Source organism: Modestobacter marinus (assembly GCF_011758655.1).
Taxonomy (GTDB): domain Bacteria; phylum Actinomycetota; class Actinomycetes; order Mycobacteriales; family Geodermatophilaceae; genus Modestobacter; species Modestobacter marinus.
On sequence record NZ_JAAMPA010000003.1, the window covers coordinates 55,067 to 168,526 of the forward strand.

Consider the following 113,460-nt stretch of genomic DNA (forward strand, 5'->3'; position numbering starts at 1 on the left):
ACACCGGCCCGTCGGACGCCGTCGTGGAGCTGGCCCGCGGTGCCGACGTGCTGCTGGCGGAGGCCGCCTACCCCGACGTCCCCGACCTGCCCCCGGGGCTGCACCTGACCGGCCGGGAGGCCGGGGAGCTCGCGGCCGCGGCCGGGGTCGGCCGGCTGATCGTCACGCACGTGCCCGCGTGGGTCGACGCCGAGGCGCAGCTGGCCGGGGCGCGGTCGGTGTTCCCGGCCGCCGAGCTGGCCCGGCACGCCGCCGTCCACGACATCTGACGCCCGCCGCCCACCTGCCTCCCGGGTGACCCCCAGCAGTGATCAGGTGACTCGGTGTCAGGGGGTCGTTGCATCACCCCAGTTGAGGGGTGCTGTCGATGGCCGTGACGAGGGCAAATCAGCGGGTGTTCTGGGAGGGGATCGCTGAGGGGCTGCCGACGGAGGCAGCCGCTCGGCGATCCCGGGTCGGTGGGCAGCGCGGTCGACGGTGGTTCCGGGAAGCTGGTGGGGTGCCACCGCTGGAGATCACCGAGCCTTCGGGCCGGTTCCTGTCGCTGAGCGAGCGGGAGGAGATCGCGGTCGGGCTGGCTGCTGGCCAGTCCGCCCGGCAGATCGCCCGTCAGCTGGGGCGTGCGGCCACGACGGTCAGCCGCGAGCTGGGCCTGTGGGCCCAGGCCCATCCCGACCGGCCCTACCGGGCAGTCCAGGCCCAGGTCGACGCCGAGACCCGCGGTGCCCGCCCCAAGCCGTTCAAGCTGGCCCATGAGCCGCTGCGGGAACGGGTGCAGGCCGATCTGGAGCGCAAGTACTCACCGCGCCAGATCGCCATGCGCCTGGCCATCGAGTTCCCCGACGAACCAGCCATGCGCCCCTCCCACGAGGCCATCTACCAGGCCCTCTACGTCCAGGGCCGAGGCCTGCTGCGCCGGGAACTGGCTGCCTGCCTGCGCACCGGGCGCGCGATCCGCCGCCCCCGCCGCCGCATCGATGGCCGATCCGACCCCAACCGCCGCATCCCCGGCAAGATCATGATCAGTGAACGCCCCGCCGAGGCCGCCGACCGCGCCGTCCCCGGGCACTGGGAAGGCGACCTGATCGCCGGCAAGGCCAACAAGTCCTACATCGGCACCCTGGTGGAGCGCACCACCCGGTTCTGCATCCTGCTGCACCTGCCCGGGACCAAGCCCGACCCACTGGCCCTGCAAGAAGCCATCATCGCCGGCATCGGGCAACTGCCCAAGCACCTGCGACTGTCCCTGACCTGGGACCAAGGCCTGGAAATGCGCCGGCACGCCGACATCACCCTCGCCGCGGACCTGCCCATCTACTTCTGCGACCCGCACTCACCCTGGCAGCGCGGCAGCAACGAGAACACCAACGGACTGCTCCGCCAGTACTTCCCCAAAGGCACCGACCTCACCGCGCACACCCCCACCGACCTGGCGATGGTCGCCGCCGAACTCAACGGACGACCCCGCCAGACCCTCGGCTGGCGCACCCCCGCCGAAGCCCTAAACGACCTACTCTCACCACCTCAACCAACCGGTGATGCAACGACCACCTGAACCCACCTGACCTGATCCAATGCTGGCCTCCCGCACCAGCGTTGGTGCCGGAGGTCAGTCGTGGGTGCGGTCGGACGCCGTCCGGTCCGGTTGCCCTGTGCGGCGCCGCGCGGCACGGTGACCGGGTGGCCAGCAGCGACGAGGAACGGGACGGCGTCCGGCTGAGCAGCCTGGACTCCCCGCTGGGCGACGGGCTCGAGGTGACCAAGCGCGAGCTGGTCGACCACCTGGACGCCTTCGCCGACCGGCTCGTGCCGCTGCTCGCCGGGCGGCCGCTGACGATCACTCGGGTGCGGCCCGGCGCCGCCCCGTTCATCCAGCGCGACGTGCCGAAGGGCGCGCCGGAGTGGGTCCGAACGGTGGCCACCTGGTCCGACCGGGCCCACCGCGAGGTGCACCAGGTGCTGGTCGAGGACAGGCGCACCCTGCTGTGGCTGGCCAACCAGCGGGCCGTGGAGTACCACGTGCCGTTCAGCCGGGTGGGGGAGGAGCAGCCCACCGGGCTGGTACTCGACCTCGACCCGCCCGACGGCGCGCCGTTCGACGTGGTCGTGCGCACCGCCCGGCTGTGCCGCCGCGCGCTCGCCGACGCCGGGCTGGCGGCGGCGGTGAAGACCAGCGGGTCGACGGGGCTGCACGTCGTCGTCCCGGTGCACGGGTCGCCGGCCGAGGACGTCGCCGCCGCCACCCGGGCCCTGGCCGCCCGGGCCGAGCGGCTCGACCCGGACCTGGCGACCACCGCCTACGTGGTGGCCGAGCGGGGGGACCGGGTGTTCGTCGACTCGACCCGCTCCGGCCGTGGCACGATCGCCGCCGCCTACAGCCCCCGGGTGCGGCCCGGGCTGCCGGTGTCCACGCCGGTGGGCTGGGACGCACTGGACGACGTCCGGCCCGGCGACGTCACCGTGCGCACCGCGCGGGACCGGATCGGGGACGGCGACCCGTGGGCGGCGGCGCTGCCCGAGCCGCAGGAGCTGCCGGCCGACCTGGTCGCCGAGGGGCACACCATCCCGGTCGCCCGGGTCGCCGCGATGCACGAGGGAAAGCGCCGCGCCCGCGCCAAGGCGGCCGAGAACGGGACGTGACCGCGCCGGCGGGGCCCGTCCCGCAGGACGGGCCCCGCCCGACCGGGGGCGGTCAGCCGGTCTGCACCTCGCGGCCGTCCTCGCCCCACATGGTGTGGAAGGAGCCCTCGCGGTCGGTGCGCCGGTAGGTGTGCGCACCGAACAGGTCGCGCAGGCCCTGGATCAGCGCGGCGGGCAGCCGCTCGGCCCGCAGGCCGTCGTAGTAGGCCAGGGCGCTGGCGAAGCCGGGCACCGGCACCCCGTGCCGGGCCGCGCCGGCCACGACCTGCCGCCAGCTCTCCTGGCCCTCGCTGACCGCGCCGCGGAAGTAGTCGTTGGTCAGCAGCGTGGTCACGTCGGGCTCGTCGGTGAAGACCTGGCTGATCCGGTCCAGGAAGCGGGCCCGGATGATGCAGCCGCCGCGCCAGATCTTGGCCAGCGCGGCCCGGTCGATGTCCCAGCCGTGGTGGTCGGCGCCCTGGGTGATCTGGTCGAACCCCTGGGCGTAGGCGACCACCTTGGAGGCGTACAGCGCCTGGCGGACCGACTCGATGAAGGCGTCCTTGTCGGCCACCTGCTCGTCCCACTGGCGGTCGGGCCCCGGCAGCACCTTCTGCGCCGCCTGCCGCTGCTCCCGGTGGCCGGACAGCGCCCGGGCGAAGACGGCCTCGGCGATGCCGCTGACCGGCACGCCCAGGTCGAGCGCGGACTGCACGGTCCAGCGACCGGTGCCCTTCTGCTCGGCCTCGTCCAGCACGATGTCGACGAACGGCCCGCCGGACTCGGCGTCGGTGTGCCGCAGCACCTGCGCGGTGATCTCGATCAGGTAGCTCTCGAGGTCGCCCTCGTTCCAGCCGGCGAAGACGTCACCGATCTCCGCGGGGGTCAGCTCGAGCCCCTGGCGCAGCAGGTCGTAGGCCTCGGCGATGAGCTGCATGTCGGCGTACTCGATGCCGTTGTGCACCATCTTCACGAAGTGGCCGGCGCCGCTGGCCCCGACGTGGGTGCAGCACGGTTCGCCGTCGACGACGGCGGCGATCGACTCCAGCAGGGGGCCGACCAGCTCGTAGGCCTCCTTGGAGCCGCCGGGCATGATGCTCGGCCCGTTGAGCGCGCCCTCCTCGCCGCCGCTGATCCCGGTGCCGACGAAGTGCAGGCCCCGGGCGGTGAGCGCCTCGGTGCGCCGGATCGTGTCGGTGAACAGCGCGTTGCCGCCGTCCATCAGCACGTCGCCCTCGTCCAGCAGCGGGGCGATCTCGTCGATGACGGCGTCGGTGGCCGGACCGGCCTGCACCATGATGATGATCTTGCGCGGCCGCTGGAGGGCGCCGACGAACTCCTCCACCGAACCGGTCGGCACGAAGTCGCCCTCGCTGCCGTGCTGCTCGACGAGGGCGTCGGTGCGCCCCCTGCTGCGGTTGTGCAGGACCACCTGGTGGCCGTGCCGGGCGAGGTTGCGGGCGAGGTTGGCGCCCATGACCGCGAGCCCGGTGACGCCGATCTGATCACTCATGCCACGACCCTGCCCGAGCCGGGCCCCGCTGACCAGCGCCGTCCCAGCCCCTGGACAGCCGGCCCCGCCCGGAGGCGCGCCCCGGTGAGCGGAGCGTCAGTCGATGCCGAGGTCGCGCATCAGCTTCGCCACGTGCCCGGTGGCCTTGACGTTGTAGGAGGCCTTCTCGATCCGGCCGTCCGCGCCGACGACGAAGGTCGACCGGATCACCCCGACGACCTCCTTGCCGTACAGCTTCTTCGGGCCGTAGGCGCCGTAGGCGGTCAGGACCTGCTTCTCCGGGTCGGAGACCAGGGTGATCGACAGCTCCTCCTGCTCCCGGAAGCGGCTCAGCTTCTCCGGGGCGTCGGGGGAGACGCCGATGATGTCGAGGCCGGCCTCGGCCAGGTCGCCGGCCGCGGCGGTGAAGTCGACGGCCTGGACGGTGCAGCCCGGGGTCAGCGCCGCCGGGTAGCAGTACACGATGACCCGGCGGCCCCGGTAGGACGACAGCGAGACCGGTGTGCCGTCGGCGTCCGGGAGGGTGAACTCCGGAGCCGGGTCACCGGGGACGAGGCGGACGGGGGCCGTGTCGATGCCGGGTGCGGTCTCGGTCATGAGGGGATCGTGCCGCACCTGACCGACGTGGCCCAACCCGGCTCTCGCTCAGCCGGCCAGGAAGCTGAACCGGACGTGCCGCGAGGGGTTGTCGACGTTGGTGTCGACGAAGCAGATGCGCTGCCAGGTGCCCAGCGCCAGCCGCCCCTCGAGCACCGGCACGCTGGCGTGCGGCGGGACGAACGCCGGCAGCACGTGGTCCCGGCCGTGCCCGGCCGCGCCGTGCCGGTGCCGCCAGCGGTCGTCGCGGGGGAGCAGCTCGTCCAGCTGGGCGAGCAGGTCGTCGTCGCTGCCGGCGCCGGTCTCGATGATCGCGATGCCGGCGGTGGCGTGCGGCACGAAGACCTGGAACAGGCCGTCGCCCTCGCCGCGGACGAACTCCGCGCACTCGTCGGTCAGGTCGACGACGGAGGCCACGCCCCCGGTCCGGACGGATCGCAGCTCGGAGCGCATGGGGGAGAGGGTGACACGGCCGGCCGGTGGTCGCTGGGTGTCGCCTCCCGGCCGCCGAGGGAGCGGTCGGCGACCACCGACGGCGGCACTACCCTCGGACCACGTGACCCGCCCCGACGGCCGCGCGGCCGACCAGCTCCGCCCGGTGACCATCACCCGCAACTGGCTCGACCACGCCGAGGGCTCGGTGCTCGTCGAGTTCGGCCGCACCCGCGTGCTCTGCGCGGCCAGCGTCACCGAGGGCGTGCCGCGCTGGCGCCGCGGCTCGGGCCTGGGCTGGGTCACCGCCGAGTACTCGATGCTCCCGCGGGCCACCCACACCCGCAGCGACCGCGAGTCGGTCAAGGGCAGGATCGGTGGCCGCACCCACGAGATCAGCCGGCTGATCGGCCGGTCCCTGCGGGCCAGCATCGACCTGGCCGCGCTGGGGGAGAACAGCATCGCGCTGGACTGCGACGTCCTGCAGGCCGACGGCGGCACCCGCACCGCGGCGATCACCGGCGCCTACGTGGCCCTCGCCGACGCGGTGGGCTGGCTCGGCGAGCGCGGCAAGCTGGCCAGCGCCACCCCGCTGCCGAACTCGGTGGCCGCGGTCAGCGTCGGCGTCGTCGACGGCGAGCCGCGGCTCGACCTGGCCTACGAGGAGGACGTCGCCGCCGGCACCGACATGAACGTCGTGTGCACCGGCGACGGTGGCTTCGTCGAGGTCCAGGGGACGGCGGAGGGCGCCGTCTTCGACCGGGCGACCCTGGACCAGCTGCTCGACCTCGCCGTCGCCGGCTGCGCGGAGCTGACCCTGGCCCAGCAGGTGGCGTTGTCGGCATGACCCAGCTGCTCCTGGCCACCCGGAACGCCGGCAAGCTCGCCGAGCTGCAGCGGCTGCTGGTCACCGCCGTCCCCGGGGTGGAGGTGCTGGGCCTGCGCGACGTGCCGGAGTACCCGGAGGCGCCCGAGACCGGGGCGACGTTCGAGGAGAACGCGCTGCTCAAGGCACGCGAGGCGGTCCGGTACACCGGGCTGCCGGCGGTCGCCGACGACTCCGGGCTGGCCGTCGACGCGCTCAACGGGATGCCCGGGATCCTGTCCGCCCGCTGGTCCGGCCGGCACGGGGACGACCCGGCCAACACGGCCCTGCTCCTGGGGCAGCTGGCCGACGTCCCCGACGAGCGTCGCGGTGCGGCGTTCGTCTGCGCGGCCGCGCTGGTCACCCCCGACGGCGGTGAGCACGTGCTGGAGCGGCACTGGCGGGGCACGGTCGTCCGGGAGCCGCGGGGCAGCAACGGCTTCGGCTACGACCCGGTGTTCGTGCCGGCGGGGCTGACGGTCACGTCGGCGGAGCTGGCGCCGGCGGAGAAGGACGCGATCAGCCACCGGGGGCAGGCGTTCGCCGCGCTGCTGCCGGTCATCGGCGAGGTGCTCGGCGGCAGGTAGCTCAGCGGCGCTGCGTCCAGTCGACGAACCACAGCGAGGACGCCGCCAGCACCGGGTGGAACGAGAGCACGAGGAACGCCGCGAGCACCCGGTCGGAGCGCCAGTGGTCGCGCAGGCCGCGGCTCCACGCGCGGCTGCGGTCGACGCCCGGCGCCCGCCGGGCGACCGCGGCCTCCTCCTCCGCGGTGAGCGGGCGGGACTGCGCCGCCTGCCAGGCCTCGACCCGGGCCCAGCCGGGCGCGATCCCGCACCCCACGGCCAGCAGCGCCGCGCCGCCGAGCACCGGGAGCAGGGTGCCCGGCTGCAGCACCACCAGGCCGGCCGCGGCCGCGCCGGTGGCGAAGCCGGCCACGGTCACCGCGCCCAGGCAGAAGACCAGCCCGAAGGCCACGACCAGGACCAGCAGACCGGGCAGCAGCACCTCGTGCAGCGACCGGCCGGCGGCGAGCAGGACGGCGGTCTGCAGGGCCAGCACGAGCGCGCAGGTCAGCAGCACCCGGCGCATCGGCACGCGCGGCGGTGCGGCCACGGCGGCGGTCATGCCCGGTCCGCCGGCGAGCCGTCCGGCGCGGGGCGTGGCACGGGGACGGCCTGCGGGTCCGTCAGCCGGGCGCCGTCCCGCGGGGCCGGCACCGGGCGTGCCGTCGCCGGGCCGTCGTCCATGCCCGGCACGTCCTCCACCCGGACGTGACTGGACAGCCCGTGGTCGGTCTTCTCCCAGTAGAACGGGTTGACCACCAGCTGCCACAGCGCCTTGTACGAGGCGACCGAGTGCAGCAGCCAGTAGAGCGGGGAGAGCAGGGCGAAGGGCACCAGGCCGTAGGTGCGCCGCTTGAAGCCGGCCAGCAGCGACAGGTAGATGATCACGCCGTTGCCCAGCAGCAGGTTCGCCAGGCTCACCTGCACCAGCCACGCGGGCAGCGCGGGCGTGAGCGCCCCGGGCCACAGGAGCTCCACCACCAGCATCGCGTAGAGCCACGGGGCGGCCAGGAACATCAGCGGGGTGCCGCCGATGAGCAGCGCGAAGCCGGCCGTCTGCCGCGGGCCGACGCTGCGCAGCAGCCGCCACGGGTGCCGGGTGTGCACCAGGACGGTCTGCATGTAGCCCTTGATCCAGCGGCTGCGCTGCCGGATCCAGTTGCCGACGGCCATGTTGGCCTCCTCGTACGTCGTCGAGTTGACGACGGCGACGCGGTGGCCGCGCGCGGAGGCCCGGATGCCGAGGTCGGCGTCCTCGGTGACGTTGTAGGGGTCCCAGCCACCGAGGTCGCGCAGCATGTCGGTGCGGAAGTGGTTGCTCGTGCCGCCCAGCGGGATGGGCAGCCGCAGCTGGTCCAGCCCGGCGAGGGTGTAGTCGAACCAGGAGGAGTACTCCAAGGTGAACATCCGGGTGAGCAGGTTCTCCCGGGCGTTGAAGTAGTTCAGCGCCGCCTGCACGCAGACCAGGTCGTCCCCGCCCTTGCGGAAGGCGACGAGGGACTTCTTCAGCTGGTCGGCGTCGGGGCGGTCCTCGGCGTCGTAGATGACCACGTACTGGCCACGGGCGAAGGCCAGCCCGACGTTGCAGGCGCGCGGCTTGGTCTTGGGCAGCGAGTGCGGGACGACGACGATGCGCACGATGTCCGGCGGGGCGGCGGCCAGTGCGGCGGTCAGCGTCTCGGGGTCGTCCTCCTCCAGCAGCAGCAGGATCTCCAGCTTCTCCCGGGGCCAGTCCAGGTCGGCCAGGTTGCGCATCAGGAGCCCGACGATCCCGGCCTCCTTGTAGACCGGGACGAGGATCGTGTAGACGGGCAGCTCGGCGTCCTCCAGCGCGGCGACCTCGGCGGCGGTGACCTGCTCGACGGTCTCCGACGCGGTGCCCACGGTGCTGATCAGGGCCTTGGCGCCGACGGCGAGGGCGACGGCGACGTTCACCGTGCCGACGAGCACGAGCATGGTCAGCGACGGGTCGAGCACCAGGCCGGTCACGGTGGCCACGAGCAGGGCGGCCGCGGCGGCGAGCTGGGGCCGGACGAACACGGTGGACGCCGACTCGTCGGGCCGGCGCTCGGCCAGCGCGTCCACCGCGTCGTGCACCAGCTCGTCCCGCCACACGGTGCGCAGCGCCCGCTGCACGTCCCAGTCGGTGGTGACGACCTGCCGCACCCGGGGGACGCCGGTGCGCTGCACGACCACCTCGGCGATGTGCGCCGACGGGCGGCCGGCGGTGGCGACGACGACCTGGGGCAGGCCGTCGCCGTCCTCCTCGACGCGCAGCGGCACCCAGGTCTCGCGGGCCAGCATCGCGGCGGGGAAGCGCCGGGCCAGCTCCTCGTCGACCTCCACCGGGTCGACGAACGCCAGGTCCGCACCCCACACCGCGGCCAGGCCGACGTAGAGCTCGCGCCGGGTCACCCAGCCCTTGGCCAGGACGACGGAGCCCAGCGGCGCACCGACCCGCTCGTGCTGCGCCAGGGCCTCGGCCAGCTGGGCCGCGGTGAGCACGCCCTGCTCGACCAGGACGGTGCCCAGCCGCTCGGGCACGACGCTCCGGTCCGCGGCCGGGCCCGGCGCCGGGTACGTGGTGGCGCCAGCGGGCGCGGGATCCGTCACCCCGGGATGGTCGGCACGCGGGTCCTCGAGCTGTGGCCCGACGGGCGGTGGGCCACCCGGCCGGGTGACCCGTCCCTCCGCGCCGGTGCCCTGCGCACCCGCACCGGCCGCGTGGCTACCGTCGGGCCGGAGCGGGCGCGGTGGGCGACCGGTGGAGTGGGGGAGGGCCCGATGGCGGACCTGGAGGCGCTGCGCCGGTTCGGCCTGGTGCTGGAGATGGCCGAGGCGGCCGGGGACGGCGACTGGCGGGCCTGGACCGCGGTGCTGGGCGGCCTCGACGAGGACACCCGTGCCGACGTCGTCCGGCAGTCGTCGCTGGTGATCGCCATGCTCTGCGAGCGGGAGGCCGAGCGGCGGGGCATCACCCGCGACCAGTTCCTGGCCCAGTTCCGGGCCGAGGCGATGGACTCCCTGGGCTGATCGCAGGCGTGCCCGGCCGTCCTCCTGGGCACGGGGGCGGCATGCGGATCACGGTGGACGACGTCCGGGCGCTGACCTTCGACGACGGGACGCCGGTGACGGCGGCGTCCGCGATCGCACCGCTGGGCGACGGCTGGCTGGTCGCCCCGGACGACGCGACGATCGCCGCCTGGGTGCGGCCGGCCGGGGTGACGCCGGTGCGCGTGCTGCCGCCGGTCGAGGGCCTGGACCACTTCAGCGAGCCGGCGGGCACCAAGCACCTCAAGCCCGACCTGGAGGTGGCCTGCCCGGCCGAGGTGGACGGGGAGCCGGCGGTCCTGCTGCTGGGGTCGGGGTCGACGCCCCGGCGCATGCGCGGGGTGCTCGTGCGCCTGGAGGACGGCGAACCCGTCGTCCGGTCCGGCGAGCTCGGCCCGCTCTACGACCGGGTGGGACGGCTGCTGGAGGTGCCGGCGGACCAGCTGAACCTGGAGGGGGCCAGCCGGCACCAGGACACCGTCCGCTGGTTCCACCGGGGCAACCTCGCCGCCGGTGAGGGGCCGGCCAGCGTCGACGTGCCGCTGGGCGCCCTGGTCGCCGCGGTGCTGGGCCGGGCCGACGCCGGTGCGGTGCCGGTCTCGGCGCCCCGGTCCTACGACCTCGGCCGGGTGGCCGGGGTGGGGCTGGCGGTCACGGACGCGATCGCGCTGCCCGACGGGCGGGTCCTGCTGTCGGCGGCCGCCGAGGACACCCCCAACGCGGTCGACGACGGGCCGGTGGTCGCCGCGGCCCTCGCCCTGGTCGACGGCGAGACGGTGCTCGACATCGCCGCGCTGCCCGAGGTCGGGGGCCGGGTGCACAAGGTGGAGGGGCTGGCGTTGCGCGGGATCGAGGACGCCCGGGTGTGCCTGCTGGGCGTGGTCGACGACGACGACCCGACGGCGCCGTCGGTGCAGCTGGAGCTGCTGGTCGAGTTCAGCTGAGCACCTCGGGCCGGGACGCGGCCCCGTCCGCCTCCGCCCCGCGGCGGTTCTCCAGGAAGTAGGCGCCCAGCGCTCCGGCCAGGGTCGCGAAGACGGCGACGGAGTAGACGGCCAGCGCCACCTCCAGGAACCGGGCGAGACCGTGCTCGGTGTCCAGCGGCTGCCCGATGACGGTGGCCAGCGCGGCGTCGTGCAGGGCGGGCCCGTAGGTGTCGTAGGCGCCGACCACGTACAGCAGCTGGCTGCTGGCCAGGACGACGACGCCGGTCACCGCGGTGAGCCAGCCGATCCGGCCGGTGAGCAGCCGGCCGGCGGACCGCGAGCCGCGGACGGCGGCGGACAGGACCCCGCCGATGCGGGCGGTGCGCAGCAGGGTCAGCGCGCGGGCGAAGCGGAGGAACGGCAGCGCCAGGAAGAGCAGCTGCCACCAGTTGCGCAGCCAGAAGCGGCGCTGGCTGGGCGCCCGGACCGCCCGGAAGACGAACTCGCCGACGAAGACCGCCCAGCAGAGCCAGCCCAGGACGCTCAGCGTCGTCACCAGCCAGGGCTCCCGGGCCAGGGCCTGGCCCAGGACGATCAGCACGAACACCAGGCCGAGCGCGCCCATCGGCCGGTCCAGCCGGGTGGCCAGCCCCTCGGTCTCGACGGAGGGGTCGGCGGGAGGTCGTCGGATCGTGCTCGGGGCGCGCATGTCACGGCCCGTACCCAGTCGTCGCCGGGGCACTGACCCGTGCGGGAGAGGGGAGTCGAACCCCTACGCCCGAAGGCACCAGGACCTAAACCTGGCGTGGCTGCCGTTACACCACTCCCGCGTTGGAGGGAGTCTAGGAGGCGCCCACTCGGCCGCGGTCCAACCGATCTGGCAGGCTGTCGCCCGTGCCGAGGACCCCTGAGCAGATCCAGCAGGAGATCGACGCCGCCCGCGAGTCGCTGGGGGCCACCCTGGACGAACTGGCGTTCCGGACGAACCCGCAGCGCCTGGCCGACCAGGGCAAGGCGAAGGTGCAGGAGTTCCTGCAGAGCCCGCCCGGCATCGCGATCGTCGGCGTGGTCGGTCTCACCGTCACCTTCGTCGTGACCCGGAAGGTCGTCCGCCGCATCCGGCACACCGACCGCCCCCGGGTGGAGCCCGTGGTCACGTACCGTCGCGAGCCCAAGGTCACCTACCGCCGGGTGCGCTGACCGGGGGAGCGCCGCCTGACCCCGGTCGGCGGGGCGCACACTCGACGGCGTGTACCCACCGCCGCGTGACCCCGTCGGACCCGGCCAGGAGTCGGTCTGGAGCTACCCGCGACCGCCGTCGGCCGAGGTGACCGGGCGACGCCTCGAGCTCACCCTCGGCGGGCGGGTGATCGCCCGCACCGACCGTGCGGTCCGGGTCTGCGAGACCAGCCACCCGCCGGTCTTCTACGTGCCGCGCGACGACGTCGAGGCCAGCGTCCTGGAGCGGGGCGCCGGCTCGTCGTGGTGCGAGTTCAAGGGCATGGCCACCTACTGGGACGCCGTCGTCGACGGCGTGCGCCACCCGTCGATCGCCTGGTCCTACGAGCAGCCCACCCCCGGCTACGAGCAGCTGCGCGGCGCGCTCGCCTTCTACCCGAGCCGGCTGGACGGCGCCACGGTCGACGGTGAGCCGGTGCGGGCCCAGGCCGGCGACTTCTACGGCGGCTGGATCACCGACGAGGTCGTGGGCCCGTTCAAGGGGGAGCCGGGGACCCGCGGCTGGTGAGCCCGCCGGCGGGCCGGGCGCCGGTGCGGGCCCGCGCCCGCGCCGGGCCTGACCTCCCCGGCCACCGACCACGTCGCGCTGGCCGCCGGCGTGGGGCAGCAATTCACCACCGCCGCCCACCTGGTGAGCCCGGCAGCGGGGGATCCGTTCACCGGTCGCACCGTCGAGCTGGGTGACCTGTAGAACGCCGCGTACTCCTCCCCGGAGCTGGTGACCGTGGGCACCTGGACCCCGAGCGCCGGCACCGGCGGCTGTCCGGAGGAGGACGACCGGGTCTGCCTGCCGGTCGACTGACCGCACTTGCCAGGGGTACCCCCTGGGGGTATGTTCTTCGGCATGACGGGCTACGCCGGCAACAAGGACCAGGTGCTCGCGCGCCTCAAGCGGGTCGAGGGCCAGGTCCGCGGCATCGCGCGGATGGTCGAGGACGACACGTACTGCATCGACGTCCTCACCCAGGTCTCCGCGGCCACCAAGGCACTCCAGGCGGTCGCGCTCAACCTGCTCGACGACCACCTCGGCCACTGCGTCCGCGACGCGGTGGCCAGCAGTGCCGACGACGACGGTGCCGCCGCCGAGGAGAAGATCGCCGAGGCCTCGGCCGCCATTGCCCGGCTCGTCCGTTCCTGACCCACCACCCCTGACCCGCCGAACGAGGAGAGAACCACCGTGCAGACCCTGGACTTCACCGTCACCGGCATGACCTGCCAGCACTGCGTCGCCTCCGTCACCGAGGAGGTCACCGAGCTCGCCGGCGTGCAGGAGGTCGACGTCGACCTGGCCACCGGCCGGCTGCACGTCGTCGGCGACGTCACCCCCGACCAGGTGCAGGCCGCCGTGGCCGAGGCCGGCGACTACACCGCCCAGCCGGCATGAGCGCCGGGCCCCAGGCGGAGCCGTCTGCAGCCGGGGGCCCGGCCGACGGGCGCCCCGTCGCCCAGGAGGAGGTCCGCCTCGACATCACCGGCATGACCTGCGCCAGCTGCGCGAACCGGATCGAGCGCAAGCTCAACAAGCTCGACGGCGTGCAGGCCAGCGTCAACTACGCCACCGAGGCCGCGACCGTCCGGTTCGACCCAGCCCGGGTCGAGGCCGACCAGCTGGTGGCCACGGTGGCGGCCGCCGGCTACTCCGCGGCGCTGCCGGCCCCACCGGTCGCCGAGGACGCCGCCGCGGTGGCCGACGAGACGGCGGCCCCCACGCCCGAGGCGGCACTGCGCCAGCGGCTGCTGGTCAGCGCCGCGCTCACCCTGCCGGTCCTGGTGCTGTCCATGGTCCCGGCGCTGCAGTTCGACAACTGGCAGTGGCTCGCGCTCACGCTGGCCAGCCCGGTCGCGGTGTGGGGCGCCTGGCCGTTCCACCGCGCCGCCGTGGTCAACGCCCGGCACGGCGCCAGCACCATGGACACCCTGGTCTCGATCGGGATCAGCGCCGCGTACCTGTGGTCGCTGTGGGCGCTGTTCCTCGGCGACGCGGGGATGCCGGGCATGCGGATGGAGTTCACGCTCCTGCCCGAGCGCGGCGCCGGCACGCACGAGATCTACCTGGAGGTCGCCGCGGCGGTCACCGTCTTCCTGCTGGCCGGCCGCTGGGCCGAGGCGCGGGCCAAGCGCCGGTCCGGTGCCGCGCTGACCGCACTGCTGGAGCTCGGGGCCAAGGACGCCGCCGTCCTACGGGACGGGCGCGAGGTCCGGGTGCCGATCGGCCAGCTCGTCGTCGGCGACCGGTTCGTCGTCCGGCCGGGGGAGAAGGTCGCCACCGACGGCCTCGTCGTCAGCGGCAGCTCCGCGGTCGACCTGTCGATGCTGACCGGGGAGAGCGTGCCGGTCGAGGTCTCCGCCGGCGACCGGGTGACCGGTGCGACGGTCAACGTCGGCGGCCGGCTGGTCGTCGAGGCCACCCGGGTCGGCACGGACACGACACTGGCCCAGCTCGGCCGCCTGGTCACCCAGGCGCAGAGCGGCAAGGCCCAGGTGCAGCGGCTGGCCGACCGGGTCTCGGCGGTGTTCGTCCCCGTCGTCCTGGTCATCGCGGTGGCCACCCTGGTCACCTGGCTGCTGGTGACCGGTGACGTGACGGCCGCCTTCACCGCCGCGGTCGCGGTGCTGGTGATCGCCTGCCCCTGCGCCCTGGGGCTGGCCACGCCCACCGCGCTGCTGGTCGGCACCGGGCGCGGCGCCCAGCTCGGCGTGCTGATCAAGGGCCCGGAGGTGCTGGAGAGCACCCGCCGCGTCGACACCGTGCTGCTGGACAAGACCGGCACCGTCACCACCGGGCAGATGAGCCTGGTGCAGGTGGCCGGGCACCCGGAGACGCTGCGGCTGGCGGCGGCCGTGGAGGCCGGGTCCGAGCACCCGATCGCCCGGGCGATCGTCGCCGATGCCGGTGAGCTCCCCGAGGTCGAGGGGTTCGCCAGCGAGCAGGGGATCGGCGTGCAGGGCCGGGTCGAGGGCCGGGACGTCGTCGTCGGGCGCACCTCGGCCATGCCGGGGCCGGTGGCGGCCGACCTGGCCGCGGTGGTCGAGCAGGCCGAGCAGGCCGGGCAGACCGCCGTCCTGGTCGCCGTGGACGGCGCGGTCGCCGGGGTCTGCGTCGTCGCCGACACCGTCAAGCCCACCAGCGCCGCCGCGATCGGCCGGCTGCGGGAGCTGGGGCTGGCGCCGGTGCTGCTGACCGGTGACAACGCCCGAGCCGCCGCGGCGGTCGCCCGCTCGGTGGGGCTGGACCCCGACCGCGGCGAGGTGGTCGCCGGGGTGCTGCCCGCGGGCAAGGTCGACGTCGTCCGGGACCTGCAGGACCGGGGCCGGGTGGTCGCCATGGTCGGGGACGGCGTGAACGACGCGCCGGCGCTGGCCCAGGCCGACCTCGGGCTGGCGATGGGCTCGGGCGCCGACGTCGCGATCGAGGCCAGCGACCTGACCCTGGTGCGGGCCGACCTGGATGCCGCGGTCGACGCCGTCCGGCTGTCCCGGCGGACCCTCGCGGTGATCAAGGGCAACCTTTTCTGGGCGTTCGCCTACAACGTCGCCCTGGTGCCGCTGGCCGCCCTGGGGTTCCTCAACCCGCTGCTGGCCGGGCTGGCGATGGCGGCGTCCTCGGTGCTGGTGGTCACCAACAGCCTGCGGCTGCGGGCCTTCCGCTCGAGCGCGCCGGCGGCCTGAGGCCGCCGGCGCGGGCCGGGGCGCGGTTCACGCCGCGCGGCGGGCCTCGATCAGCGGCAGCACGACGTCGGTCAACACCTCGTCGGCGAACTCGACCGAGACCGGCTCCCCGCCGAAGAGCCAGCGCTGCAGGATCGGCGAGCTCGCCGTCGAGGCCACCGCGGTGCCCAGCGCGGCCGGGTGCACCTCGCCGCGGGCCTCGGCGCGCTCCCACACCTGACGGAACGTCGAGCTCCAGACCTCCATGGGGCCGCTGTGGAAGGCCTCGCGGAGCTCCGGCTCGTGCGGCAGGGCCGACAGCAGCGACAGCGTGGCCGCGCCGAGCGGGCCGTTGACCGCGTCGACCAGCCAGCGCAGCAGGAGCCGCAGGTCCCCTTCCAGCGAGCCGGTGTCGGGTGGCTCGATCGACTTCTGGCTCAGCTCGGCCACCGCGTCGGCGACCAGCTCGGACTTGGTCCGCCAGCGACGGTAGATCGTGGCCTTGCCGACGCCGGCGGACGCAGCGACGGCGTCCATGGTCAGCGCCGCGTAGCCGGACTCGGCCAGGACCTGCAGGATCGCCGACCGGATGGCCCCGTCGCGGGAGGGGTCGCGCGGCCGGCCGCCACGGCTGCGGCGTGCAGCGTCGTCGGGGGTGAGGGGAGGCACACCTGGCACAGTAGCCGTGTTGATCTTCGACGGCGTGTGATCTCCCCTGCGCTGGGGACGGGTGGGACACCCGGTCCGCGCGCCTGCGTGGTCGTGGCGTCACGGTCGGTCATCCTGCAGCGGTGAACGGGCCTGCCGACGTCGTCCGTCCCTCCTGGGAGACCCCTGAGCGTGCCCGCCGGCTGCTGCTGGCGAGCACCCTCGACCACGTGCTGCCCAGCATCTCCCGGGTCGCCGGGGCGATGGGGCTGCGGCTCGGCACCGCCCCCGGCCTGCTGGACGTCGTGGACGACGAGGGCGGCCGGCGGATCGACCGGCTGTTCCAGCGGCTGGCCCGCGAGCTCACCGCCGCCGAGATCGAGGCCGTCCGGGTGACCACCGACCCGCCCAGCGACGGTGTCGCCCTGGCCACCCGGCTGCTGACCGCGCCCACCCTCGCCACCGAGCTCGCCCGGCGGGGGGTGACCGTGGAGATGGCCCTGCTCACCGACGCGGAGCTCTGGCCGGTCTACCAGCCGATCATGTCCCTCACGACCGGCGGCATGGTGGGCCACGAGGCGCTGCTGCGCGGCCGGGTCGACGGACGGGAGGTCGGCGGCGGCGACCTGTTCTTCCTCGCCGAGCGGGCCGGCTGGCTGCGCCGGCTGGACCGGGTGGCCCGCGAGGCCGCCATCCGCGGCGCGGCCGGCTGGCTGGGCAGCGCGGACCTCTACGTCAACTCCGACCCGGCGGCGGTCCACCGGCCCTCGGTGTGCCTGGCCAGCACCGAGCGGGCGGTGCACGACAGCGGCATCGACCCCCGGCAGCTGGTGTTCGAGGTGGTGGCCTCGCACGCGGTGATCGACCATGAGCACCTGCTCTCGGTGCTCGAGCACCACCGGACCCTGGGCTGGCGGGTCGCGCTGGACGACGTCGGCGTCGGCTGGTCGAGCCTGGCGCTGGTGAGCGTGGTGCGCCCCGACGTCGTCAAGCTGAGCAAGACCCTGGTCTCCCGGCTGCACGAACCCGGAGCCCAGGCCATCGCCCGGGCGCTCGCCGAGCTGACCCACCTGCAGGGCGGGGTCGTGGTGGCCGAGGGCATCGAGTCCGAGCGGGTCGCGGACCAGGCGCGCGCCGTGGGGGCGGACCTGGGTCAGGGCTGGCTGTTCGGCCGGCCGGTGCGCCCCGAGCCCGAGGCCGAACCCGAGCTCGCCTTCGCCTGATCGCCCCGCCCGCCGTTGCAGCGTCGATCAGGTGCCCTGATCCAACGCTGGCCTCCCGCACCAACGTCGGTGCGGGAGGCCAGTTTTCGATCAGGTGACCTGATCGATGACTGGGGATGGCGGGGCCGTCAGGGGCAGCCGGTGTTCCAGCCGGTCAGCGCCGGCCACTCGTGCTCGAAGCCGAGCGTGCCGTAGCGGCCGGTGGCCAGCGGGAACAGTGCCCCCCGCTCCGGGTCGAAGCCGAGCCAGCGGGCGGCCAGGACGCGGAGGACGTGGCCGTGCGCCACCAGGGCGACGTCGCCGTCGGCGAGCAGCGGGCGGGCCTTCTCCAGCACCCGGTCGACGCGCTCGGCCACCTGCGCCAGCGTCTCGCCGGGGGAGTCGCCGGGCACCGTGCCGTCGTGCCACAGCGACCACGAGTGGCCGACCCGGTCGCTGATCTCCGGCGTCGTCAGCCCCTCCCAGCCGCCGTAGTCGACCTCGACGAGGTCCGGCTCCAGCTGGGCGTCGATGCCGTCGTCGAACAGCCCGGCGAGCTCGGCGGTGTGCCGGGCCCGGACCAGCGGGCTGACGAAGGCGTGCGTGATCTCCCGCGCCCCGAGCACCGAGCGCAGCCGCCGGCCGTCGTCCTCGCCGTTGGGCAACAGCGGCAGGTCGGTCAGGCCGGTGTGCTGCCCGCTCGCGCTCCACTCGGTCTGTCCGTGCCGGACGACCACCAGCTCACCCACGGTGTTCCTCTCCCGCGGGGACCGGTACCGGCCCCGCCTCGGTCTCTGCCTCGGTCCGGCCACCGGCGGACGCCGTGCCGGCCACCGCCATGACGACCACTGCCCCCAGGATGACCAGCAGTGGCGCGCTCCAACCGCCGCTCGCCTCGTGCACGGCGCCGATGACCAGGGGGCCGCTCGCCGCCACGACGTACCCCCCACCCTGCACCATCGCCGACAGCCGACGGTTCTCGGTCAGGTCCCGCGACCGGCGGACGATCGCGATGAAGACGACGGTGATGCCGCCACCCTGGGCGATGCCGGCCAGCGAGCACCACAGTGCCCACAGCGACGGGGCGGTCAGCAGCCCCAACGGCAGCGTCGCCCAGACCGCGGTGACCGCGAGCAGCACGAGCGACGGGCGCCGCCACCAGGCCACCAGCGCCGGCACGGCGAAGGCGCCGACGACGGCGAACACCTGGAACAGTGCGGAGCTGGCCCCGGCCGCCGCCCGGGTCATCCCGTTCACGTCGGCCAGCAGGGTGGGCAGCCAGGCGGTCGCGCCGTAGTAGCTGAACGCCTGGCCGGCGAAGGCGAGCGTCAGGCCCCAGGCCGCCGGCTGCCGCCAGACGGAGCGGCCGGGCGCGACCGCGGCCGGCGGCGGTGGCGCGGTGCCCGCCGCCTCGGCCGCGGCGGTGCGGGCCACCTGCTGGCGCAGTGCGGCGGTCCAGACGGCGGCGGCGACCACCACCAGGAGTCCCCAGGCGGCCAGTGCGGCCTGCCAGCCGACCAGGTCGGCGAGCGGAGCGGTGAGCGCGGAGGTGAGGGTGGAGCCGACGTTGAGCGCCGCCGTGTAGGCGGCGGTGACCACGTTCGTGGCACCGGGGAAGTCCCGGCCGATGACCACCGGGACGACGACGTTGCCGACGGTGATGGCCAGGCCGATGACGACCGTGCCGGCGATCGCGGCGGTCGGGCTGCCCAGCGAGCGCAGCAGCGTGCCGGCGAGCACCCCGGCCATCGAGACGACGACCGCCCGGTGGACCCCGGTGCGCGCGATGAGCAGCGACGCCAGCGGGGCGGCCAGCCCGAAGCAGAGCACCGGGATGCTGGTCAGGAGCCCGATCGTGCCGGTGGAGACCCGCAGGTCGGCCCGCATGGCGTCGACCACGGGGGCGACCGCCACGAGTGGTCCGCGGAGGTTCAGCGCGACCAGCACCACGCCGGCCAGCAGCAGGAGCGGCACGGTCGCCGTCGTCGCGGCCCGCCCGCTCGGCCGCGCCAGGCCACCTCGTTGCACCGGTCCACCTTCCTCCAGCCGGGGGTGCCGCTCGACGGCGGGGGAGTGCGGGTGGCGCCGGTCACAGTCGGCCGGGCCGGGAAGGGTCGGCGTCCGGATCACCTTGTGCACGACGAGACCCGCAGGCACGAGCGCGGGCACCGGACAGTCGATGCGCAGGAGGACCCATGACCACCGCCACCACCCCGCTGACCTTCGACCTCGGTGGGGACCTCACCGTCCACCGCCTCGGCTACGGCGCGATGCAGCTGACCGGTCCCGGCGTATGGGACCAGCCGGCCGACCGGCCGGGCGCCCTGAAGGTGGTGCGGGCCGCGATCGAGGCGGGCGTCGACTTCATCGACACCGCCGACTCCTACGGCCCGCAGGTCAGCGAGCAGATCATCGCCGAGGCGGCGTTCCCCTACCCGGACGGGCTGGTCATCGGCACCAAGGCCGGCCTGACCCGCACCGGTCCCGGCGTGTGGCCGGTCTGCGGCCGCCCCGAGTACCTCACCCAGCAGGTCGAGCTCTCGCTGCGCAACCTCAAGGTCGACCGGATCGACCTCATCCAGCTGCACCGGATCGACCCGCAGGTTCCGCTCGCCGACCAGCTCGGGGCCTTCGCCGACCTCAAGGAGCAGGGCAAGGTGCGCCACATCGGCGTCTCCGAGGTCTCCGTCGAGGAGCTGAAGGCGGCCCGGGAGATCACCGAGATCGTCAGCGTGCAGAACCTGTACAACCTGACCAATCGGCAGTCCCAGGACGTGCTGGAGTACGCCGAGGCCGAGGGCATCGCCTTCATCCCGTGGTTCCCGATCGCGACCGGTGACCTGGCCAAGCCCGACAGCCCGGTCGCGGCGGTGGCCGAGGAGCTCGACGCCACCCCGTCGCAGGTCGCGCTGGCCTGGCTGCTGCAGAAGTCCCCGGTGATCCTGCCGATCCCGGGCACCAAGTCGGTCGACCACCTGACCGAGAACCTCGGCGCCGCGCAGCTCACGCTGTCCACCGACGAGATGGCCCGGCTCGACGCGCTCGCCTGATCGACACCCCGTCCGTCCCCCGGACGGACCCCTGGACCCCCGGTCGCGCACCCTGCGGCCGGGGGTCCAGCATGTCCGGCATGGACGCCGATGTCTTCCGCCAGGTCCGGGACGCCGTTCGCCAGCTGGTGCGGGAGGTGGTCGTACCCCGCGAGGAGGAGATCGACCTCGACGACCGGATCCCCGACGAGCTGCGGGCTGCCGCGGCGGAGATGGGCCTGTTCGGCTACGCGCTGCCGGAGGAGCACGGCGGCCTCGGCGTCAGCATGAGCGAGGACGTCCAGCTGGCCTTCGAGTTCGGCTACACGACGCCGGCGTTCCGGTCGCTGTTCGGCACCAACAACGGCATCGCCGGGCAGGTGATCGCCAAGTTCGGCAACGAGGAGCAGCAGAAGACGTACCTGCCGCGGCTGGCGGCCGGTGAGCTCATCGGCTCCTTCGCGCTCACCGAGGCCGAGGCCGGCTCCGACCCGGCCGGGCTGCGCACCACCGCCCGCCGGGACGGCGACGGGTGGGTGATCAGCGGCGGGAAGCGCTACATCACCAACGCGCCGATCGCCGACCTGTTCGTCGTCTTCGCCCGCACCGACCCGGCCGAGCGCGGCGGCCGCGGCATCTCCACCTTCGTCGTGGACGCGACGGCTCCCGGGGTCACGGTCGGCCCGAAGGACAAGAAGATGGGCCAGTCCGGCGCCTGGACCGCCGAGGTGTTCTTCGACGACGCCCGGGTCGACGCCGGTGCACTGATCGGCGAGGAGGGGCGCGGCTACGCCAAGGCGCTCACCGTGCTCTCCCGCGGGCGGCTGCACATCGCCGCGCTGTGCGTCGGGATGGCCCAGCGGGTGCTGGACGAGTCGGTCGCCTACGCCGCCACCGCCAAGCAGGGCGGGTCGCCGATCGGCCGGTTCCAGCTGGTGCAGGCGATGCTCGCCGACATGCACACCGAGCTGCTGGCCGCCCGCAGCATGGTGGTCGACGTCGCCGCCCGGTACGACTCCGGTGAGGACACCTCGGTCGGCCCGTCGGCGGCGAAGCTCTTCTGCAGCGAGATGGTCGGCCGGGCCACCGACCGGGCCGTCCAGGTGCACGGCGGGCTGGGCTACCTGCGCACCACCCCGGTCGAGCGGTTCTACCGGGACGCCCGGCTGTACCGGCTGTACGAGGGCACCAGCGAGGTGCAGAAGGTGATCATCGGCGGCGCGCTGCTCCGCGCCGCCGGCATGCCGCGTAGCTGAGGAAGGCCCCCTCGCCCCCACCGCTCGCGGCGGGTCCCTGCGAGGCTGGCGGAGCGAGAGGCCCTCCTCAGGCGGGGGTGTGCTCCGGTCCGGTGCCGCCGTGCAGCAGCGGGCCGGTGTGGCCCTGCCCGCTGCTCAACGCGGCCACGAACTCGCGCAGCAGGTCGCCGCCGCGGTGCCGGGCGGTCCACTCCAGCTCGGTGCGGGCCTTCAGGGTGTCCAGGGGCGGCACCCCCAGCCCCAGGTCCAGCCAGCCCGGCTCGATCTGCAGCAGGTGCGCGAGGAACGCCGCCTGCATGCCGGTGCGCAGCACGACAGCCGGGACGGGCACCCGCCGCACGCCGAGTGCGCGCGCCAGCCCGTCGGCGTCGAAGTTGGGCGGGGCCGTGAGGTTGAACGGCCCGGGCGCGCGGCGGTCGACGATCCGGGCGATCGCGTCGGCCACGTCGTCGGCGTGCACGAAGCCGAGGTGCAGGGAGCTGGGCAGCGGCAGCGGCAGCAGCTTGGCCACCGCGCCGGGCAGGGCCCGGGCAGCCGGGAAGAAGACCGGGCCGAGGAAGTACCGGCCGATCTCGCTGGCGGCGTCGGGCTGCAGCACCAGCGTCGGGCGGGTCACCGAGACGGTGACGTCGGGATGGGCGGCGTCGAAGTCCCGGACCAGCTGCTCGCAGGCCGACTTCTGCCGGCTGTACTGCGAGCTGGGAACGCCGGTGGTGGGCCAGTCCTCGCGCACCGGGTCGGTCTGCGGGCCGGCGGCGTAGGTGCCGATCGAGGACATGTGCACCACGTGCCGGACGCCGGCGGCACCGGCGGCGGCGAGCACCCGGCGGGTGCCCTCGATGTTCACCGCGTGCAGCACGTCCGGCTCCCGGTCGGGGATCAGCGCCCAGGCCAGGTGGACGACGGCGTCGACGCCGTCGAGGAACTCGGCCAGCACCGGCTCGCTGTCCGGGGAGCCCAGGTCGGCGCGGAACCAGCGCACCCCGGCGTAGGGCTCCTCCTCCGGGGGCCGGCGGCGGGCCAGCCCGCGCACCTCGGCGACGCCGGTGTCGGCCAGGGCGCGCAGCACCGCCGTCCCCACGTTGCCGCTCGCGCCGGTGATCGCCACGGTCATGCCCCGGAGGAGTCCGGTGTCCAGTTCAGCCATGTCCCCGGCGCTACCCGCGTGGTCCGGCCGTCACCCGTCGCCGGTCGGGCGGGCCGGCCCCGGGGGGCGCGGGCGGTCCTCCGGGTGGAGCCGCACCGCGATCAGGGCGACGTCGTCGGCGACGCTCGCGGGGACCAGCCGGGCCAGCAGGGTGTCGCACAGCTCGTCCACCGGCCGCCGGCCGAGGTCGGCGACCGCTGCCTGCAGCGCGGCCAGGCCCTGGTCCAGGTCCGCGCCGCGCCGCTCGACGAGGCCGTCGGTGTAGAGCAGCAGGGTGGCGTCGTCCGGCAGCGCGGCTTCGTGGCCGGCCCGGACGGCGTCGGCGGAGACGCCGAGCATCAGGCCGGGCCGGGTGTGCAGCACCGTGCTCGTGCCGTCGGGGGCCAGCAGCAGCGGCGGGAGGTGCCCGGCGCTGGCCCACCGCAGCAGGCGCGTCGCGCCGCCCGGCAGGTCGGGCCGCCGCTCGATCCGGGCCAGCACCGCGGTGGCGAGGGTGCTGACGTCGAGGCCGCGTGCGGTCTGCTCGACCCGGCGCAGGACGGCGGGGAGGTCGCCGCCGCCGTCGTAGGCCAGGGCACGCATCAACCCGCGCCACTGGCCCATCGCCGCGGCCGCGCGGCTGTCGTGGCCGACGACGTCACCGATCACCACGACCGTGGAGCCGTCGGGCTGCCGGAAGGCGTCGTACCAGTCGCCGCCGACCTGGGCGCCGTGCGCGGCCGGCTGGTAGCGGACGGCGACGTGCAGGTGGTCGGGCTCCGGTGGCGGGGTGAGCAGCGCCTGCTGCAGCCGGTCCGACAGCGCCCGCTCCTGCGCCGCCTGCTCCTCGAGCCGGCGCAGCTCGGCGGCCTGCTCGGCGGCGGCCCGCCGGTCGGTGAGGTCGCGGAAGGAGACGACGACACCGGTGACGGCGCCGTCCTCGATCGTGGGGACGGCGACCAGCTCGACCGGCACCGGGGTGCCGTTCCTGCGCCAGAACACCTCGTCGTCGGCGGTCACCGGGACGCCGGTGCGCAGCGCGCGCCAGATCGGGCACTCCTCGCGCGGGTACGGGGAGCCGTCGTGGCGGCGGCCGTGGATGAGGGCGTGCTGCTCACCGCCCAGCTGCTCCGCGCGGCTGTGGCCGGTGATCCGGACGGCGGCCGGGTTGACGAACTCCACCCGGCCGTCGGTGTCCAGCCCGTAGATGCCGTCCGCGGTGTTGGCCAGCACCTTCTCCGAGAGCTCGAGCGCCCGGGACAGCTGCGCCTCGACCGCGCGCAGGTGGGCGACGTCGGCCGAGCGGGCCGCGTCCAGCCGGCGCAGCGCCTCGGCCTCCTCCTGCGCGGCGGTGGCCCGGGCGGCGGTGCGGGCGGCGGCCAGCCGGTCGGTGACGTCGGTGCCGTTGGGCAGCAGGTAGGCCGTCCCGGTGGCCTGGTCGTGGACCAGCTGCAGGGTCAGGTCCAGCGTCCGCTCGCTGCCGTCGGCGTGGAACCAGGGGGTCTGGGCGCGCACCGGGGCGCCGCCGGCGGCCACCTCGGCGCACCAGGCGCGGACCCGGTCGGCCACCGCGGTGCTCCCGCTCCACCAGCCGGTGGCCCAGAACGGCCGGCCGACCTGCTCGGCCGGCGCGAGGCCGCTGCCCTCGAAGGCCTGCCGGTTGGCGGCGAGCAGGGTGCCGTCGGTGCGGCAGATCGCCAGCAGCGCGAGGGTCGTGTCGTCCAGGGCGCGGAACCAGGCCGGCGCGCCGCCCACGGCGACGGCGCCGTCGGCCGGGAGGCCGGGCTGGGGGTGGTCGATGACGGCTCCTGGTCGGGGTGTCGCGGGGTGTCTGCCGGCGTGCTCGACGACGAGCATGCCGGGGCCCACCGACGATCGGTGCGGACGGGGGCCGGTCAGCGGCCGGGCGTCCCCGCCGCGCGCACGTGCGCGGTCACCAGCTCCGCGGTCCGCTCGGCGGCGAGCTCGGGGACCCAGTGGCCGACGTCCTCGAGGACCTCCAGGGCGTAGGGGCCGGCGACGAACCCGGCGGTCGCCTCGGTGGCGGCTCGGCCGAGGAAGGGGTCGCGGGCACCCCAGACGTGCAGGGTGGGCACGCGCACCGTGCCCACCGGGGTGCCGCCGGCCAGCGGCAGCGCCCGGTACCAGTTCAGCGCGGCGGTCAGCGCCCCCGGCTCGCGCATCCGCGCGACGTAGCGGTCCACCAGGTGTTCCGGCAGCCCGCCGGAGCGCAGCGTCCGGCGCAACACCGCGCCCCGGCCGGCCAGCAGCACGGCCTCCGGCACGGCGGGCAGCTGGAAGGCGCCCACGTAGGCCGACCGCACCGCCTGGTCGCTGTGCCCCAGCGCCTGGCTCATCGCCGCCGGGTGTGGCACCGACAGTGCGGTCAGCGTGCGCACCCGCCACGGGTGCCAGGCGGCCAGGGCCCACGCCGCGATGCCTCCCCAGTCGTGGCCGACGACGTGCGCGCTGGGCAGGCCGGCGGCGTCCAGCAGCGCCAGGACGTCGTCGACGACCGCCCGCAGCCGGTAGGCCGACCGCCCGGCCGGCCGGGCGCCGGGGGAGTAGCCGCGCTGGTCGGGCGCGAGCGTGCGCAGCCCGGCCGAGTGCAGGGCCGGGCTCACCCGGTCGAAGGCGCCGGCGTCCTGCGGGAAGCCGTGCAGCAGGACGACGGGCTCGCCGTCGGCCGGCCCGGAGTCGCGGACGTCGAAGACCAGCTCGCCGTGGCGGAAGGTGTCCATGCTCAGCTCACTGCCCGCTCCGCGCGCCCCTCACGCGGGCGCCGGACCGTGCCGTCAGGAGGCGTCCGGGTCGATCAGCGCGAGACCGGAGGCCGGGTCGTGCCGGCGCTGCAGGTGGGTCGCCCCGGTGGTGACCACCACCTCGAGGGTCGGCCGGGTCACCGCACGCAGCAGGTGCCCGCCGACGGTGGACCCGTCCCGGCGGCCGCAGACCACGTGCGCGTGCACCTGCCAGCCGCCCTCCCCGTCACGGGTGACGTCGCCGGCCAGGGTCAGCACCTCGACCTGGTCGGGCACCGGGATCTCGACGTACTCCTGCGCGTCCAGGTCGTACCAGCCCAGCGTCGCCGAGGAGAAGGCGCCGATCGCGGTGAAGGAGCTGCCCGGCAGGTCGTTCTCCTCGGCCCAGCCGGTGAGCCCGGCCAGGACCTCGTCGCCGGTGTCGAACACCACGGCGTGCTGCCGTGGCGGGCCGTCGGTGAGCAGTCGCGTCCGCACCCGCCTCACCCGCCCGGCCGGGCGATCGGTGCGCTCTCGGGCGGCGGGGGACCGTGCTCGCGGTACCGGTGTCCGGGCATGGCGACGGCCTCCCTGTCGTGATCCAGGTCACCTCCACCGTACGCGCCGGGGCCGGCCCGATTCCCGGCCGCTCGTCGTTTCCGCTCCCGGGTCAGGGGTAGGCGGTCGGAGGACGATGACGTCGACGCGAGGGGATCTCGCCATGAGTCGCACGGTCGCTGACGTCCTGCTGGACCGACTCCACGAGTGGGACGTCGAGAAGGTCTTCGCCTACCCCGGGGACGGGATCAACGGGATCCTGGCCTCCTTCGGCAAGCAGGACGACCTGCAGTTCATCCAGTCCCGGCACGAGGAGATGTCCGCCTTCGAGGCGGTCGGCTACGCCAAGTTCACCGGCCGGGTCGGCGTCTGCCTGGCCACCTCCGGCCCGGGCGCCATCCACCTGCTCAACGGGCTGTACGACGCGAAGCTCGACCACGTGCCGGTCGTCGCGATCGTCGGGCAGACCGACCGCAGCGCCATGGGCGGTTCGTACCAGCAGGAGGTGGACCTGCTGTCGCTGTTCAAGGACGTCGCCCACCACTACGTGCACGTGATCAACGTGCCCGAGCAGCTGCCCAACGTCCTGGACCGGGCCATCCGGACCGCGATGGCCGAGCACGCCCCGACGGCGATCATCATCCCGGCCGACGTGCAGGAGCTGGAGTACAGCCCGCCGACGCACGAGCACAAGATGGTGCCCTCCAGCCTGGGGCACACCTCCTCCCCGACGGTGCTCCCGGACGACGCCTCGATCCGCGCCGCCGCCGACCTGCTGAACGCCGGCGGGAAGGTCGCCATGCTGGTCGGCCAGGGTGCCCGGGGGGCCCGAGCCGAGGTGGTCGAGGTCGCCGACCTGCTGGGCGCCGGGGTGGCCAAGGCGCTGCTGGGCAAGGACGTGCTCCCCGACGACCTGCCGTTCGTCACCGGGTCGATCGGGCTGCTGGGCACCCGCCCGACCTGGGACATGATGAAGGACTGCGACACCCTGCTGACGGTCGGCTCGAACCTGCCCTACAGCGAGTTCTTCCCCGAGTACGGCCAGGCCCGCGCCGTGCAGATCGACCACGACGCGAAGTACATCGGGATGCGCTACCCCTACGAGCTGAACCTCGTCGGTGACGCGGCGGCCACGCTGCGCGCGCTGATCCCGTTGCTGGAGCGCAAGCAGGACCGGTCCTGGCGGGAGGGCATCGAGGACGGCGTCCGGCGGTGGTGGGAGACCGTCCACATGCGGGCGATGACCGACGCCGACCCGGTCAACCCGATGCGGCTGTTCTGGGAGCTGAACGACCGGTTGCCCGGCAACGCGATCGTCACCGCGGACTCCGGGTCGGCGGCGAACTGGTACGCCCGGCACCTGCGGTTCGGCCCCGACAACCGGGGTTCGCTGTCCGGCACGCTGGCCACGATGGGCCCCGGCGTGCCGTACGGCATCGGCGCCAAGTTCGGCCACCCGGACCGGCCGGTCATCGCCTTCGTCGGGGACGGCGCCATGCAGATGAACGGCATGGCCGAACTCCTCACCATCTCCCGGTACTGGCAGGAGTGGACCGACCCGCGGCTGGTCGTGGCGGTGCTGCACAACAACGACCTCAACCAGGTGACCTGGGAGATGCGGGCGATGGGCGGGGCGCCCAAGTTCGCCGACTCGCAGACCCTGCCCGACGTCTCCTTCGCCGCCTTCGCGCAGGGCCTCGGCTTCGAGGGGATCACCGTCGACGACCCGGCCCAGGTCGGGCCGGCCTGGGACCGCGCGCTCTCGGCGGGCCGGCCGGCGGTCATCGACGTGATCTGCGACCCCAACGTCCCGCCGATCCCGCCGCACGCGACGTTGGACCAGATGACCGAGACCGCCAAGTCGCTGTTCAAGGGCGACGAGGACGCCTGGGGAGTGGTCAAGCAGGGCGCCAAGACCAAGATCCAGGAGTTCCTGCCGCACCGGAGCTGAGCCGTGGCCACCACCGACCTCCCCGACCCGCGCAGCGTGTGGCCGCGTCCCGCCGGAGGGCGGGACGTCGACGTGGCCGCGCTCGAGGGCGACCTGGCCCGCCGGGTCCACGGCGAGGTGCGCTTCGACGCGGCCACCCGGGGCGCGTACTCCACCGATGCCTCGAACTACCGCACCCCGCCGCTGGGCGTGGTCGAGCCCCGCACGGTGGAGGACGCGGTCGAGGCGGCGGCGGTCTGCCGCGAGCACGGGGTCCCGCTGCTCTCCCGCGGCGGCGGGACCAGCCTCGCCGGCCAGACCACGAACGCCGCCGTCGTCCTGGACTGGAGCCGGCACTGCAACCGGCTGGAGTCGGTGGACGTCGAGGGTCGCACCTGCGTCGTCGAGCCGGGCATGGTGCTGGACCACCTCGACGACCGGCTGGCCGAGCACGGGCTGACCTGGGGTCCGCAGCCGGCCACCCACTGGACCTGCACGGTCGGCGGGATGATCGGCAACAACTCGTGCGGGTCGTCGGCGCAGGTGTACGGCAAGGCCGTGGACAAGGTGTCCCGGCTGGAGGTCCTCCTCGCCGACGGCACCCGGATGTGGGTGGGCCCGACGCCGGACGAGGAGCACGCCCGGATCGTGGCGGCCGGTGGCCGGCGCGCCGAGCTCTACGCGGGCCTCCGCCGGCTGCGGGACGAGCACCTGGCGCGGATCCGCACCGCGTACCCGCAGATCCCGCGGCGCGTGTCGGGCTACAACCTGGACTCGCTGCTGCCGGAGAACGGCTTCGACCTGGCCCGGGCCCTGGTCGGCAGCGAGGGGACGCTGGTGACCGTGCTGCGCGCGGAGCTGCTGCTCTCCGAGCTGCCCGGGCACCGGCGGCTGGTCGTCCTCGGGTACCCGGACGTGGTGACCGCCGGCCGGGAGGTCACCCGGGTGCTGCCCTGGCGCCCGCACCGGCTGGAGGGCGTCGACGACGTGCTGCGCCGGAACCAGGCCGAGGAGGGGATGAACCCGCGGGCGCTGGAGAAGCTGCCCGAGGGGGGCGGCTGGCTGCTCGTCGAGCTCGCCGACGACGACCCCGACGAGCTCGGCCGGCGGATGGACGGGCTGGTCGCCGACGTCTGCTCGGCACCGGAGCCGCCGTCGGTGCTGGTGCTGGAGGACCCCGAGGAGCAGGCCGACCTCTGGGCGTTCCGGGAGGCCGGGCTCGGTGCCACGGCGCACCCGCCGAGCGGGCGCAACACCTGGCCCGGCTGGGAGGACTCCGCGGTGGCGCCGGAGGACCTGGGGCCCTACCTCGCGGATCTGCACGACCTGCTGGACCGGCACGGGCTGACCCCCGCGTCGATGTACGGGCACTTCGGGCAGGGCTGCGTGCACCTGCGCATCCCGTTCGCGCTGGGTGCCCCCGGCGGCGCCGCGGGCTACCGGTCCTTCCTGGAGGAGGCCGCGGACCTGGTCACACGCTACGGCGGCTCGCTGTCCGGCGAGCACGGTGACGGCCAGGTCCGGGGTGAGCTCCTGGGGAGGATGTTCCCGCCGGAGCTGATCGGCGCGTTCGAGCAGGTGAAGCGCCTCTTCGACCCGGAGAACCGGATGAACCCGGGCAAGGTGGTCGCCCCCCGGCCGCTGGACGCCGACCTGCGGCTCACCACCGCCTTCCCCGCCTGGGAACCGGAGGTGGTCTTCGGCTACCCCGAGGACGGCGGCTCCTTCGCGCAGGCCGCCGCCCGCTGCGTCGGCGTCGGCAAGTGCCGCGCGACGCTGGGCGAGGGCGCCGAGGGCGCGGTGATGTGCCCGAGCTACCAGGTGACCGGCGACGAGGTGCACTCCACCCGGGGGCGGGCCCGGCTGCTGTTCGAGATGCTCCGCGGCGACGTCATCCGGGACCGGTGGCGGTCCACCGCCGTCCGGGACGCCCTGGACCTCTGCCTGGCCTGCAAGGGCTGCAAGAGCGACTGCCCGGTCGACGTGGACATGGCGACCTACAAGGCCGAGTTCCTCTCCCACCACCACGCCGGCCGGCTGCGCCCGCGCACCCACTACTCGCTGGGCTGGCTGCCCCTGGCGGCCCGCCTCGCGGCGCTGGCGCCCGGGGTGGTCAACGTCGCCACCCAGACCCCCGGGCTGCGCCGGCTGGTGCAGGCCGTCGGCGGGATCACCCCCGAGCGGGAGCTGCCGCTCTTCGCCTCCCGGCGGTTCACCCACTGGTACCGGGAGCGCGGACCCCGGGGGGACGGCCGGCGCGGCGAGGTGCTGCTCTGGCCGGACACCTTCACCGAGTTCTTCCACCCGGCCATCGGCCGGGCGGCGGTGACGGTGCTGGAGGACGCCGGCTTCCGGGTGCGGCTGCCGGAGCAGGAGCTGTGCTGCGGCTTGACCTGGATCTCCACCGGCCAGCTGGGCGTGGCCTCCCGGGTGCTGCGCCGCACGGCGCAGGCGCTCGGCCCCGCAGTGCGGGACGGGGTGCCGGTGGTCGGGCTGGAGCCCAGCTGCACCGCGGTGTTCCGGGCCGACGCCCCCGAGCTGCTCCCCGGGGACGACGACGTGCGCCGGCTCGCCGAAAGCACCCGCACCCTCGCCGAGCTGCTCGCCGAGCGGGCGCCGGACTGGGCCCCACCGGCGGCGGAGCGGGCGGCGATGGTGCAGACCCACTGCCACCAGCACGCGGTCATGGGCTTCGACGCCGATCGCGAGCTGCTGGCGAAGGCCGGGCTGGACGCCGACGTGCTGGACTCCGGCTGCTGCGGGCTCGCCGGGAACTTCGGCTTCGAGCGCGGTCACCACGAGGTCTCCATGGCCTGCGGTGAGCAGGTGCTGCTCCCAGCCGTGCGGGACGGCGACCCCCGGTCGGTGGTGCTCGCCGACGGCTTCAGCTGCCGCACCCAGATCGAGCAGGGCGGCACCGGGCGGCAGGCGGTGCACTCCGCCGAGGCGCTGGCCGGCCTGGTCGAGGGGGCGCGGCTGGCCGAGCACCCCGAGCAGGTGCTGGCCGACCGCCCCCGACCGCCCGGCCGGGCCGCCCAGGGCGCGGCGCTGCTCGCCGTGGCCGGGCTGGGGTGGGCGGCGGCGAGCAGCGGACTGCGGCGGGTGCGCGGCTGATGCCCGGGAGCCGTGCGAAGCGCCGCGGGGCGCCGTCCGACCCGCGGGTCGACGCCCTGGAGGTCGCCGTCTACCGGCTGCCCACGGACCGCCCGGAGGCGGACGGCACGCTGAGCTGGGACGCCACCACCGCCGTCGTCGTGCACGCCTCCGGCGGCGGCGTCACCGGGGTCGGGTGGACCTACGCCGACGCCGCCGCGGCGACGGTGGTCCGCGGTCTGCTCGCCGGGGTGGTCCTCGGCTGCCCGGTGCTCGACCCGCCCGCCGCGGCGTCGGACATGGCGCGGGCGGTCCGCAACGCGGGCGCGCCGGGTCTGGTGGCGATGGCGATCTCGGCGGTCGACGTCGCCCTGTGGGACCTGAAGGCGCGACTGCTCGACGTTCCGCTCACCGGCCTGCTGGGTGCCGTGCGCGCCGACGCCGCGGTCTACGCCAGCGGCGGCTTCACCAGCTACGACGACGCCACCACCCGCGACCAGCTCGCCGGTTGGCTGGCCCGCGGCCACGACCAGGCCAAGATCAAGATCGGGGAGTCGTGGGGGACGGCCGTGCCCCGGGACCTCGCCCGCACCCGGCTGGCCCGGGAGGTGCTGGGGGACGACGCCGCCCTGCTCGTCGACGCCAACGGCGGCTACACCGCCAAGCAGGCCGTCCGGGTCGGCGGGGAGCTCGACGACCTCGGCGTCGTCTGGTTCGAGGAGCCGGTCTCCTCCGACGACCTGGCCGGGCTGCGGCTGGTCCGGGAGCGCCTCGACTGCGACGTCGCCGCTGGGGAGTACGGCGCCCGGCTGCCGGACTTCGCGGCACTGTGCGGCGCGGGGGCGGTCGACTGCCTGCAGGTGGACGCCAGCCGCTGCGGCGGCGTGACCGAGTGGCTGCGCGCCTGTGCCGTGGCCGCCGGGCACCAGCTGGAGGTGTCGTCGCACTGCGTGCCCGCCCTGCACGCGCACCTGGGGCCGGCGACGCCGAACCTGCGGCACCTGGAGTGGTTCCACGACCACGAGCGCTTCGAGCGCCGGCTCTTCGACGGGGTCGTCGAGCCGGCCCACGGCCGCGTCCGGCCGCCGGCCGACGCCCCCGGCCTGGGGCTGACGGTGCGCAGCCAGGACGTCGAGGACCTCCGCATCGGCTGACCGCGGTCACCGGTGCGGCCCGGCGCCCGCGGACCTCGCGGGCGCTCCACCGGAGGAACGAGGAGGGACCACAGATGCAGGAGCACGAGTTCGTGTCCGCGGTGCAGCAGTCCGCCCGGATCCCTGACCACGAGCACGCCCAGCGGGCGGTCCGGGCCACGCTCACGGTGCTGGGCCAGCGGTTGTCCACCGAGGCGGCCGACCTGGCGGCGCAGTTGCCGGGGCAGCTGGCCGGCGCCGTGCCGACCGATGGGGGCGTCGAGCGCTTCGACCTGCCGGAGTTCTACCGCCGGGTGGCCGAGGCGGAAGGTCAGGGCTGCACGCCCGAGCAGGCGCGCCAGCACGCGCGTGCGGTCACCGCTGCCCTGCGGGAGGCGGTGGGCGCGGAGTACCTGCACGTGCTGGACCAGCTGCCCGACGACTACGGCGACCTGACGCACACCGAGAACGCCCAGCACTGACGGGGCGGCCCGCCGGCGGTCCGGCGCACCGCCGGCGGGTCAGGCCGCGGCGACGGTGGCCGGCGCCGGCTCGGGCAGCACGTGCGCGAAGACCGAGGTCGGCTGCCCGCCCTGGTCCCGGACCACGGAGACGCGGACGAGCACCGGCACCTCGGTGCCGTCGGCGTGCCGGAGCCGGGTGGAGAGCTCGGTGACGCCGATGAACTCGGTGAACAGCCCGCCGACCGCGGCCCGGCCGTCCGCCGGGGTCAGGTCCTGCACCCGGCGGGCGGCGAGCGCCTCGGTGGTGGTGCCGAGCAGCGCCGCGAACGCCTTGTTGACCCGCACCAGCGAGCCGTCCATCCGGGTCAGCGTCATGCCGATCGGGGCGTCGTCGAAGGCGTGCCGGAACATCAGCTCGCTGGCGGCCAGGTCGCGCCGGGCCTCGACGGTGGCGGTCACGTCCCGGGAGACCGAGAGCACCTCCCGCACGCTGCCGTCGTCGGCGGACAGTCGCCGGGTGTCGCTCTCCAGCCAGCGCACGCCGCCGTCCCGGTGCAGCACCCGGTGCACCCCCAGGCCGGTGGCGTACCGCGCGCCCAGCTCGGGGTCGGCACGGATCCGCGCGAGGTCGTCGGGGTGGAAGAGCTCGGCCACGCACCTGCCCACCAGCTCCTGCGGCAGCCAGCCCAGCATCGGCCCGCTGCTGGCCGAGGCGTAGGTGATGACCCGCTCCGGGGTGGTCACCAGGACCAGCTCGTCGTTGCCGCCCAGCGGCAGGACGGCGTCCGTGGCCAGTGGTTCGGCCGGGCTGCGGGAGGTGAGCCGCGCGGCCAGCCGGGGCGACGCCGGCTCCGGGCGGCCGAACAGCCAGCCCTGCGCCGAGTCGCAGCCCATCGAGGCCAGCTGCTGTGCCTGCTCGGCGGTCTCCACGCCCTCGGCGCAGACCCGGCGGCCCAGGCTGTGCGCAGCCTCGATGACCAGCCGGACGAGCACCGCGTCGGCGGTGTCGCTGGCGACCCGCTCGATGAACGAGCGGTCGATCTTCACCAGGTGCACCGGCAGGGCGCGCAGCAGCGTGAGCGCGGAGTGCCCGGCGCCGAAGTCGTCCAGGGCCAGCCGCACGCCCAGGTCCCGCACCTGGGCCAGCCGCGCCGCGGTGGCGGTGAGGTCGGTGATCGCTGCGGTCTCGGTGATCTCCAGGCACAGCCGGTCCGGGGCCAGCCCGCTGTCCTCCAGCGCCCGGGTCACGTCGTCGATGAAGCCCCGCTGGGCCAGCTGCACCGGCGAGACGTTCACGGCCACGGTCGGGAGCAGCCCGGAGGGCCCCGCCGGCCAGCCTGCCGCCTCGCGGCAGGCCGTCTGCAGCACCCAGCGTCCGAGGTCGACGACCAGGCCGGTCCGTTCGGCCAGCGGGATGAACTGGTCAGGGGCCACCCGGCCCAGCTCGTCGTCCTCCCAGCGGGCCAGCGCCTCGACCCCGGTCACCCCGCCGGAGGGCAGCGTGACGACCGGCTGGTAGTGCAGCGAGAGCGACCTCGACTCGATCGCCAGCCGCAGCCGCCGCTCCATCCGGTGCCGGGCGCGCACCGCATCGGTGGTCTCGGCGTCCTCCAGCAGCTCGGTGCGGAAGTGCGCCACCCGGCCCCGGCCCAGTGACTTCGCCCGGGACACCGCCAGGTCCGCCCGGTGCAGCAGCTCGTCGGGCGAGTGCACCTCCGCCGAGCAGGCGGCCACACCGACGCTGGCACCGAGACTGACCAGGTGTTCGGCGTCCGGGTCGGCGCCGCCCGGGGACACGACGAAGGGCGCCGCCGCCGTGAGCACGATCCGCTCGGCGAGCGCCGTGCTCTGCGCGGCGGTCAGCGCGGTCGGGGTGAGCAGGGCGAACTCGTCGGCGTTGAGCCGGACCACCAGGTCCTCGGTGCGGGCGACGGTCCGCAGCCGCTGCGCGAACTCGGTCAGCACGTCGTCCCCGGCCGCGTGGCCGAGGTGGTCGTTGATGTCCTTGAACCGGTCCAGGTCGATGACGAACAGCACCGTGGCGCAGCCGGGGCCGACCGCCTGTCGCAGCCGCTCGAGCAGGAACAGCCGGTTAGGCAGCCCGGTGAGCGGGTCGTGCAGGGCCTGGTGGGCGTACTGCTGGGCGAGCTGCTCGAAGACGGCGGTCACCGGGGCGACGCCGAGCCGGCCGTCGGGCCAGGAGACCAGCACGCCGTCGAGCAGGTCCTCCCCGGCCGAGCGACGGTGGATGACGGCGGCGGCCGCGCGGGCGACGGGGCAGTCGGCGGGGTACCGCAGCGTCACCGGCGGAGCGGCGTCCCGGACCCGGCGGCGCTGCTGCAACAGCCGGCCGTAGCCCAGCCGGCCGGTCATGGACAGCTCGAACCACGACCGGCTGACCAGCACCGGTTCCCCGGCGCCATCGACCTCACCGCCGTCCACGACCACCCAGCGGAGGGCGGCATCGCGGCGGAAGAGCGCGTCGACGGTGGCCATGGTGGTGCTGCCGGGCACCCGGTGGACCGGCTGCGCCAGCTGCTGCAGCGTCCCGCCGGTGTCGGTCCGGGCGAGGTCGGCGGAGAGCGCGACCTGCAGTGCGCCCGCCGGCTGGGCCGCCACCGGCAGCGGGGTCCCCGCCGGCAGGGCCGGCGCGGACAGGGTGGTGATCGACGCCGCAGTGCTGGTCATCCGTGCTGGTCCTCTCAGGTCGCCGTCCATGGTGACGTCGATGAGTCTGCGGACGATTGCTCAGCGTGACGACCACCTCTCACCCCTTGGAGCTGATCTTGAACGGGAGCCGCGCGGGCGCGGTGGGCGCGCGTCGGGGACGATGGGGAGGTGGCTGCATCCCCGACGGCAGAGCTGATCGTGCTGGTCGACGAGGACGGGGCGGAGATCGGCACCATGCCGAAGCCGCTGGTGCACACCGGCGACACACCGCTGCACCGGGCGTTCTCCGCCTACCTGTTCGGCGACGACGGCCGGCTGCTGGTCACCCGCCGGGCGGAGGAGAAGGCCACCTTCCCGGGCATGTGGACGAACACCGTCTGCGGGCACCCGGGGCCGGGCGAGGACGACCTGCAGGCGATCGCCCGGCGCGCCCGGTACGAGCTCGGGCTCGACGTCGCCGACCTGCGTCCCGCGCTGCCCTCCTACCGCTACCGGGCCGAGTTCCGCGGCGTCGTGGAGAACGAGATTTGCCCGGTGTACCTCGGCCGGTTCTCCGGCACGCCCACCCCCGACCCCACCGAGGTGGGGGAGTGGGAGGTGCTGGACTGGGCCACCTTCCGCGACCGCCAGGAGACCCAGCAGCACGACGCCTGGTCGCCCTGGTGCCGCGAGCAGGCCCGGCTCATCGAGGCCGCCGGGCTGCTCCCCGTCGCAGGCTGACCGGCACGACCGCCGGCCCAGGCGCCCTCGGGGCGCTGGGCCGGCTCGGCCGATCGGGTGCCGTCAGCCGGCGTTGACGACCAGGCGGACGGTGCAGCCGTCGCCGGAGTCGTCGGCCGGCGTCGCGGTCAGGCTGTCGACCGAGCGACGGGCCAGCCACAGGCCCATCCCGCCGACGGACATGTCCCCGTGCGCCGGCCCGTAGCCCACCAGCGGGTCGTCGAAGGCGGTGCCCCGGTCGGTGATGGCGCAGAGCAGGCGTTCGGGCGTGCACCACAGCCGGACGTCGACCGGGGGGACACCGTGCTCGTTGGCGTTGGCGGTGACCTCGTCGATGGCCAGCACGAAGTCCTGCGCGGCGTCCGCGGACAGCGCGCTGTCGGCCAGCACCCGGTTCAGGGCCCGGCGCAGCGCCCGCATGTCGTCGAGGTCGGTGATGGCCAGCGTCGGCTCGGTCTCCTCCAGCGGGTCGGGGACCATGGCCCGCTGCACCTCGCGGAGCAGCTCCTCCGGCGCCCGGAAGTCGGGGCTGCGGACGACGCCCTCCGCGGTCAGCAGCCAGGGGTGGGTCGCCCGGGCGGCCGCCTCGACGTCCGGCCCCTCCTCGGTCGCCGGCCCGAGCAGGCACAGCTGGTCGACCGGCCGCTCGGCGAGCACGTGGTTCAGCAGGGCCTCGATCTGCACCGACACGGCCGGATCGCCGTCCGGGCCACCGGGGCCGGTCACCAGGTGCAGCCGGTGTCCGTCCCCCGGCGCCTGCTCGTCGATCAGGTCGGCGATCGCGGCCAGCACCGCCGGTGGCCGCTCGTCGGACCGCTGGTCCGGGGCGAGGTGGACCTCCCCGGCGCCGTCCAGGGCGGCGACCAGCAGGCTGGCCACCTGCTCGGGGCAGGCGATCACCACGGGTTCGCCGGCGGCCAGGGCCTGCCGGAGCAGCGGGCCCACCACCACGGTCAGGTCCTGGTCCGGGTGGAGCACGTGCCCCACGTGCCGGTACCCCTGCTCCTCGACCCGCTGGTGCGGGGACGGGTGAAGCTCTTCGTCGCTCTGCGTCACGGGTCACCTCCTCGTCGTCTTCTCCGACTGTGGGCCAGTGCCCGGTGACCGTGATCGGGACACATCGGGCGCCCAGGTCACCCCCAGCGACCGGGTGGGGTTTCGCCCGGGGAGCCGTGGGTCAGCGACCAGGGGTGCGCACCGCGGAGCAGTCGACGTCCGCCGGCGGGGCCGAGGAACGCCCCGGCTGCCCCAAGCGGATGGTCTTCGGGCCCTGCGGCGGGGTGCGCGACGACGGGGGGTGCGAGGTCGCGCCACATCCCTGCGTCTTCCTCGGGTCGCCGCTGCCCCGCTGGACCGACCCGACCCCGCCGGCTCCGCCCCCGGTGGCGGGTGGGCTGCTGGACCGGGCCGGGACCGGGCCGGTGGTCCTCACCGACCTGACGGTGCACCCGTTCGACCCGGCCTCGGTGCGGGCGGTCGTGGCCGCGCTGGCGCCGGTCAGCGACGGGCTGCTGGTCGGCGAGCACCAGAACCGGCCCGACCTGCCACCCACGCTGATGGCCCAGGAGGTGCTGGCCGCCGGCGGCCGGCCGTGGACGACGCTGGCCTGCCGGGACCGCAACCGCGTGGTGCTGGAGCAGGAGCTCGCGGGCCTGGCCGCGGTGGGGGTCGACGGGGTGCTCTGCGTGACCGGCGACGGCCGTGGTCCGGGCGTGCGGGCCGGCGTCAGCTCGGCGTTCGACCTCGACGGCACCCGGCTCGCCGCGCTGGCCGCCGCCGCCGGGCTGACCGCGGCGGTGCCGGAGTCACCGGACGCGCCGCCGGTGCCGCTGCGCCCGCAGCGGGTGGCCGAGAAGGAGCGCGCCGGCGCCCGGCTGTGCGTGCTCAACCACGTGGCCGGCCCGGCCCGGCTCGCCGCCTTCACCGCCGCCGCCCGGGCGGCGGGGGCCACCCTGCCGTTCCTCGCCTCCGTCGCCGTCTACACCGACGAGCGCTCGGCTCGGGTGCTCCAGGCCTTCCCCGGCCTGCACCTCGACGACGCGGCCGTCGAGCGGGTGCTCGCCGCGCCCGACCCGGTGGCCGCCGGCATCGCGGCCGCCGTCCGGGAGGCCCGGGCCCTGCTGGCCGTGCCGGGCGTGGTGGGGGTCAACCTGTCCGGGCTGGCGTCGGACGGCGGTCCGGCCGCCGCCGCAGCGGTCAAGGCCGAGGTGGCCACCATGATCCGGGAGGACGCATGAGGATCGGGGAGGGCACATGAGCGAGATCGCCAGCGAGGCGATGGAGTCGGAGTTCGGCACGGTGGCCGGCTGGACCGAGGAGGCGGTGCGTGCGCTCGGCCCGGAACACGCGGTCCCGGCCGGCTGCCGGGGCAGCGGCAGCGAGGGGGCGCTGCGCTGGCTGGCCGACACGCTGGCGCTCCGCGCCGGGGACCGGGTGCTGGACGCCGGGGCAGGGGTCGGCGGGCCCGCCGGCTGGCTGGCCGCCGACCGGGGCGTGCGGGCGGTCTGCGCGGAGCCGATGGTCGAGGCCGTGCACGCCAGCCGCGCCCTGTTCGGGCTGCCGTCGGTGGTGGCGCTGTCCCAGGCCCTGCCGCTCGCCGACGCCTCCTTCGACGCCGCGTGGGCCCTCGGCGTGCTGTGCACCACCGAGGAGAAGCCGGCGATGCTCGCCGAACTGGCCCGCGTGCTGGTGCCCGGCGGCCGGCTCGGGCTGCTGGTGTTCGTGGCCGAGGCGCCGCTGCCCCCGCCCCTGCCGGAGGGCAACAGCTTCCCGAGCCCGGCGGAGGTCGACGCCCTGCTTGCCGAGGCCGGCTTCTCGGTCACCGCGACCGCCGACGCCGATCTCGGCGACAGCCCGCCGGAGTGGCAGCGGCGGGCCGACGCGGTCGACGCCGAGGTCCGGCGCCGGCACGGCGACCACCCGGCGTGGGCGGAGGCCCAGGAGCAGTCCGGCCGGGTCGGTCGGCTGCTGGGCTCGGGCGCCCTGCGGCCCCGGCTGCTCACCGCCGTCCGGAGCTGACCGCTCAGCAGTGATCAGGTGACCTGATCACTGACTGTCCTCCCGCACCAACGCTGGTGCGGGAGGACAGCGTTCGATCAGGTCACCTGATCACCGCTGGGCACAGGCGCGGGGGTCGTGGTGTTGCAGCGGGCGTGCACGCGGACGTGGTGGTCATCGGAGCCGGTCAGGCCGGGTTGGCGGCGGCGCACGCGCTGCGCCGGGCCGGGGCGGACTTCGCCGTCCTCGACGGCGACGCCGGGCCGGGCGGCGCCTGGCAGCACCGCTGGCCCTCGCTCCGGCTGGACGCCGCCCACCGGATCCACCCGCTGCCCGGCCTGCCGCTGCCCGACGCGGACCCGTCGGCGCCGGCCAGCCAGGTGGTCGCCGGGTACTTCGCCGACTACGAGCAGCGCTTCGACCTGCCCGTCCACCGGCCGGTCGCCGTCCACTCGGTGCGGCGCACCACCGAGGGGTTCGCCCTGGACACCAGCGCGGGGGAGTGGACGGCGCGCGGGCTGGTCAACGCCACCGGCACCTGGACCCGCCCGTTCTGGCCCGCCTACCCCGGCCGGGAGCTCTTCGGCGGCCGCCAGTTGCACGCCGCCGACTACCCCGGTGCCGAGGAGTTCCGCGGCCGGCACGTGGTGGTCGTCGGTGGCGGGACCTCGGCGGTGCAGCAGCTGATCGAGATCAGCGCGGTCACCGGCACCACCTGGGTCACCCGGCGCGAGCCGGTCTGGCGGACCGGGACGTTCGACGAGGACGCCGGCCGGGCCGCGGTGGCGCTGGTCGACGAGCGGGTGCGCGCCGGCCTGCCGCCGGGCAGCGTCGTCGGCGTGACCGGGCTGGTCGAGACCGACGCGGTGCGCGCGGCCCGGGCCCGCGGTGTGCTGGACCGGCTGCCGGTGTTCGACCGGCTCACCGCCGACGGGGTGGTGTGGGACGGCGACCCGGGCCGGTTCGTCCCGGCGGACGTCGTCCTCTGGGCCACCGGCTTCCGGCCGGCGCTGGAGCACCTGGCGCCGCTGCACCTGCGGGGGGCCGGCGGGGGCATCGTCATGGACGGCACCCGGGTGGTCGCCGAGCCCCGGCTGCACCTGGTCGGCTACGGGCCCTCGGCGAGCACGATCGGGGCCAACCGGGCCGGGCCGAGCGCCGTCCGGCAGCTGCTGCGCACCCTCACGACCGCGACGGCTGCCTGAGCGCGGGGCACCGGCCCGTGCCGGGCCACGGACGCCCCGGCGTCAGGCGGGGCGGTCCTGCGGGTGCAGCCGCACGGCGACCAGCGCGACGTCGTCCTCCGCGCGGTCGGGCAGCATCCGGGCCAGCAGCTGGTCGGCCAGCTCGCCGACCGGCGTCTCCCAGATCCGGCCGAACTCCTCGCGCAGCCGGTCCACCCCGGCGTCGAACAGCTGGTCCCGGCGCTCGACCAGGCCGTCGGTGTAGAGCAGCACGGTCGACCCGCGGGGGATGGTCCGGACGTGGTCCTGCCGCTGGGCCGTGGGCTCCACCCCGAGCAGCATGTCGGCCCGGGCGCCGTCGAACACCTCGATCTGCCCGTCGGGGCCGGCGACCACCGGCGGCAGGTGCCCGGCGTTGGCCCAGCGGAGCCGGGTGACCCCGCGGGCGAGCTCGTCGTCGGTCTGCTCCAGCCGGGCGACCAGCACCGACGCCATGGTCTTGAGCTCCAGGCCGGACATGGCCCGGTCGAGTCGACTGAGCACCCCGGCCGGGCTGTCGTCGCTGTCGTAGGTGATGCCCCGCAGCAGCCCGCGCAGCTGGCCCATGCAGGCGGCCGCTTCGGTGTCGTGCCCGACGACGTCCCCGATGACCAGCACCGTCGCCCCGTCGGGCTGCTGGAACACGTCGTACCAGTCACCGCCCACCTGGGCCTCGCGCGCCGCGGGCACGTACCGCACGGCGAACTCCAGGTGGTCGGGGTCCGGCGGTTCGGACAGCAGGCTGCGCTGCAGCGTCAGAGCCGTCCGGGCCACCCGGCGGGAGCGGGCGTACAGCGCCTCCAGCAGGTTGTTGCGCAGCTCGCCGGCCTCGGCCAGCTCCGCCGGCGTCCACGCCTCGGCGCGGTTGCGCACCGTCTCCCGCCACCGGTCGAAGGACTTGCGCGGGGACAGCCGGATCGAGTCGCCCTCGCGCTCGGCGATCGCCTTGTTGTGCGGGTCGCCGCCCCAGTCGACCGAGTGAACCTGCTCGCTGCGGGTCCAGATCACGTACTGCCCCTCCGGCAGCGGCAGGGCCAGCACGCCGCAGGCCAGCTCGGCCGGCACGTCCAGCTCCGGTGCCACCAGCGGCAGCCGGTCGGTGCTGACGACGTCGTCGGCCTGCCGGGCGGCCCAGCGCGCCAGCGCGGCGGCCAGCTCCGACGCCAGCGGGACCCCGGCACCGCCGGTGTGCCCCTGCAGGCTCACCACCACCGAGGAGGCCGGGACGACGTCCAGCAGACCCGGGCGGCCCAGCAGCGTCTCCGACAGCGGCCGCTCCTCGTCCAGCGCGGCCGCGGTCAGCCACGCCATCGTCGAGCGGACCCGCAGCGCCCGGCGGTGCTCCTCGTCCTCGGCCCGGTCGACCAGCCGCAGCGACAGCGTCGAGCCGAGGAACTCCGCGGCCGCCCGGGTGGCGTAGGGCGGGGCGTGCGTGCCGGAGTAGTGGTGGCAGGCGATGAGCCCCCACAGCCTGTCCCCGCGCAGCAGGGAGATCGACATCGAGGCCCGCACGCCCATGTTCTGCAGGTACTCGCAGTGGATCGGGGAGACGCTGCGCAGCGTGGAGTAGGTGAGGTCCAGGGGCTGGCCGGTCGCGGGCAGGTCGACCGGCTCCAGCGGCGACGGCGTGTACGAGACGTCGGAGATCAGCCGGATCCAGTTCTTCTCGTACAGCGCCCGGGCCTGGGCCGGGACGTCCGAGGCGGGGTAGTGCAGGCCGAGGAAGGAGTTGAGCTCGGGCAGCTTCGCCTCGGCGACGACCTCGCCGTTGTAGTCGGCGTCGTAGCGGTAGACCATCACCCGGTCGAACCCGGTGAGCGCCCGGACCGCCTCCGCGGTGATGTCGTACAGGGCCTGCAGCGAGCCGGCGCGGTTGAGGTCGGCGATCGTCCCGCGCACCGCCTGGTAGGTGTTCGGGAAGGAGAACGGCCGCGGCCCGTAGGCCGGCTCGAGCTCGATGACCAGAGTGCTGGCCGACGGCGTCACCGGCTGACCGCTGACCGGCAGCGCGGCACCGGTGGCCGGGAGCGTGCGGCCGTCGGGGGTGTGGACGGACCGGTGCAAGATCGCGTCCACCGGGCACGGTGTGCCGTCGCAGTCCAGCACCAGCTCGACCGGGTTGCGCTCGCGCAGGTCGCCGAACGCGCTCGCCGACCGGGCGATCGCCTCGGCCGGCACCAGCCCCACGACGTCGGCGAGGGGACGGCCCAAGGCGTCGTCCCACGCCATCCCGACGACGTCGGCCAGGTTGCGGGAGACCTGGCGGACCACCATGTCCGGCTCGCTGACCGCCAGCAGCACCCCGCGCGGCTGGATGCTCCCGGGCACGTGGATCGGCTCGCGCTCGCAGTTGGTGAGGTCGACCGGCTCACCGGGCGCCAGCCAGGGGCCGGCCTGCAGTTGGTCGGTCACGCGGGGGCCCCGTTCGTCGCCGGAGTGGTGACCCGCCACGGTTTGACGGGTTGGTGGCCGGCGGTCGCCGCACTGCACGATCCGGTGCGTCCGGCGGCCCGGGGACCAGGATCCCGGACGTCCGGCCCGGCCGCCGACCCGGACCGGGCAGTCGCTCGTGGTGCGGAGGTCATCAGCCCGTTGAGCTTAGGTCACGGTGGCGCCCGGGGAGTTCCGGAACCGGGTTCGCCGACGTGAGCCGCGCCGCACGCACGCCCAGGTGCAGCAGCAACCGGTCGGGACCGTCGGCGAGGTCCAGTCCGGTCAGCTCGGCGATCCGGCCGAGCCGGTAGTAGAGCGTCTGGCGGTGGATGCACAGCTGCGCCGCCGCGCGCTGCGGGCTGCCGGCGCAGTCCAGCCACACCTCGGCCGTGCCGGTCAGGACCGGGTCGGCCAGCAGGCGGGCCAGCGAGGGGTCCGGCCCGGGCAGCGCGGCCACCTGCCGCCACGCGCCGAGCTCGGACCAGGACGCCGCCGGGGCGAGCCGGGGGTCGACGGCGGCCACCCGCGCCGCGGTCCGCGCCTCGTGCCACTGCGCGGGCAGCTCCAGGCAGCCGCGCCGGGGGGCGGCGACGCCGGCCGTGCTGCCGGCCGGGAGCTGGGCGAGCACGGCCGCGCTCAGCGCCCCGGCGGGTCGGGGGTCGGCGTGCCCGGGCAGGGGCAGCAGCACCGCCACCGCGACGGCGGACCCGTCGCCCGAGGGGAGGACCGCGGTGACCGCGCCGGCCCCGGGCGGGGTCCAGCCGGCGGGCAGTCCCGGCGGCGCCGGGTGCAGCGCCACCAGCGTCACCGTCGTCCGGTCGCCGCCCAGGGCGTCGGTCAGCTCCCGCAGCGCCCGGGTGGGGGCGGTGCCGGTGAGCGCGGCACGCAGTGCGGCCGACAGGTCGGCCGTGCCGGGGCGGCCCGCCGCGAGCAGCCGGCCGGCCTCGGCGGCCAGCGCCACCGCCTCGGCCAGGCCCGGCGAGGACGGGTCGTCGACGTCGGTGCGGCCCTCGTCGAGCAGCCAGAGGTACCCCTGCAACCGCCCGCCGGCGCGCACCGGCAGGCACAGCCGGGTCAGGATGCCGGCGGCCGGGTCGGCCGGCACCCGCAGCGGGTCGCGGGCGTCGGCGATGCCGAACTCCTCGAACCGGCGGCGCACCTCCGCCGTCGAGCCGCGGCCGAGGATGGACCGCGCCCGGACGGCGTCCATCGTCGCGCCCGCGCCGCCGGCCCCCGCGTCGCCGGCCACGGCGCCGGCCGGCTCGTCGTGCGCGCAGAACGCGAGCATCGTGAAGTCGCGGTCCTCCAGCGTCGCCGGCGCGGCGAGCAGGGAGGAGACCTCGTCCACCAGGTCCTGCAGGTCGTCCCGCACCGCACCTCCTCCCGCCGTCTCAGACGATCGTACGAGGGTTCCGCGGCGAGTCCGGACATCTGTCGCTGGTGCGTGGCGGCTCGGCGTCCCTAGCGTTCGGGGCACCGCACCACCACGCTCGACACCACCGCCGAACACCGCCCGCCGGAGGCGCCCCGTGCTCACCCAGAAGGCACTCCTCGCCGCCGCCCGCCGTCCCGGGCTCCGCCGGGTGGTCACCGGCACGCCCGTCACCCGCCGGGTGGTCGACCGCTTCGTGGCCGGGGAGTCCCTCCCCGAGGCGATCGAGGTGGTCCAGGCGCTGTCCGCCGACGGCATCGCGGTCACCCTCGACCACCTGGGCGAGGACGTGACCGACCGCAGCGAGGCCCGGCGCAGCCGCGACGCCTACCTGGCCGCGCTGGAGAGCCTGGCGCCGCTGGGCCTGGGCCGGGCCGCCGAGGTCTCGGTGAAGCTCTCCGCGTTCGGCCAGGCGCTGCCGGTGGGCGGCGACGACCTGGCGCTGGAGCTGGTGCGCCCGGTCGTCGAGGCGGCCACGGCCCAGGGCACCACGGTCACCCTGGACATGGAGGACTCCCGCACGGTCGACGCCACCCTCGCCGTCCTGGCCGAGCTGCGGCGGGAGCACCCGGGCACCGGTGCGGTGCTCCAGGCGATGCTGCACCGCACCGAGGACGACGCCCGCGCCCTCGCCGTCCCGGGGTCGCGGGTGCGGCTGGTCAAGGGCGCCTACCAGGAGCCCGCCTCGGTCGCGTACCAGGAGAAGGCCGACGTCGACGCCGCCTACGGCCGCTGCCTGGAGACGCTGGTCCGCGGGCCCGGCTACCCGATGGCCGGCACCCACGACCCGCGGTTCGTGCAGCAGACGCTGGACCTGGTCGCCGAGACCGGCCGCGCGGCCGACAGCTACGAGTTCCAGCTGCTCTACGGCATCCGCCCCGACGAGCAGACCCGCCTGGCCGCCGAGGGGCACACCGTGCGGGCCTACGTGCCCTACGGCGCCGACTGGTACGGCTACTTCATGCGCCGCCTGGCCGAGCGCCCGGCCAACCTGCAGTTCTTCCTGCGCTCCCTCGCCACCCGTTCCTGACCCCGCTTCCACCAAAATGGCCATTTTGGTGCCACCGTCCGTCCCCTGAGGAGCACCCCATGGACGCCGTCACCCAGGTCCCCGCGCCGCGCAACGAGCCGGTGCACGACTACGCCCCCGGCTCGCCGGAGCGGGCCGCCCTGCAGCAGCGGCTCACCGAGCTCGCCGCCGCACCCGTCGAGCTGACCGCCACCGTCGGCGGGACCCAGCGGATGGCCGGGGGAGCCGCCTTCGACGTCGTGGCCCCGCACCGGCACGCCCGGGTGCTCGGCACCTCGGCCGCGGCGACCGCCGCCGACGCCCAGGAGGCGGTGCGCTGCGCGAAGGACGCCGCCCCCGGCTGGTCGGAGCTGTCCTTCGACGACCGGGCCGCGGTCTTCCTCAAGGCCGCTGACCTGCTGGCCGGGCCGTGGCGGCAGACGCTGAACGCGGCCACGATGCTCGGGCAGAGCAAGACGGCGTTCCAGGCCGAGATCGACAGCGCCTGCGAGCTCATCGACTTCTGGCGCTACAACGTGCACTTCGCCCGGGAGGTCCTCGCCGAGCAGCCGGTCTCCGGCCCGGGGGTCTGGAACCGCGTCGACCACCGCCCGCTCGAGGGCTTCGTCTACGCGGTCACCCCGTTCAACTTCACCGCCATCGCCGGCAACCTGCCGACCGCGCCGGCCCTGATGGGCAACACGGTGATCTGGAAGCCCGCCCCCACCCAGCAGTTCGCCGCGCACTTCCTGATGCGGCTGCTCGAGGCCGCCGGCCTGCCGCCGGGCGTGATCAACATGCTGCCCGGTGACGGCGTCGCCGTCTCCGACGTGGTGCTCGCCGACCGCGACCTGGCCGGCATCCACTTCACCGGCTCCACCCCGGTCTTCCAGCACCTGTGGCGCACGGTGGGGGAGAACATCGCCGGCTACCGCGGCTACCCGCGGATCGTGGGGGAGACCGGAGGCAAGGACTTCATCGTCGCCCACCCCTCCGCCGACCCCGACGTGCTGCGCACCGCGATGATCCGTGGCGCCTTCGAGTACCAGGGCCAGAAGTGCTCGGCGGCGTCGCGGGCCTACGTGCCCCGCAGCCTCTGGGGCCGGATCAAGGACGACCTGATCGGCACCGTCGAGGAGATCCCGATGGGCGACGTCACCGACTTCACCAACTTCATGGGCGCGGTCATCGACCGGAAGTCGTTCACCAAGCTGTCGGGTGTGCTCCAGTCGGCGGAGGACGACGACGCGCTCACCGTGGTCGCCGGCGGCACGGCCGACGACAGCGAGGGCTTCTTCGTGCGGCCGACCGTCATCGAGGGCACCGACCCCGAGCACGACGTCTTCACCACCGAGTACTTCGGCCCGGTCCTCGCGGTGCACGTCTACGACGACGCCGACTACGACACCGTGCTCACCCAGATGGAGTCGGTGGCGCCCTACGCCCTGACCGGCGCGGTCATCGCCCAGGACCGGACGGCGATCGCCCACGCGCAGCGCTTCCTGCGGCACGCGGCCGGCAACTTCTACGTCAACGACAAGCCCACCGGCGCCGTCGTCGGCCAGCAGCCCTTCGGCGGCGGCCGCGGCTCGGGCACCAACGACAAGGCCGGCGCGGCGCAGAACCTGCTGCGCTGGACCAGCACCAGGTCGCTCAAGGAGACCTTCGTCCCGGCCACGGACCACCGCTACCCGCACATGTACTGATCGCGACCCTCCGGGCCGCACCGCGGCCAAGAGCCGTTCCCGGCCGCCGTTGAGCCGCTGGCAGCGTCTCCGTCGGGAGCCTCCGGCCCCGCGACGGACCCGCTGAGCCGCTGACGCGGCTGGGCCGCGGCCAGGTGCCGTCCCCCGACGGGGCGGCACCTGGCTGCGGTGGAGGCCGGCAGGCCGACCGGAGTCAGGGCAGCTGGATCTTCCGCTCGTCGCACAGCTCGGAGAGCATCTCGCCGACCGTCTCGGCCACCGAGCCCTCCCCGGGCACCCGCGCGCCCGGCTCGTCGTTACCCAGCGGCTCCAGGGTGTCCAGCTGGCTGCGCAGCAGGCTCGGCGGCATGTAGTGCCCCTGCCGCTTGGCCAGCCGCTCGCTGAGCACCTCCTCGGAGGTGTCGGCGTGCGCGAACCACACCGAGGGGTGCCCGTCGCAGAGCAGGTCGCGGTAGCTGCGCTTGAGCGCGGAGCAGGTGAGGATGAACGACGTCCCCGCGGCCTCGTGCTCGCCGATCAGCTCGGCCATGCGGCGCAGCCACGGCCAGCGGTCCTCGTCCTCCAGCGGGGTGCCGTTGCGCATCTTCTCGACGTTCTCCGGCGGGTGCAGGTCATCGCCCTCGATGAACTCCCACTGCAGCCGGCGGGCGAGCTCGGTCGCGACGGTCGACTTGCCGGAGCCGGAGACCCCCATGACGACGATCGAGGTGGTCGCCGGGATGCTGGACGTGGTTTGCATGCCCCGACCGTATTGAGTCGCGGGAGGAGTTGGTAACCGGGACGGGGGCACAGGACGTGACGACGACGGAGCGACGGTCCTCGCTGTGGCGGCTGCCGGCCGTGCGCTCCCTGTTCGCGCTCAACGCCCTCGGGTTCCTCAGCTACTCGCTGCTGCTGTCGGCGCTGCCGGCGCACGCCGCCGCGCTGGGCGCCGGGCTCACCGCGGCCGGGTCGGTGACCACGGTGTTCCTGGTGGCCACCGTCCTCGCCCAGACGGCGGTCCCGGCGCTGGTCGCCCGGCTGGGCATCGCCCCGGTGCTGGCCGGCGGGCTGGTCGCGCTCGGTGCGCCGTCCCCGCTCTACCTGCTGGCCGACGACGTGCGCTGGTTCGCCGTGGTCTCGGTGGTCCGCGGGGTGGGGTTCGCGGTGCTCACCGTGCTCGGCTCGACGATCGCCGCCCAGGCGGTGCCCCCGGAGCGGCGCGGGGAGTCGATCGGCATCTACGGGCTGGCGATCTCGGTGCCGACGCTCGCCGCGGTGCCGGGCGGGACGGCGCTCACCCTGGCCGGCCACTTCCCGTGGGTCGCTGCGATGGCGGCCGCACCGGTGCTCGCCCTGGTGTTCGTGCCGGGGCTGGTGCGGGCGCTCGGCCCGCCGGAGGTGTCCGCCCCCGGTGGGTCACGGGCGGCGGTGTGGGCCGCGGCCGCGCCGTCGCTGGTGCTGCTGGTGGTGACCCTGGCCGGTGGCGGGCTGGTCACCTTCCTGCCCATCGAGCTGCCCGACGGCGCGCTGGCGGTGGTGGCGCTGCTGGTGTTCGGGGTCAGCACCGCGCTGTGCCGGTGGGGGGCCGGGGTGCTGGTCGACCGGCTGGGGGCGCGGGTGCTGCTGCCCGCGGCGCTGGCCTGCGGTGTCGCCGGGATGCTGCTGGTCGCCCTGGGCCTACGTGCCCAGGGTGCCGGCGGTGCCGCGGCCGTGCTGGGCGGGGCGTTCGCGCTGGGCGTCGCCTACGGCGCGGTGCAGAACCTGACCCTGGTGATCGCCCTGGCCCGGGCCGGTGCCGGGCAGACGACGACGGTCAGCGCGGTGTGGAACGCCTGCTACGACAGCGGGACCGCGATCGGTGCCCTGGCCGTCGGGGCGGTCGCCGCGCAGGTCGGGCTGCCGCTGAGCTACGTCCTCGTGGCCGTGCTGCTCGCCCTGGCGCTGCCGCTGACGGTCACCCTGCCCCGAGCCCTGCGCGCCGCCGGCTGAGCGCTGCCGGCTGAGCGCGCTGCCCGCCGGCTCAGCCGGCGGAGGCCTGGTCGCCCAGTCGCTGCCGGGCCGCCTCTGCCAGCCGCTGCACGGTCTGCACCTCCGCGGCCGCCTCCCGCAGCCAGCTGCGCAGCCCGTCGAGGTCGAACCGGTTGCGGTCGCGCAGCTGGCCCAGCAGCACCTGCCGGGCGCTGGCCTGGGCGCGCATCGCCGTGGGCAGCGTGCGGCCGGTGCGGCGGGCCCGGGTGGTCAGCCCGGCGCCGAGGAACACCAGCTCCCGGACGTCGGTCAGACCGGTGAGGAGCGCCTCGGCGTCCTCGCTGCGGCCGTCGGCCAGCAGCTGCAGGTACTCGTCGGCGCGGCGGGCGCCGGTGTCGGCGGGGGACTCAGACGGTGCGGTCACCCCTCCACTGTCCCTCAGCGGCCGGACCAGCGCGGGGGGCGCTTCTCCAGGTGGGCCGCGATGCCCTCGCGCCGGTCCTCGCTCAGGTAGGGGTTGGGGCCGACGTCCAGCCGCAGCGCCGCGGCGAGCGGCAGCTCCAGGCCCTTCACCGCCGTCTCCTTCATCCGGCGCACCGAGAGGGGGGCGTTGGCGGCGATCCGGTCGGCCAGGGCCAGCGCCGTGGGGAGGACGTCGTCGGCCGGGACGACCCGGTTGACCAGGCCCCACCGGGCGGCGTCCTCGCTGGTCACGTACTCGCCGGTGAACAGCATCTCCAGCGCGATGCCGGCCGGGATGCGTTTGGGCAGCACCACCGACCCGTAGTTGGCGCCCATCCCGATCGTCGCCTCCGGCAGGCCGAGCTTGATCCCGGGCGCGGCGATCCGGATGTCGCAGGCCAGGGCCAGCTCGAAGCCACCGGCCACCGCGTGCCCGCCGAGCGCGGCGATCACCGGCACGTACGTCTCACCGAGCACCTCGAACAGGTTGCGGCCGGGGCGGCTCATCGGCGGCCGGAAGTGCTCACCGCGCTGGTCGCGCTCCCGGATCTCCTTGAGGTCGAACCCGGCGCAGAACGCCGGCCCGTTCCCGGTGACCACGACGGCCCGGACGTCGCCGTCCTCGGCGCAGGCGAGCAGTTCCTCCACCAGGTCGGCCTGCAGCGCGGTGGACAGCGCGTTACGCCGCTCCGGCCGGTCGAGGGTCACCAGGCGGACGTGCCGCCCCCGGGTCTCGGTGACCAGTCCGGACTCGTGACGCCGCGGTTCGCTCATGCCGGCGATCCTGCCCCGCGCCGGGCCGTCCGGTCAGGCGGAGGGGAGCTCGCCGGTGGTCACGAACTCCTCGGCGATGTCGCGGACCTTCCGGTTCGTCTCCATCGACAGCTGGGCGAGCGCGGAGAACGCCTGGTCGGCCGGCCACTTGTGCCGCTCCATCAGGATGCCCTTGGCCTGGTCGATGACCGCCCGGGAGTCCAGGGCCGAGCGCAGGTGCTCGGCCCGCTCGACGGCGGTCTCGTAGAGGTACATGTTCGACACCGGCACCACGGCGTAGGCGGCGAACCGGGCCGCGACCCGCCGGGTCTCCTCGTCGAGCGGCCGGGGGGAGCGGGCGTAGACGTTGAGCCCACCGCTGATCAGCTCCTGCGGCGGCAGCGGGAAGGAGAAGACCCCGCGGCAGCCGCGGTCGGCGGCGACCTGCGGGAACGAGCCCCACCGCGGGTCCGAGCCGGTGTCCAGCAGTTCCGCGAGGACGCCGGTCGTCGCGGCCTGCAGGCAGGGTCCCGACCCCTGCGCGTACTGCACGAGGTCGAGGTCGCGGGCGAGTGGGTCACTGGCCGCAACGGTCGACGACCGGCCCTGGGACACGATGGTGACCGAGGTGACCGGGTCACCGGGGAGCACCCGCGCAGCCAGGTCGGTGACCTTCTGCAGCACCGACTCCAGGGAGTGCTCGGCGAAGGACATCCGGCCCAGCTCGTCGAAGGCGAGCTGGGTCAGATCGGGATCGGGGGTGGGGCGAGTCAACGTCGTACTCCGGCGGGAGGTGACACCGGGCAGCTGGGTGTGCCGGCGGAGGACGGGCCCGGGGAGACCACCGCGGACCCGCCTGGGGACGGGGTCGGGGACCCCGCTGCCGCACGCCGGCTGTGTGACGTTGTGGCCCGAGGAGCATAACCGGCGCCTCTGCGCAGGCCGGGCCGCCTGCTGATCGTGTTGATCAAGCTATGCCGGGTACGGTGGCCACAGGTGCCGCCCGTCGGCGCCGACGTACGTCAGACAGCGGCGTGCACGCGAGCGGGGCCTCATCGCGGGGCCCTCCGCCGAGGCTGCCACCCCGGTGCCACAGAGCCGGAGTGTGCTGTGCCTTCTTCCGACGTACCCATGGTCGGCGCCGACGAGGCGCTCGAGCAGCTGGGCAGCCTGTCGCTGCGCGACCACTCGATGGAGTCGGTCCTGCAGACCGTCGCCGACCTGGTGACGCAGGTGCTGCCGGGGGAGATCGAGGCCTCGATCTCCCTGCTGGCCGGCGATCGGGCGGTCACGTCGGTCTTCACCGGCATCCTGGCCCTGGAGCTCGACGAGAGCCAGTACGGCCGCGGGCACGGCCCCTGCCTGCACGCGGCCTCGACCGGCGAGGTGGTCGAGGTCACCGATGCGCGGACGGAGGAGCGCTGGCCCGACTACGCCCGCGTCGCCTGGGAGCGGGGGAGTGGCAGCTCGCTGTCGGTGCCGTTGCCGATCCAGGAGCAGGTCAGCGGGGCGCTCAACCTCTACGCGCGTGAGCCGCACGGTTTCGACGCCGCCGCCCGCGCTGCCGCCCTCCGGTTCGCGCCCTACGCGGCCGTCGCCGTGTCCAACATGCACGCCTACGAGAGCGCCCGGTCGATGGCGGAGAACCTGCAGGCCGCATTGGAGTCCCGGGCGGTGATCGACCAGGCCAAGGGCATCCTGATGGAGCGGTACAAGCTCACCGCGGACCAGGCATTCCAGACGATGGCTGCGGTCTCCATGCGGCGCAACCGCAAGGTCCGCGACATCGCCGCCACCCTGGTCAGGACCGGGGAGTTCGAGCGCGACGGCTGAGCCGCCCGAGCGACTGCCGTCGTCGGTCCGGTTGGGGCATGACCGTGACGGGCAGAACCGAGCAGGGGCCGTCTGCGTGCCGGCACACAGAGGACCCCAGGCTCGGTGGTCGAGACCACGGCCACCGAGCCGCCCCCGCCCATCCGCGGACGGCGCCCGGCCCGAACACCTCCCGGCTGCGTCGTCCCCGTGCCCCCGGGCCGACGCCGCCGCCCGCCTGGCCGGGACGGCGGGCGCGGGAGCAGACGGTGGGCGGACCCGGCCGCGACGGCCGCCCAGGACGACGAAACGGCCCCGTCCCGGGGGGACGGAGCCGTTGGTCGATCGTGGTGCGCCCTCAGGGACTCGATCCCCGAACCCGCTGAGCGTGAGTCAGAGTGAGCCCCTGCCGGAGGTCGACGGCGACTGAGATCCGGCTGGCGGTCGACGAGCGGCGTGACCCGACCACTCGGGCCGGGCGTCACAGCGGATCACCGAGCAGCTGGGCATCAAGGCCGAGACGCTGCGCAACTGGGTCTTCCAGGCCGAGGTCGACGAGGGGCACCGGCCCGGGATCGCCGACCTGCACCACTACGGCCGGCAGGTCGAGAGACGCCCAACGACCGCGGCGTCACCTTGCTGCGGCCGGCCGCCCCGGAGCACGGCTGGTCAAGCCGCTGCGGCAGGTGAGCGAGTCGGTCAACGACACCTCACGAGGCCACTCCGGCTCGAACACCACGGCGGACGCACCCCGACCGGGATCTGGGTCCGCGTCCCCCCACGGGTCCTGGCCCAGAGCCGCCATCCGGCACAACGACCGCATCGGCGCACCGACCCCACGATCGCTGATCCCGTACGGCCACTGGCCCCTGGGGATCAGTCATCCAGGAGGCCGCCGCCTCGGGGCCTGTGACTCCGTCGGGGAGAGCAGGGTCGTTGCGGCGCTGATGAAGGACTGTGGGTCGAGGTTCGGGAACCAGATCCGTTGCAGCGCGTAGCCGGGCAGCAGCGCGACGATGACCTGAGCGGCGGCGTGTGCGTCGACGTCGTCGCGCCACCGCCCGTCGTCCTGCATGTGGGCCAGTCTGGAGGCCAGCGAGCAGGTCACCCGCTCCACGATGTCAGCCACGACCCCGGCTACGCCGGGGTTGTGGAGGCTCTCGTTCCAGATGGCCACGGCCACCCGCCGGTGGTCTTCGTCAGTCTCCACCGAGTCGAACGCCGCGACGATCCGACGGACCTCGTCACCGATGCCCCCGGTGCGGACATCGGGCTGCACGTCCGGTTCAGGCTCGCCCAGGAGTGCATCCAGCTGCCGGGAGACGCCCTCGGCGATCGCGACGATCAGGTCGTCCTTGCTCTTGAAGTACCGGTAGACCCCACCAGGGGACAGACCCGCCTCTGCGAAGACGTCTTGCATCGTCGTGCCATGGACGCCTGCCCGGGCGAAGCACCTGACGGCGGCCGCCACGATCTGCAGGCGCCGGTCGGCCAGGTGTTGGGCGCTCACTCGCGGCATGCCGCGACGGTACCAAAAAGAACGGATGTCCGTCTTTACAGGCTGACAGCGGGCAGCCATGCTCTAAGCGGACGGACATCCGTTTTGGATGAAGGGCCAGAGATGAGCGGACACCACCCACCCCTGATCGGGGTCGCGCCGACGCAGACAGCTGCGCACACACATCGGCTCCTGGGGACAGACCTCATGCGCCGCCGCCGCCGCGGCGGTGGAGACCGGACTCGGACTGCTGCCCGAACCGTGGGTGGGACTGGTCGCCGTCGCGGAGCTCGTGGTCCCGGCGGTCGTTGCCCTCGGGATGGGCCGGGAAGCCCTGCTCGGCACGGTGGGCCTGGTCCTCGTCCCGCTGCTCCTCGGCAACGTCGGGTTCGGTGCGACGTCCGCACCGGAGTTGCGGCCCCAGCCGTGGCGCGCAGTGGGCCAGTGTCTGCCGCCTGGTGCCGCGGTCACTGCCCTGCTCGACGTCGCCTGCTCCAACCGCGCGGCCATCGCCGGACCCCTCACGGTCCTGCTCGTCATCGTCGGCCCGGGTCTCGGTGCACCGCAGCAATGCGCCGGCACCCGTCCGTGCACATCGCCGCCTTGCGGTCATATACCCCGCCGCCACCAGTCGCACCACATCCGAGAACACCCACGAACGAGGAGATCCACCATGAGCACGGCACGCATCGCTGTCCCCAGCACGATCATCCGGCCGGGCGCCGATCCCCTGACCGCCATCAACTTCCTCCACGTGGAAGAGGAAGACCAGGCCCGCCTCGTCGACGTCATGGTCACAGCCGCCCAGCACATGGCCGGCACCCCCGGGAACGTCTCCCTCAACGTGCTGCGGTCACTGGACGGCAGCCGGATCGTCAGCTACGGCCAGTGGTCCGACGAGCAGGGCCTCCAGGCGGCCGAGCGGGTCGACCCCGTTCCCGAGCTCGTGGAGCGGGTCCGGGCCCTGACCGTCAACCACCCACGGCCGCGGCTGTACTCCGTCGTCTACGCCGATGACCGGAGCCCCGAGGGGGTGAGCGTGATCTCGCCGTCGTACACCGGCGCGATCTTCATCAACGAGATCACCACCCAGCCGCCCACCCAGGCCCGGCTGCTGGAGCTCGTCATCGCCAACAACCAGATCCAGTCGCAGAACACGTCTGGGTACCGCTCAGCCAACTTCCACCGCAGTACCGACGGGGAGCGTGCCGTCAACTATTCGCTGTGGGACACCGCTGAGCACTGCATCCAGGCCATCAGCGCCATGGCGGACATGGACGAGAACCTCGCCGAGACCGTCGAGATCGCCAGCCCCGACTTCCGCTTCTACGAGCTCGTGCACGCCAGCCACGCGTGACCCGGCCCGCCCGAGACAGCCCTCGAGCAGCCGCTCCTGGGACCAGCACGACCACCGAGAGGAACCCGTCATGAACGCTCCCGCTGCACAGCCCGTCACCTACCCGGCCGCCGTGGACCGGCTCCGGTCCATCCTCACTTCGAGCACCCTGGGAGAGGTGGGCGCTGTCTACGCGTTCCACTTCACCGACGGCGGCGAAGCGACGCTGGACGGCAGCAGCGCCGCTGGTCTCGGCTATGTCGACGACGACCCGGCCGCTCACGGCCTGACCCCCGACTTCGAGGTCAGGCTGTCCCGGGAGGACTTCGCCAAACTGGTCTTCGGTGAGCTGCACCCGATGGCCGGCATGGCGACCGGGCGGATGAAGCTCACGGGCAGTTTCAAGCAGGCCATCAAGCTCGACCGCCTGCTCAAGGGGTGAGCCGCCCGGACGACCCGGTGCCCGCCGCCGGTGCGACTCCATGACCTGCGCCACGGAGCGGCGCCCCAGATGCTCGCTGGCGGTGCCGACATCGCCGTCGTCGCCGAGCGCACGGAGCACTCGTCGGTGCGCCTCACGATCAACACGTGGAGCGATCTCCTCGAGGGCGTCGGGCGGTCTGCGGCCGACTCGGCAGAGCGCATGGTGCGCCCGCGGGTGACCGCGGCGACACCGGATGCGCATAGTGCGCCCGGCGACGCTCGAGAACGACGAAACGGCCCCGTCCCGGGGGGACGGAGCCGTTGGCCGATCGTGGTGCGCCATCAGGGACTCGAACCCCGAACCCGCTGATTAAGAGTCAGCTGCTCTGCCAATTGAGCTAATGGCGCGTGTCGCTCGACGTGGTCGGGCAACAGGAGAGGACTCTACACGCCGACCAGGCTCCGCCGTGCAGTGGGGGCGGGTCATCCGCGTCACATGTTGTGGCACACAACGAGTTGTCAGCCACGGCGTGGACACTGGGAGACGGTGCACGACGCCCGCCGGGAGAGCCCCGGCCGGCGCGCACCGGGAGTGGGGGCAGGTCTTCGTGGGTCCGCAGCAGGCGAGACGGATCGCCGCAGTGCTCATCGCCGCGATGCTCGCCGTGCTGGCGGGCTGCTCGGGGTCGTCGTCCGAGGTCCCCCCGGACGACGCGGCCGGGACGCCCACCGCGGCGCCCGCCGAGGTGACGCTGAGCCTGGCCGACGGCGCCGTCGACGTCTCCCCGACCGCGGCGCTGGAGGTCACGGTCGCCGGTGGCGAGCTGGACGAGGTCACCGTCGCCGACGCCGCCGGCACCGAGGTGACGGGCAGCCTGCAACCCGTCCCGGGCGCCTCGTCGACCCTCGCCTGGACGCCGGACGTCGAGCTGGACTACGACACCAGCTACACGGTCACCGCGACGGCCGCCAACGCCTCCGCGGACGAGACGACCGCCACCTCCACCTTCAGCACGGTGGCGCCGGCGACGCTCTCCACCCCGGGCATCGGCCCGCTCGACGGCACCACCGTGGGGGTCGGCATGCCGATCCGGGTGTTCTTCGACGAGCCGGTCGCCGACCAGGCCGCCGTGGAGAGCCACCTCCTGGTGACCAGCAGCACCCCCACCGACGGGGTCTGGAACTGGGTGCGCGACGACGAGGTGCACTTCCGCCCCTCCGGCTACTGGCCGGCCGGCAGTGAGGTGACCCTGGAGGCCGACCTGTACGGGGTCGACTTCGGCGACGGCGTCTGGGGCCAGAAGGACCGCACCGTCTCCTTCGGCGTGGGGGAGGAGCACGTCTCCGTCGCCGACGCCGCGGCGCACACGCTGACCGTCTACGACGGCGGCCAGCTGGTGCAGACCTTCCCGATGAGCGCCGGCAGCGCCGAGAACCCGACGCACAACGGCGCGCACGTCGTCCTGGAGAAGTTCGCCGACATCACCATGAACTCCTCGACGTTCGGCCTGGCCGTCGACGCACCCGGCGGCTACCGCACCGACGTCGAGTACGCGACGCGGATCTCCAACAACGGCGAGTTCGTGCACGCCGCCCCGTGGTCGGTGGCCGACCAGGGCTCGCGGAACGTGAGCCACGGCTGCATCAACCTGGCGACCGACGACGCGCAGTGGTTCTACGACTTCTCCCAGCCCGGGGACGTCGTCGAGGTCGTCAACTCGATCGGCGGCACGCTCAGCGCCGCCGACGGCGACATCTACGACTGGGCCATCCCGTGGGAGCAGTGGACGGCGGGCAGCGCGCTGTCCTGACCCCAGGAGCCCTGCGCCGGCGGCCGTGACCCGATCCCGGGTCGCGGCCGCCGGCGCGTTCCGGCCCGTCGCCGGGCCGGCTCACCGCCACACGTCGGGCTCGGGTCCCGGGCCACGGCCGCCGACCACCGAGACGACCACCGACTCGGCGGCCCGGTAGACCACCAGGGCGACCGCGACCACCGCCGCGGGCGGGACGACGATCGGCGCGGCCACCACCGAGAGGGCCAGCACCCGCGGGGCGTCCCGCCACCAGCCGGCCAGGCGCACCGGGTTGCCGAGGGCGCCCCAGCGGACGCCGGTCCACATCAGCCAGCGCCGCAACGGCGGCACCCCGAGCTCGCGCATGACCCGCCGGAAGACCCCGTCGGCGTCCCGGGCGGAGACCACCCCGCCGGGGACGGCGACGTCGGTCAGCCAGTCGTGCAGGACGGCGGCCGGGGTGTAGCGGCCCGAACGTGGGAAGAGCCACACCACGACGCGGGGCACCGAGGCGAAGTCGGTCCGGAAGCCGGGCGGGACGACGAAGGTGTCCCGCTCGCCGCGGTAGACCAGCGGCGCCAGCACCTCCCAGGACGTGTCGCTGACCCGGCGGACGGTGAGGGCGAGGGAGTCGAAGGGCACGGTCGCTGGCATCCCCCTTGTGACCGTGCCCGACACCCACCCCGCGGCGAGGGCCGGCCCGGGCCGGGTGGTGAGGGAAGCGGATCAGCCGGTGCGGCCGACGTCCTCCGCGGCTCGGGGGAGCTCGGCGGTCTCGGTCGTGGCGGTGTCGCGTCGATGCGGCCGGCGGCCGAGCAGCTCGCGGACGTTGAGGACGAGCAGCGACACCGCGGCGAGCACGAGGAGCGCGGCGAGCACCAGGCGCCAGTTGGCGAGGAGCGCGACGACCAGGCTCGCGGCCACCAGCAGCCAGACCGCGACGCCGACCATGGCGGTGAGGAGCAACCGCACCCGGCGTCGGGCGACGGCCTCCACACCGGCGAAGACGAGCAGGAAGGTGGCGGCTCCGGACAGCGTGAGGGCCGTGGGCCGGACCAGGAGCGCGCCGATCCAGAGGATGAGCACGGGGGTGCTGACCGCCGCCCAGGTGCCGAGGAAGGCCGTGTGGCGGTGCGGGTCGAGCACCGTCGGCCGGGCCGACGCAGCGAGGTGTGCATCGGGTGGCTCGGGCGAGGACGGGGCGGACAGCGCGTCGGTGTGTGCTGCGCGCTCCTCGGCCAGCTCCGTCCGTTCGGCGACCAGGGCCGACAGCTCGGTCTCCCCGCGGGCGAGGTCGCGACGGCGGTCGCGCTCCAGCCGGCGCAGGTCGACCCGGGCGCCGAGGGTCTGCGCCTGGGCGCGCAGGCCGCGCAGCGCCGTCCGCTGCGCGGTGATCGTGGCGTCCAGCTCGTGGAGCCGCCCGCTCACCCGGTCCACCCGGTCGCGGAGCAGCGCCCGCGCCTCCTCGTCGGTGGCGGCCAGCGCGCCGAGGCTGGCCCAGCCCAGCGGGTCCGCCCAGCACCGCCGGACGGCGCCCTCCCGCTCGTAGCGTGGCCCGGCCGGGGCCCGCTCGCCGCCCAGCGGGTCGCGGGTGTCGAGCCCCCACAGTCCCCGGAAGTCCCGGACCCAGGCGGTGTCGTCGCCGATGACCTCCACCCGCCACGTCCGGTCGTGGCCGGGACCGACGGCGGCGCCGTCACCGCGCGCGTGGTCGATGAACGGGATGGCGAGCCCCGCCCGGTCCGGTGACCGCGGCAGCAGGCGCCTCCTCATCCGGCGCAGCGCCGGCAGCTCCACGGAGATGACGTGGTCGCCGGGGACGAACGCCCCGGAGTGGGACCCGGCACCGGGGAAGACCACGGGGTGGTCACCCTCCCTGCGCAGCCCGGGGTCGTCCCACCGGCGCCGCAGCGCGGCGCCCTCGTGGTCGTGCGAGGACGCCGCCACCCAGGCCGGGCGGAGCCTGCCGCGGTCGGGCACGAGGTAGACGGCAACGGTCTCCCAGTCGGCTTCGTGGTCGTTGACCCCGTGGAAGGTCGTGCGCCAGTCGTTGAACGCGTAGAAGAACCAGTACTGGCAGATCGTGTACCCCGCCTCCCGGACGACCCGGCCGTAGCAGGGGCACTGACCGGCGTCGGGGAACCCGCGGGTGAGGACCTCGGCGCCGGCGACGACCCCGCCGGGCACCCGCCCCCGCAGGAGCAGCGACACCCGGAACAGCACGTCGACCAGCCGGGCCAGCACCCCGACGGCGGCGAAGCGCGAGGTGGAGCGCAGCCGCGGGCGGTCCTCGCGCCGCCACGCGCGGACCTCTGGCCGGGTCAGCGGCCGGTCGACGAAGCGCAGGTACAGCGGCTGGTCGCGGTGCCGTCGCCCCAGGTCGGCCAGCCGCTGCAGGTCCAGCCCTCCCGCTGGGACGAGCGCGGTGCCCGTCCCGCCCGGCCCCCTCGTGCGGAGGCTGCACCGGGCGACGTAGGGACCGACGCCGGTCGGGAGGAACAGCTCGCCGGCGGTGAAGCGCAGCACCGGCTCGTGGGCGCGCAGCAGGACCTCGTCGTCGTCCTCCCGGTCGACGGCGGCCGGGACGGGCACGGGTGCGGGCCCGGCGTCGGTTCTCACCGCCGGATGAGCGCCCGCAGTTCGTCGGCACGCTCCTCCGTCCAGCCCGCGGGGCGCAGCAGCAGCGCCCAGGCGTCCACCGACTCGTTGGTGTAGCGGTGCCCGTGGCCCTCGGGCACGCCGACCGCGAACGGCATGTCCAGCGTGACCTGCCAGAAGGTGACCAGCGGCAGCCAGGTCATCTCGTCGAGGACGTCGCGCCCGCGGGGCTCGGCCAGCCAGTCGGGCCGGGAGGACAGCAGCGACGGGCTCCACCAGACGATCGGGTCCGAGGGGTGCTGCAGGAACAGCACGCGGGCGCCGTCCCACGGGACGCCGGCCGGGGGAGCGCCGGCGCCGACGTCGGTGCTGAAGCGCACCGTCCGCCCGCCGCGGAACACCGGCTCCACCTCGCGGCTGCCGGGGTCGCGGTGGTCGCGGAACTCCGTGTGCAGCGCGTTGAAGTTGGGCGCGCCCACGAACAGCGCCCCCGAGACGCGGTTGCGCAGGTCCGCCTCGCCGCTGAAGGCCGCCTCGGCGCCGAAGGAGCCGAGGCTCTCACCGAACACGTACAGCTGCGGCCGCGTCTCCGGCGGCAGCGCGGACCAGCGCTCGTAGACGGCGTCGAACAGCTCCCGCCCGGCCGCGCGGGCGCGGGACTGGTCGACGAGGTAGGAGATCCCGGAGGGGACGTAGGAGTACTGCAGGGACACCAGCGCGGAGTCACCACCGGCGATGTGCTCGAAGGCCGACAGGGCCCCGGCGTCGAGCCAGCCGCTGCCGGTGGTGGTCGCGACCAGCAGCCGGGCCCGCTGGAAGCCCCCGGCCCGTGCCAGGTCGTCGACGGCGATCTGCGCGCGGTCGACGACGTCCTCGGCGGTCGCGACGCCGGCGTAGACCCGGATCGGCTCCTCCGCGGCGGTGCCGGTGAAGGCGGCGATCTCCTCCGCCGACGGGCCGCCGGCGACGACGATGCGGCCCTCCCGGCCGAGGGTGTCCCAGGCGATCAGCGATCCCGGCCCGCCCGAACGCAGCCCGCTCGTCGGCTGCTCGACGCCGGCGGGCGTCGTCCCGTCGGCCAGGGCGAAGGAGCCATGCAGGCTCGCGCGCAACGCCTCTCCCGGCGATCCGAGCACGGCGAACACCAGCAGACCGGCGACGACCAGGCCGCCGAGGGTCCGGGCCGCCCGGGCGCCGACCCAGCGGCTCGCCCACCGGGCAACGGCCCGCGCAGCGCCGCGGACCAGCCGGGCCAGGCCCAGCAGCACGGCGAGCACGACCAGACCGACCGGGAGCGCCAGCAGCGCCCGCCACGGCGGCTCGCCGTCGACGCCCATGAGGGCCCGGAGGTCACCCTGCCAGCGCAGTCCGAGCACGGAGGACGCCGTCAGCAGCACGACGGCCGTACCGGCGAACACCTGCCACGACCGGCGGCGCGGCCGGCGGCGGTCCCGGTCGGCCAGCCCGCGCCAGACCGCTGCCGCGAGGACGCCGAGGCCGTAGCCGAGCGCGGCGCTGATCCCGGCCGCCACGCCCTGCGTCACCCCGCTCCGGGGCAGCAGCGACGGGGTGAACGACAGGCAGGCGAGGACCAGGGCGCCCCAGGACCCGGGGAGGGACAGCGCGCCCCACCGCTCGACCCGCGCCGCCCCGGCCGTGCCCGGACCGGCGGTGCGTGCGGTGGAGCCCGCCGCGGTCTCCCGATCCGGCCGCCGCGCCTGCACCACCTCGGCAGAGGCCCCCGAGGAGTTCACGGTCCCGCCACCGGCCAGCCGGCGACCGCCCAGACCCCGACGACCACCGCGGCGAGCAGGCCGAGCGTGAGGAGCAGCGCCCAGGCGGCGAACCTGGCGCTGTACTCGTGCTCGTCAGGTTCCCGGCCGGCCGGCCCGACCCGCTCGGGAGGGCGCAGGCTGGGGAGCGACATCGCACCTCCCGGCACCCCGCCGCGGTCGGGCCGGGGCGGTCCGAGCCTGGCCGCCCGCGACCGGCGGGACCTCCCCTGCAGGGGATGAGGTCCTCCACGGGCCGGCCGTGCGGCAGGTCCTCCGTCCGGAGGGGATGCCACCAGCCGGTGCGGTGCCGACCACTGACGGCGAGGGGTCACCCGCAGCGGATGAGGTCACACGTCCCGCCCCGCAGCACACTGTGCCCGCGCCCGCCCGGGAGCCGGCCACAGCCGCCCTGCGACGACGAGGGGTCCGATGTCCGCACCGTCCACGACGATGGGTCCGGTCGAGTGGATCGCCATCGCCTTCCCCGGTCCGCGACTGGCCGACGCGCTCGCGCCCGCACTGGCCGAGCTCGTCCGCTCGGGCACGGTCCGGCTCCTCGACGCGCTCGTCGTCCACACGTCCGTCGACGGCGCCGTCACGGTCAGCGAGCTGGAGGACGAGGACGGGCCCGCGTTCGAGGCGGTCGACGGGGAGGTCCTCGAGCTGATCAACGACGACGACATGGCGGCGGTGGCCGCCGGGCTCGAGCCGGACACCACGACGCTGGTCCTGGTGTGGGAGGACCGCTGGGCCGCCACCTTCGGCGAGCAGGTCGCCGGGATGCACGGCGTCCTCCTCGCACACGACCGCCTGCCGCACGCCGACGTCGAGCGTGCCCTGGGCGCGGCGCTGACCGACGAGGTGCCGGCATGAGGGGCCGGGCCGGTCGCGGCCGCCGCGGTCCCGGGCTGCTCGGCACCGCGGCACGCACGGCCGTCATCGCCGGGACGGCCAGCAGCGTGGCGGGACGGGTCTCGGCATCGCAGGACGCCGCGGCCCGGCAGCGACACGAGGCGGAGCAGGCGCAGGCCCAGGTCGAGGCGTGGCAGCGGCAACAGGACGTCGACGCCCGGGTCGCGGACGCCGTCGCACGGACCGGGCCGGCGGCCGGCTCCGCACCGGGCGCCCAGGGAGCGCAGCTGGACGTCGACGAGCTGTACACCCGGCTGATGAAGCTGGGCGAGCTGAAGCAGGCCGGTTTGCTCGACGACGAGGAGTTCGGCCGGCAGAAGGCCAGGCTCCTCGGCGGCTAGGGCGCCGGTCGTGACGATGGGCGCCGATGTCCGCCGGTGGTCCGTGACGTGGTGGGGGCGCCTGCCGTTCGCCACCGTGCTGGTCCTGGTGCTGCTGCTGTGGAACAACGTCCTCATCACGCTGGTGCCCGGCGGGACGGCCGGGCGCGTCGGGGGGAACGTCGCCGCGGCCGGGGTGCTGGTGGCCGCCGCGCGCGCGACCGGCTCCTCGTGGGCCGACCTCGGGCTGGCCCGTCGCGACGCACCTGCGGGCCTGCGCTGGGGCGGCGCCGCCTTCGTCCTCGTCGCCGCCGGCTACGCGGCTGCTTTCGCCCTCCCGGCCACCAGGCCGCTGCTCGCCGACGCCCGCGTCGCCGACCTGCAGGCGGCCGAGATCGCCGGGGACGTGCTCGTGCGCATCCCGCTGGGGACCGTGCTCTGGGAGGAGGTCGCCTTCCGCGGCGTCCTGCTGGCGGTCCTGACCCGGGTCCTGTCCGTGCGGGCCGCCAGCGTCGTCGCGGCCGTCGTCTTCGGGCTGTGGCACGTCCGGCCCACGATGAGCGGCCTGGATGCCAACGGCCTGGCCGACGGGCCGCTCGCGACGGCCGTGGCGGTCGCCCTGGTGTGCGCGGGCACCGCGGTCGCCGGCCTGCTCTTCACGTGGCTGCGGCTGCGCAGCGGCAGCCTGCTGGCCCCGGCGCTGCTCCACCTGGCGACGAACACGCTGGGCACGCTGGCCGCGGTCGTCGCCCACCGGCTCACCTGAGACGGAGGCATCCGGCCGTGTCGCCCGGTGACCAGGAGGGTCGGAGGTCCCGGGCTGCCAGGACGGACCGTCCGGTCGCCGCGGGACCGGCGCCCCTGCCGGGCCCTCGGGACGCTCAGCAGCCTGGAGACGAGCTCCAGGAGGTGGTCCAGATGAGCACGCGGTCCTCCACCTGGTCGTCGACCCGGACGACCAGCCCACCCGCCCGCCGGCAGACGACGCGTCACCCTGGCGCGGTGGCACGACCGGTGGGATCGCACCGCTGCCGCCGGCCGCTGCCGGGGCGAGCCACGACGCGATGACGTCGGTGCAGGCGCCCGGACTCGCGGTGGCCACGGCCGGGGCGACGGTGGAGGCCGGGCAGTCCCTGGAGGTCGCCGTCCGGTTCGTCACCGACCACCCCGGCGAGGTCAGCGGGGGACACGTCGAACTCGTCCGGCACGGGGCGGTCGCGCACCTGGAGCGCAACTGGATGGGCGCCGGCGCCACGGTCAGCTCCCGCCGCTCCGCCGTCCTCGACCGTGTCGAGCTCGGCCCGGCCGGGCCGCTGGTCGCCGGGCAGCCGCTGGTGCGACGGGTGACGTTGGCCGTGCCGGCGGGGGAGGCGACCGTCGAGGGGTACCTCGTGCAGCAGGCCTACGCGATCCGCGCGGGGCTCCGCACACCCGACGGCCGCGACGCGGAGGCGAGCACCGCCGTGCGCGTCACCTCCCGTGCCGCGGACCGCAGCTGGGTGACCGGCACTGCGGCCGTCGTCGAGGACGCCGACGTCGCCACCGTCGGCATCGAGGGCGTGTCCAGCCGGCGGCTGTCCGGCGGCGTCCTCGTCCCGGGCACGGTCACCGTGACCCCCCGGCGGGCCGGCCGCGCGCGCGGCGTGCGCGTCGAGCTGGTCCTCGCCGAGCAGGTGCCGGCCCGCCTGCCGCAGATGCCGCTGGAGGAGGACCGCGCCAGGACGACCGTGGTCGCCACCGTGGCGGCGGCCGGGCCCGTCGACCTCCACCCGGGCCGGGTGCTGCGGCTGCCGTTCACCCTCCGCGCGCCGCTGCCGCTGCCCGCCCCGTCCATCAGCACGCCGGAGTTCACCCTGCGCTGGCTGCTGCGCGCCGTCGTCGACCGACCGCTCCGGCCCGATCCCACGGCCGCACTGGAGCTGTGGGCGGCGACCGCACCCTGACCGCGGACGGAGGAGAGGCGATGCGGGCCGACGAACGGCACGAGACCGGCCCCTGCGTGACGGGCCGCCACGTCGACGTGGCGGCTGGTGCTCCTCGCCGACGCCGGCGGGGGCTTCCGCGCCCGGGCGGCACCGTCGGGCTCAGCGCCATCGTCGGGTCCGGCACCTGCGGCTGGAGCCTCGCCGCCACCGTGCCGACGCGGGTGGCCGTCACCGGCGGACCCCGGCGGGTCCTGAGCCCGCTGCTACGCGTCGGCGGCGTCCGGCTGGCGCGCCGGGTCCGGGCGGAGGTCAGCACCCACCTGGCGCGCGGCCCGGGCCGCTGGCCCCCGTCGGCCGACCGACGGGGGCCCGTCCTGGTCGCTCCCGACGTGCACGTCGTCACGCTGGGCAGCGGGACCCCGGCCTCGACCGTCCACCTGGTCGGCTCCGGCGGGTCGTGGGTCCTCGTCGACGCGGGGTGGGCTGGTGACGCCGGCGAGATCCGGCGGGCGGCCGAGTCGCTGTTCGGCTCCGGCGCGCGCCCGAGCGCCATCCTGCTCACCCACGTCCACCCCGACCACTCCGGCGCGGCCGGTGACCTCGCTCGCGCGTGGCGGGTGCCGGTGTACGTCCACCCGGACGAGCTGCCGATGGCCGCCGGGCGCTACCTCGCCGAGTTCGACATGCCCCTGGACCACTGGGTCGTGCTGCCGGTCATGCGCCTGCTGCCGGCCAGGACCCGGTCCCGCATCGAGGCGGCCGGGGACATCACCGACGTCACCCGGCCCCTCCCGCCAGCGGGTGTGGTGCCGGGGGCGCCTGACTGGGAGTGGATCGCCGCACCCGGGCACACGGCGGGCTCCGTCGCGTTCCTGCGCCGCGACGACGGCGTGCTGATCAGCGGCGACGCGCTGGTGACCGTGGACCTCGACTCGGCGTCGGGGCTGCTCGGTGGCCGGCACGGGCTCGCCGGACCGCCCTGGTACACCACCTGGGACCGGCAGGCGGCGCGGCGGTCGGTCGCGGCGCTGGCCGCGCTGGCACCCCGGGTGCTGCTGCCGGGGCACGGGTACCCGCTGACGGCCGGAACGGCGGAGGCGCTGCGCTCCTTCGCCTGCGAGGAGCTCGATCACCGTCCGCGTCGCGACCGCGTCCTCGTGCCGGTGGGCAACCCCGGGGCGGGGCGGTACCGGCCGCCGCCCCGGCTCTACGCCCGGCTGCAGTGGCTGGGACACGTCCTGACCGCCCTGGGGCTCAGCCCCGGCTACGTGGTCACGCTCGAGGTGCCCGGCCGCCGCAGCGGGGTGATCCGGCGGACCAACCTGGTGCAGGCCCGGCACCACGGGCAGGGCTACCTGGTGTCGCTCACCGGCGAGTCGGAGTGGGTGCGCAACGCCCGCGCGGCCGGCAACCAGGTCGTGCTGGCCCGCCGCGGTCGCCGCCGGACCGTGACCCTGGTCGAGGTGCCCCTCGCCGAGCGCGCCCCGGTGATCCGCTCCTACGTGCTGCGGGCCGGCCGGCGCCACGACTCGGCCGCCGTGACCCGGGAGGCGCGTGCCTTCTTCGGCGTGGGCCCAGACCTCGCCGTCGACGAGCTCGCCACCGTGGCCGACCGGTTCCCGGTCTTCCGCGTGGTCCCGGGCCCCGGCGACGGCGGGCGGGACCGGGCCTCCGGCCGGCGGGTGGGTGTGCCGCGGCGGTCCCGGGGCGCCGTCCGGTGACGCCACGACGGCGACGGTGGCGAGGGGGGCCGGTGCCCACCCCGCCACCGGACCCGGGTCGGGGAGGGGCGGATGCCGGCACCGGTCGCCGTCCCGAGGCGCCGTGCCCCTGTGCCTGACTTGCGGTGACGTTGGTCCCTGATCCACCCGGCCGGAACTGCTGCAGGGTCGTTCCGTGACCTCCACCCACGCCCAGCGACGCGCGCACGTCCACGTCCCTGCGCGGGCGCGCAGCCGCCTGGGCCGCGCGCTGGCCGGCCTCGAGCTGGGTACCGGTGCGATGGCGGTCACCGGTGGGCTGCTCCTGGTCCTCGCCCCGGACGGCTCGTTGCTCGACGCCGATCCCGCAGCCCTGGCCGGCAGCCCCTTCGGCGACTGGCGCTGGCCCGGCGTGCTGCTCACGACCCTGGTGGGCGGCGGCTGCCTGCTGACCGGGATCTGGCAGTGGCGAGGCAGCCGCGGCGCCTGGGTCCTGTCGCTGGCCGCCGGCACGGGACTGGTCGCCTTCGAGGCCGCGGAGCTGCTGTGGCTGGGCTTCCAGCCCCTGGAGCTGGTGTTCGCCGTCGTCGGCATCTCGGTCGCCACGATGGCCGTCCTCGGTCTCCGCACCGACGGGAGGGCGCGGTGACCGGCCCGCCGGCGGTGACCGTGCGCGGTCAGACGCGGGCGTCGGTGGGACGCGGCACAGCTCGGGCCGACGGAGTTCCCGAGGCAGCGGGGAGCGGGACGTGAGCAGAGCACTGCGCCGGTTGCCCGGACTGGTGGCCGCGGTGGCGGCGGCCGCCGCGACCGTCGGGCTGGTGTGGCGGCCGTCGGGGACTCCGACGTCGGTGACGACGCCGCGCGGGCAGGAGGTGCAGGTGGCCGGGGACGGGCTGTACCGGTTCGACACGGTCTTCACCGCCGCGAACAACACCGCCGTGGACGCGGTGGTCCTGGCGTTCGGCATCCCGCTGACGGTGCGGGCGTGGCTGCAGCACCGCAACGGTTCCCCACGGGGAACGCTGCTGCTCACCGGCTCGCTGGGCTACCTGCTCTACGTCTACGCCACCTACGCCCTGGGGGTGGCGTACAACCCGCTGTACCTGGCCTACGTCACGCTGCTGTCGGCGTCGCTGTTCGGCTTCGTGGCCGCGTTCAGCGAGGTGGACCGGGCAGCTCTGGCCGCGGCCGCCGCGGACCCCGCCGTGCCACACCGGACCCTGTCCTGGTTCCTGCTCACCTCGGCCGCCGTGACCGCCGTCGTCTGGTTGCAGCCCCTGGTCACCGCCCTGCGGACGGGCGCCGCCCCAGAGCTGCTCGACGTCTACACCACGACCGTCACCTACTCCCTCGACCTCGCCGTCCTCACCCCCGCTGCGGCGCTGGCCGGCCTGATGGTCCGACGCCGCCAACCGCTCGGGTACCTGATCGCCGCGCCGCTGCTCGTGACCATCGTGCTGCTGCTGCCGTCGATCTCGCTGGCCACCGCGCTCCAGGTCGCCGCCGGCATCTCCTTCACGCCTGCCCAGGTCATCGGCCCGATCGCCGGCTTCGGCGTCCTCGGCGCCGTCGGCGCCCGACTGCTCGTCCGCCTGCTGCGCGCCGTCCCCGTGAGCCCACTCACCCCGACCGCTGGAGCCGCCGGTGTCCACGTCCACGCCTGAACGCCCCGCGGCCGACGGCGGGCCACCGCGCGCCTCCCGGCGGGGCGTCGCCGTCGCCGGGCTGCCGGACCGACCGGCGTCGACAGACGCTGCGCGGCCGTTCCGGGGCCATGGAGCACGGGATCTACCTCGACTGCGGGCAGCAGGTCGCCCTGGACACGTTCGACCGCCCGCCGACACCTGCGACGGGGAGACCCGGTGAACGGAACGGCACAGACCCTCACGAAGGCGACACCTGCGGAGGCCGACGACGTCCGGCAACTCGTCATCTCCGCGGCCGTCTCCTCGGGGCTCACGGCGATCACCCTGTGGCGCCCGTCCGCGGGACGGCGGGCGGTGGGCATCTTCTTCGCCCTGACGGGTCTCGTGTGGAACGGGATCCTCACCGCGAAGGCGCCCGAGCAGTACCCGATGCTGGCCCGGCGGGCCCCCTGGGGCTGGTACCGGCGTCTCGGACTGGCTCTGACCGAGCCCGCCCCCCGCGTGTTCGGCGCGGCCATGACCGCGGGCGAGACGGCACTGGCCGCCGCCGTCCTCAGCCGCGACCCGGCCACCCGACTGGGCCTGCTGGGCGTGGCCGCCTTCCTGCTGGGCATCACCCCGCTGGGCACCTACACGCTGGGCAACCCGATCCTGGCTGCGGGAGTCCTGCACCTGGCCCGCCGGCCGTGGCCGACGGCGGCCTTCCACCGCCGCCGGCGGTCGAGCTGACCGCTCCCGAACGGGCACGGGCCGACCCCGCTGGCTGACGGGGCGAGGCGCCTCGTTCCGCGAACCCTCGGTGACCCACCTGCTCCATGCGTTCGGGAACGGGCACGCGGGGCAGCGGTCCGGCCGCGACGCGGATCGCCGTCCGGGCGGCCGGGCGAGCCAGCTCCAGCCATCCCGCGGGCAGTCGAGGCCCAGAGCTGCCCGGTCGCGCGGGACCTCGAGGGGCGGTCTAGCTCAGGACGCAGCTGGGCTGACGGGGTTCACGCCAGCTGCGGGACGAGATCGGTCAGCCCGGTGGCCCGGATCGTGGGCGGGGTGAACGCCTGCGGGTACGGCGTGCCGGCGCGGTCGATCCACGCGGTTCGCAGCCCGGCGCGGGCGGCGCCGTCGATGTCCCACGGGTGGACGGCGACGAGCAACATGTCGGCCGGTTCGGTCCCGCACGTCCGCGCCGCGTACTCGTAGGCGCCGCGGGCCGGCTTCCAGATCCCGGCGTCCTCGACCGAGAGCAGCGCCTCGAACCGGTCGCGGACGCCGGCGCTGGTGAGCAGGCGCTCCGAGACCGCGGTCGAGCCGTTGGTGAGGGTGACCAGGCGCCGGCCCTCGTCCCGGAGGGCACGGATCCCGTCGGGCACGTCAGGATGGACGGGCAGTGACCCGAAGCCCGCCAGCACGTGGTCGACGGCCTCGTCGAGGTCACGGTCGAGGTCGATCCCCTGCAGCACCGTGCGGAGGGCATCGGCGCCGATCTCGGCGAAGGGCCGGGAGGCGCCGACGGCGGTCAGCGCGAAGCCGTCGCGCAGCAGCGAGGCGAACCACTGCTTCGCGAGGTGGGCGGGTGCGCCCACGTCGGTGAACCGCCCGGCCATCGGGCTCATGTCCGACAGGGTCTCGTTGACGTCGAAGACGATGACGGACGGCGAGGTGGTCACGGCGGGCTCCAGGCGGGAGGAGGACGGGTGTGGCGGCGGGTCTGTGCGACGTCGGTGCTCGAGGCCACGAGGACGAGGACCCGCGGCAGGGTCGCGAGGTAGGCGTCCAGCACGGCGGCCATGCCGGGGCGGGCATCGGTCAGGCCGGCCTCTTCCAGGGCGGCCGGCGAGGCGGCGACCCGCCACGGGAGGCCGCGCGCGACCTCGGACGCCGTCGCCTGCAGCTGGTCGGCGGCCCCTCGGGTGGCCGCCACCTGGGGGCCTAGCGCCGCCCAGGCCGGCTCGAGGAGGTCCCGTCCGGCCAGCGAGCGCCAGACGGTGTTGACGATCGGCGTCTCCAGCGCGGCGCAGATCTCGCCGTACAGCCGCGGCGCCGGGGCGTCCGCGGGGGAGGGGGCGGGGTCGGGTGGCTGCACCGGGCGGGGTGCGGGGGCGTTCCCCGGCGCGGACGGCAGGTCGAGGTCGCCGTCCAGCGCGAGGCGCAGCCCGGCGACCAGGAGCAGCATCCGGCTCAGCGGACCGGCGAACTCCGCCAGGGCGCCGCGGACCTCGGTGTCGGCCGGTGGGGCCGCGACCGCACGCACCGAGGTGACGAGCTGCTGGGCCGCCGACCGGTACTCCTCGCGCGGCAGCACCGGGGCAGCCTGTTCGTGGGCCAGCACGAGGTACCCCGGGCAGAGGGCCAGGGACTTGAACAGGCTCGGGACGAACGGCATGCCCTCGAGCAGCTCGGCGTAGACGGCGGCGACGACGCCGGTGGCGTCGGCCTCCTCCACCATGGGGTAGCTCGCCATCACGGCATCAGTGGGCACGGTCGTCCTCCGGCGACGGGACGAGCAGGTCGTTCACGGCAGCCGCGACGACCTCCGGGTGGTCCTCGGGGGTGAAGTGCTTGCCGCCCGGGATCGGCCGCAGGGTCGTGCCGAGGTCGGCGGCGAGGCGGCGTCCGTACTCGACCTTCTGGAACTGGTCGACGTCACCCCACACTACGCGGGCCGGCAGGCCGAGTGAGGGCAGCCGGTCGGCGACGGCGAGGGTGTCGGCGACGTCGAGCGCGGCGACCTGGCGCATCAGGCTGCGGGCGGCGCCATGGGAGACGTAGTGCTGCCAGTGCACCCCGATGGACTCCAGCGCCCGGGCGCGGTCGTCGTGACCGCGGTGGATCAGCTGGACGAAGGAGGGGTAGAGGGCCAGCTCCGGCAGGTACCGCAGGACCGGTGCGCCGCGCTGCATGGCCTTGACGCTGGGGATGGGCCAGGAGTCGTAGCAGACGGCGTTGGTGAGCACGATGCCCGAGAACCTGCTGGGCTCCCGGACGGCCGCGATCTGGGCCACCCCGCCGCCGAGGTCGTGGCCCACGAGGACCGCCGACTCCACGCCCACCAGGTCCAGCCAGCGCAGCAGCCGATCGGCCTGGGCGGCCAGCCCGAGGTCCCGGCCCTCACCGTCGGGGATGGAGCTGCCGTACCCGGCCAGCTCCAGCGCCAGCGAACGGCCGTCGACCAGCGGCATGACGTGGCGCCACAGCCGCGGCGAGGTCGGGATCCCGTGGACGAGGACGACGGGCGGTCCGGCACCGTGCTCCAGCCAGCGGATCGGCTCGCCGTCCAGGAGGTCCTCCTGCAGGTGCATGCCCGGCCCCGTCACGACCGGCCGCGCAGACGGCGGAGGGCGGCCCGCGCCTCGGGGAGTGCGAACGGCAGGGTGGCGACCTGGGCCACGGCGGCGACGGTGCACCAGGAGCAGACCTTGCGGTGCTTGGTGACCTGCTCGGCGAAGAGGTAGAGGCCGCCGCCGGCGTCGGCGGCGGTCTTCGCGGCCAGGGCCAGCGGTACCCACGGCATCGTCCGGGCCCGGTTCCGGTCGCCCATCCCGGCCAGGACCAGAGTGACGCCGGCACTGAGCAGCCCGAGGGCGGCGTCCGGGGTCCGCAGCTCCTGGTAGGCCTCCCCGGCGGCGTCCACGGCATCGGCGCCCAGGAAGGGCAGGGGCAGCTCCGGGACCCGGCGCAGCACGCCGAACTGGTAGAGCCCCACCACGCCCAGCGCGGCCGACGCCAGCGAGGTCAGCCCGGCCACCCGGCGACGCTGTTCCAGGAAGTCGCCGGCGCCGCGGCGCAGGTCGTCACTCACGCGCTCCGCCGCCGGCGAGCTCGAGCGGCCGATGCCTCCCGACCGCGGTCGTACGGAAGCGGCCTCCGGTCCGGCAGGACGGCGTCGTTCCGTCGTCGTTCGCATGGGGTCCTCCTCCGATCGGGTACCCGGGGCATGCCCCCTGACGTGCCGGTGAACCGCGGGCGCGGGCAGGCCCTCCTCTCGGAGGACCTGCCCACGCCGTCGTGCGCGCTGGTGCGCCCGACGGATCAGAGCGCAGGAGCCGGCGGGAGGTCCAGGTCGGTCTGCACCAGGTGGTTGAAGTGGTTGGTGAAGAGGTTGAGCGCGATGTGCACGGACACCTCGGTGAGCTCCACGTCGCTCCAGCCGGCGTCCAGCGCCGCCTGCCAGGTCGTGTCCTCGACCGTCCCGACGTTGCCGGTCGACTCGCGGACCAGCGCGAGCAGCGCGGCGAGCTTCGGGTCCTCGTCATAGGAGCCGGCGCGGATGGCGACCGTCTGTTCGGTGCTCAGCCCTGCCGCCTTCGCACCGCCGGTGTGGGCGGCCTGGCAGTAGCGGCACTCGTCGACGTCCGCGACGACCAGCGCGATCGCCTCACGTGTGGCGGCGTCGAAGGTGCCGTGGTCGGCGATGACGTCCTGCAGCGCCGCATAGCTCTGGAGGACCACCGGCGCGTGGGCCATGGCCCCGTGGATGTTGAGCACCTTCCCGAACCGGGCCTCGAGCGCCTTGAGCGGGTCGCGGCTGCCCTCGGGCGCGTCGGCGACGGTGTGGACGGGGATGCGGGTCATGGGGTCTCTCCTCGGATCGGGACGTCGGACACGAGGAGAAGCCCGGACCGCGGCGTCCGCTGCCCGAATGGTCATCGAACAGACAGACTCGGCGGCTCCTCTGCCGGAACGCCGGAGGTGCTGCCGCCGTTGGACGGTCGTGACCTCCCGGCTCCTGCGACTCGTGCTGGTCCCGGCCGCTGTGGTGACGGTCGTGGCCGGGTGCGCCGACCCGGAGGCTCCCGCGGCTGCCGACCAGGTCGTCCTCGCGGCGGAGGAGGTCTTCGTCGAGCAGCCGGTCGTGGTGCCCGATCCCTCGGGCACGTCCGCCACGGTGCAGGTCGCCACGAGCCTCGACATGGCCTGCGCCGTGGTGTTCGGCCGCGACGAGTCGCTGGGTGACGGGATCGCCACGGACGCCGACATGGCCGGTGGCGCCCATCGCGAGCACGAGGCGGTCATGCGCGGGCTGGAGCCCGACACCGAGTACTCCTACCGGGTGCAGGGGTCCGGCGCCGACGGTCGCCTGTACCGCAGCGAGCTCATGACCTTCCGGACCGCTCCCGCGCCAGACGTCGAGGTCCCGGGTGAGAACGTGGCGCTGGGGGCAGAGGTCGTCGACGTCAGCTCCGAGTTCTCCGAGGGCTTCCCGGCATCCGCTGCCGTGGACGGCAACCTGGGCACGGAGTGGTCCAGCGCCGGCGACGGGGACGACGCATCGATCACCCTCGACCTCGGCCGGCCGGTCCCGATCGTGGGCGTGGCACTGCGGAGCCGGTCGATGAGCGACGGGTCGTCGATCGTGGAGACCTTCACCGTGACCGTCGACGACGGCGAGACCTACGGACCCTTCGAGGCCGGCACCTCCGGCGCGGTCAACGCGACCGACGTCACGGGCCAGGTGCTGAGGATCGACGCCGTGCAGACCACCGGCGGCAACACCGGCGCCGCCGAGATCGAGGTCTACGCGGCCCCGTGAGCGAGGCCGGGTCGCCGGCCCACTGCGGCATGTCCCGGTGTGGGACGGGGGTCCGACGTCGTCCGTAGCCGACCGGAGGAGACGCCGCGTGGCCGGCTGGGAGGATCCCCGTCGTGGACCTCGGGCGGTGGACGGCGCGGCTCCGCGCTGACGCCGCGGAGCTGACCTCGCAGGAGATGCAGATCCGGGATGCCGCGTGGATCGCCCGGTGCGTGGGACGGGGCGCGGCAGCCCCGCTGGGCCCCGAGGACGTCGCCGCCCTCGCCGGGCGCATCACCCCCGCCGAGTTCCGGAGGGGAGAACCGGTCTTCGGTGGCGGGGCCGGTGACCGGCCCGGTGTGTGGATCGTCCGCAGCGGCCACATCGAGCTCGGCGTCGCGACCCCGCGAGGGAGGGTCGTCGTCGGGGTGCTGCGCCCCGGCGACGTCGAGGGAGACCTCCCGCTGCTGCTCGGCCTCCCGGTGCCGTACTCGGCGCGTGCGGTGGACGACACGGTGTGCCTCTACCTGTCGCCGGCCGACTTCGAGTCGCTGCTCGGCCGGCACCCGGCCGTGTCCCGGCGTTGGCTGTCCAGCGTGGCGCAGCGGCTGGCCACCAGCCACGGTCGGCTGATCTCGCTGCTCGGACGACCCCTGGTGGCCCAGGTCGCCGGCCTGCTGCTCGACGAGTCGGACGAGGGGGTGGTCCGGCTGCCGCAGCGCACACTCGCGGCGATGCTCGGTGTGGCCAGGCCCTCGCTCAACAAGGTGCTCAAGGACCTGGAGCGGCGGGGCCTGGTCGTCCTCGGCTACGGGGCCATCCAGCTGCTGGACGGCGACGGGCTCCGGCGGGTGTCCGACGCCTGAGCCGGGTCCGTGCGCGGTCCCGCGAACGGGTCGTCGGCAGCGAGGGGCCGGCCGAGGACGTGAGGTCGGGACTCGGACCGAGGCTGATGCGGCGACGGTGCACGGCACGGACGCACTCGTCGACGAGGTCGTCCAGGTCTGGTCCGGCTGGGCCGTCCGCTCAGCGGTGGGCGGGGATCCCGAGCAGGCCGGCCACGAAGTGGAGGCGCTGGGGCACCGGGCACCCGGTGGCATCGAGGATGCGGTTCATCATCTCGAAGTTCGCGCACACGCCGACGGCTGCGGCGGTCACCCGAGGGTCGGCCGCGCGGGTCAGTGCCTCGCGGCTCTCGTCGAGCCGCAGCCCGGTCGCCATCGCGGTGGCGAGGTCGCGGAGCTCGCGTCCCCAGCGGAGCCCGGGATCGATGTCGGTGTCGGTGACCGCACGGAGGTCCGCGGGCGTCCCGGTCGTCTTCTGCACACTCGCACGGAGCATGTTCGCGTGGGCGATCAGCTAGTAGAAGCAGTCGTTGAGCAGTGACACGCGGGCGGCGAGCAGCTCCATCTGAGCGCGGGACAGCACGTCCTGGTACGCGAGGTCGGCCATCTGCTCGGTGCTCAGGTAGAGCTGGCTGTGGAGCTGGTCCCGAGCCTCCTCCTCGGCCGGCACGGAAGAGAGCGCGAAGCGTGCACCGTCCTCGGGGTCGGTGGGCACGAAGGCACTGCGCCACCGGACCTGCTCGTTGCGTCGACCCGTGGGCTCGCCCGACCCGGGCTCAGGGAGGGGCTCCTCTGTGGAGCCGACTCCCCGCACGTAGGAGTCCACGGCCGCCAGCCGGCTGACCACGCCCACGACCTCGACGTACTGCTCGACGGCCATGCCCCGGGCCTGCAGGTCGGCGACCCAGTCCCGCGTGATGAGGTGGGCGGCGGCCGACACCGACTGCGCAGCCTCGCCCAGCAGGACGGGGAGTCCCGTGTCCCCGTCGCCGAACGTGCGTGCCGCGCGCGCCTCCCGGGCGACGGCCACCCGTTCGGGCCCGGTGAGCCACGACCCCGCGGCGGCCAGCCGCGTCCACTCGCGGCGCAGCTCTGCCCGTACCGCATGCGGTAAGGGCAGCACGGCATCGGCCAGTTCGAAGCTCACGGTGGACACCTTCCCGCACCGGGGCCGGTCCCGTCGGTGACCGCGCCTCCTGGCACGGACCGGGAGACGGGAGAGGCCCCGGTCAGCGAACTGACCAGGGCCTCCGGTGGGGTGAGTGACGGGACTTGAACCCGCGACATCCAGGATCACAACCTGGCGCTCTACCAGCTGAGCTACACCCACCATGCACACCGGGCGGCTGGCGAGAGCCGGCCCGGTGGACGAGCACACGATACCGGAGGGGTTCAGCCCTCCGACGAGCCCGGGGTCGCCACCGGCTCGGCCTCGGCCGAGAGCAGCGGCGCGAAGGCGGTCACGACGTCCGTGGCCGCCGCCTGGGCCTGGTCGCTCGTGGGTCCCGGCTCGGGCACGAAGAGGGTCTGCCGGTAGTAGGCGAGCTCCCGGATCGACTCCAGGATGTCGGCCAGCGCCCGGTGGGCCAGGCCCTTGGGCGGCTGGGCGAAGTACACCCGCGGGAACCAGCGACGGCCCAGCTCCTTGATCGAGGAGACGTCGATCATCCGGTAGTGCAGGTGGTCGTCGAGCTCGGGCATGTCCCGGGCGAGGAAGCCGCGGTCGGTGCCGATCGAGTTGCCGCACAACGGGGCGGTGCGCCGTTCGGGGACGAACCGCTTCACGTAGGCGAGCACCTGCGCCTGGGCCTCCTCGAGGGTGACCGTCGAGGCGCGGACCTCCTCGGTGAGCCCGGACCGGGCGTGCATCTCGGTGACCACGTCGGCCATGCCGGCCAGGTCGGCGTCCTCGGCGTGGATGATCACGTCCAGGCCCGGGTCGAGCACGTTGAGCTGGGAGTCGGTGACCACGACCGCGACCTCGATGAGCTTGTCGCTGGTCAGGTCGAGCCCGGTCATCTCACAGTCGATCCAGACCAGGTTGTTCGCTGCACTGTCGGCCACGGCCGCACCCTACGCACCGCCGCCGCGGGACACCGGCCACACCCGCCGCCACGGACCACCGGCCACACCCGCCTCACGGCTCGCGCTGCGCCGGTCGGAACGGGTCGTCCGGCCCGCCGGCGCCGCTACATTGCGGGCTCCTGCACCGACCTCGCGGAGCCGCTCGTGTCGCCCAGCACCTCCCTCGTACCGTCCGCCGGGGCGTCGGTGCCGGCCCCGGCCTCGCCGGGCGACGCGTTCCGGCACCCGGTCGCGTTGCTGCGCTGGCTGTGGCAGGCCTACCTGACCCCGGGCCGTCCCGGCCGGCCCACCAGCCCCGACGAGCTCCGCTGGATCTACACGGCGTGGCTGGCCGCGTTCGCGCTGAAGATGCTCGGCTCCTCCTGGGACGTCTCCTGGCACTTCAGGTGGCTGCGCGACGACCTCGCCCCGCCGCACCTGCTCAACTCGGCCGGCACCGCGCTCGTCGTCGCCCTCGTCGTCTTCCACAGCCACAGCGGGTACGGCGTCGACCGGCGGGCGCTGCAGCTGATGCAGACCGGCATCGGCACCTTCCTGGTCGCCATCCCGATCGACCTGCTCAACCACCGGGTCAACGGGCTGGACATCACCAGCTGGAGCCCCAGTCACGCACTGCTCTACCTGGGGACGGCGATCATGCTCGCCGGCGCCATCCGGGGCTGGTGGCTGTACGCGGCTCCCGGCCGGCTGCGCGACCTGGTGTCGCTGGGGCTGTGGCTGTTCTTCGTGGAGAACGTCCTGTTCCCCAACCAGCATCAGGAGCACGGCGTGGTCTCGCTGGCCGACTACCGCGCCGGCCGCACCACCGCCGAACCCCAGCTGCTGGACTTCGCCGCCTCGCAGGGGCAGACGCCCACCCAGTTCATGCTGCCCGTGCCTGCCTGGGTGCACCCCGCCTGGCTGGTCTGCGCCGGGCTGCTGGCCCTCGTGGTCGCCCGGAGGACGGTGGGCCTGCGCTGGACGGCGACGGTCCTGGCCGGCAGTTACCTCGCCTACCGGGCGGTGACCGGGCTGCTGCTGGACGCGACCGGCTTCCCGCCCTCGGTCCTCCCGCTGATGCTCCTGGCCGGCGCGGTGCTGGTCGACCTGGCCGTCCTCGCCCGGGTCCCGGGCTGGCTGGCCGGTCTGGCCGTCACCGGGGGAGTGGCCGGCGCGGCGATGGTGCAGTCGGTGGTCGACGTCATCCCGCCGTGGGACTGGTCCTCCCTGCCGGTGGTGGCCGTCGGTCTCGCCGCGCTGTGGGGGGCGCTGGACGCGCTCACCCGCAGCTCCTGGTGCGCCCGCTGGCAGGCCCCGGTGGAGCCGGGCCGGGACACGCCGGTCGCGCTCGGGCAGGGCGGCGCGTCCGCGCGGTGAGCCCGGGACGGACCCCCCGATGACGTAACGTCGGACCGGTCCGCCGCCCAGCCGCCGCGGCGCCCGCCGCGGTCGCTCCCGTCCCGCCGCGCCCCCTGCCCCTGGAGAGTCCGTGCTGATCCTCACGCCGACGCCGCTGCAGTCAGCGGCCGAGCGTGCGTTGTTCGCCGAGCTCGCCGGCTGGGACACCGGCAGCGGCGTGCGTGGTGCCGTGATGGCCTCGCTGCCCCTCGTCGAGGGCCCGATGCAGCGCCGCCAGTCCGACGCGGTGCTCTTCGTGCCCGAGGGCATCGCGGTCGTCCGGGTGGTCGAGGTGGAGCGCCAGTCCGGCGTGGTCACGGCCGCACCCGAGGGTGCCTGGACCATCGGTCCCGGCGACGGGCCCGGCGAGGTGCTCCAGCTGGCCGGTGGGGGCTCCAACCCCCTCGACGGCCTGATGCGGTCGGGCATGCACGCCGCGGTGACGCTGCGGCAGGCCGGGCTGGAGCCCGGGCGGATCGCCCGGCTCACCGTCCTCACCGGTTCGGTCAGCGGGCTGCTGCCCGCCGACGGCGACCTGGGCGAGGGCGACCAGGTCGCCCTCCTGGACTCGGGCTCGCTGCAGCTCGGCGTCGCCCGCGCGGCCCGGCACGCGGGCACGGACAACCCGCGACTGTGGACGACGGCCGACGTCCGGGCCGGCATCGAGGCCCTCGGCATGGCCGGCCGGATCCCCACGGTCGAGGAGCTCAACGGCGAGGGGTTCCCGTACTCGCCCTACGTGCTGCGGCGTCCCGACCTGCTGACCCCGGCTGCGCTGAACGCCGCACCCCAGCGCACCGCCGGGTACGCGCCGACGGCCGCACCGACGGCGGGCGGGCCGAGGCGCGGCGACGGCGGGGCCGGGCCGCTGGTCGACCCGGCGGCCGCGGCCCGGATCGCCGCCGCCGCCGTCCAGGCGCAGGAGGCCGCCGAGCGCAGGGACGCCGCGCCGCTGTCCGCCGCCACCCCGCCCGCGGCGGAGGTCCCCGCTCCCGCGGACCATCGGCCGCCGAGCCGGCCCGGCGACACCATGACGCTGCTCCACGAGCCGGCCGGGCCCCCGGCGGACGACACCGGCGGCCTGGGCGGGCTCTTCGGTGACCCCGGCACCGCGACGCCGGTCGCGGAGCCCGCACCGCAGCCGCTGCGCGAGCTGCCGCCCGAGCTCCGGCCCCGGCCGCAGGCCCGGCCCGTTCCGGCGGGCAGCACCGCGACGACCACCTCGGGTGGCTCCTCCGGTCGCCGGCAGGTCGCCCTCGTGCTGGCCGCGTTGGCGGTGGTGGCGCTGCTCGTGGTCGTGGGCGTCCTGGCACTCAGCGACGACGAGGGCGACGCGGGGACGACGACGGCGGGCGCGACCGCCGGTGCGGCACCCGCCACCCCGTCGGCGCCCGCGGGCCCGGTCGTCGGCGACACCGCCGTCGTGAACGGCACGACCTTCACGCTGCAGGTGGTGGAGGAGAACTCGACCTGCAACGGGCACGCCTACGACGCCGTCGCCGGCTTCTTCGCCAACAACGACTGCACCGACCTGGACCGGGCGCTGTGGTCGGCCGACGTCGAGGGCCTGCCCGTCGTCGTCTCGGTGGCCCGGGTGACCATGCCCGACCCGGCCAGTGCGCAGGCGCTCCGGTCGCTGGCCGACACCGACGGCAGCGGCAACGTCAGCGACCTGCTGCGCGAGGGTGCGCGCTACGACGGTGCTCCCGAGCGGCTCTCCGGCGCGCAGTACGCCAGCAGCCAGCAGGGCGCCACGGTCACGATCGTCGAGACGTCGTGGGCCGGCGCCCAGCGGGGCGCCACGTCCGGGCTGGACGCCGTGGCCAGCGCCGGGCTCTCGCTGCCCGGCGACGGGGTCGACGCGAACTGAGCCGGGCCGTCGTCGGCGGCGACCAGGTCAGGACGCGGTCGGCTCGGCCAGCAGGTCGCTGACCAGCTCCAGGGTCAGCTCGGGGAACCGTTCCGCCACCGACTCCGACATCAACCGCTCTCCCTCGGGTTCGTCGAAGGCGCAGAGCTCCCTGGTGGCCGCGTCCGGCCAGCGGGCGTAGGCGACCCACGTGCCGTCGGCCGCCCGGTGCAGGCGGGACCCGTAGCTGCCGCAACGGGTGTGGATCGCGCGGGTGACCCGCTCCCAGCCGTCCCGGAACTGCTCCTCGCTGCCCGGCCGCAGCCGCCACCGGTACACCACCGCGTACACGTGTCCTCCTCGTCCGGTGACGCGCTGCGCGTCGCCCGGGGGGACCCTCACACAGGCTCGCCACCGCGGCTGTCCGGGATGGACGTCGTGCCGACCGGCCGTCGTGGCTGCTCCGCGCAGGCCCTGACCGGCCTCAGCTGGTGGCGGCGGCCATCGCCATCTCGGCCAGCAGGGCGGCCATCGCCGGGCGGGCGACCCGGCCTGCACTGTGCGGGGTGGAGTTGATCAGCCCGAAGAGCGCGTGTGCCCGGGCGCGGCAGGCCGCGGTGGAGGCTCCGGGGTGGACCCGGGCCAGCACGGTGACCCACTCCTCGACGTAGCGCCGCTGCAGCTGCCGCACCTGACGGGCGTCCCGGTCGGTCAGTGCACCCAGGTCGCGGTCCTGCACCGTGATGAGCGCGGGGTTGTCCAGCGCGAAGTCGACCTGGAACTCCACCAGGGCGCGCAGCTGGTCGACCGGGACCGCGCCCGCCGCGGCCACCCGCTGGGTGCCGCCGGCCAGCAGCCGCTCGCTGATCCGCAGCAGCATCTCGGCCAGCATCGCGTCCTTGCTGGCGAAGTGCCGGTAGATCGCCGGGCCGGTGACGCCCACGGCGGCGCCCACGTCGTCGACCCCGACCGCCCGGGAGCCCCGCTCGGCGAACAGCTGGGCGGCGGCGCGCAGGATCTGCTCCCGGCGGGAGGGGTTCGCCGCGTCGCTGTGCAGGGCGCTGTCCTGCTGGGACGTCACGGCCTCAGGTTAATGGCCGTTCACACTGGACCGGCACTGTGAACCGTGGTTAACCTCACTCCGTGGACGCACCGGTGCTGCCCAGTGCCCCGTCGGGCGACCCTGCGCGCAACGCCGCGCACCACGCCGGGCTGGCCGCCGAGCTGGCCGACCAGCTGGCCCGGGTGGCCCTGGGTGGGGGTGAACGAGCCCGGCAGCGGCACACCGACCGCGGCAAGCTGCTGCCCCGCGAGCGGGTCGACGCGCTGCTGGACCCGGGCAGCCCGTTCCTGGAGCTGTCGCCGCTGGCCGCGCACGGCCTCTACGACGACGAGGCGCCGGCCGCCGGGATCATCACCGGCGTCGGGCGGGTCTCCGGACGCGAGGTCGTCGTCGTCGCCAACGACGCCACCGTCAAGGGCGGCACCTACTACCCGATGACGGTGAAGAAACACCTGCGCGCCCAGGAGGTCGCGGCCCAGAACCGGCTGCCCTGCGTCTATCTGGTCGACTCCGGCGGGGCGTTCCTGCCGCTGCAGGACGAGGTCTTCCCCGACCGCGACCACTTCGGCCGGATCTTCTTCAACCAGGCCAACCTGTCCAAGGCCGGCATCCCGCAGATCGCCGCCGTCCTCGGCTCGTGCACCGCCGGCGGTGCCTACGTGCCGGCGATGAGCGACGAGGCGGTGATCGTCCGAGACCAGGGCACGATCTTCCTGGGCGGCCCGCCGCTGGTGAAGGCCGCCACGGGGGAGGAGGTGAGCGCCGAGGACCTGGGCGGCGGTGACCTGCACTCCCGGGTCAGCGGGGTCACCGACCACCTCGCCGAGGACGACGCGCACGCGCTGCAGATCGTCCGGCAGATCATCGGCACCCTCGGCCCGCGCGAGCCCCGGCCCTGGGACGTCGAGCCCGTCGAGGAGCCGGCGTACCCGGCGGAGAGCCTGTACGACGTCGTCCCGGTCGACACCCGCACGCCCTACGACGTCCGCGAGGTCATCGCCCGGCTGGTCGACGGCAGCCGGTTCGCCGAGTTCAAGCCGCTGTACGGGTCGACGCTGGTCACCGGCTTCGCCCGGCTGCACGGGCACCCGGTGGGGATCATCGCCAACAACGGCGTGCTGTTCGCCGAGTCCGCGCTCAAGGGCGCCCACTTCATCGAGCTCTGCGACCGGCGGAAGATCCCGCTGCTGTTCCTGCAGAACATCTCCGGGTTCATGGTCGGCCGCGACTACGAGGCCGGCGGCATCGCCAAGCACGGCGCGAAGATGGTCACCGCCGTGGCCTGCGCCCGGGTGCCGAAGCTGACCGTCGTCATCGGCGGCTCGTTCGGTGCCGGCAACTACTCGATGTGCGGCCGGGCGTACTCGCCCCGCTTCCTGTTCACCTGGCCCAACGCCCGCATCTCGGTGATGGGCGGGGAGCAGGCGGCCAGCGTGCTGGCGCAGGTGCGCCGCGACCGGCTCGGCGACGGCTGGAGCGCGGAGGACGAGGAGGCGTTCAAGGCGCCGATCCGCGCCCGGTACGAGGAGCAGGGCCACCCGTACCACGCCACGGCCCGGCTCTGGGACGACGGCGTCATCGACCCCGCCCAGACCCGCACCGTGCTCGGGCTCGCGCTCTCCGCGTGCGCCAACGCACCCCTCGAGGAGGTCGGCTATGGCGTCTTCCGGATGTGAGCCGCGTCGCGAGGGCAGAAATGGCCATTTCTGCCCTCCCGGGAGATCAGGCGGGGGCGCCGGCGATCGAGGGGGCCATCGGGTCGGTGCCCTCGGGCTTGACCTCGCGCAGCACGTAGTCCTCGATCTGCTCCACGTCGTGGGCCGAGCGGCGGACGACGGCGAGCAGGTCGCTCATCTTGCTGACCTCCTCGACCTGCTCCTTGATGAACCACTGCATGAACTGGTCGGAGGCGAAGTCGTTGTGCTGCCGGGCGACCGCGGTGAGCTGGTTGATCTGCTCGGTGACCCGCTTCTCCTGCTCGAGGGCGAGCGCGACCGGGGCGACCACGTCGGAGAACCCGTTGATCGGGGCGGCGATGCCGGGGATCTGCACGGGTGCGTCGGCGTCCAACAGGTAGCGGACCATCATCATCGCGTGGTTCCGCTCCTCGGCGGCCTGGTCGAAGAACAGCTGCGCGGTCTGCGGCATGGTCAGGTCGTCGAAGTAGATGGCGATCGCCACGTACTGCTGGTGGGCGGCGAACTCGTGGCCGATCTGGGCGTTGAGCAGGTCGATGAAGGCATCGGCGGCCATCGGGGCTCCTGTGGGTCGCGGGGGGACGTCCCTGGAACGGTAGCGGCCGACACGCCGCAGGCGTGGACGGGTCGGGAAGGCATGGCTAACCTCACCGCGTGGGGAAGTCGGCCAAGATGCCCAAGAAGAAGTGCTGCGTGGACAAGCCGCGGTGCGGTCGCTGTCCGCTGCGGGCGCTCGCCGAGGGGACGCTCCCGCCCGGCTACACGGTCAAGAAGCGCCGGCTGGTCAAGGTCGACACCGGCGACCGCAAGGCAGCCTGACCCGACCTCCAGGGGCAGAAATGGCCATTTCTGCCTCGGCGGGGGGTGCTGAGCCGTGTTCGACACCGTCCTGGTCGCCAACCGCGGCGAGATCGCCGTCCGGGTCATCCGGACGCTGCGGGCGATGGGCATCCGCTCGGTCGCGGTGCACAGCGAGGCCGACGCCGGCGCGCTGCACACCCGGCTGGCCGACGTCGCCGTCCCGATCGGCCCGGCGCCGGCCGCGCTGAGCTACCTGTCGATCGACCGGGTGCTGGACGCCGCCCGGCGCACCGGCGCGCAGGCCGTGCACCCCGGGTACGGCTTCCTGTCCGAGAACGTGGAGTTCGCGCGGGCCTGCGAGAAGGCCGGGATCGTCTTCATCGGCCCGCCGGTCGCGGCCATCGAGGCGATGGGCGACAAGATCCGGGCCAAGCGGACCGTCGCCGCGGCCGGGGTGCCGGTCGTGCCGGGCCGCACCGAACCGGGCATGGACGACGACGCGGTCGCCCGGGCGGCGGTCGAGGTCGGCTTCCCGGTGCTGCTCAAGCCCAGCGCCGGTGGCGGCGGCAAGGGCATGCGGGTGGTGCGCGACCCGGCCGAGCTGGCCGAGCAGATCGCCGGCGCCCGCCGCGAGGCCCGCAGCTCCTTCGGCGACGACACGCTGCTGGTCGAGCGCTACCTCGGCCACTCCCGGCACATCGAGGTGCAGGTCTTCGGCGACGAGCACGGCACCGTGGTGCACCTGGGCGAGCGGGAGTGCAGCCTGCAGCGCCGGCACCAGAAGGTGGTCGAGGAGGCGCCGTCGCCGCTGCTCTCCCCGGCCCAGCGCGAGGGCATGGGCCGGGCGGCGGTCGAGGCGGCCCGGGCGGTGGGCTACACCGGGGCCGGGACGGTCGAGTTCATCGTCGACGCCGACTCCCCGCAGGACTTCTTCTTCCTGGAGATGAACACCCGGCTGCAGGTCGAGCACCCGGTCACCGAGTGCGTCACCGGGCTGGACCTGGTCGAGCTCCAGCTGCGGGTGGCGGCCGGGGAGCCGCTGCCGATCGGGCAGGACGACGTCCGGCTGACCGGGCACGCGATCGAGGCCCGGGTCTACGCCGAGGACCCGGCCCGCGGGTTCCTGCCGCAGGCCGGGGACGTCGTCGGTCTGGTCGAGCCGGCCGGCGCCGGGATCCGGGTGGACAGCTCGCTGCGGGTCGGCGGCGTCGTCGGCACCGACTACGACCCGATGCTGGCCAAGGTGGTCGCCTGGGGCCCGGACCGGGAGACCGCCCGGGCCCGGCTGGTCACCGCACTCGGCGACACCGCCGTCCTGGGCGTGGCCACGAACACCGGCTTCCTGCGGGACCTGCTGACCGACCCCGACGTCGTCGCCGGCCGGCTGGACACCGGGCTGATCGAGCGGCGCGGCGAGGCGCTGACCGGCGCCCGCCCGACCCCGCCGCACGTCCACGCGGCGGCGGCCCTGGCGCTGCTGGCGGAGATCGAGCCCCGAGGGGCCGTGGTCGATCCCTGGGCGGACACCTCGGGCTGGCGGCTGGGTGAGCCGGCCTGGACGGTGCGCCGGCTGCAGGCGCCCGGCGCGGACCCGGTGACCGTCCGGGTGCGCGGCCGCACGACCGCCGCGCAGGTGCGCGTCGGGGACGGCGAGCCGATGGCCGCCCGGGTCGACCGGGACGGCGACCGGCTGAGCGTGACCCTGGACGACGTCACCACCCGCTACACGGTGGTGCACGCCGGGGGCACGGTCTGGCTGGCCGGCGACGGGCACACCGTCGGGCTCCGCGAGCACGAGCGGCTGGCCGCGGCCGGGACGGCGGCCGGGTCCGACGGCGCGGTGTCCGCGCCGATGCCCGGCACGGTCACGGTGGTGCAGGTGTCCCTCGGGGACCAGGTCGAGGCGGGCACCCCGCTGCTGGTCGTCGAGGCGATGAAGATGGAGCACGTGCTGACCGCCCCCCTCGCGGGGACGGTCACCGAGCTCCCGGTGACGGCCGGCCAGTCGGTCCGGCTAGACGAGCGGGTGGCCGTGGTGACCCCACCGGCGCCCGGCGAGGAGGAGTGACCGTGCTGGACTACCGGCTCGACGAGGAGACCGAGGCGCTGCGGAAGGTGGTCCGCGAGTTCGCCGTGGAGGTCATCGCCCCGCAGATCGGCGGGTTCTACGAACGCGACGAGTTCCCCACCGACATCGTGCGGCAGATGGGCGAGCTGGGGCTGTTCGGCCTGCCGTTCCCCGAGGAGTACGGCGGCTCGGGTGGTGACTACTTCACCCTCTGCGTCGCGCTGGAGGAACTCGCCCGGGTCGACAGCTCGGTGGCGATCACCCTGGAGGCCGGGGTGTCGCTGGGCGCGATGCCGATCTTCCGGTTCGGCACCGAGGAGCAGAAGAAGCAGTGGCTGCCCCGGCTGTGCGCCGGTGAGGCGCTGGGCGCCTTCGGGCTCACCGAGCCCGGTGGCGGCTCGGACGCCGGCGCCACGAGGACCACGGCCCGGCTCGAGGACGGCGAGTGGGTGATCAACGGCTCCAAGGCGTTCATCACCAACTCCGGCACCGACCTCACCGACCTGGTCACGGTCACCGCGGTCACCGGCACGAAGGCCGACGGCAGCAAGGAGATCTCCACGATCGTCGTGCCGTCGGGCACCCCGGGGTTCGCCGTGGGGCAGCGCTACGCGAAGGTCGGCTGGAACGCCTCGGACACCCGCGAGCTGTCCTTCAGCGACTGCCGGGTGCCCGCGGAGAACCTGGTGGGGGAGCGGGGCCGGGGGTACGCCCAGTTCCTGTCGATCCTGGACGAGGGCCGGATCGCGATCTCCGCGCTGGCCGTGGGGCTGGCCCAGGGGTGCGTCGACGAGTCGGTGAAGTACGCCGCGGAGCGGGAGGCGTTCGGGCAGCCGATCGGCCGCAACCAGGCGGTGCAGTTCATGATCGCCGACATGGAGGTGCGGGCCTCGACCGCGCGGCTGGCCTACTACCGGGCGGCGGAGAAGATGCTGCGCGGGGAGCCGTTCAAGCGGGAGGCGTCGATCGCCAAGCTGTACAGCTCGGAGATGGCGATGGAGAACGCGCGCTACGCCACCCAGGTGCACGGCGGCTACGGGTTCATGACCGAGTTCCCGGTCGGCCGGTTCTACCGCGACGCCAAGATCCTGGAGATCGGCGAGGGCACCAGCGAGGTCCAGCGCATGCTCATCGCCCGCTCCCTCGGCGTGGGCTGAGCTGACGGGCCACCGGACCGCCCGTCGCACGAGTCGGCGACGTCAGTGCCGGCGCACGGACGGTCGGACGAGAGCGAGGAGGAGGGCCGGCACGGCGCAGCAGCACATCACCGCGCCCATCGCCACGGCGTCGTCCCCGGTCGCGCCCAGCGCGGCCGCGGCGACGCCCGCGATGAGGAACTGGGTCATGCCCTGCAGCGAGGAAGCCGCTCCCGCGGTGGTGCCGTGCTCGGCCAGCGCCATCGACGTCGCGTTGGTCAGCACCGGCCCGAGCATCGCCACGACCAGGAACAGGAAGACCAGGAGCAGCGGCAGCGGTGCGCCGGCGAGCGCGCACCCCAGCACCCCGGCACTGCCCAGCACCGCCGTCGCCAGTGCGATGGTCAGCAGCCCGGCTTCGGTCCCGACCCGGCCGACCAGCCAGCCGTTGAGCTGGCTGCAGGCGACGATGCCCAGTCCGTTGACGGCGAAGACCAGGCTGAACTGCTGCGGGCTGAGCCCGTAGCCGTCCTGCAGGACGAAGGAGGACCCGGAGATGTAGGTGAAGACGGCGGCGAACATCAGGCCGGCGGCCAGGATGAGCCGGACGAAGCGACGGTCGGCTGCGAGCCGGGCGAAGGTGCGCGCCAGGGCTCGCGGGTGCGCCGACTGGCGGCGCTCGGGAGGGACGGTCTCGGGCAGCGTGAGGGCCACCGCGGACAGCAGCAGGACACCGATGCCGGCGAGCAGCACGAACAGCGCCCGCCAGGTGGTGACGGCCAGCAGCTGGCCACCGACCACCGGCGCCAGGATCGGGGCCAGGCCGTTGACGAGCATGAGGGTGGACAGGAAGCGGGTCATGGCCACGCCGCTGAACAGGTCCCGGGCGATGGCGCGGGCGAGCACCGTCCCGGCTGCCGCGCCCAGGGACTGCAGCACCCGGGCGGCGATGAGCCAGCCGACGTCAGGGGCCAGGGCACAGGCCAGGGAGGCGACGGCGTACAGCGCCAGGCCGATCAACAGCGGGCGGCGGCGTCCCCACGCGTCGGACAGCGGCCCGACCAGCACCTGCCCGACGGCCAGCCCGACGACGAACACGGTCAGGGTGGCCTGCACCGACGCGGTGGAGGCATCCAGGTGGGTGGCCATCCTGGGCATGGCAGGCAGGTACAGGTCGATCGTCAGGGCACCGAAGGCGCTGAGCGAGCCGAGCACCAGGACCAGCTGCCGGCGACGCGACCACGACGCCTGCACCGTGTCCGGTGACCGCTCGGCACGTCGGGTTATCTGCACATAACTATGGTGCCATAACTCCAGCGTTACCATCCGGACGTGACTCCTGCACGTGTCGACCCTGCCGACGACCCTCTCGCCGAGCTGGCCGATCTCCTGCTGAACGTCGCCCGGCTGGTGCGGGCGCGCACACCGTCCGGGCCCGAGGTGGTGGCGCTCACCGAGACCGAGCGGACGGTGATGCGGGTGGTCGACCTGCACCCCGGATCCGCACCCAGCGAGATCGCCCGGCGAGCGCGGCTGCAGCGCACCAACGTCAGCGCCGCGCTGCAGACCCTGGAGGGCAAGGGCATGGTCTCCCGCACATCGGGCTCGGGCCGCGGGGTCACCGTGGTCCCCACCGACCTGGCCAGGGCCAACCTCCGGTCCCTGCGCGCATCGTGGTCGCAGGAGCTGGCCGGCGTCGTCGACGACCTCGACGCCGTCCGGCGGTGCAACGAGGTCCTCGCCACGCTGGAGCACCACCTCACCAGCGAGGCCGGCGACGGATGACCGTCGGCCAGGACGGCGTGTGGCGGGCCGACCTCGGCACGCTGCGCCCCGGCACCCACGAGCTGGTGGCGCAACAGTCGATGGGCACCCGGGCCGCCGAGCCGGTGAGCGTCACCTCCACCGTCCGCGGGCGGTGACCTCCCGGCCGGCCCGGTCCCGGGTCGCCCGCTGTCGTCCCAGGCTCAGCCGACGGTGGCCGGGCGCCGACCGCGCTGCACGAGCAGCACCCCGAGCACGGCCACCAGCACGCCGATCACCGGCGGGATGCCCCAGCCCGCCTCGTTGCTCGCCCAGGCGGCGAGCGAGGCGACCAGGTAGACCGCGACGTTGCGCCACTCGATGCCGGGCAGCAGCGCGGTGTCCCCGGTCATCCCACCCCGCCACCGGGCGAGGAAGTCCCCGATCACCACGCCGCCGAGCGGCGGGATGAGGATGCCCAGCCACACCAGGTAGTCGATGAGGTTGTCGTAGATGCCGGTGACCGCGAGCAGCGTGCCCAGGACGACACCGCCGACCACGAAGGGCTTCTTGGACCGGGAGTCGGCGATCTCGGCGCCGGCGACGCCGAAGTTGTAGGCGGTGTTGTCGTTGGTGGTCCAGAGGTTGGCCACCAGGAACACCAGCCCCCAGCCGACCAGGCCCAGCTGGTACAGCACCAGCACGAAGTCACCCTCGCCGAAGGCGACGGCGCCGACCGCGCCGAAGCCGAGCATCAGCAGCTCGCCGATCAGGAAGGCGACCAGGCAGGCCCAGAAGCCGGCCGACGGCGTGCGGGCGAACCGGGTCCAGTTGGGTGCCTGGGTGCCGCCGGAGGCGAAGGTGCCGACCACGATCGTCACCGCGACGGCGACGGTCATGGTCTCGCTGGGCACGATCGCGCCCAGCCCGCTCCAGCCGCCCACCTCCTCCAGCGACCGCCAGGTCACCCACCCGGCCAGCGCGAGCAGCAGCGGGACCGAGACCAGCGACAGGGCGTACATCCCCTTGTAGCCGAAGTACGCCGTCGCCCCCATGACGGCGCCGCCGACCACCATCAGCGCCACCTCCGGCCCGCGTCCCTCCCAGCCCAGCGCGCTGGCGGTCAGCTGGGCGAGGGTGGCGACGGTGACGCCGTACCAGCCGACCTGGGTGCCGCCGAGCAGCAGCGAGGCGAGCTTCGCCCCCCGCGTGCCCAGCGTGTAGCGGCACATCATCACCGTGGTCAGCCCGGTGCGGGCGCCGATGCCGCCGATCGTCCCGACGTAGACGCCGAGGACGGCGCTCCCCAGCAGCAGCACCCAGATCAGGCTGCTCGCCGGGAAGGCGGCCCCGATCTGCGCACCGGCCAGCATCGTCGGGGTGAAGAAGGTGAAGCCGAGCAGCACGATCGACAGCGAGAAGAGCGACCGCCGGGCAGTGGCGGGCACCGGGTCGATCGGGTAGTCCGGGTCGACGACGGCGGGGGAGTCCGCCCGGCTGCCGGCGCTGGTGCTCAACGGACCGTCTCCCCAGCGGTCTGCGGACCGGCGGCCGGCTGCTCGCCGTCCTCGCCGATGTCCTCGTTCCACAACGCGGGCTGAGCGGCGATGAAGTCGGTCATCAGCTCGACGCACCGCGGGTCGTCGAGGACGACGACCTCCACGCCGTGCTCGGCGAGCCAGTCGTGCCCGCCGGAGAAGGTGCGGGCCTCGCCGACGACGAGCCGGGTGATGTCGAACTGGCGCACCAGCCCGCTGCAGTACCAGCAGGGCGACAGCGTGGTCACCATCGTGGTGCCGCGGTAGGAGGGCCGGCGGCCGGCCGCCCGGAACGCCGCCGTCTCGGCGTGCACCGACGGGTCGCCGTCCTGCACCCGCCGGTTGTGGCCGCGGCCCCAGACCGTGCCGTCCGGGCCGATCAGCGCCGCGCCGATGGGCACCCCGCCGGTGGCCAGCCCGGCCCGGGCCTCCTGCAGTGCCACCTCCAGCCAGGCCCGGTCCTGCGCTGGGTCCTGCGGGGCGGGGTGCTCGGTCATGCGGGTCTCCTCGGAGTGCGGGCGCCTCGGCGGGCGAGCTCGCACCGAGGTTCGCCGAGGCCGGCCGGGTGGGCAATGGTCACCGCGTCAGGCATCATCGCCCCGATCGATGACACTCTGTCGGGAGGGCGGCGTGCATGGCCCTGACCCTGGCCGAGTTCCTGCTGCTGCCCTCGGTCCAGCAGGCGAAGCCGGAGGTCGCCGTCGCCCCCGACCAGCTCGGGCGTGCCGTCCGCTGGGTGCACTCCAGCGAGATCTACGAGATCGGTCCGCTGCTCTCCGCCGGTGACCTGCTGCTGACCACCGGCCTCGGGCTCGCCGGGGCCGACGCCGGTGCCCGCCGGCACTGGGTGCGCGAGCTGGCCGCCCAGCGGGTCGCCGCAGTCGCGATGGAGCTGGGCCGGTCGTTGCCCGACCTGCCTGGCGAGATCCTCGACGAGGCGAGCCGGCTCGGCCTGCCGCTCTACGTGCTGCGCCAGGTCGTCCCGTTCATCCGCATCTCCGAGGAGGCCAACGGGGCGATCCTGCACGCCGACGCACCCCGGCTGCGGCTGGCCGACCGGGTGGTCCACGAGGTGCACGCGGAGCTGGCCGCCGGTGGCGGGACGCCCGCGGTGGTCTCGCGTGCCGCGCTCGCCACCGGGGGGCCGGCCGCGCTGGTCACCCGCTCCGGGCAGGTGGTCGCCGCAGCGGGGCTCCGCGACCAGCGGGCGACCGAGCGGCTGCTCCGCCGGCCGGCGGCCAGCTCCCCGGTCCGGATCTGGGACGTCGACTGGGGAGCGGTCGTGCTGGGCGCCGGGCCGGGGGTCGACCTGCCCGGGCTGCGCGTGCTCGCCGCCCGGCTGGCCAGCGTGGCCGCGGTGGCGGTCGGGCAGTCGGGCACCGGGTCGCCCGGGGACCTCGCCGCCCCGCTGCTGGCCGACCTGCTGGCCGACGCGGTGCCGGGTGTGCGGGAGCTGCTGGTCCGCGCGGGCCTGGCCCGGTTCCACCCCTCCCCGGACGCGCGGGTGCTCGGCATCGCCGCGTCCGCCGCCGACCCCCGGCAGGTGCTGTCCGCCTGGGCCCACGTGGCGCGGACCCACGACCTGGAGCTCCTCGCCGACCGGGTCCGTGGCGAGGCGGTCGGGCTGATCGCGGTGCCCGGGGCGCTGGCGCAGTCCGACCCGGCCGGCTGGCTGGCGGCCACCGTGCCCTCCGACGGCGCCGTCACCACGGTCGGGCCGGTCGTCCCGGTCGCCGACGCGGGCCGGTCGCTGCGGGAGGCGCACGACGCCCTGCCGGTCGCCGCGCTGCTCGGCCGCGGCACGGCGGTCACCCGGGACCTGGCCCTGGTGCGGCTGCTGGGCCGGCTCGACGACCGGGCGCTCACCCTGCTGGTCGACGACGCACTCGCCCCGTTGCTGGCCTGGGACGCCGCGCACGGCAGCGACCTGGCGCAGACCCTCGCTGTCCACCTGCGGCACGGCGGCAGCAAGACCCGGACCGCGGAGGCGATGCACGTGCAACGGCAGTCGCTGTACCAGCGACTGACCCGCATCGAGACGCTGCTGGGCCGCCCGGTGGACGACCCGACCTCGCACGAGCACCTGGTCCTCGCCACCTGCGCGCGCTCACTGCTCGACGCCCGCCAGGCCCAGCAGCGCCCCCGCCGGCGCCGGCCGGGCGGCTGACGGCGGGGTTCCTGCGCCCGGCCGGAGGTCAGCTGGTGACGTCGATGAGCACCTTGCCGACCGCGCCGTCCTGCACCGCCTGGTGGGCGGCCGCGGTCTCGGCCAGCGGGTGGACGTGCAGCGGGAGGCCGGCGTCGGCGCCGACCCGGACGGCGCCGTCCAGCACCGCGGCGTTGACGTCCTCGACGGCGATGTCCTTGGCCCGGGCGGGCTCGGTGTAGACGAGCACGAACTGCCAGCGGGCGTTGGGCACCATCTGGGCGCGCACCGGGATGGTCACCTCGGCGCCGCCGTCGTCGGCGTACATGGCGACCGCCCCGTGCATCGCGATCACCTGCGCGTCGGTGGCCGCGTTCTGCGCGGCCGAGACCTCGACGATCGAGTCGACGCCCTTCGGCGCGATCTTGCGCACCTCGGCGACGACGTCCTGCTGCGTGTAGTCGACGACGTGGTCGGCGCCGGCCTTGGCGGCCAGCTGCGCCTTCGCCGGGGAGCTGACCGTGGCGATGACGGTGGCCTCGGCCCAGCGGGCCAGCTGGATCGCCGCGTTGCCGACCGCGCCGGCACCGCCCTGGACCAGCACGGTGCGGCCGTTCAGCGAGCCGGGGGCGAGCCGGTCGGGGAGCGACTCCGCGACGGTGAGACAGCGGTGCGCGGTGAGGAACGGGATGCCGAGGGCGGCACCCAGCTCGAAGGACGGGTCGGCACCCAGGAGCACGGTCTGCCGCGCCGGGACGACGGTGTACTCCGCTGCCGTGCCGTGCGGTCGCTGCCACGCGGCCTCCCAGACCCACACGCGCTCGCCGACGAGCACGGGGGCGACGCCCTCGCCGACCGCGTCGATCGTGCCGGCGCCGTCCTGGTTGGGCACCTGACCGCCGGGGCCGGGCTCTGCGGTGCTGCGGGTCTTCCAGTCGGTCGGGTTCACGCCGGAGAAGGCCAGGCGCACCCGCACCTCACCGGGACCGGGGTCGGGGGTGGGGCGGTCGACGAGCTGCAGGACGTCGGGGCCGCCGGGCTGGGTGTAGGTGATGGCTCGCACGGAGCACCCCTACCCACGGTTCGCCGCCCCGATCATCGGCCCCCTCCCGAGCCTCAGAGGGGCAGGGGGACGAGCTCCGCCGTCAGCTGGCGCGGCGGCGGAGGCGGCGACGCTCGCGCTCGGAGAGCCCGCCCCAGATGCCGAAGCGCTCGTCCATGGTCAGGGCGTACTCGAGGCACTCGGCGCGGACCTCGCAGCCGGTGCAGATCTTCTTCGCCTCGCGGGTCGAGCCGCCCTTCTCCGGGAAGAAGGCCTCGGGGTCGGTCTCGGCGCAGAGGGCGCGCTCCTGCCAGCTCTGGTCCTCGGTGCCCGGGAAGTCGGCGTCGAAGACGTCGGCCAGGCCGAGCACGTCCTGTCCGTAGGTGACCGGCGCCGCCTCGGCAGCAGCAGTCCGGTAGTCGCTCATCCACGTCACGTCGGCCATCACGATGCGTCCCCCTGCGTCTCGGTCCGGCCCACCGCCGGTGCGGTTGCCGTTTCGTCACCGTCGGTGACGTCGAGGGGAATTACACGGGGGTGGTTCCCGAGGCGTCAAATGTCCGGCAGATGACGCCGGGACCCACGAGTCACACCCGCCCCGTCGACCTCACGAGCATGTGGAGATCGGCCCGACACGCCGTGTCCAGGGTCAGGTTCTGCCCAGGGAGACCGATCGGTTCGTCCAGATCGAGATCGGCCCCCACGGCCAGATCTGGACGAACCGACCCGTGACCGTCCATCGGCGCGAGGACGTCGTCGAGTGACAGCTGAGCGGGGCTCCTGGCCGCCGGACGCCCCGCTCAGCTGTCACTCGGTGCGCGGGTCAGAAGCGGGCGAGCTCGGCGGCGAGCGGACCCAGGCCCAGCGGGCCCAGGTCCAGCACGGAGCGGTGCCAGGCCTTGAGGTCGAACTCCGCGCCGGCGCGCTGCTCGGCCTGCGCCCGGCAGGTCAGGAACACCCGCTCGCCGACCTTGTAGGACGGCGCCTGGCCCGGCCAGCCCAGGTAGCGGTGCAGCTCGTCGACCCGCATCGCGTCCTCCATGTCCACGTGCTCGCGGAGGAAGGCGAGCGCGACGTCGTAGGTCCAGCGGTCGCCGGTGGCCCGGCCGGGCGGGATGGGCAGGTCCAGGTGGACGCCGATGTCCAGGACGACCCGGGCGGCCCGGAGCTCCTGCGCGTCCAGCATGCCCAGCCGGTCGCCGGGGTCGTCCAGGAAGCCCAGCTCGCCCATCAGCCGCTCGGAGTACAGCGCCCAGCCCTCGCCGTGCCCGGAGCACCAGCAGAGCAGCCGCTGCCAGCGGTTGAGCAGGGCGGCGTTGTAGACGGTCTGCCCGATCTGCAGGTGGTGGCCGGGGACGCCCTCGTGGAAGACGGTCGTCGTCTCCCGCCAGGTGGTCATGTCGGTGACGCCGTCGGGCAGCGACCACCACATCCGGCCGGGGCGGCTGAAGTCCTCGGTCGGGCCGGTGTAGTAGACGCCCTCGCCGGAGGTCGGGGTGAGCCGGCCCTCGACCCGCTTCACCGGGCCGGGGATGTCGAAGTGCACGCCGTCCAGCGCTCTCATGGCCCGGTCGGCGGTGTCCTGCAGCCAGGCCTGCAGCGCGTCGCGCCCGCGGACCTGCCGGGCCGGGTCGGCGTCCAGCGCGGCCACCGCGCCCGCGACGCCCTGCCCGGGGGCGATCTGCTCGGCGACCGCCTGCTTCTCGGCGACGACCCGGGCCAGCTCGGCCCAGCCCCAGGCGTAGGTCTCCTCCAGGTCGAGGTCCATGCCGGTGAACAGCCGGGACTCCAGCGCGTACCGCTCGCGGCCGACGCCGTCGGCCTGCGGCGCGCGGGGGAGCAGCTCGCGCTCGACCGTGTCGGCGAAGTCGAGCAGCGCCGTCTGCACCCCCTCCACCGCCCGGTCCAGGTCGGCGCGCAACGCCTGGCCCACCGGCGCCGGGCCGGTGAGCCCCGCGTAGAAGCCGGGCTGCCCGCCGGCACCTGCCCAGCGGCGGGCGATGCCGGCGGCCAGCCGCACCTGCCGGACGGCGGAGACCCGGCCCCGGCCCGCGGCGTCGGTCAGCCCGGCCACGTAGCCACCGAGCGCCTCGGGGATCCCGGCGACCCGCCGGGCGACGACCGCCCAGTCCTCCTCGGTGTCGGTGGGCATGAGGTCGAAGGTGGTGCGGAAGTCCTGCAGCGGGCTCTCCATGCTGTTGAGCGCCGCCTGCGTCCAGCCGGCGTCGTGCAGCGCCAGCTCGGCGCCCAGCCGCTCGAGCATCGCGCTGCGGGCGACGTCGTCCCGCCGGTCGACCGGCTCGACCCGCTCGACCTCGGCGACGGTGCGGCGGAGCAGGTCGGCGCTCGCCGCGTGCCCGTCGGGGGTGAGGTCGGGCCAGCGGTCGTCGTGCCCGGGCACGCCGATGTAGGTCGCCACGGTGGGCTGGTCGGCGGCGTGGGCGTCGACGAAGCGGTCGGCCAGCTGGTCGAGAGGGGACGGGGGACGCGCGGGCTCACTCACCCCGCGGACGCTAGCCGCGGGTGGCGACGCCCGCACCGGAGATCAGTCGTCGGCGCCGTCCCCCTGCGGCAGCAGCGAGGGCAGGTTGACCACGATCGCCTCCTGGCTGCTGCGGGCGATGAGCACCACCGCCTCCTCGCCGCTGAGGTTCTCCTCGCGGTGCGGTGTGTACGGCGGCACGAAGACGTAGTCGCCCGGGCCGGTCTCCAGCCGCACCTCCTCACCGTGGGCGGCGAAGACGAACACCGGGTGGCCGCGCAGCACGTGGATCGCGGTCTCGGAGTCGCCGTGGTGGTGGTCGCCGGAGCCGGTGTGCGGGGGGACCCGCGTCTCGCCCATCCAGAGCCGCTGCGCGCCGACCGTGCCGGCCGAGATCGCCGCGTGCCGGGTCATGCCCGAGGTCTGCGCCGTCTCCGCGGACAGCTCACCGGCTCGTACGTGCCGGAGCGGCTGGTGCCAGTCGTCGGGGAAGTCCTGCTGCGGTGGGGTCACGGTGTTCCTCCAGGATCGGGACGTCGCCGACATCCTCGCCGACCGGGCGGGTGCACGTGGGGTCCTGGTCGACGGTGCGTGCATCGACCGCACGACGGGGTAGGGAGTGAGCCAGGACACGTCCCACCACGAGGAGGAACGGCGATGAGCACGAAGGTCGAAGAGTCGATCCAGGTCGACGTCCCGGTACGGACCGCCTACGACCAGTGGACCCAGTTCGAGGACTTCCCCCACTTCATGGGCGGGGTCACGGAGGTCTCCCAGCACGGTGACCAGCGGCTGCACTGGGTGGCCGAGATCGCCGGGGTGAAGCGGGAGTGGGACGCCGCGATCCTGGAGCAGATCCCGGACCAGAAGATCGCCTGGGCCGCCACGGACGGCGCGACGAACGCCGGCGCCGTCCGGTTCGAGCCCGCCGGTCCCGCCGCCACGATCGTCCACCTGACCCTGGAGTACGAGCCCGAGGGCCTCGTGGAGCAGGCCGGCGACAAGCTCGGCCTCGTGGGCCGGCAGGTGAGGTCGGACCTGGAGAAGTTCAAGTCCCTGATCGAGGACGAGGGCTACGCGAGCGGTGCGTGGCGCGGGTCGGTCCGCCCGGGGATGGGCGCCGGTACGCCCGGCGTCGAGGACGCGGCGTCCTCGCGCGGGGACAGCGGCAAGGCCGGCCTCTCGGCGAAGGCGGTGGTCGCCGGCGCAGCGGCGGTCGCCGGGGTGGCCGCCGCCGGTGCGGCCGTGGCCGGGTCGAAGAGCAGCTCGGAGTCCGGGGAGCAGCAGTCCGGGCAGCCGCGTGAGGTGCCCACCTCGCCCCCGGTGACGGCCTCGCAGCCGATGGCCCCGGCCCAGCCGGTGACTGCTGCCGAGCAGCCGCCCGCGGACGACGAGCGCGCCGAGGTGCTGGTCGAGGAGCCCGTGGCCGCACCCCGCGCCACCCCGGCTGCCGATCGTGGTGCGACGAACGGGAGCGACGAGGGTGCGGAGCCGATGGTCGAGGGTGGTCGCCCGGCCGACGCACCCCGCGGGACCCCGGCTCCCGAGGGCGGCGCGCGGACCGGAGGGGACGACGGCGAGGAGCCGATGGTCCGGGGCGGCCACCCCCGCTGACCCCGGAGGTGGGGGAGGGGCCGGGCGGCCCCTCCCTCACCCGGCGCGCCGGGCGGACCGGCGCGCCGAGCGACCCTTGACAGGGCTGTGCGGCTCCTCGACCCTCGCGGTGACCGAGTCACGTGACACGTGTCACCACTCAACGACGAGGACTCCGCATGGCATCTCGCAGCGTCCCTGCCCGCCCACCGGCCCCACCCCGCCGGCGACGACGTCGCCTCGGCGGCCTCCTGGCCCTGACCCTGGCGCTCGCCGCCGCCCCGGCGACCGCGAGCGCCGCGCCGCCCGGGAACGGGCCGGGCGGGGGTGCCGTCGACCTCGGCCCGAACGTCACCGTCTTCGACCCGAGCACCCCGGTGGACCAGATCCAGGCCACCCTCGACGCCACCCACGCCCAGCAGGTCGACAACGAGATGGGCACCGAGCGGTACGCCTATCTCTTCAAGCCCGGCACCTACGGCACCGACAGCGACCCGCTGCAGATCAAGGTCGGCTACAACACCGAGATCAGCGGGCTGGGCGCCTCGCCGTCCGACGTGGTGATCAACGGCAAGGTCGAGACGTACAACCGCTGTCTCGCCCCGGACAACTGCATCGCGCTGAACAACTTCTGGCGCACCGTCTCGAACCTGACCATCCAGGTCAACGGCACCGGGCAGGACGGCTGCCGTGCGACGGCCAACTTCTGGGCCGTCTCCCAGGCGGTGTCCCTGCGCCGGGTGCAGGTGCAGGGCGGCGACCTGTCGCTGATGGACTACTGCACCGCCGGTCCGCAGTACGCCAGCGGCGGGTTCATCGCCGACTCGACCGCCGGGACCGTCATCAACGGCTCGCAGCAGCAGTGGATCACCCGCAACAGCGTGATCGGCAGCTGGTCCAACGGCGTCTGGAACCAGGTCTTCTCCGGGGTCGAGGGCGCGCCGTCCGACGCCACCTTCCCCGACCCGCCGTACACCACGCTGGAGACCACCCCGCTCAGCCGGGAGAAGCCGTTCCTGTTCGTCGACGAGCGTGGCCGGTACGCCGTCCGGGTGCCCGACGCGCAGCGCGACACCCGCGGGGTCAGCTGGGACGAGGGGATGACGGCGGGGCGCACCATCCCGCTGAGCGACTTCCTCGTGGTCACCCCGGACACCGGGTTCGGCCGGATCAACTCCCAGCTCGCCCGGGGCGGGCACCTGCTGTTCACCCCCGGCGTCTACGACGTGGCGCACAGCCTGAAGGTCAAGCGGGCGGGCACCGTCGTCCTGGGCATCGGGCAGGCGACCCTCACGGCCACCCGCGGGGTCACCCCGCTGCAGGTCGAGGACGTGCCCGGCGTGGTCGTCGCCGGGCTCACCATCGACGCCGGGACCCAGCTGTCCCCGGTGCTGCTCCAGGTGGGTGACGGCAAGGGCCGCGCCACGTCCGACCCGGCGAACCCCACGACGCTGTCCGACGTCTACTTCCGGGTCGGCGGACCGCACATCGGCAAGGCCGGCACCGCCCTGGAGGTCAACAGCGACCACGTGCTCATCGACCACACCTGGGTGTGGCGGGCCGACCACGGCGTCGAGGGCTTCACCGCCGGCGTCAACGGCGACACCGACCGCTGGCGGACCAACACCGGGCGCAACGGCGTGGTCGTCAACGGCGACGACGTCACCGCCACCGGCCTGTTCGTCGAGCACTTCCAGCAGCACAACACCATCTGGAACGGCGAGCGCGGTCGCGTGGTGCTCTACCAGAACGAGATCCCCTACGACCCGCCGTCGCAGGCCGACTGGCAGGAGCCGGACGGCACGCTCGGCTGGGCCGCGTACAAGGTCGGGGACCACGTCCGGGAGCACCGGCTGGACGGCGGTGGCGTCTACGGCTACCAGCGCAACGCCGAGCCCGGCATCACCACCGAGACCGGGTTCGAGGTGCCGGTCCGTCCCGGCGTGCAGCTGCACCACGTCATGACCGTCCACCTGGACGGGATCGGCGTGATCGAGAACGTGGTCAACGACGTGGGTGGCCGGTCGGACCCGACCACCCAGGGCACCCCGCAGTACGTCGTGGACTACCCGGGCTGACCGGTCGCGGGCGGGCCGGGGCACCGCGCCCCCGGCCCGCCCGTCACGCCGAGTCCCGGACCACCAGCCGCAGCACCTCGGCCGGGTCGGGGGCGGGCGGCGGGCTGCCGTCCAGGGCCGCCGCGACGGCGGTGGCGATCGCCCGGGCCTGGACGGCCGCGTCCTGCGCCACGGTGGTCAGCGCCGGGTCGCTCAGCCGCCCGGCCGGGACGTCGTCCACGCCGACCACCGCGACGTCGCCCGGCACCGACAGGCCGCAGGCCCGCACGCCGGCGAGCACCGCGAGCGCCACCTCGTCGTTGTAGGCGGCCACCGCGGTGACCCCCGCGCTGCGCCAGGCACGGACCGCGTCGGCGGCCGAGTCGGCGTCCAGGTCGACGTCCCGCACCACCGGTGCGGCCAGCCCGCGGCGCGCGCACTCGGTGTGCACCCCGGTCAGCCGGCGCACGGCGAAGTCGGCCAGCCGGGGCTCGGCCGGGCCGGCCCAGCCCAGCCGGGTGTGCCCGGTGTCGGCCAGGTGCCGGGCCTGCAGCTGCCCGACCCGGGACTGCGCGACGGCGAACACCGCACGCGGGTCGTCGTCCAGGGAGGTGCTGAGCACCTGGATGCCGGCCCGGCGCATGGCGTCGGCGTCCTCCGCGCCGAACTCGGTGAAGCCGACGACGGCGCGCGGGGTCACCGCCCGCCACAGCTCCGCCAGGGGGCTCCGGCCGTGGTGCACGAGCACCGACAGCTGCCGTTCGGCCAGCTCCCGGGTCAGCTCGTCCAGCACGGTGTCCAGGACCGGGCCCACCGGCCAGTTCGGCAGCACGCAGAGCACCAGGTCGCTGCGGCCGCTGCGCAGCGTCCGGGCAGCGGCCGAGGGGGAGTAGCCCAGCCGGGCCGCCGCCGCCTGCACCCGCTGCCGGGTGTCCTCGGAGATCATCGCGCCGTGCTTGTCGTTGAGCACGTAGCTCACCGTCGTCCGGGAGACCCCGCTCTCCCGAGCGACGTCCGCGCTGGTGACCCGTGGCACGTCTCTCCTCCCGCCCGGTGGTGCGGTGATCGTGCCGTACCGGTGCCTGACAGGGGACACGCTGGTGTGCCGGCCGTCAGTCGGGGGCGACGGTCGAGATCGGGGGCCCCGTGACCGTGGCGGTCGAGCCGTCCCGGAGCCGGAACACCGGCAGCATGCTGTGCATCAGCGGCCCGATCGCGGCGGCGTACAGCACTGTCCCGACCCCGACGGTGCCGCCGAGCAGCCAGCCGCCGCCCAGCACCACCAGCTCGATCGTCGTCCGCACGACCCGCACGGAGTGGCCGCGGGCGGCGATGCCGGTGGTCAGCCCGTCGCGCGGCCCGGCACCGAGCCCCGCGCCGATGTAGGCGCAGGTGGCCACCGCGTTGAGCAGCACGCCGGCCAGCAGCAGCGGGACGCGGGCGCCGAGCGCCTCCGGCGCCGGCAGCAGCACCAGCGTCGCGTTGATGGCCAACCCGATGAGGACGACGTTGCACAGCGTGCCGAGCCCGGGCCGCCGGTGCAGCGGCACCCACAGCAGCAGGACGACCGCACCGACCATGATCGAGCCGGTGCCGACCTCGACGCCGAGCACGCCAGCGAACCCCTGGTCCAGCACGCCCCAGGGCATCTGCCCCAGGTCCGCCCGCAGCATCATCGCGACGCTGACGCCGTAGAGGGCCAGGCCGCCGAGCAGCAACCCCAGCCGGGCGGGACGGCGGTCGACGGGCACCGGGTCGATCAGTCGCATGAGGCAACGATGAACGACTTGGCCCTGCCCGAACAGGGCCAAGTCGCGCACAATGGCCCGGTGCGCACCGACCGGCTGGCCGACCTCCTGGGACCCTGGCTGGACGGCGGCCGGGCCTATGCCGGCGTGGCCGCCGGGATCCGCGGCCTCGCGCTCGACGGCCGGCTGTCGGTGGGCGCCCGGGTGCCCTCGGAGCGGCAGCTGGCCCAGGCGTTGGGCCTGAGCCGCACCACCGTCACCGCCGCCTACGACGTGCTGCGTGGCGAGGGCTACCTGCACAGCGCGGCAGGTGCCGGGAGCCGGGTGACCCTCCCGTCGGCGGCGCCGGTCCGCCCGGACGCCGACCCGGGCGAGCCTGCCGTCGTCCGGGACCTGACCATCGCGGCCGCCCCGGCACCCGCCCAGCTCCTCGACGCCGTCGCCGGGGCCACCGCCGACCTGCGTCCGCTGCTGGCCGGCCACGGCCTGCACCCCTACGGCCTGCCGGCGTTGCGCACCGCCATCGCCGGGCACCTGACCCGCCGCGGGCTGACCACGGACCCGGAGCAGGTGCTGGTCACCAACGGTGCGCTGGCGGGCTGGGACCTGCTGCTGCGCACCGTCGCCCGGCCCGGGCAGCGGGCACTGGTCGAGCAGCCCACCTACCCGGCGGCGCTGGACTGCCTCGCGGCCCACCACCTGCGGCCGGTCGCGCTGCCGGTGGGCGCCGACGGCTGGGAGCTGCCGGGCGCCGCGGCCGACGTGGCGCTGGTGACCCCCGACGGGCAGAACCCCACCGGCCTGCTCGCCGACGACGGCCAGCGCCGGGCGCTGCTGGCGGCCCTCGACGCGCCGGTGGTCGCCACGGACGAGACGTTCGCGGAGCTGGTGCTCGACGGCGCGCGGCCCACCGCGCTCGCCGCGCTCGACCGCCGGGTCGTGACGCTCGGCTCGATGAGCAAGGCGTACTGGTCGGGCCTGCGGGTGGGCTGGGTGCGGGCGGACCCGGCACTGCTGGCCAGGCTCGCGCAGGCGCGCGGCACGGTCGACCTCAGCAGCCCGGTGCTGGAGCAGCTGGTCGCTGCCCGGCTGCTCGCCGTCGCCGACGAGGTGCTCGCCGACCGGGTCGCCTGGCTGACCGCCGCCCGGGACGGGCTGCTGGCCGCGCTCGCCGCCCGGCTGCCGGACTGGCGCGTCGTGCGGCCGCGGGCCGGCTCGGTGCTCTGGGCGCAGCTGCCGGGGGAGAGCTCCACCCGGCTCGCCGCGCACGCCCTCGACCTGGGCCTGCGGGTGACCCCGGGGCCGCGGTTCACCGTCGACGGCACCGCCGACCGGTGGCTGCGGCTGCCGCTGAGCGTGCCACCGGAGCAGGCCGACGAGGTGGCCGCCGTGCTGGAGGCGGCCTGGGCGCGCACGGCGAGCGGGGCGGACAGCCGCCGCACGCCGTCCCGCTGGACCGCTTGACCCCCGGAGCAGCGTGGATCAGGTGCCCTGATCACCCGCTGTCCGCCCGCAGCAACGCTGGTGCGGGGGGACAGACAGTGGTGCGGGGGGACGGCGGCGGCTCAGAGCAGCTTGAGGGTGAGCGCCTGGCGGCCCTCCTCTGAGCGGGCGGTGGCCATCCGCTCGGCGCTCGGGGTGCCGTACTCGGTGGTGCGCTGGCGGGCCGGGCGGCCGATCGCCGCGGCCATCGCCTCGAGCTCGGCGATCGTCTTCAGCGACCCGTTGCCGGAACCCGCCATCCGGCTGATCGTCTCCTCCATCAGCGTCCCGCCCAGGTCGTTGGCGCCGCCGTCGAGCATCGCCTGGGTGCCGGTGTCACCGAGCTTCACCCACGAGGTCTGGATGTTGTCGATCCGCCCGTGCAGCAGCAGCCGGGCGACCGCGTGCACGGCCCGGTTCTCCCGGTTGGTCGGCCCCGGCCGGGCGACCCCGGCCAGGTAGATGGGCGCGTTGTGGTGCACGAAGGGCAGCAGCACGAACTCGCGGAAGCCGCCGGTCTCGTCCTGCAGGGCGGCCAGGGTGCGCAGGTGGGCGACCCAGTGCGCCGGGGTGTCGACGTGGCCGTACATCATCGTCGACGTCGTCGGCAGGCCCACGGTGTGCGCCGTCCGCACGATCTCCAGCCAGGTCGCGGCCGGCAGCTTGCCCTTGGTCAGCACCCAGCGGACGTCGTCGTCCAGGATCTCCGCGGCCGTGCCGGGGAGGGAGTCGACGCCGGCCTCCTTCGCCGCGATCAGGAAGTCGGTGAACGACAGCCCGGTGCGCGCGGCGCCGTTGACCACCTCCATCGGGGAGAACGCGTGCAGGTGGATGTCGGGACGGCGGGACTTCACCTCCCGGGCCAGGTCGAAGTAGGCGGTGCCGGGGAGGTCGGGGTGGATGCCGCCCTGCATGCAGATCTCGGTCGCCCCGCCGGCCCAGGCCTCGTCGACCCGGTCACCGACCTGCCGCATCGACAGGGTGAACGCGTCGGCGTCGGTGCGCCGCTGGGCGAACGCGCAGAACCGGCAGCCGGTGTAGCAGACGTTGGTGAAGTTGATGTTCCGGTTCACCACGTAGGTGACGTCGTCGCCGTTGACGTCCCGGCGGACGGCGTCGGCCAGCGCGCACAGGTGCTCGAGGTCGGTGCCGTCGGCGCCCAGCAGGGTCAGGTACTCGGCGTCGGAGAGCCCGGCCGGGTCCTGCTCGGCGTGCAGCAGCGCGGCCAGCACCTCCCGGTCGCCGACGGTCAGGGCGGTGGAGGAGCCGTCCCGGGCGGCGACGGTCGCCTCGCGCAGCTGGGCCCAGTCGCCGTAGACGGCGTCGAAGTCGCTGCGCCGGTCGCCGGTGCGCCCCACGGTGTCGACCTCGACGTGCAGGTCGACCCGGCCGGAGGAGGTCCAGGCCTCGTCCGGCTCCTGCCAGGGCAGGCCGACCGGGATCCGGCCCTCCACGGCCAGCCCGTCGGGGCCGGCGAGGGCGGAGACGTGCGGGCGCACCCGCGGGTCCAGCCACGGCTCGGGGGAGGTGACGTAGCCGGGCTGGGCGGCCAGCCGCTCGCGCAGGGTGAACCCGGCCTCGGCGGTGAGCGCGGCGAGCTTGTCGATGTTCGGCCACGGCCGCTCGGGGTTGACGTGGTCGGGGGTGAGCGGGGAGACCCCGCCCCAGTCGTCGACCCCGGCCCGGAGCAGCAGCCCCAGCTCGGTGGAGTCGCTCAGGTTCGGCGGCGCCTGCACCCGGGCCGACGGGCCCAGCATCAGCCGGCTGACCGCCACCGCGGCCACGTACTCCTGCAGGTCCAGGTCGTCGTGCGCGGCCATCGCGGTGCGCGGCTTGGCCCGGAAGTTCTGCACGATGACCTCTTGCACGTGCTGGTGCCGCCGCGCCGAGGCCCGGATCTCGGCGATCGCGTCGACCCGCTCGGCGTAGGTCTCGCCGATGCCCAGCAGCACGCCCGTGGTGAACGGGACGGCGGAGCGGCCGGCGTCCTCCAGCACGCGCAGCCGGACGGCGGGCTCCTTGTCCGGGCTGCCGAAGTGCGGGCCGCCCTTCTCCGACCAGAGCCGGGTCGCCGTCGTCTCCAGCATCATGCCCATCGAGGCGGCGACCGGCTTGAGCCGCTGGACCTCCTCCCAGGACAGCACGCCGGGGTTGAGGTGGGGGAGCAGCCCGGTCTCCTCCAGCACCCGGATCGCCATCGCCCGCAGGTAGCCCAGCGTCGAGTCGAACCCGTGCGCCTCCAGCCACTCGGCGGCGACCGGCCAGCGCTCCTCCGGGCGGTCGCCCAGGGTGAACAGCGCCTCCTTGCAGCCCAGCGCGGCGCCGGCCCGGGCGATGTCCAGCACCTCGTCCGGGGACAGGTACGGCGCCTTGCCCTCCGCGCGCAGCTGTCCCGGCGTCGTCACGAAGGTGCAGTAGTGGCACCGGTCGCGGCACAGGTGGGTCAGCGGGATGAACACCTTGCGGCTGTAGGTGACCACCCCCGGCCGGCCGGCCGACGCCAGCCCGGCGTCCCGCACCCGGGAGGCGGCGGACAGCAGCCGGTCCAGCGGTTCACCCGCACCCAGCCCGCGGGCGTGCAGCAGGGTCTCGGCCTCGGTGGCGTCCAGCGTCACCCCGCGCTCGGCGCGCACCAGGGCGCGGCGGAGGGCGGAGTCGGACGGGGCGGGCAGGGCGATGTCCATCGGCGACGACGCTAACCCCGCGGTGCGACCCCCGCCGTCCCCAGCCCCGCCCCCCTCCCCCCGTGACCACCAGAATGGCCATTGTGGTGGTCAGGGCCGGGCGTCTCAGGGACGGCGGAGGGGCTGGCCGGCGCCGTCGGTCCAGCGGCCGCGCAGGCGCACCAGCGGGTCGCCGTCGCCGAGGACCGGCACGCCCTCCACCTGCAGCAGCACCAGCGCGTGGCTGCCGGCCTCGACGACCGAGTGCACCGTGCAGTCCAGCGCCGCCGGCGCGCCGTCCAGCACGATCGCGTCGCTGACCGGGGCGCGGTGCCAGGGCACCGACTCCAGCAGGTGCCGCGCGCTGGGCCGGCCGGCGGAGGCGAACCGGCTGGCGAGGATCGCCTGGTCGGCCCCGAGCACGTTCACCACGCAGCTGCCGATCGACTGCAGGACCTCGGCGGGGTAGCCCTCGGCGGCCAGCCCGAGGGCGATCAGCGGCGGGTCGGCCGAGACGCTCATCAGCGAGGTCACCGTCGTCCCGACGTCGTCGATGTCGTCGCGGACGGTGAGCAGCACGACCCCGGCGGCGTACTGGCGGAGGGCGGCGGAGTACTCCGCGGCGTCGACAGGCACGGGGGTCAGTCGACCACAATGGCGCGGTGACCACTGCGGAGCAGGAGTACGACGTCATCGTCCTGGGTGCCGGCTCGACGGGGGAGAACGTCGCCGACATCGCCGCCCGCGGCGGGCTGAGCACCGTGCTCGTGGAGAGCGAGCTGGTGGGCGGTGAGTGCTCGTACTGGGCGTGCATGCCCAGCAAGGCCCTGCTGCGCGGCAGCGAGGTGCTCGCCGAGGCGCGGGCCGTGCAGGGCGCCGCGGCGGCGGTGACCGGCGAGCAGGACGCCGCCGCCACCCTCGACCGCCGCGACGGCTTCACCCACCACTGGGACGACGCGAGCCAGGCGGAGTGGGTCGAGAGCTCCGGCATCGCCCTGGTGCGCGGGCAGGGCCGGCTGGCGGGGGAGAAGCGGGTCGCCGTCACCCGGGACGACGGCACCGAGCTGGTGCTGCTCGCCCGCCACGCGGTCGCCGTCTGCACCGGGTCGCGGGCCGCCGTCCCGCCGGTCGAGGGCCTGGCCGACGTGCAGCCGTGGACCCCGCGGGAGGCGACCAGCGCGAAGGAGGCGCCGGGCCGGCTGCTGGTGCTCGGCGGCGGCTACGTGGGCAGCGAGATGGCCACCGCCTGGCAGCAGCTGGGCTCCTCGGTGACCCTGCTGCAGCGCGGGCCGCGGCTGCTGCCGAACGTGGAGCCGGCCGCCGGCGAGGCGGTGGCGGAGTCGCTGCGCGGCCTGGGCGTCGACGTCCGGCTCGGCAGCGAGGTGCGGGCGGCCCGGCGGGAGGACGGCGGCGACGTGGTGCTCACCACCGCCGACGGGGAGTTCCGCGGCGACGAGGTGCTGGTCGCCGTCGGCCGTGCCGCCAACACCGACGAGATCGGGCTGGACACCGTCGGCCTCGAGCCGGGGCGGTACCTGGACGTCGACGAGTCGCTGCAGGTGCCCGGCGTCCCGTGGCTCTACGGCGTCGGTGACGTCAACGGCCGCCAGCAGCTCACGCACATGGGCAAGTACCAGGCCCGCCAGGCCGGAGCCGCGATCGTCGCCCGGGCGCGCGGCGAGCAGGTCGACCTCGCCGACTGGTCGCCGTTCGTCGCCACCGCCGACCGCCGGGCCACGCCGAGCGTGGTCTTCACCGACCCGCAGGTCGCCTCGGTCGGGATGACCACCGCCCAGGCGGCCGACGCCGGCGTCCCGCACCGGGTCGTGGAGTACCCGATCGGCAGCGTCGCCGGGGCGTCGCTGTTCGCCGACGGCTACTCGGGGACGGCGATCGCCGTGGTGGACACCGAGCGCGAGGTGCTGCTCGGCGTCACGTTCGTCGGCTCCGGGGTGGCCGAGCTGCTGCACTCCGCGACGATCGCGGTGGTCGGCGAGGTGCCGATCAGCCGGCTGTGGCACGCCGTCCCGTCCTACCCGACGATCAGCGAGATCTGGCTGCGCCTGCTCGAGACCTACCGGGGCTGACGGGTGCACGACGGCAGCCGGATCGGCCTGGTGCTGCACCCGCACCGGGACTGCGTGGGTGCGGTGGCCCAGGTGCTCGCCTGGACCACGACGCACGAGGTGGAGCTGGTCGCGGCGGCGGCGGACGTCGAACGGCTGCACCTGCAGGGCGTGACCCCGGTGGACGTCGCCGAGCTGGCCAGCAGCTGCGACGGGATCATCGCCCTCGGCGGCGACGGGACCCTGCTCGGCGCCATGCGGCTCGTGGTCGCCGACCCCGTGCCGGTGCTGGGCGTCAACTTCGGCCGGCTGGGCTTCCTCACCGAGGTCGAGGGCCGCGAGCTGGACGGGGCGCTGGCGGCGCTGGCCGAGGGGCGCTCGACGCTGGAGTCGCGCAGCTGCCTGGTGGTGCGTGGGCCGGGCTGGGAGACCGTCGCCTTCAACGACGTCGTCCTGGCCCGGGTGCCGGGGGAGGGCATGGTCGACGCCACCCTCTCGGTGGCCGGCCGCCGCTACGGCCACTACCGCAGCGACGCGCTGATCATCGCCACCCCGATGGGGTCCACGGCCTACAACTTCGCCGCCGGCGGCCCGGTGATGTCGCCGGGGGCCGCGGGCGTGCTCGTCACCCCGTCGGCGCCGCTGAACGGCATCGACCGCACCGTGGTGCTCGGCCCGCACGAGCCGCTGCACCTGGCGCTGCCGGAGACCGCCGGCCACCCGGCCGTGGAGGTGGACGGGCTGGTGGTCGGTCGCCTGGGACCGGGGGACGAGCTGCACGTCGAGGCCCGGGCGGACGCCGGGCTGCTGGTGCGGCTGGACGACTGGCTGGCCGCCGACCGCAGCCGGGTCAAGCTCTCGCTGCTGGACCTGCCGCTGCTGCCGGAGGAGCTCATGGAGCTGGTGCCCGAGGAGCTGCGCCGCCGGACACCGGGCGGGGTGCCGGCTCCGGGCACCGGCCCGGCGCGGGCTCCGCAGGGCAGCCGCGGGCCCGGCGAGGCCGTCAGCTGAGCCGGGCCGCTCTCACGGCAGCGGGAACGGCTCGTCGGACGGTGCGGGGAGGTCGCCGTCCACGGTGGCGGTGACCGTCATGCCCTGGAAGGCCGCCTGCCCGCCGAACAGCGAGAGGAAGGCGGTGTCCGCCGCGTCGCGACCGGTGCAGATCCGGACCAGCGCCGACGTGGGGGCCAGCCGGGTGGCGTCGACGGTCTGCCACACCCCGTCGACGTCGGCCTCGACGACCGCGTGGAAGTCCATCGGCGACAGCCCCGGGGCGTAGACGGCGACCAGCCGGGCGGGCACCTCCAGTGCCCGCAGCAGGGTGATCGTCAGGTGCGCGTAGTCCCGGCAGACGCCCTGCCCGAGCAGCAGGGTGTCGACCGCGGTGTCCACCGGGCGGCTGGCCCCGGCGGTGTAGACCAGCCGCCGGCCCACCCAGGCCGCGACGGCGGCGACCAGCTCGGCGCGGGGCGTCGACCGGTCGAACTCGGTGCCGGCGTAGCCCTCCAGCTGGTCGGCGGGGCAGTATCGGCTGGGCCGGACGAACTCGGCCCAGTCCGCCGGGGTCACCGGCCGGGGGGCGCCGCCGGAGGAGACCTGCGCGCGGTAGCTGACCGTCGTCTCGCCGGCGGGGAGCTGCAGCCGGTGCACCCGGGCCCCGGGGACGGCGATCTCCTCGGCGTCCACCGGCCGGCCGTCGGTCAGCACGGTCAGCTGCTCGTCGGCGGGTGCGGCGACGGCGACCTGCAGCAGCGCGGTCGCCGGCGCGGGGGAGGAGACGGTGAGGGAGCAGGCCACGTCGGTGCGCATGCGCAGATCCTCACCCGCCCGTGTTACCGGCAGGAGACGCCGCACGTCCGGCCCGACCCCCTCATCGCCGCGGCCGCGGGTCGTGGTGCAGTAGGGGACGTGCAACCGGGCAGTGATCGTCGGACGTGGCAGCGGTACATCGCGCTGGGGGACTCCTTCACCGAGGGGCTCAGCGACCCCGAGCCGGGGACGCCGGACTCCTTCCGGGGCTGGGCCGACCGGCTCGCCGAGCACCTGGCTGCGGCCTCGCCGTCGGGCACCGTCGAGTACGCGAACCTCGCCGTCCGTGGCCGGCTGCTGGCCCAGGTGCTGACCGAGCAGGTGCCGGCCGCGCTCGCCTCCCGGCCGGACCTGGTGAGCCTGGTCGCCGGGGGCAACGACCTGCTGCGCCCGGGCGCCGACCCCGACCAGCTGGCCGCGGACCTGGAGGGTGCCGTCGTCGCCCTCCGCGCGGCCGGCGCCGACGTGCTGCTGGCCACCGGCGTGGACCCCCGGCAGACGCCGATCATCCGCCGCACCCGGGGCCGGGTCGCGGTGTTCAACACCCACCTGTGGTCGATCGCCGCCCGGCAGGGCGCCGTCGTGCTCGACCAGTGGGGCGCCGCCTGGCTCCAGGACGCCCGGATGTGGGACCCGGGCGACCGGATCCACCTGACCGCCGAAGGACACCGCCGGACGGCGTTGGCCGCGGCGGCCGCGCTCGGCGTCCCGGTGGCCGGCGACGACACGGACTGGCGCACCCCGCTGGACCCGGCGCCGCCGCTGCCGGTGCGCGAGGTGGTCGGCCAAGAGCTCGCCTGGGTCCGCGGCTTCGTGCTGCCCTGGATCGGCCGCCGGTTGCGCGGGGAGTCCTCGGGCGACGGGCGGGCGGCGAAGCGACCCGACGCGCTCCCGGTGCGCACCGGCTCCGTCTCCGTGCCGGACGCCTGACCCCTCGGGGACGGACCGGGCGGTCCGTCCCCGGAGGGGTCAGCTGCGGCCCACCTCCGGCAGGTCGCCGGTGTCCAGCGGGCCCAGCCGCTGCTGGAAGCCCTCCAGCCAGGGGCGCAGCCCGGAGAGGTCGGTCGGGTCCGCGGTCAGCCCCCGCAGGTCGCCCAGCTCCGCCGGCTCCCGCGGACCGGGCACGCCCGGGGTGTCCGGTGCACCGTTGGCGGCCAGCAGGGCGCGCAGCTCCAGGAACGCGCTGGAGGCCCGGAAGACCCCGGGGTCGAAGGAGTCGTCCGGCTGCGTCCCGTCCTCGGCCCCGGCCGGTGCCTCGGCCGGCCGCGGGACGGGGGTGTCCGAGGTGGTCGCGGGCAGCTGGAACGAGTCGAGCTGGGGGACGGCGGCACTGCCCACGACCGGGCCGGGCCCCTCGAGGTCCTGCTCGGCGAGTGCGGCACCCAGGTCGAACCCGGTCCCCGGCTCGTCGTCCTCGCGCCCGGACCACCCGTGCTCGGGCGCGCCGGCGTCGGCACCGGCTGCGTGCTCCGGCGCGGGCGCGGGGTCCGTGGCCGGGTCGTCGAGGTCGCCGAGCCCCGCGGGCGGCGGGTACTGGTCGAGCTCGCGCGCCGGCAGCGGGGCGGGCCGGCCGAAGGCGTAGCCCTGGGCCATCGCGCAGCCGTGCTCGCGGAGCCAGCGGGCCTGCTCGCCGTCCTCGATGCCCTCGGCGATCACCTGCAGGCCCATGCCCTGGCCGAGCTGGAGCAGGCCCTGCACCAGCGCGGCGGTGGCCGGCTGGGCGACGATGTCGGCGACGAAGGAGCGGTCGATCTTCAGCGTGTGGATGGGCAGCCGGTGCAGCGCGGTGATCGCGGAGTAGCCGGTGCCGAAGTCGTCCAGCGCCAGGGTCACGCCGGTCTCGGTCACCGTGTCGACGGCGTGCAGCGTCGCGTCCGCGGCGAACAGCGCGGTCGACTCGGTGATCTCCAGCTCCAGCCGCTGCGGCTCCAGCCCCGACTCGGCCAGCGCGTCGGCGACGAGCTCGCTGAAGCCCGGCTCGGCCAGGTGCCGGGCGGAGATGTTGACGTGCACCCGGAGTGCGGGGTCCCAGCCGGCGGCGTCCCAGCAGGCCTGGTGCAGCACCCAGGCGCCCAGCCGGGAGGTGAGCCGGTTGTCCTCGGCGGCGGACAGGAACGCGCCGGGGGGCAGCAGGCCGCGGGTCGGGTGCTGCCAGCGGATGAGCGCCTCGTAGCCCAGCAGGTGCTCGTCGGACAGCGCGACGATCGGTTGGTAGAACAGCCGCAGCTCGCCGGCCTCCAGCGCGTGCCGCAGGTCGGTCTCCAGCTGCAGCTGGTCGACGTAGCCCTCGCCGAGCGCCTCGTCGTGCACCTCGATCCGGCCCCGGCCACCACTGGCCTTGGCCCGGGCGAGCGCGCTGTGCGCCTGGCGCAGCAGCGCCTCCGGGGCGAGGTCGGAACCCAGGGTCATGCCGACGCTGGCCGACAGGGTGATCTCCCGGTCCAGCACGTGGAAGGGCTCGTCGAGCACGCCGAGCAGGCGGTCGGCCAGGGTGTGCAGCCCCTCGATGTCCTCGACGTCCTCGGCCAGCACGAGGAACTCGTCGGCCCCGAAGCGGACGGCGGTGTCCTCCACCCGGGTGCTCCAGCGCAGCCGGTCGGCGACCTGGCAGAGGAGCTGGTCGCCGCCCTCGTGGCCCAGCGAGTCGTTCACGGCGGTGAAGCGGTCCAGGTCCAGGTGCAGCAGCCCGACCAGCGTCCCGCGCCGGCCGGACGCGGCCAGGGCACGCTGCAGCCGCTCGGTGAGGGCCCGCCGGTTGGGCAGCCCGGTCAGCGGGTCGGTGAAGGTGCGGCGGACCAGGTCGTCCTCGACCCGGCGGCGGTCGGTCACGTCGACCAGGGTCAGCAGCACGAACTGCGGGTCGCCGTTGCTGTGGTGGACGAGCTCCTGGGTCTGCAGCGCCCAGATGCTGCTGCCGTCCGCGCGGCGCAACCGGCGCTCACCGACCACCTGCAGCTGGGGGTCCAGCAGCGGGGTGCCGGGCAGGTGCTCGACGGCGCGGTCCTCCAGGGGGACGTCGTCGGGGTGGGTGAGCAGGTCCAGGTGCCGGCCGACGAGCTCGCCGGAGGTCCGGCCGGTCAGCTCGCACATCGCCGCGTTGACGACGAGCAGCCGGCCGTCCGGGTCGACGACGGCCTTGGCGACGGGCGCGGACAGGAAGAGCGCGCGGAACAGCTGGCCGCGGTCGGCCAGCAGCACGTCGGCCGCGCTCAGTCGTCGCCCGGCGGTGCCGGCGGGCACGGGAGCGCCCGGCGGCACGGGGGCGGAGGAGGTCACCGCGACAGGGTCGCGCATCGAGCACGATCATCCGGGGAACCCGGCCGATCGAGATGTGTTCGTGCCGTCACGTTCGGTGACGGGTCACCTCTCTGGTCCCACCGCCCGCGATGTGTCACATGTGAGGTCCGGGAGCGGCGCGCGCGCCCGTCGTGCGGTGTCGGCGATCGACCGGTCCAGACCGCTCAGCCGGAGGAGCCGGTCGACGCAGCGGCTGCGCCCGGTGAGCCGCAGTTGCCGGCCCGAGTGCACGGCCAGCGCGTGCGCTGCGGCCAGGCTCCGGAGCCCGCCGGCGTCACACCAGGTCACCCCGCTCGTGTCGATCACCCAGCAGGCGTGGCCGGTGGTGGCCAGGGCTGCGAGTGCGTCGGTCACGTGGTGGGCCGAGTCGCGGTCCAGCTCGCCGCGCAGCACGACGGTGGCGTGCACCCGGTCGACGGAGACGGCGAGCCCCTCGAACGGGGCCGGCCCGGTGGTCGGGAGTGGGTCGGTGGTCAGCAGCAGCGACATGGCCAGTCCCTATGGGGGCCCGGGGGTCGAGGTGCCGACCCGCACAGCCCCGCGAGCGGGCGATACGGCCGGAGGTTCGACCAGGCACCGACCGTACGCCCGCACCGCCGGTCACGCCGTCACGGTGATCCCCGGTGAGAAGGCGACGTAGCCGGCGAAGTCGTGGCCGACGCGCTCGACCGCCGAGGGCTTGAGGTCGGGGTAGCTCCAGGCGCCGTCCTTGCGGGTGCCCTCCGGGGTGACCACGTCGAAGTACTGGGCCGGGCCCTTCCACGGGCAGGTGTAGGCCGTCGGGCTCTCGGTGAGCGCGCCGGGTGCGACGGCCGACGGCGGGAAGTACCAGTTGCCCTCGATGCGGACGAGCTCGGACTCGGGTGCCTCGGCGATGACGGTGCCCTCGACTGTCGCGCGCATGTGACTGCTCCTTGGTTGACTGTGGTGCTCGACACGTCCGGCAACGCCCATCCGCCGCCGTGTCATCCCACTGCGTCATCCCACCGGGCACCGGGAACACGCCCGGGTCCACCGGTGCTCGCAGACGTGCAGACGACGAGAGGTGAGTGCAGTGGACAAGCAGATCGGCTTCCTGTCCTTCGGGCACTGGCAGCCCATCCCGGGCTCCCAGGTGCGGACCGGGCGCGATGCCCTGGTGCAGAGCGTGGAGCTGGCGGTGGCCGCCGAGGAGCTGGGCCTCGACGGCGCCTACGTGCGGGTCCACCACTTCGCCCGGCAGCTGGCCTCGCCGTTCCCGCTGCTGACCGCGATGGCGATGCGGACCAGCCGGATCGAGCTGGGCACCGGCGTCATCGACATGCGCTACGAGAACCCGCTCTACATGGCCGAGGAGGCCGCGGCCGCCGACCTGCTCAGCGGTGAGCGGCTGCAGCTGGGCATCAGCCGCGGCTCACCGGAGACGGCGCTGCGCGGCTCGGAGGCGTTCGGCTACGTGCCGGCCGAGGGCGCCGACGACGCCGGGCTGGCCCGGCAGAAGACGGCGCTGTTCCTCGCCGCCGTCAGCGGTGAGACCGTCGTGGACGCCGACCCCCGGATGACCGGCGGCGCCTCCGCCCGGCTCGCCGTCCAGCCGCAGTCCCCGGGGCTGCGGCAGCGGATCTGGTGGGGGTCGGGCACCCGGCAGACCGCGGTCTG

The 113,460-nt window shown here is 74.9% G+C and carries 108 protein-coding genes, 3 tRNA genes and 1 pseudogene (2 of these 112 only partly in view); 57 read left to right on the forward strand and 55 right to left on the reverse strand.

Going from position 1 to position 113,460, the window contains the following annotated elements; genetic code table 11:
• The 3 genes from FB380_RS21205 to FB380_RS21215 form a co-directional block, all read left to right on the forward strand.
• Window positions 1-269: the 3' end of an MBL fold metallo-hydrolase gene (locus FB380_RS21205; protein ID WP_166757362.1), read on the forward strand. The gene continues 472 nt to the left of window position 1, outside the view; only the last 269 of its 741 coding nucleotides appear in the window; the start codon falls outside the window, past its left edge; its stop codon occupies window positions 267-269.
• 98 nt (window positions 270-367) lie between these two features.
• Window positions 368-1,555 carry an IS30 family transposase gene (locus FB380_RS21210; protein ID WP_243850108.1) on the forward strand — a complete coding sequence of 396 codons (1,188 nt, stop codon included), beginning with the start codon at window positions 368-370 and terminating at the stop codon, window positions 1,553-1,555.
• A gap of 125 nt (window positions 1,556-1,680) precedes the next feature.
• A complete protein-coding gene (locus FB380_RS21215) occupies window positions 1,681-2,640 on the forward strand; it encodes a DNA polymerase domain-containing protein (RefSeq protein ID WP_166757363.1) in 960 nt (319 codons plus the stop codon).
• 52 nt (window positions 2,641-2,692) lie between these two features.
• Here the strand turns inward: FB380_RS21215 and gndA are convergent, their stop codons facing one another.
• From gndA to FB380_RS21230, 3 genes are all read right to left on the reverse strand, one after another.
• Window positions 2,693-4,132 (reverse strand): NADP-dependent phosphogluconate dehydrogenase, encoded by a 1,440-nt coding sequence (gene gndA, locus FB380_RS21220; protein WP_166757364.1) that lies wholly within the window; start codon window positions 4,130-4,132, stop codon window positions 2,693-2,695.
• A gap of 96 nt (window positions 4,133-4,228) precedes the next feature.
• Entirely contained in the window at window positions 4,229-4,729 is a 501-nt protein-coding gene (bcp, locus tag FB380_RS21225) for a thioredoxin-dependent thiol peroxidase (RefSeq protein ID WP_166757365.1), read from the reverse strand.
• 48 nt (window positions 4,730-4,777) lie between these two features.
• Entirely contained in the window at window positions 4,778-5,182 is a 405-nt protein-coding gene (locus FB380_RS21230) for a YjbQ family protein (RefSeq protein WP_166757366.1), read from the reverse strand.
• A 103-nt stretch (window positions 5,183-5,285) separates the two neighbouring features.
• Between FB380_RS21230 and rph the strand changes: the two genes are divergently transcribed.
• Both rph and rdgB read left to right on the forward strand, forming a co-directional pair.
• Window positions 5,286-6,008, forward strand: a complete 723-nt coding sequence (gene rph, locus FB380_RS21235) for a ribonuclease PH (protein ID WP_166757367.1) — start codon at window positions 5,286-5,288, stop codon at window positions 6,006-6,008.
• Window positions 6,005-6,613, forward strand: coding sequence for an RdgB/HAM1 family non-canonical purine NTP pyrophosphatase (gene rdgB / locus FB380_RS21240; protein ID WP_166757368.1), 609 nt, complete (start codon window positions 6,005-6,007; stop codon window positions 6,611-6,613). The genes rph and rdgB overlap by 4 nt, the downstream gene beginning before the upstream one ends.
• 1 nt (window position 6,614) lies before the next feature.
• Here rdgB and FB380_RS21245 read toward each other — a convergent pair whose 3' ends face one another.
• Both FB380_RS21245 and FB380_RS21250 read right to left on the reverse strand, forming a co-directional pair.
• Window positions 6,615-7,154 (reverse strand): hypothetical protein, encoded by a 540-nt coding sequence (locus FB380_RS21245; protein WP_166757369.1) that lies wholly within the window; start codon window positions 7,152-7,154, stop codon window positions 6,615-6,617.
• Window positions 7,151-9,205 (reverse strand): glycosyltransferase, encoded by a 2,055-nt coding sequence (locus FB380_RS21250; RefSeq protein WP_166757370.1) that lies wholly within the window; start codon window positions 9,203-9,205, stop codon window positions 7,151-7,153. The genes FB380_RS21245 and FB380_RS21250 overlap by 4 nt, the downstream gene beginning before the upstream one ends.
• Window positions 9,206-9,376: 171 nt before the next feature.
• Between FB380_RS21250 and FB380_RS21255 the strand changes: the two genes are divergently transcribed.
• Window positions 9,377-9,625 (forward strand): hypothetical protein, encoded by a 249-nt coding sequence (locus FB380_RS21255; protein ID WP_166757371.1) that lies wholly within the window; start codon window positions 9,377-9,379, stop codon window positions 9,623-9,625.
• Between the two features lie 41 nt (window positions 9,626-9,666).
• Entirely contained in the window at window positions 9,667-10,587 is a 921-nt protein-coding gene (locus FB380_RS21260) for a DUF6910 family protein (RefSeq protein ID WP_166757372.1), read from the forward strand.
• On the opposite strand, the gene FB380_RS21265 is transcribed toward FB380_RS21260, so the two are convergent.
• Window positions 10,580-11,278, reverse strand: coding sequence for a hypothetical protein (locus tag FB380_RS21265; RefSeq protein ID WP_166757373.1), 699 nt, complete (start codon window positions 11,276-11,278; stop codon window positions 10,580-10,582). The genes FB380_RS21260 and FB380_RS21265 overlap by 8 nt on opposite strands.
• Window positions 11,279-11,318: 40 nt before the next feature.
• Window positions 11,319-11,399, reverse strand: a tRNA-Leu gene (locus tag FB380_RS21270).
• Window positions 11,400-11,463: 64 nt separating this feature from the next.
• Here FB380_RS21270 and FB380_RS21275 point away from each other — a divergent pair.
• From FB380_RS21275 to FB380_RS21295, 5 genes are all read left to right on the forward strand, one after another.
• Entirely contained in the window at window positions 11,464-11,769 is a 306-nt protein-coding gene (locus FB380_RS21275) for a DUF3618 domain-containing protein (protein ID WP_166757374.1), read from the forward strand.
• A gap of 49 nt (window positions 11,770-11,818) precedes the next feature.
• Window positions 11,819-12,316 carry a DUF427 domain-containing protein gene (locus tag FB380_RS21280; protein WP_166757375.1) on the forward strand — a complete coding sequence of 166 codons (498 nt, stop codon included), beginning with the start codon at window positions 11,819-11,821 and terminating at the stop codon, window positions 12,314-12,316.
• 336 nt (window positions 12,317-12,652) lie between these two features.
• Window positions 12,653-12,946, forward strand: coding sequence for a metal-sensitive transcriptional regulator (locus FB380_RS21285; RefSeq protein WP_166757376.1), 294 nt, complete (start codon window positions 12,653-12,655; stop codon window positions 12,944-12,946).
• A 39-nt stretch (window positions 12,947-12,985) separates the two neighbouring features.
• Entirely contained in the window at window positions 12,986-13,192 is a 207-nt protein-coding gene (locus FB380_RS21290) for a heavy-metal-associated domain-containing protein (protein WP_229682289.1), read from the forward strand.
• The gene (locus FB380_RS21295; RefSeq protein WP_166757377.1) at window positions 13,189-15,477 is read left to right on the forward strand and encodes a heavy metal translocating P-type ATPase; all 2,289 of its coding nucleotides are present in this window, start codon (window positions 13,189-13,191) and stop codon (window positions 15,475-15,477) included. The genes FB380_RS21290 and FB380_RS21295 overlap by 4 nt, the downstream gene beginning before the upstream one ends.
• A 27-nt stretch (window positions 15,478-15,504) precedes the next feature.
• On the opposite strand, the gene FB380_RS21300 is transcribed toward FB380_RS21295, so the two are convergent.
• Window positions 15,505-16,125, reverse strand: coding sequence for a TetR/AcrR family transcriptional regulator (locus tag FB380_RS21300; protein WP_166757378.1), 621 nt, complete (start codon window positions 16,123-16,125; stop codon window positions 15,505-15,507).
• Window positions 16,126-16,247: 122 nt separating this feature from the next.
• On the opposite strand from FB380_RS21300, the gene FB380_RS21305 reads away from it, so the two are divergent.
• Window positions 16,248-17,327 carry an EAL domain-containing protein gene (locus FB380_RS21305; RefSeq protein WP_166757379.1) on the forward strand — a complete coding sequence of 360 codons (1,080 nt, stop codon included), beginning with the start codon at window positions 16,248-16,250 and terminating at the stop codon, window positions 17,325-17,327.
• Window positions 17,328-17,455: 128 nt separating this feature from the next.
• On the opposite strand, the gene FB380_RS21310 is transcribed toward FB380_RS21305, so the two are convergent.
• Together FB380_RS21310 and FB380_RS21315 are read right to left on the reverse strand one after the other, a co-directional pair.
• Window positions 17,456-18,055, reverse strand: a complete 600-nt coding sequence (locus tag FB380_RS21310) for a histidine phosphatase family protein (protein WP_166757380.1) — start codon at window positions 18,053-18,055, stop codon at window positions 17,456-17,458.
• Complete coding sequence (locus FB380_RS21315; RefSeq protein ID WP_208383937.1) at window positions 18,048-19,334, reverse strand: MFS transporter; 1,287 nt, start codon at window positions 19,332-19,334, stop codon at window positions 18,048-18,050. The genes FB380_RS21310 and FB380_RS21315 overlap by 8 nt, the downstream gene beginning before the upstream one ends.
• A 167-nt stretch (window positions 19,335-19,501) precedes the next feature.
• Between FB380_RS21315 and FB380_RS21320 the strand changes: the two genes are divergently transcribed.
• Window positions 19,502-20,356 carry an aldo/keto reductase gene (locus tag FB380_RS21320; protein ID WP_166757381.1) on the forward strand — a complete coding sequence of 285 codons (855 nt, stop codon included), beginning with the start codon at window positions 19,502-19,504 and terminating at the stop codon, window positions 20,354-20,356.
• An 80-nt stretch (window positions 20,357-20,436) separates the two neighbouring features.
• Window positions 20,437-21,591 carry an acyl-CoA dehydrogenase family protein gene (locus tag FB380_RS21325; RefSeq protein ID WP_166757382.1) on the forward strand — a complete coding sequence of 385 codons (1,155 nt, stop codon included), beginning with the start codon at window positions 20,437-20,439 and terminating at the stop codon, window positions 21,589-21,591.
• A gap of 67 nt (window positions 21,592-21,658) precedes the next feature.
• On the opposite strand, the gene FB380_RS21330 is transcribed toward FB380_RS21325, so the two are convergent.
• Genes FB380_RS21330 through FB380_RS21345 form a run of 4 tightly spaced genes read right to left on the reverse strand, consistent with a single transcriptional unit; the run spans window position 21,659 to window position 25,956 of the window.
• Window positions 21,659-22,738 (reverse strand): NAD-dependent epimerase/dehydratase family protein, encoded by a 1,080-nt coding sequence (locus FB380_RS21330; RefSeq protein ID WP_166757383.1) that lies wholly within the window; start codon window positions 22,736-22,738, stop codon window positions 21,659-21,661.
• A gap of 30 nt (window positions 22,739-22,768) precedes the next feature.
• The gene (locus FB380_RS21335) at window positions 22,769-24,586 is read right to left on the reverse strand and encodes a SpoIIE family protein phosphatase (RefSeq protein ID WP_229682288.1); all 1,818 of its coding nucleotides are present in this window, start codon (window positions 24,584-24,586) and stop codon (window positions 22,769-22,771) included.
• A gap of 26 nt (window positions 24,587-24,612) precedes the next feature.
• A complete protein-coding gene (locus tag FB380_RS21340) occupies window positions 24,613-25,458 on the reverse strand; it encodes an alpha/beta fold hydrolase (protein WP_166757384.1) in 846 nt (281 codons plus the stop codon).
• Window positions 25,459-25,512: 54 nt separating this feature from the next.
• Window positions 25,513-25,956: a PPC domain-containing DNA-binding protein gene (locus FB380_RS21345; protein ID WP_166757385.1), complete on the reverse strand. Its 444-nt coding sequence runs from the start codon at window positions 25,954-25,956 to the stop codon at window positions 25,513-25,515.
• Window positions 25,957-26,179: 223 nt separating this feature from the next.
• Between FB380_RS21345 and FB380_RS21350 the strand changes: the two genes are divergently transcribed.
• From FB380_RS21350 to FB380_RS21365, 4 genes are all read left to right on the forward strand, one after another.
• The gene (locus FB380_RS21350; protein ID WP_166757386.1) at window positions 26,180-27,967 is read left to right on the forward strand and encodes a thiamine pyrophosphate-requiring protein; all 1,788 of its coding nucleotides are present in this window, start codon (window positions 26,180-26,182) and stop codon (window positions 27,965-27,967) included.
• A 3-nt stretch (window positions 27,968-27,970) separates the two neighbouring features.
• Window positions 27,971-31,060 carry an FAD-binding and (Fe-S)-binding domain-containing protein gene (locus FB380_RS21355; RefSeq protein ID WP_229682287.1) on the forward strand — a complete coding sequence of 1,030 codons (3,090 nt, stop codon included), beginning with the start codon at window positions 27,971-27,973 and terminating at the stop codon, window positions 31,058-31,060.
• Entirely contained in the window at window positions 31,060-32,193 is a 1,134-nt protein-coding gene (locus FB380_RS21360) for an enolase C-terminal domain-like protein (RefSeq protein ID WP_166757387.1), read from the forward strand. The genes FB380_RS21355 and FB380_RS21360 overlap by 1 nt, the downstream gene beginning before the upstream one ends.
• A 74-nt stretch (window positions 32,194-32,267) precedes the next feature.
• Window positions 32,268-32,654: a DUF2267 domain-containing protein gene (locus tag FB380_RS21365; protein WP_166757388.1), complete on the forward strand. Its 387-nt coding sequence runs from the start codon at window positions 32,268-32,270 to the stop codon at window positions 32,652-32,654.
• Between the two features lie 39 nt (window positions 32,655-32,693).
• On the opposite strand, the gene FB380_RS21370 is transcribed toward FB380_RS21365, so the two are convergent.
• Window positions 32,694-35,324 carry an EAL domain-containing protein gene (locus FB380_RS21370; protein WP_166757389.1) on the reverse strand — a complete coding sequence of 877 codons (2,631 nt, stop codon included), beginning with the start codon at window positions 35,322-35,324 and terminating at the stop codon, window positions 32,694-32,696.
• Window positions 35,325-35,474: 150 nt separating this feature from the next.
• On the opposite strand from FB380_RS21370, the gene idi reads away from it, so the two are divergent.
• Window positions 35,475-36,026 (forward strand): isopentenyl-diphosphate Delta-isomerase, encoded by a 552-nt coding sequence (gene idi / locus FB380_RS21375; protein WP_166757390.1) that lies wholly within the window; start codon window positions 35,475-35,477, stop codon window positions 36,024-36,026.
• A 63-nt stretch (window positions 36,027-36,089) separates the two neighbouring features.
• On the opposite strand, the gene FB380_RS26110 is transcribed toward idi, so the two are convergent.
• On the reverse strand, window positions 36,090-37,082 hold the full coding sequence (locus FB380_RS26110) for an ATP-binding protein (RefSeq protein WP_166757391.1): 993 nt from the start codon (window positions 37,080-37,082) through the stop codon (window positions 36,090-36,092).
• Window positions 37,083-37,216: 134 nt separating this feature from the next.
• Between FB380_RS26110 and FB380_RS21385 the strand changes: the two genes are divergently transcribed.
• The 3 genes from FB380_RS21385 to FB380_RS21395 all read left to right on the forward strand — a co-directional run bounded on the left by FB380_RS21385 (window position 37,217) and on the right by FB380_RS21395 (window position 40,228).
• Entirely contained in the window at window positions 37,217-38,263 is a 1,047-nt protein-coding gene (locus FB380_RS21385; protein WP_229682286.1) for a methylenetetrahydrofolate reductase C-terminal domain-containing protein, read from the forward strand.
• A 16-nt stretch (window positions 38,264-38,279) separates the two neighbouring features.
• Entirely contained in the window at window positions 38,280-39,044 is a 765-nt protein-coding gene (locus FB380_RS21390) for a class I SAM-dependent methyltransferase (protein ID WP_229682285.1), read from the forward strand.
• A gap of 134 nt (window positions 39,045-39,178) precedes the next feature.
• Window positions 39,179-40,228 (forward strand): NAD(P)-binding domain-containing protein, encoded by a 1,050-nt coding sequence (locus FB380_RS21395; protein WP_166757392.1) that lies wholly within the window; start codon window positions 39,179-39,181, stop codon window positions 40,226-40,228.
• Between the two features lie 42 nt (window positions 40,229-40,270).
• Here the strand turns inward: FB380_RS21395 and FB380_RS21400 are convergent, their stop codons facing one another.
• Window positions 40,271-42,658 carry a SpoIIE family protein phosphatase gene (locus tag FB380_RS21400; protein WP_229682284.1) on the reverse strand — a complete coding sequence of 796 codons (2,388 nt, stop codon included), beginning with the start codon at window positions 42,656-42,658 and terminating at the stop codon, window positions 40,271-40,273.
• A gap of 172 nt (window positions 42,659-42,830) precedes the next feature.
• Window positions 42,831-44,051 (reverse strand): PucR family transcriptional regulator, encoded by a 1,221-nt coding sequence (locus FB380_RS21405; protein WP_229682283.1) that lies wholly within the window; start codon window positions 44,049-44,051, stop codon window positions 42,831-42,833.
• Window positions 44,052-44,208: 157 nt separating this feature from the next.
• On the opposite strand from FB380_RS21405, the gene FB380_RS21410 reads away from it, so the two are divergent.
• Window positions 44,209-45,141 carry a proline dehydrogenase family protein gene (locus FB380_RS21410; RefSeq protein ID WP_166757393.1) on the forward strand — a complete coding sequence of 311 codons (933 nt, stop codon included), beginning with the start codon at window positions 44,209-44,211 and terminating at the stop codon, window positions 45,139-45,141.
• Between the two features lie 59 nt (window positions 45,142-45,200).
• Window positions 45,201-46,826: an L-glutamate gamma-semialdehyde dehydrogenase gene (gene pruA, locus FB380_RS21415; RefSeq protein WP_166757394.1), complete on the forward strand. Its 1,626-nt coding sequence runs from the start codon at window positions 45,201-45,203 to the stop codon at window positions 46,824-46,826.
• A 193-nt stretch (window positions 46,827-47,019) separates the two neighbouring features.
• On the opposite strand, the gene FB380_RS21420 is transcribed toward pruA, so the two are convergent.
• The gene (locus FB380_RS21420) at window positions 47,020-47,565 is read right to left on the reverse strand and encodes a gluconokinase (RefSeq protein ID WP_166757395.1); all 546 of its coding nucleotides are present in this window, start codon (window positions 47,563-47,565) and stop codon (window positions 47,020-47,022) included.
• 56 nt (window positions 47,566-47,621) lie between these two features.
• Here FB380_RS21420 and FB380_RS21425 point away from each other — a divergent pair, with 56 nt between their 5' ends.
• Complete coding sequence (locus FB380_RS21425) at window positions 47,622-48,797, forward strand: MFS transporter (protein WP_166757396.1); 1,176 nt, start codon at window positions 47,622-47,624, stop codon at window positions 48,795-48,797.
• Window positions 48,798-48,828: 31 nt separating this feature from the next.
• Here FB380_RS21425 and FB380_RS21430 read toward each other — a convergent pair whose 3' ends face one another.
• From FB380_RS21430 to FB380_RS21440, 3 genes are read right to left on the reverse strand one after another with little or no spacing between them, the layout of a single operon-like run.
• Window positions 48,829-49,200 (reverse strand): hypothetical protein, encoded by a 372-nt coding sequence (locus FB380_RS21430; protein ID WP_166757397.1) that lies wholly within the window; start codon window positions 49,198-49,200, stop codon window positions 48,829-48,831.
• Between the two features lie 14 nt (window positions 49,201-49,214).
• Window positions 49,215-50,012 (reverse strand): enoyl-CoA hydratase/isomerase family protein, encoded by a 798-nt coding sequence (locus FB380_RS21435; protein ID WP_166757398.1) that lies wholly within the window; start codon window positions 50,010-50,012, stop codon window positions 49,215-49,217.
• A gap of 33 nt (window positions 50,013-50,045) precedes the next feature.
• Window positions 50,046-50,765 (reverse strand): GAF and ANTAR domain-containing protein, encoded by a 720-nt coding sequence (locus tag FB380_RS21440; RefSeq protein WP_166757399.1) that lies wholly within the window; start codon window positions 50,763-50,765, stop codon window positions 50,046-50,048.
• A gap of 336 nt (window positions 50,766-51,101) precedes the next feature.
• Between FB380_RS21440 and FB380_RS21445 the strand changes: the two genes are divergently transcribed.
• Both FB380_RS21445 and FB380_RS26255 read left to right on the forward strand, forming a co-directional pair.
• The gene (locus tag FB380_RS21445; protein WP_373286331.1) at window positions 51,102-51,824 is read left to right on the forward strand and encodes an ANTAR domain-containing protein; all 723 of its coding nucleotides are present in this window, start codon (window positions 51,102-51,104) and stop codon (window positions 51,822-51,824) included.
• A 553-nt stretch (window positions 51,825-52,377) separates the two neighbouring features.
• Window positions 52,378-52,666 (forward strand): annotated as a pseudogene (locus tag FB380_RS26255) (IS982 family transposase); the annotation flags it as partial.
• Between the two features lie 17 nt (window positions 52,667-52,683).
• On the opposite strand, the gene FB380_RS21450 reads toward FB380_RS26255, so the two are convergent.
• Window positions 52,684-53,382 carry a TetR/AcrR family transcriptional regulator gene (locus FB380_RS21450; protein WP_166757400.1) on the reverse strand — a complete coding sequence of 233 codons (699 nt, stop codon included), beginning with the start codon at window positions 53,380-53,382 and terminating at the stop codon, window positions 52,684-52,686.
• A 592-nt stretch (window positions 53,383-53,974) separates the two neighbouring features.
• Here FB380_RS21450 and FB380_RS21455 point away from each other — a divergent pair.
• Both FB380_RS21455 and FB380_RS21460 read left to right on the forward strand, forming a co-directional pair.
• Complete coding sequence (locus FB380_RS21455; RefSeq protein WP_166757401.1) at window positions 53,975-54,658, forward strand: antibiotic biosynthesis monooxygenase family protein; 684 nt, start codon at window positions 53,975-53,977, stop codon at window positions 54,656-54,658.
• 70 nt (window positions 54,659-54,728) lie between these two features.
• Window positions 54,729-55,079: an SCP2 sterol-binding domain-containing protein gene (locus tag FB380_RS21460; RefSeq protein WP_166757402.1), complete on the forward strand. Its 351-nt coding sequence runs from the start codon at window positions 54,729-54,731 to the stop codon at window positions 55,077-55,079.
• Between the two features lie 313 nt (window positions 55,080-55,392).
• Here FB380_RS21460 and FB380_RS21465 read toward each other — a convergent pair.
• Window positions 55,393-55,468: transfer RNA gene (locus FB380_RS21465), tRNA-Lys, on the reverse strand.
• 200 nt (window positions 55,469-55,668) lie between these two features.
• On the opposite strand from FB380_RS21465, the gene FB380_RS21470 reads away from it, so the two are divergent.
• Entirely contained in the window at window positions 55,669-56,871 is a 1,203-nt protein-coding gene (locus FB380_RS21470; RefSeq protein WP_229682282.1) for a L,D-transpeptidase, read from the forward strand.
• Window positions 56,872-56,952: 81 nt separating this feature from the next.
• Here the strand turns inward: FB380_RS21470 and FB380_RS21475 are convergent, their stop codons facing one another.
• From FB380_RS21475 to FB380_RS21490, 4 genes are all read right to left on the reverse strand, one after another.
• Window positions 56,953-57,507 (reverse strand): DUF1353 domain-containing protein, encoded by a 555-nt coding sequence (locus FB380_RS21475; RefSeq protein WP_166757403.1) that lies wholly within the window; start codon window positions 57,505-57,507, stop codon window positions 56,953-56,955.
• A gap of 72 nt (window positions 57,508-57,579) precedes the next feature.
• Window positions 57,580-59,472: a hypothetical protein gene (locus FB380_RS21480; protein WP_188959679.1), complete on the reverse strand. Its 1,893-nt coding sequence runs from the start codon at window positions 59,470-59,472 to the stop codon at window positions 57,580-57,582.
• The gene (locus FB380_RS21485; protein ID WP_208383940.1) at window positions 59,469-61,205 is read right to left on the reverse strand and encodes an alpha/beta hydrolase; all 1,737 of its coding nucleotides are present in this window, start codon (window positions 61,203-61,205) and stop codon (window positions 59,469-59,471) included. Before FB380_RS21485 ends, FB380_RS21480 begins: the two co-directional genes overlap by 4 nt.
• Window positions 61,202-61,378, reverse strand: a complete 177-nt coding sequence (locus FB380_RS21490) for a hypothetical protein (protein WP_166757404.1) — start codon at window positions 61,376-61,378, stop codon at window positions 61,202-61,204. The genes FB380_RS21485 and FB380_RS21490 overlap by 4 nt, the downstream gene beginning before the upstream one ends.
• A 277-nt stretch (window positions 61,379-61,655) precedes the next feature.
• Between FB380_RS21490 and FB380_RS21495 the strand changes: the two genes are divergently transcribed.
• The 8 genes from FB380_RS21495 (at window position 61,656) to FB380_RS21530 (ending at window position 68,461) form a co-directional block, all read left to right on the forward strand.
• Window positions 61,656-62,099, forward strand: coding sequence for a DUF6325 family protein (locus FB380_RS21495; protein ID WP_166757405.1), 444 nt, complete (start codon window positions 61,656-61,658; stop codon window positions 62,097-62,099).
• Complete coding sequence (locus FB380_RS21500; protein WP_166757406.1) at window positions 62,096-62,479, forward strand: SHOCT domain-containing protein; 384 nt, start codon at window positions 62,096-62,098, stop codon at window positions 62,477-62,479. The genes FB380_RS21495 and FB380_RS21500 overlap by 4 nt, the downstream gene beginning before the upstream one ends.
• Before the next feature lie 43 nt (window positions 62,480-62,522).
• Entirely contained in the window at window positions 62,523-63,224 is a 702-nt protein-coding gene (locus FB380_RS21505) for a CPBP family intramembrane glutamic endopeptidase (protein WP_229682281.1), read from the forward strand.
• A gap of 298 nt (window positions 63,225-63,522) precedes the next feature.
• Window positions 63,523-64,401, forward strand: a complete 879-nt coding sequence (locus FB380_RS21510) for a hypothetical protein (RefSeq protein ID WP_166757408.1) — start codon at window positions 63,523-63,525, stop codon at window positions 64,399-64,401.
• A gap of 191 nt (window positions 64,402-64,592) precedes the next feature.
• The gene (locus FB380_RS21515) at window positions 64,593-66,104 is read left to right on the forward strand and encodes a nitroreductase/quinone reductase family protein (RefSeq protein ID WP_208383941.1); all 1,512 of its coding nucleotides are present in this window, start codon (window positions 64,593-64,595) and stop codon (window positions 66,102-66,104) included.
• 175 nt (window positions 66,105-66,279) lie between these two features.
• Window positions 66,280-66,732, forward strand: a complete 453-nt coding sequence (locus FB380_RS21520; RefSeq protein WP_166757409.1) for a hypothetical protein — start codon at window positions 66,280-66,282, stop codon at window positions 66,730-66,732.
• Window positions 66,733-66,832: 100 nt separating this feature from the next.
• Complete coding sequence (locus FB380_RS21525; protein WP_166757410.1) at window positions 66,833-67,750, forward strand: hypothetical protein; 918 nt, start codon at window positions 66,833-66,835, stop codon at window positions 67,748-67,750.
• A 198-nt stretch (window positions 67,751-67,948) separates the two neighbouring features.
• Window positions 67,949-68,461 (forward strand): hypothetical protein, encoded by a 513-nt coding sequence (locus FB380_RS21530; RefSeq protein ID WP_166757411.1) that lies wholly within the window; start codon window positions 67,949-67,951, stop codon window positions 68,459-68,461.
• Window positions 68,462-68,721: 260 nt separating this feature from the next.
• Here the strand turns inward: FB380_RS21530 and FB380_RS21535 are convergent, their stop codons facing one another.
• From FB380_RS21535 to FB380_RS21555, 5 genes are all read right to left on the reverse strand, one after another.
• Entirely contained in the window at window positions 68,722-69,393 is a 672-nt protein-coding gene (locus tag FB380_RS21535) for a haloacid dehalogenase type II (protein ID WP_208383942.1), read from the reverse strand.
• Complete coding sequence (locus FB380_RS21540; protein ID WP_166757412.1) at window positions 69,390-70,205, reverse strand: hypothetical protein; 816 nt, start codon at window positions 70,203-70,205, stop codon at window positions 69,390-69,392. Before FB380_RS21540 ends, FB380_RS21535 begins: the two co-directional genes overlap by 4 nt.
• Window positions 70,195-71,025: an alpha/beta fold hydrolase gene (locus FB380_RS21545; protein ID WP_166757413.1), complete on the reverse strand. Its 831-nt coding sequence runs from the start codon at window positions 71,023-71,025 to the stop codon at window positions 70,195-70,197. The genes FB380_RS21540 and FB380_RS21545 overlap by 11 nt, the downstream gene beginning before the upstream one ends.
• A gap of 11 nt (window positions 71,026-71,036) precedes the next feature.
• A complete protein-coding gene (locus tag FB380_RS21550) occupies window positions 71,037-71,525 on the reverse strand; it encodes a vitamin K epoxide reductase family protein (RefSeq protein ID WP_208383943.1) in 489 nt (162 codons plus the stop codon).
• Between the two features lie 230 nt (window positions 71,526-71,755).
• Window positions 71,756-72,298 carry a carboxymuconolactone decarboxylase family protein gene (locus tag FB380_RS21555; protein ID WP_166757415.1) on the reverse strand — a complete coding sequence of 181 codons (543 nt, stop codon included), beginning with the start codon at window positions 72,296-72,298 and terminating at the stop codon, window positions 71,756-71,758.
• 139 nt (window positions 72,299-72,437) lie between these two features.
• On the opposite strand from FB380_RS21555, the gene FB380_RS26115 reads away from it, so the two are divergent.
• Window positions 72,438-73,256: a discoidin domain-containing protein gene (locus tag FB380_RS26115; protein ID WP_166757416.1), complete on the forward strand. Its 819-nt coding sequence runs from the start codon at window positions 72,438-72,440 to the stop codon at window positions 73,254-73,256.
• A 113-nt stretch (window positions 73,257-73,369) separates the two neighbouring features.
• A complete protein-coding gene (locus FB380_RS21565; protein ID WP_208383944.1) occupies window positions 73,370-74,101 on the forward strand; it encodes a Crp/Fnr family transcriptional regulator in 732 nt (243 codons plus the stop codon).
• Between the two features lie 160 nt (window positions 74,102-74,261).
• On the opposite strand, the gene FB380_RS21570 is transcribed toward FB380_RS21565, so the two are convergent.
• The 4 genes from FB380_RS21570 to orn form a co-directional block, all read right to left on the reverse strand.
• On the reverse strand, window positions 74,262-74,561 hold the full coding sequence (locus FB380_RS21570; RefSeq protein WP_166757417.1) for a hypothetical protein: 300 nt from the start codon (window positions 74,559-74,561) through the stop codon (window positions 74,262-74,264).
• 33 nt (window positions 74,562-74,594) lie between these two features.
• Window positions 74,595-75,227, reverse strand: a complete 633-nt coding sequence (locus FB380_RS21575; RefSeq protein ID WP_166757418.1) for a hypothetical protein — start codon at window positions 75,225-75,227, stop codon at window positions 74,595-74,597.
• A 107-nt stretch (window positions 75,228-75,334) separates the two neighbouring features.
• Window positions 75,335-75,410: transfer RNA gene (locus FB380_RS21580), tRNA-His, on the reverse strand.
• Between the two features lie 62 nt (window positions 75,411-75,472).
• Window positions 75,473-76,144, reverse strand: coding sequence for an oligoribonuclease (gene orn / locus FB380_RS21585; protein ID WP_166757419.1), 672 nt, complete (start codon window positions 76,142-76,144; stop codon window positions 75,473-75,475).
• A 165-nt stretch (window positions 76,145-76,309) separates the two neighbouring features.
• Between orn and FB380_RS21590 the strand changes: the two genes are divergently transcribed.
• Both FB380_RS21590 and FB380_RS21595 read left to right on the forward strand, forming a co-directional pair.
• Window positions 76,310-77,521: a hypothetical protein gene (locus FB380_RS21590; protein WP_166757420.1), complete on the forward strand. Its 1,212-nt coding sequence runs from the start codon at window positions 76,310-76,312 to the stop codon at window positions 77,519-77,521.
• Between the two features lie 112 nt (window positions 77,522-77,633).
• Window positions 77,634-79,412, forward strand: a complete 1,779-nt coding sequence (locus FB380_RS21595; protein ID WP_166757421.1) for a hypothetical protein — start codon at window positions 77,634-77,636, stop codon at window positions 79,410-79,412.
• 27 nt (window positions 79,413-79,439) lie between these two features.
• On the opposite strand, the gene FB380_RS21600 is transcribed toward FB380_RS21595, so the two are convergent.
• Together FB380_RS21600 and FB380_RS21605 are read right to left on the reverse strand one after the other, a co-directional pair.
• A complete protein-coding gene (locus FB380_RS21600; RefSeq protein WP_166757422.1) occupies window positions 79,440-79,742 on the reverse strand; it encodes an antibiotic biosynthesis monooxygenase in 303 nt (100 codons plus the stop codon).
• A gap of 133 nt (window positions 79,743-79,875) precedes the next feature.
• The gene (locus tag FB380_RS21605) at window positions 79,876-80,472 is read right to left on the reverse strand and encodes an SACE_7040 family transcriptional regulator (RefSeq protein ID WP_166757423.1); all 597 of its coding nucleotides are present in this window, start codon (window positions 80,470-80,472) and stop codon (window positions 79,876-79,878) included.
• 62 nt (window positions 80,473-80,534) lie between these two features.
• On the opposite strand from FB380_RS21605, the gene FB380_RS21610 reads away from it, so the two are divergent.
• Window positions 80,535-82,130 (forward strand): carboxyl transferase domain-containing protein, encoded by a 1,596-nt coding sequence (locus tag FB380_RS21610; protein WP_166757424.1) that lies wholly within the window; start codon window positions 80,535-80,537, stop codon window positions 82,128-82,130.
• A gap of 46 nt (window positions 82,131-82,176) precedes the next feature.
• On the opposite strand, the gene FB380_RS21615 is transcribed toward FB380_RS21610, so the two are convergent.
• On the reverse strand, window positions 82,177-82,707 hold the full coding sequence (locus FB380_RS21615; protein ID WP_166757425.1) for a ferritin: 531 nt from the start codon (window positions 82,705-82,707) through the stop codon (window positions 82,177-82,179).
• 98 nt (window positions 82,708-82,805) lie between these two features.
• Between FB380_RS21615 and FB380_RS21620 the strand changes: the two genes are divergently transcribed.
• From FB380_RS21620 to FB380_RS21630, 3 genes are read left to right on the forward strand one after another with little or no spacing between them, the layout of a single operon-like run.
• Window positions 82,806-82,970 (forward strand): hypothetical protein, encoded by a 165-nt coding sequence (locus FB380_RS21620; protein ID WP_166757312.1) that lies wholly within the window; start codon window positions 82,806-82,808, stop codon window positions 82,968-82,970.
• 55 nt (window positions 82,971-83,025) lie between these two features.
• Window positions 83,026-85,020: an acetyl-CoA carboxylase biotin carboxylase subunit gene (locus FB380_RS21625; protein WP_166757426.1), complete on the forward strand. Its 1,995-nt coding sequence runs from the start codon at window positions 83,026-83,028 to the stop codon at window positions 85,018-85,020.
• A gap of 2 nt (window positions 85,021-85,022) precedes the next feature.
• Window positions 85,023-86,177, forward strand: coding sequence for an acyl-CoA dehydrogenase family protein (locus tag FB380_RS21630; protein WP_166757427.1), 1,155 nt, complete (start codon window positions 85,023-85,025; stop codon window positions 86,175-86,177).
• A gap of 42 nt (window positions 86,178-86,219) precedes the next feature.
• Here the strand turns inward: FB380_RS21630 and FB380_RS21635 are convergent, their stop codons facing one another.
• Window positions 86,220-87,449, reverse strand: a complete 1,230-nt coding sequence (locus FB380_RS21635; RefSeq protein ID WP_208383945.1) for a multidrug effflux MFS transporter — start codon at window positions 87,447-87,449, stop codon at window positions 86,220-86,222.
• A 39-nt stretch (window positions 87,450-87,488) separates the two neighbouring features.
• Between FB380_RS21635 and FB380_RS21640 the strand changes: the two genes are divergently transcribed.
• On the forward strand, window positions 87,489-87,941 hold the full coding sequence (locus tag FB380_RS21640) for a MarR family winged helix-turn-helix transcriptional regulator (RefSeq protein WP_166757429.1): 453 nt from the start codon (window positions 87,489-87,491) through the stop codon (window positions 87,939-87,941).
• A complete protein-coding gene (locus FB380_RS21645) occupies window positions 87,938-88,078 on the forward strand; it encodes a hypothetical protein (RefSeq protein ID WP_166757430.1) in 141 nt (46 codons plus the stop codon). Before FB380_RS21640 ends, FB380_RS21645 begins: the two co-directional genes overlap by 4 nt.
• Before the next feature lie 45 nt (window positions 88,079-88,123).
• Here FB380_RS21645 and codB read toward each other — a convergent pair whose 3' ends face one another.
• Window positions 88,124-89,416 (reverse strand): cytosine permease, encoded by a 1,293-nt coding sequence (gene codB, locus FB380_RS21650; RefSeq protein ID WP_166757431.1) that lies wholly within the window; start codon window positions 89,414-89,416, stop codon window positions 88,124-88,126.
• Window positions 89,413-89,934 carry a nucleoside deaminase gene (locus FB380_RS21655; RefSeq protein ID WP_166757432.1) on the reverse strand — a complete coding sequence of 174 codons (522 nt, stop codon included), beginning with the start codon at window positions 89,932-89,934 and terminating at the stop codon, window positions 89,413-89,415. The genes codB and FB380_RS21655 overlap by 4 nt, the downstream gene beginning before the upstream one ends.
• A 137-nt stretch (window positions 89,935-90,071) precedes the next feature.
• Between FB380_RS21655 and FB380_RS21660 the strand changes: the two genes are divergently transcribed.
• Window positions 90,072-91,604 (forward strand): PucR family transcriptional regulator, encoded by a 1,533-nt coding sequence (locus FB380_RS21660; protein WP_166757433.1) that lies wholly within the window; start codon window positions 90,072-90,074, stop codon window positions 91,602-91,604.
• A 28-nt stretch (window positions 91,605-91,632) separates the two neighbouring features.
• On the opposite strand, the gene FB380_RS21665 is transcribed toward FB380_RS21660, so the two are convergent.
• From FB380_RS21665 to FB380_RS21680, 4 genes are all read right to left on the reverse strand, one after another.
• Complete coding sequence (locus FB380_RS21665; protein WP_166757434.1) at window positions 91,633-92,646, reverse strand: NADPH:quinone reductase; 1,014 nt, start codon at window positions 92,644-92,646, stop codon at window positions 91,633-91,635.
• Between the two features lie 82 nt (window positions 92,647-92,728).
• Window positions 92,729-93,076: a WhiB family transcriptional regulator gene (locus tag FB380_RS21670; RefSeq protein WP_425563416.1), complete on the reverse strand. Its 348-nt coding sequence runs from the start codon at window positions 93,074-93,076 to the stop codon at window positions 92,729-92,731.
• A gap of 372 nt (window positions 93,077-93,448) precedes the next feature.
• Window positions 93,449-95,128 (reverse strand): DUF885 domain-containing protein, encoded by a 1,680-nt coding sequence (locus FB380_RS21675; protein WP_166757435.1) that lies wholly within the window; start codon window positions 95,126-95,128, stop codon window positions 93,449-93,451.
• Window positions 95,129-95,170: 42 nt separating this feature from the next.
• On the reverse strand, window positions 95,171-95,620 hold the full coding sequence (locus FB380_RS21680; protein ID WP_229682280.1) for a cupin domain-containing protein: 450 nt from the start codon (window positions 95,618-95,620) through the stop codon (window positions 95,171-95,173).
• Between the two features lie 144 nt (window positions 95,621-95,764).
• Here FB380_RS21680 and FB380_RS21685 point away from each other — a divergent pair, with 144 nt between their 5' ends.
• Together FB380_RS21685 and FB380_RS21690 are read left to right on the forward strand one after the other, a co-directional pair.
• Window positions 95,765-96,721: an SRPBCC family protein gene (locus tag FB380_RS21685; protein ID WP_166757437.1), complete on the forward strand. Its 957-nt coding sequence runs from the start codon at window positions 95,765-95,767 to the stop codon at window positions 96,719-96,721.
• A 158-nt stretch (window positions 96,722-96,879) separates the two neighbouring features.
• A complete protein-coding gene (locus tag FB380_RS21690; RefSeq protein ID WP_166757438.1) occupies window positions 96,880-98,778 on the forward strand; it encodes a glycosyl hydrolase family 28-related protein in 1,899 nt (632 codons plus the stop codon).
• A 43-nt stretch (window positions 98,779-98,821) separates the two neighbouring features.
• Here the strand turns inward: FB380_RS21690 and FB380_RS26120 are convergent, their stop codons facing one another.
• Both FB380_RS26120 and yczE read right to left on the reverse strand, forming a co-directional pair.
• Window positions 98,822-99,793 (reverse strand): LacI family DNA-binding transcriptional regulator, encoded by a 972-nt coding sequence (locus tag FB380_RS26120; protein ID WP_166757439.1) that lies wholly within the window; start codon window positions 99,791-99,793, stop codon window positions 98,822-98,824.
• A 76-nt stretch (window positions 99,794-99,869) separates the two neighbouring features.
• Window positions 99,870-100,526 (reverse strand): membrane protein YczE, encoded by a 657-nt coding sequence (gene yczE / locus FB380_RS21700; RefSeq protein WP_188959678.1) that lies wholly within the window; start codon window positions 100,524-100,526, stop codon window positions 99,870-99,872.
• Between the two features lie 9 nt (window positions 100,527-100,535).
• On the opposite strand from yczE, the gene FB380_RS21705 reads away from it, so the two are divergent.
• On the forward strand, window positions 100,536-101,969 hold the full coding sequence (locus FB380_RS21705) for an aminotransferase-like domain-containing protein (protein ID WP_166757440.1): 1,434 nt from the start codon (window positions 100,536-100,538) through the stop codon (window positions 101,967-101,969).
• 101 nt (window positions 101,970-102,070) lie between these two features.
• Here FB380_RS21705 and FB380_RS21710 read toward each other — a convergent pair whose 3' ends face one another.
• Both FB380_RS21710 and FB380_RS21715 read right to left on the reverse strand, forming a co-directional pair.
• Window positions 102,071-104,671, reverse strand: a complete 2,601-nt coding sequence (locus FB380_RS21710; RefSeq protein WP_166757441.1) for a bifunctional FO biosynthesis protein CofGH — start codon at window positions 104,669-104,671, stop codon at window positions 102,071-102,073.
• 105 nt (window positions 104,672-104,776) lie between these two features.
• Entirely contained in the window at window positions 104,777-105,286 is a 510-nt protein-coding gene (locus FB380_RS21715) for a flavin reductase family protein (protein WP_166757442.1), read from the reverse strand.
• Window positions 105,287-105,312: 26 nt separating this feature from the next.
• Here FB380_RS21715 and FB380_RS26125 point away from each other — a divergent pair, with 26 nt between their 5' ends.
• Together FB380_RS26125 and FB380_RS21725 are read left to right on the forward strand one after the other, a co-directional pair.
• A complete protein-coding gene (locus FB380_RS26125) occupies window positions 105,313-106,737 on the forward strand; it encodes a dihydrolipoyl dehydrogenase family protein (protein WP_166757443.1) in 1,425 nt (474 codons plus the stop codon).
• Between the two features lie 3 nt (window positions 106,738-106,740).
• Window positions 106,741-107,727 (forward strand): NAD(+)/NADH kinase, encoded by a 987-nt coding sequence (locus FB380_RS21725; RefSeq protein WP_166757444.1) that lies wholly within the window; start codon window positions 106,741-106,743, stop codon window positions 107,725-107,727.
• Between the two features lie 12 nt (window positions 107,728-107,739).
• Here FB380_RS21725 and FB380_RS21730 read toward each other — a convergent pair whose 3' ends face one another.
• Window positions 107,740-108,525, reverse strand: a complete 786-nt coding sequence (locus tag FB380_RS21730) for a transglutaminase-like domain-containing protein (RefSeq protein WP_166757445.1) — start codon at window positions 108,523-108,525, stop codon at window positions 107,740-107,742.
• Window positions 108,526-108,624: 99 nt separating this feature from the next.
• On the opposite strand from FB380_RS21730, the gene FB380_RS21735 reads away from it, so the two are divergent.
• Window positions 108,625-109,455: an SGNH/GDSL hydrolase family protein gene (locus FB380_RS21735; RefSeq protein ID WP_166757446.1), complete on the forward strand. Its 831-nt coding sequence runs from the start codon at window positions 108,625-108,627 to the stop codon at window positions 109,453-109,455.
• Window positions 109,456-109,494: 39 nt separating this feature from the next.
• Here the strand turns inward: FB380_RS21735 and FB380_RS21740 are convergent, their stop codons facing one another.
• The 3 genes from FB380_RS21740 to FB380_RS21750 form a co-directional block, all read right to left on the reverse strand.
• On the reverse strand, window positions 109,495-111,801 hold the full coding sequence (locus FB380_RS21740; RefSeq protein ID WP_229682279.1) for a putative bifunctional diguanylate cyclase/phosphodiesterase: 2,307 nt from the start codon (window positions 111,799-111,801) through the stop codon (window positions 109,495-109,497).
• 84 nt (window positions 111,802-111,885) lie between these two features.
• On the reverse strand, window positions 111,886-112,311 hold the full coding sequence (locus FB380_RS21745; RefSeq protein WP_166757448.1) for an STAS domain-containing protein: 426 nt from the start codon (window positions 112,309-112,311) through the stop codon (window positions 111,886-111,888).
• A 111-nt stretch (window positions 112,312-112,422) separates the two neighbouring features.
• On the reverse strand, window positions 112,423-112,725 hold the full coding sequence (locus FB380_RS21750; RefSeq protein ID WP_166757449.1) for a DUF427 domain-containing protein: 303 nt from the start codon (window positions 112,723-112,725) through the stop codon (window positions 112,423-112,425).
• A gap of 151 nt (window positions 112,726-112,876) precedes the next feature.
• On the opposite strand from FB380_RS21750, the gene FB380_RS21755 reads away from it, so the two are divergent.
• On the forward strand, window positions 112,877-113,460 hold the 5' portion of the coding sequence (locus FB380_RS21755) for an LLM class flavin-dependent oxidoreductase (protein WP_166757450.1). The gene runs 460 nt beyond the window's last position; 584 of the gene's 1,044 nt are visible here — the first part of the coding sequence; its start codon is at window positions 112,877-112,879; the stop codon falls past the right edge of the window.

Excerpts from the sequence above, each read along its gene's own strand:
- FB380_RS21340 (WP_166757384.1), bottom strand. The coding sequence starts at position 25,458 with ATGGACACCTTCCGCCACGGCGAGCTGGTCTTCGACGTCCGCGACTCC.
- FB380_RS21615 (WP_166757425.1), bottom strand. The coding sequence starts at position 82,707 with ATGGCCGCCGATGCCTTCATCGACCTGCTCAACGCCCAGATCGGCCAC.
- FB380_RS21210 (WP_243850108.1), top strand. The coding sequence starts at position 368 with ATGGCCGTGACGAGGGCAAATCAGCGGGTGTTCTGGGAGGGGATCGCT.
- FB380_RS21360 (WP_166757387.1), top strand. The coding sequence starts at position 31,060 with ATGCCCGGGAGCCGTGCGAAGCGCCGCGGGGCGCCGTCCGACCCGCGG.
- FB380_RS21260 (WP_166757372.1), top strand. The coding sequence starts at position 9,667 with ATGCGGATCACGGTGGACGACGTCCGGGCGCTGACCTTCGACGACGGG.
- FB380_RS21475 (WP_166757403.1), bottom strand. The coding sequence starts at position 57,507 with ATGCCAGCGACCGTGCCCTTCGACTCCCTCGCCCTCACCGTCCGCCGG.
- FB380_RS21435 (WP_166757398.1), bottom strand. The coding sequence starts at position 50,012 with ATGAGCGAACCGCGGCGTCACGAGTCCGGACTGGTCACCGAGACCCGG.
- FB380_RS21510 (WP_166757408.1), top strand. The coding sequence starts at position 63,523 with ATGACGTCGGTGCAGGCGCCCGGACTCGCGGTGGCCACGGCCGGGGCG.
- FB380_RS21750 (WP_166757449.1), bottom strand. The coding sequence starts at position 112,725 with ATGCGCGCGACAGTCGAGGGCACCGTCATCGCCGAGGCACCCGAGTCC.
- FB380_RS21490 (WP_166757404.1), bottom strand. The coding sequence starts at position 61,378 with ATGTCGCTCCCCAGCCTGCGCCCTCCCGAGCGGGTCGGGCCGGCCGGC.
- FB380_RS21390 (WP_229682285.1), top strand. The coding sequence starts at position 38,280 with ATGAGCGAGATCGCCAGCGAGGCGATGGAGTCGGAGTTCGGCACGGTG.
- FB380_RS21645 (WP_166757430.1), top strand. The coding sequence starts at position 87,938 with ATGACCGTCGGCCAGGACGGCGTGTGGCGGGCCGACCTCGGCACGCTG.
- FB380_RS21365 (WP_166757388.1), top strand. The coding sequence starts at position 32,268 with ATGCAGGAGCACGAGTTCGTGTCCGCGGTGCAGCAGTCCGCCCGGATC.
- FB380_RS21370 (WP_166757389.1), bottom strand. The coding sequence starts at position 35,324 with ATGACCAGCACTGCGGCGTCGATCACCACCCTGTCCGCGCCGGCCCTG.
- FB380_RS21325 (WP_166757382.1), top strand. The coding sequence starts at position 20,437 with ATGGACGCCGATGTCTTCCGCCAGGTCCGGGACGCCGTTCGCCAGCTG.
- FB380_RS21710 (WP_166757441.1), bottom strand. The coding sequence starts at position 104,671 with ATGGACATCGCCCTGCCCGCCCCGTCCGACTCCGCCCTCCGCCGCGCC.
- FB380_RS21660 (WP_166757433.1), top strand. The coding sequence starts at position 90,072 with ATGGCCCTGACCCTGGCCGAGTTCCTGCTGCTGCCCTCGGTCCAGCAG.
- gndA (WP_166757364.1), bottom strand. The coding sequence starts at position 4,132 with ATGAGTGATCAGATCGGCGTCACCGGGCTCGCGGTCATGGGCGCCAAC.
- FB380_RS21330 (WP_166757383.1), bottom strand. The coding sequence starts at position 22,738 with ATGGCTGAACTGGACACCGGACTCCTCCGGGGCATGACCGTGGCGATC.
- FB380_RS21730 (WP_166757445.1), bottom strand. The coding sequence starts at position 108,525 with ATGCGCACCGACGTGGCCTGCTCCCTCACCGTCTCCTCCCCCGCGCCG.
- FB380_RS21230 (WP_166757366.1), bottom strand. The coding sequence starts at position 5,182 with ATGCGCTCCGAGCTGCGATCCGTCCGGACCGGGGGCGTGGCCTCCGTC.
- FB380_RS21500 (WP_166757406.1), top strand. The coding sequence starts at position 62,096 with ATGAGGGGCCGGGCCGGTCGCGGCCGCCGCGGTCCCGGGCTGCTCGGC.
- yczE (WP_188959678.1), bottom strand. The coding sequence starts at position 100,526 with ATGCGACTGATCGACCCGGTGCCCGTCGACCGCCGTCCCGCCCGGCTG.
- FB380_RS21350 (WP_166757386.1), top strand. The coding sequence starts at position 26,180 with ATGAGTCGCACGGTCGCTGACGTCCTGCTGGACCGACTCCACGAGTGG.
- FB380_RS21265 (WP_166757373.1), bottom strand. The coding sequence starts at position 11,278 with ATGCGCGCCCCGAGCACGATCCGACGACCTCCCGCCGACCCCTCCGTC.
- rdgB (WP_166757368.1), top strand. The coding sequence starts at position 6,005 with ATGACCCAGCTGCTCCTGGCCACCCGGAACGCCGGCAAGCTCGCCGAG.
- FB380_RS21245 (WP_166757369.1), bottom strand. The coding sequence starts at position 7,154 with ATGACCGCCGCCGTGGCCGCACCGCCGCGCGTGCCGATGCGCCGGGTG.
- FB380_RS21255 (WP_166757371.1), top strand. The coding sequence starts at position 9,377 with ATGGCGGACCTGGAGGCGCTGCGCCGGTTCGGCCTGGTGCTGGAGATG.
- FB380_RS21555 (WP_166757415.1), bottom strand. The coding sequence starts at position 72,298 with ATGACCCGCATCCCCGTCCACACCGTCGCCGACGCGCCCGAGGGCAGC.
- FB380_RS21320 (WP_166757381.1), top strand. The coding sequence starts at position 19,502 with ATGACCACCGCCACCACCCCGCTGACCTTCGACCTCGGTGGGGACCTC.
- FB380_RS21295 (WP_166757377.1), top strand. The coding sequence starts at position 13,189 with ATGAGCGCCGGGCCCCAGGCGGAGCCGTCTGCAGCCGGGGGCCCGGCC.
- bcp (WP_166757365.1), bottom strand. The coding sequence starts at position 4,729 with ATGACCGAGACCGCACCCGGCATCGACACGGCCCCCGTCCGCCTCGTC.
- FB380_RS21495 (WP_166757405.1), top strand. The coding sequence starts at position 61,656 with ATGTCCGCACCGTCCACGACGATGGGTCCGGTCGAGTGGATCGCCATC.
- FB380_RS21285 (WP_166757376.1), top strand. The coding sequence starts at position 12,653 with ATGACGGGCTACGCCGGCAACAAGGACCAGGTGCTCGCGCGCCTCAAG.
- FB380_RS21450 (WP_166757400.1), bottom strand. The coding sequence starts at position 53,382 with ATGGCTGCCCGCTGTCAGCCTGTAAAGACGGACATCCGTTCTTTTTGG.
- FB380_RS21420 (WP_166757395.1), bottom strand. The coding sequence starts at position 47,565 with ATGCAAACCACGTCCAGCATCCCGGCGACCACCTCGATCGTCGTCATG.
- FB380_RS21705 (WP_166757440.1), top strand. The coding sequence starts at position 100,536 with ATGAACGACTTGGCCCTGCCCGAACAGGGCCAAGTCGCGCACAATGGC.
- FB380_RS21455 (WP_166757401.1), top strand. The coding sequence starts at position 53,975 with ATGAGCACGGCACGCATCGCTGTCCCCAGCACGATCATCCGGCCGGGC.
- pruA (WP_166757394.1), top strand. The coding sequence starts at position 45,201 with ATGGACGCCGTCACCCAGGTCCCCGCGCCGCGCAACGAGCCGGTGCAC.
- FB380_RS21685 (WP_166757437.1), top strand. The coding sequence starts at position 95,765 with ATGAGCACGAAGGTCGAAGAGTCGATCCAGGTCGACGTCCCGGTACGG.
- FB380_RS21655 (WP_166757432.1), bottom strand. The coding sequence starts at position 89,934 with ATGACCGAGCACCCCGCCCCGCAGGACCCAGCGCAGGACCGGGCCTGG.
- FB380_RS21460 (WP_166757402.1), top strand. The coding sequence starts at position 54,729 with ATGAACGCTCCCGCTGCACAGCCCGTCACCTACCCGGCCGCCGTGGAC.
- FB380_RS21545 (WP_166757413.1), bottom strand. The coding sequence starts at position 71,025 with ATGCACCTGCAGGAGGACCTCCTGGACGGCGAGCCGATCCGCTGGCTG.
- FB380_RS21745 (WP_166757448.1), bottom strand. The coding sequence starts at position 112,311 with ATGTCGCTGCTGCTGACCACCGACCCACTCCCGACCACCGGGCCGGCC.
- FB380_RS21690 (WP_166757438.1), top strand. The coding sequence starts at position 96,880 with ATGGCATCTCGCAGCGTCCCTGCCCGCCCACCGGCCCCACCCCGCCGG.